At 43.7% G+C, this 115343-nt stretch carries 113 protein-coding genes and 5 pseudogenes (1 of these 118 running past the window's edge); 20 read left to right on the top strand and 98 right to left on the bottom strand.

Annotation, left to right across the window (positions count from 1 at the left end):
• The 3 genes from PBN151_RS13570 to PBN151_RS13560 form a co-directional block, all read right to left on the bottom strand.
• Positions 1–598, bottom strand: partial view of an HAD family hydrolase gene (locus PBN151_RS13570; RefSeq protein ID WP_072729380.1) — the 5' portion only. Its footprint begins 35 nt before the window's first position; only the first 598 of its 633 coding nucleotides appear in the window; its start codon is at positions 596–598; its stop codon lies off the left edge, out of view.
• Between the two features lie 201 nt (positions 599–799).
• Complete coding sequence (locus PBN151_RS13565) at positions 800–1198, bottom strand: hypothetical protein (RefSeq protein WP_227774646.1); 399 nt, start codon at positions 1196–1198, stop codon at positions 800–802.
• Positions 1199–1335: 137 nt separating this feature from the next.
• Positions 1336–2682 (bottom strand): lytic polysaccharide monooxygenase, encoded by a 1347-nt coding sequence (locus PBN151_RS13560; protein WP_072729628.1) that lies wholly within the window; start codon positions 2680–2682, stop codon positions 1336–1338.
• A gap of 864 nt (positions 2683–3546) precedes the next feature.
• Between PBN151_RS13560 and PBN151_RS13555 the strand changes: the two genes are divergently transcribed.
• Positions 3547–4044, top strand: coding sequence for a hypothetical protein (locus PBN151_RS13555; protein WP_021253356.1), 498 nt, complete (start codon positions 3547–3549; stop codon positions 4042–4044).
• Here PBN151_RS13555 and PBN151_RS13550 read toward each other — a convergent pair.
• The 20 genes and pseudogenes from PBN151_RS13550 to PBN151_RS13460 all read right to left on the bottom strand — a co-directional run.
• A pseudogene (locus PBN151_RS13550) lies at positions 4039–4272 on the bottom strand (DUF1048 domain-containing protein); the annotation flags it as partial. The gene PBN151_RS13555 and the pseudogene PBN151_RS13550 sit on opposite strands and share 6 nt — an antisense overlap.
• A gap of 232 nt (positions 4273–4504) precedes the next feature.
• Positions 4505–5503, bottom strand: coding sequence for a FecCD family ABC transporter permease (locus tag PBN151_RS13545; protein WP_072729378.1), 999 nt, complete (start codon positions 5501–5503; stop codon positions 4505–4507).
• Entirely contained in the window at positions 5496–6509 is a 1014-nt protein-coding gene (locus PBN151_RS13540; RefSeq protein WP_072729377.1) for a FecCD family ABC transporter permease, read from the bottom strand. The genes PBN151_RS13545 and PBN151_RS13540 overlap by 8 nt, the downstream gene beginning before the upstream one ends.
• A gap of 108 nt (positions 6510–6617) precedes the next feature.
• Positions 6618–8579: an AraC family transcriptional regulator gene (locus tag PBN151_RS13535; RefSeq protein ID WP_072729376.1), complete on the bottom strand. Its 1962-nt coding sequence runs from the start codon at positions 8577–8579 to the stop codon at positions 6618–6620.
• Between the two features lie 458 nt (positions 8580–9037).
• A complete protein-coding gene (locus tag PBN151_RS31270; RefSeq protein WP_175560705.1) occupies positions 9038–9211 on the bottom strand; it encodes a hypothetical protein in 174 nt (57 codons plus the stop codon).
• Positions 9212–9664: 453 nt separating this feature from the next.
• The gene (locus PBN151_RS13525) at positions 9665–10285 is read right to left on the bottom strand and encodes a class I SAM-dependent DNA methyltransferase (protein ID WP_072729627.1); all 621 of its coding nucleotides are present in this window, start codon (positions 10283–10285) and stop codon (positions 9665–9667) included.
• 138 nt (positions 10286–10423) lie between these two features.
• Positions 10424–10933: an adenylyl-sulfate kinase gene (gene cysC, locus PBN151_RS13520; RefSeq protein ID WP_072729374.1), complete on the bottom strand. Its 510-nt coding sequence runs from the start codon at positions 10931–10933 to the stop codon at positions 10424–10426.
• A gap of 14 nt (positions 10934–10947) precedes the next feature.
• On the bottom strand, positions 10948–11805 hold the full coding sequence (locus tag PBN151_RS13515) for an STM4011 family radical SAM protein (RefSeq protein WP_072729373.1): 858 nt from the start codon (positions 11803–11805) through the stop codon (positions 10948–10950).
• Positions 11802–13178 carry an STM4012 family radical SAM protein gene (locus PBN151_RS13510; protein WP_072729372.1) on the bottom strand — a complete coding sequence of 459 codons (1377 nt, stop codon included), beginning with the start codon at positions 13176–13178 and terminating at the stop codon, positions 11802–11804. The genes PBN151_RS13515 and PBN151_RS13510 overlap by 4 nt, the downstream gene beginning before the upstream one ends.
• A 19-nt stretch (positions 13179–13197) precedes the next feature.
• Complete coding sequence (locus PBN151_RS13505) at positions 13198–13983, bottom strand: STM4013/SEN3800 family hydrolase (RefSeq protein ID WP_072729371.1); 786 nt, start codon at positions 13981–13983, stop codon at positions 13198–13200.
• Positions 13984–14003: 20 nt separating this feature from the next.
• The gene (locus tag PBN151_RS13500; RefSeq protein WP_072729370.1) at positions 14004–15221 is read right to left on the bottom strand and encodes an STM4014 family protein; all 1218 of its coding nucleotides are present in this window, start codon (positions 15219–15221) and stop codon (positions 14004–14006) included.
• Between the two features lie 2 nt (positions 15222–15223).
• Positions 15224–16069, bottom strand: a complete 846-nt coding sequence (locus PBN151_RS13495) for an STM4015 family protein (protein ID WP_072729369.1) — start codon at positions 16067–16069, stop codon at positions 15224–15226.
• 239 nt (positions 16070–16308) lie between these two features.
• Positions 16309–16794, bottom strand: a complete 486-nt coding sequence (locus tag PBN151_RS13490) for an NTF2 fold immunity protein (protein WP_065293057.1) — start codon at positions 16792–16794, stop codon at positions 16309–16311.
• Positions 16795–16800: 6 nt separating this feature from the next.
• The gene (locus PBN151_RS13485) at positions 16801–17637 is read right to left on the bottom strand and encodes a TIGR02452 family protein (RefSeq protein ID WP_072729368.1); all 837 of its coding nucleotides are present in this window, start codon (positions 17635–17637) and stop codon (positions 16801–16803) included.
• 41 nt (positions 17638–17678) lie between these two features.
• The gene (locus PBN151_RS13480) at positions 17679–18230 is read right to left on the bottom strand and encodes a riboflavin biosynthesis intermediates N-glycosidase (protein ID WP_072729626.1); all 552 of its coding nucleotides are present in this window, start codon (positions 18228–18230) and stop codon (positions 17679–17681) included.
• A gap of 2 nt (positions 18231–18232) precedes the next feature.
• Positions 18233–19126, bottom strand: coding sequence for an NUDIX domain-containing protein (locus PBN151_RS13475; RefSeq protein ID WP_072729367.1), 894 nt, complete (start codon positions 19124–19126; stop codon positions 18233–18235).
• A gap of 168 nt (positions 19127–19294) precedes the next feature.
• The gene (locus PBN151_RS31265; RefSeq protein WP_175560704.1) at positions 19295–19462 is read right to left on the bottom strand and encodes a hypothetical protein; all 168 of its coding nucleotides are present in this window, start codon (positions 19460–19462) and stop codon (positions 19295–19297) included.
• On the bottom strand, positions 19459–21390 hold the full coding sequence (locus PBN151_RS13470; protein ID WP_072729366.1) for a fructose-1,6-bisphosphatase: 1932 nt from the start codon (positions 21388–21390) through the stop codon (positions 19459–19461). The genes PBN151_RS31265 and PBN151_RS13470 overlap by 4 nt, the downstream gene beginning before the upstream one ends.
• 338 nt (positions 21391–21728) lie before the next feature.
• Positions 21729–22985 (bottom strand): MDR family MFS transporter, encoded by a 1257-nt coding sequence (locus PBN151_RS13465; protein WP_072729365.1) that lies wholly within the window; start codon positions 22983–22985, stop codon positions 21729–21731.
• Positions 22986–23209: 224 nt separating this feature from the next.
• Positions 23210–23422: a hypothetical protein gene (locus PBN151_RS13460; RefSeq protein WP_072729364.1), complete on the bottom strand. Its 213-nt coding sequence runs from the start codon at positions 23420–23422 to the stop codon at positions 23210–23212.
• A gap of 19 nt (positions 23423–23441) precedes the next feature.
• Here PBN151_RS13460 and PBN151_RS13455 point away from each other — a divergent pair, with 19 nt between their 5' ends.
• Complete coding sequence (locus PBN151_RS13455) at positions 23442–24122, top strand: DUF899 domain-containing protein (protein ID WP_072729363.1); 681 nt, start codon at positions 23442–23444, stop codon at positions 24120–24122.
• A gap of 225 nt (positions 24123–24347) precedes the next feature.
• On the opposite strand, the gene PBN151_RS13450 is transcribed toward PBN151_RS13455, so the two are convergent.
• Entirely contained in the window at positions 24348–24806 is a 459-nt protein-coding gene (locus tag PBN151_RS13450) for a cupin domain-containing protein (protein ID WP_021261678.1), read from the bottom strand.
• 660 nt (positions 24807–25466) lie between these two features.
• On the opposite strand from PBN151_RS13450, the gene PBN151_RS13445 reads away from it, so the two are divergent.
• Positions 25467–27308, top strand: coding sequence for a carbohydrate-binding protein (locus tag PBN151_RS13445; RefSeq protein WP_227774643.1), 1842 nt, complete (start codon positions 25467–25469; stop codon positions 27306–27308).
• A gap of 107 nt (positions 27309–27415) precedes the next feature.
• Here the strand turns inward: PBN151_RS13445 and PBN151_RS30735 are convergent, their stop codons facing one another.
• From PBN151_RS30735 to PBN151_RS13430, 4 genes are all read right to left on the bottom strand, one after another.
• Positions 27416–27577 (bottom strand): hypothetical protein, encoded by a 162-nt coding sequence (locus tag PBN151_RS30735; RefSeq protein ID WP_227774641.1) that lies wholly within the window; start codon positions 27575–27577, stop codon positions 27416–27418.
• A 218-nt stretch (positions 27578–27795) separates the two neighbouring features.
• A complete protein-coding gene (locus PBN151_RS13440) occupies positions 27796–28524 on the bottom strand; it encodes a DUF981 family protein (protein WP_072729361.1) in 729 nt (242 codons plus the stop codon).
• 102 nt (positions 28525–28626) lie between these two features.
• Entirely contained in the window at positions 28627–28965 is a 339-nt protein-coding gene (locus tag PBN151_RS13435) for a DoxX family protein (protein WP_072729360.1), read from the bottom strand.
• A 162-nt stretch (positions 28966–29127) separates the two neighbouring features.
• Positions 29128–29556 carry a MarR family winged helix-turn-helix transcriptional regulator gene (locus PBN151_RS13430; protein ID WP_072729359.1) on the bottom strand — a complete coding sequence of 143 codons (429 nt, stop codon included), beginning with the start codon at positions 29554–29556 and terminating at the stop codon, positions 29128–29130.
• Positions 29557–29867: 311 nt separating this feature from the next.
• On the opposite strand from PBN151_RS13430, the gene PBN151_RS31925 reads away from it, so the two are divergent.
• Both PBN151_RS31925 and PBN151_RS31920 read left to right on the top strand, forming a co-directional pair.
• Positions 29868–30203: a hypothetical protein gene (locus PBN151_RS31925; protein WP_072729358.1), complete on the top strand. Its 336-nt coding sequence runs from the start codon at positions 29868–29870 to the stop codon at positions 30201–30203.
• Positions 30200–30289, top strand: coding sequence for a hypothetical protein (locus PBN151_RS31920; RefSeq protein WP_227774639.1), 90 nt, complete (start codon positions 30200–30202; stop codon positions 30287–30289). The genes PBN151_RS31925 and PBN151_RS31920 overlap by 4 nt, the downstream gene beginning before the upstream one ends.
• A gap of 60 nt (positions 30290–30349) precedes the next feature.
• Here the strand turns inward: PBN151_RS31920 and PBN151_RS13415 are convergent, their stop codons facing one another.
• From PBN151_RS13415 to PBN151_RS13350, 14 genes are all read right to left on the bottom strand, one after another.
• Positions 30350–30880: a GNAT family N-acetyltransferase gene (locus PBN151_RS13415; protein ID WP_072729357.1), complete on the bottom strand. Its 531-nt coding sequence runs from the start codon at positions 30878–30880 to the stop codon at positions 30350–30352.
• Between the two features lie 127 nt (positions 30881–31007).
• Complete coding sequence (locus PBN151_RS13410; protein ID WP_370510421.1) at positions 31008–31310, bottom strand: hypothetical protein; 303 nt, start codon at positions 31308–31310, stop codon at positions 31008–31010.
• Between the two features lie 225 nt (positions 31311–31535).
• Positions 31536–33818: an NPCBM/NEW2 domain-containing protein gene (locus PBN151_RS13405; protein WP_072729356.1), complete on the bottom strand. Its 2283-nt coding sequence runs from the start codon at positions 33816–33818 to the stop codon at positions 31536–31538.
• A gap of 343 nt (positions 33819–34161) precedes the next feature.
• On the bottom strand, positions 34162–35178 hold the full coding sequence (locus PBN151_RS13400; protein WP_227774637.1) for an aminoglycoside phosphotransferase family protein: 1017 nt from the start codon (positions 35176–35178) through the stop codon (positions 34162–34164).
• Positions 35175–36242 carry a ribosome small subunit-dependent GTPase A gene (gene rsgA, locus PBN151_RS13395; RefSeq protein ID WP_083545130.1) on the bottom strand — a complete coding sequence of 356 codons (1068 nt, stop codon included), beginning with the start codon at positions 36240–36242 and terminating at the stop codon, positions 35175–35177. Before rsgA ends, PBN151_RS13400 begins: the two co-directional genes overlap by 4 nt.
• 390 nt (positions 36243–36632) lie before the next feature.
• The gene (locus tag PBN151_RS13390) at positions 36633–37307 is read right to left on the bottom strand and encodes a YqeB family protein (protein WP_072729355.1); all 675 of its coding nucleotides are present in this window, start codon (positions 37305–37307) and stop codon (positions 36633–36635) included.
• A 30-nt stretch (positions 37308–37337) separates the two neighbouring features.
• Positions 37338–37937: a TetR/AcrR family transcriptional regulator gene (locus PBN151_RS13385; RefSeq protein WP_072729354.1), complete on the bottom strand. Its 600-nt coding sequence runs from the start codon at positions 37935–37937 to the stop codon at positions 37338–37340.
• 357 nt (positions 37938–38294) lie between these two features.
• Positions 38295–39434, bottom strand: a complete 1140-nt coding sequence (locus PBN151_RS13380; protein ID WP_072729353.1) for an efflux RND transporter periplasmic adaptor subunit — start codon at positions 39432–39434, stop codon at positions 38295–38297.
• A 21-nt stretch (positions 39435–39455) separates the two neighbouring features.
• Positions 39456–40268, bottom strand: coding sequence for a carbohydrate ABC transporter permease (locus PBN151_RS13375; RefSeq protein WP_083545147.1), 813 nt, complete (start codon positions 40266–40268; stop codon positions 39456–39458).
• A gap of 73 nt (positions 40269–40341) precedes the next feature.
• Positions 40342–41208: a carbohydrate ABC transporter permease gene (locus tag PBN151_RS13370; RefSeq protein ID WP_072729351.1), complete on the bottom strand. Its 867-nt coding sequence runs from the start codon at positions 41206–41208 to the stop codon at positions 40342–40344.
• Positions 41201–42679, bottom strand: coding sequence for an ABC transporter substrate-binding protein (locus PBN151_RS13365; RefSeq protein WP_072729350.1), 1479 nt, complete (start codon positions 42677–42679; stop codon positions 41201–41203). Before PBN151_RS13365 ends, PBN151_RS13370 begins: the two co-directional genes overlap by 8 nt.
• Before the next feature lie 232 nt (positions 42680–42911).
• A complete protein-coding gene (locus tag PBN151_RS13360; protein ID WP_072729349.1) occupies positions 42912–43676 on the bottom strand; it encodes a hypothetical protein in 765 nt (254 codons plus the stop codon).
• Positions 43673–45112, bottom strand: coding sequence for a sensor histidine kinase (locus PBN151_RS13355; RefSeq protein WP_072729348.1), 1440 nt, complete (start codon positions 45110–45112; stop codon positions 43673–43675). The genes PBN151_RS13360 and PBN151_RS13355 overlap by 4 nt, the downstream gene beginning before the upstream one ends.
• Positions 45113–45115: 3 nt before the next feature.
• A complete protein-coding gene (locus tag PBN151_RS13350) occupies positions 45116–45772 on the bottom strand; it encodes a response regulator transcription factor (RefSeq protein ID WP_072729347.1) in 657 nt (218 codons plus the stop codon).
• A gap of 214 nt (positions 45773–45986) precedes the next feature.
• Between PBN151_RS13350 and PBN151_RS32655 the strand changes: the two are divergent.
• Positions 45987–46258, top strand: a pseudogene (locus PBN151_RS32655) (transposase); the annotation flags it as partial.
• Positions 46232–46594 (top strand): transposase, encoded by a 363-nt coding sequence (locus PBN151_RS32650; protein WP_483311010.1) that lies wholly within the window; start codon positions 46232–46234, stop codon positions 46592–46594. The pseudogene PBN151_RS32655 and the gene PBN151_RS32650, both read left to right, overlap by 27 nt.
• 3 nt (positions 46595–46597) lie before the next feature.
• On the opposite strand, the gene PBN151_RS13340 is transcribed toward PBN151_RS32650, so the two are convergent.
• The 6 genes from PBN151_RS13340 to PBN151_RS13325 all read right to left on the bottom strand — a co-directional run bounded on the left by PBN151_RS13340 (position 46598) and on the right by PBN151_RS13325 (position 50639).
• Positions 46598–47374 (bottom strand): hypothetical protein, encoded by a 777-nt coding sequence (locus PBN151_RS13340; protein WP_370510420.1) that lies wholly within the window; start codon positions 47372–47374, stop codon positions 46598–46600.
• Positions 47375–47400: 26 nt separating this feature from the next.
• Entirely contained in the window at positions 47401–47568 is a 168-nt protein-coding gene (locus tag PBN151_RS32520) for a hypothetical protein (protein WP_370510419.1), read from the bottom strand.
• A 247-nt stretch (positions 47569–47815) separates the two neighbouring features.
• The gene (locus PBN151_RS13335; RefSeq protein ID WP_072729345.1) at positions 47816–48925 is read right to left on the bottom strand and encodes a hypothetical protein; all 1110 of its coding nucleotides are present in this window, start codon (positions 48923–48925) and stop codon (positions 47816–47818) included.
• A gap of 117 nt (positions 48926–49042) precedes the next feature.
• Entirely contained in the window at positions 49043–49171 is a 129-nt protein-coding gene (locus PBN151_RS32285) for a hypothetical protein (protein ID WP_265332095.1), read from the bottom strand.
• Between the two features lie 53 nt (positions 49172–49224).
• Positions 49225–50208, bottom strand: a complete 984-nt coding sequence (locus PBN151_RS13330; RefSeq protein WP_072729344.1) for a hypothetical protein — start codon at positions 50206–50208, stop codon at positions 49225–49227.
• A 38-nt stretch (positions 50209–50246) separates the two neighbouring features.
• On the bottom strand, positions 50247–50639 hold the full coding sequence (locus PBN151_RS13325) for a hypothetical protein (protein WP_175560703.1): 393 nt from the start codon (positions 50637–50639) through the stop codon (positions 50247–50249).
• Positions 50640–50893: 254 nt separating this feature from the next.
• On the opposite strand from PBN151_RS13325, the gene PBN151_RS13320 reads away from it, so the two are divergent.
• The 4 genes from PBN151_RS13320 (at position 50894) to PBN151_RS31260 (ending at position 54016) form a co-directional block, all read left to right on the top strand.
• Positions 50894–51940: an IS1595 family transposase gene (locus tag PBN151_RS13320; protein ID WP_072729343.1), complete on the top strand. Its 1047-nt coding sequence runs from the start codon at positions 50894–50896 to the stop codon at positions 51938–51940.
• Between the two features lie 77 nt (positions 51941–52017).
• Positions 52018–52932, top strand: a complete 915-nt coding sequence (locus PBN151_RS13315) for a phosphotransferase (RefSeq protein WP_072729342.1) — start codon at positions 52018–52020, stop codon at positions 52930–52932.
• Positions 52933–53186: 254 nt separating this feature from the next.
• Entirely contained in the window at positions 53187–53759 is a 573-nt protein-coding gene (locus PBN151_RS13310; protein WP_065294447.1) for a DJ-1/PfpI family protein, read from the top strand.
• Positions 53760–53842: 83 nt separating this feature from the next.
• Positions 53843–54016 carry a hypothetical protein gene (locus PBN151_RS31260; protein ID WP_175560702.1) on the top strand — a complete coding sequence of 58 codons (174 nt, stop codon included), beginning with the start codon at positions 53843–53845 and terminating at the stop codon, positions 54014–54016.
• 77 nt (positions 54017–54093) lie between these two features.
• Here PBN151_RS31260 and PBN151_RS13305 read toward each other — a convergent pair whose 3' ends face one another.
• The 4 genes from PBN151_RS13305 to PBN151_RS13290 form a co-directional block, all read right to left on the bottom strand.
• On the bottom strand, positions 54094–54606 hold the full coding sequence (locus PBN151_RS13305; RefSeq protein ID WP_072729341.1) for an RNA polymerase sigma factor: 513 nt from the start codon (positions 54604–54606) through the stop codon (positions 54094–54096).
• Positions 54607–54948: 342 nt separating this feature from the next.
• Positions 54949–55749 carry a hypothetical protein gene (locus PBN151_RS13300; protein ID WP_227774635.1) on the bottom strand — a complete coding sequence of 267 codons (801 nt, stop codon included), beginning with the start codon at positions 55747–55749 and terminating at the stop codon, positions 54949–54951.
• A 58-nt stretch (positions 55750–55807) separates the two neighbouring features.
• Positions 55808–57289: a DUF4179 domain-containing protein gene (locus tag PBN151_RS13295; RefSeq protein WP_072729339.1), complete on the bottom strand. Its 1482-nt coding sequence runs from the start codon at positions 57287–57289 to the stop codon at positions 55808–55810.
• Positions 57282–57851, bottom strand: coding sequence for an RNA polymerase sigma factor (locus tag PBN151_RS13290; RefSeq protein ID WP_072729338.1), 570 nt, complete (start codon positions 57849–57851; stop codon positions 57282–57284). Before PBN151_RS13290 ends, PBN151_RS13295 begins: the two co-directional genes overlap by 8 nt.
• Before the next feature lie 687 nt (positions 57852–58538).
• Here PBN151_RS13290 and PBN151_RS13285 point away from each other — a divergent pair.
• Entirely contained in the window at positions 58539–59351 is an 813-nt protein-coding gene (locus PBN151_RS13285; protein ID WP_072729337.1) for a class I SAM-dependent methyltransferase, read from the top strand.
• A gap of 270 nt (positions 59352–59621) precedes the next feature.
• Here the strand turns inward: PBN151_RS13285 and PBN151_RS13280 are convergent, their stop codons facing one another.
• From PBN151_RS13280 to PBN151_RS13215, 14 genes and pseudogenes are all read right to left on the bottom strand, one after another.
• Positions 59622–59855, bottom strand: a complete 234-nt coding sequence (locus PBN151_RS13280; protein ID WP_072729336.1) for a glycine zipper domain-containing protein — start codon at positions 59853–59855, stop codon at positions 59622–59624.
• 704 nt (positions 59856–60559) lie between these two features.
• Positions 60560–61525 (bottom strand): arsenic resistance protein, encoded by a 966-nt coding sequence (locus PBN151_RS13275; protein ID WP_072729335.1) that lies wholly within the window; start codon positions 61523–61525, stop codon positions 60560–60562.
• 366 nt (positions 61526–61891) lie between these two features.
• The gene (locus tag PBN151_RS13270; RefSeq protein ID WP_072729334.1) at positions 61892–62515 is read right to left on the bottom strand and encodes a LysE/ArgO family amino acid transporter; all 624 of its coding nucleotides are present in this window, start codon (positions 62513–62515) and stop codon (positions 61892–61894) included.
• A 30-nt stretch (positions 62516–62545) separates the two neighbouring features.
• Positions 62546–63553 (bottom strand): fatty acid desaturase family protein, encoded by a 1008-nt coding sequence (locus PBN151_RS13265; RefSeq protein ID WP_065293459.1) that lies wholly within the window; start codon positions 63551–63553, stop codon positions 62546–62548.
• 282 nt (positions 63554–63835) lie between these two features.
• Positions 63836–64540: pseudogene (locus PBN151_RS13260) on the bottom strand (hypothetical protein).
• A 29-nt stretch (positions 64541–64569) separates the two neighbouring features.
• Complete coding sequence (locus PBN151_RS13255) at positions 64570–65733, bottom strand: TolB family protein (protein WP_072729333.1); 1164 nt, start codon at positions 65731–65733, stop codon at positions 64570–64572.
• A 211-nt stretch (positions 65734–65944) separates the two neighbouring features.
• Positions 65945–67483, bottom strand: a complete 1539-nt coding sequence (locus PBN151_RS13250) for a sensor histidine kinase (RefSeq protein WP_072729332.1) — start codon at positions 67481–67483, stop codon at positions 65945–65947.
• Positions 67480–68172 (bottom strand): response regulator transcription factor, encoded by a 693-nt coding sequence (locus PBN151_RS13245; protein ID WP_083545129.1) that lies wholly within the window; start codon positions 68170–68172, stop codon positions 67480–67482. The genes PBN151_RS13250 and PBN151_RS13245 overlap by 4 nt, the downstream gene beginning before the upstream one ends.
• Before the next feature lie 197 nt (positions 68173–68369).
• Complete coding sequence (locus PBN151_RS13240) at positions 68370–68864, bottom strand: DUF4358 domain-containing protein (protein WP_072729331.1); 495 nt, start codon at positions 68862–68864, stop codon at positions 68370–68372.
• A 21-nt stretch (positions 68865–68885) separates the two neighbouring features.
• Positions 68886–70025, bottom strand: coding sequence for a DHHW family protein (locus PBN151_RS13235; RefSeq protein WP_072729330.1), 1140 nt, complete (start codon positions 70023–70025; stop codon positions 68886–68888).
• A gap of 39 nt (positions 70026–70064) precedes the next feature.
• Positions 70065–71471: an MBOAT family O-acyltransferase gene (locus PBN151_RS13230; RefSeq protein WP_072729329.1), complete on the bottom strand. Its 1407-nt coding sequence runs from the start codon at positions 71469–71471 to the stop codon at positions 70065–70067.
• A gap of 30 nt (positions 71472–71501) precedes the next feature.
• Positions 71502–72203 (bottom strand): GDSL-type esterase/lipase family protein, encoded by a 702-nt coding sequence (locus tag PBN151_RS13225; protein ID WP_072729328.1) that lies wholly within the window; start codon positions 72201–72203, stop codon positions 71502–71504.
• Between the two features lie 196 nt (positions 72204–72399).
• Positions 72400–74202 carry a sensor histidine kinase gene (locus PBN151_RS13220; protein WP_072729327.1) on the bottom strand — a complete coding sequence of 601 codons (1803 nt, stop codon included), beginning with the start codon at positions 74200–74202 and terminating at the stop codon, positions 72400–72402.
• Positions 74199–74876, bottom strand: coding sequence for a response regulator transcription factor (locus PBN151_RS13215; RefSeq protein ID WP_072729326.1), 678 nt, complete (start codon positions 74874–74876; stop codon positions 74199–74201). The genes PBN151_RS13220 and PBN151_RS13215 overlap by 4 nt, the downstream gene beginning before the upstream one ends.
• 171 nt (positions 74877–75047) lie before the next feature.
• Here PBN151_RS13215 and PBN151_RS13210 point away from each other — a divergent pair, with 171 nt between their 5' ends.
• The gene (locus PBN151_RS13210; protein WP_021261156.1) at positions 75048–75329 is read left to right on the top strand and encodes a hypothetical protein; all 282 of its coding nucleotides are present in this window, start codon (positions 75048–75050) and stop codon (positions 75327–75329) included.
• Between the two features lie 84 nt (positions 75330–75413).
• Here the strand turns inward: PBN151_RS13210 and PBN151_RS13205 are convergent, their stop codons facing one another.
• The 9 genes from PBN151_RS13205 to PBN151_RS30730 all read right to left on the bottom strand — a co-directional run bounded on the left by PBN151_RS13205 (position 75414) and on the right by PBN151_RS30730 (position 84097).
• Complete coding sequence (locus PBN151_RS13205) at positions 75414–75875, bottom strand: hypothetical protein (protein ID WP_072729325.1); 462 nt, start codon at positions 75873–75875, stop codon at positions 75414–75416.
• A gap of 326 nt (positions 75876–76201) precedes the next feature.
• Positions 76202–76918: a class I SAM-dependent methyltransferase gene (locus PBN151_RS13200; protein WP_072729324.1), complete on the bottom strand. Its 717-nt coding sequence runs from the start codon at positions 76916–76918 to the stop codon at positions 76202–76204.
• Between the two features lie 19 nt (positions 76919–76937).
• Positions 76938–77981 carry an ATP-binding protein gene (locus tag PBN151_RS13195; protein ID WP_072729622.1) on the bottom strand — a complete coding sequence of 348 codons (1044 nt, stop codon included), beginning with the start codon at positions 77979–77981 and terminating at the stop codon, positions 76938–76940.
• A 210-nt stretch (positions 77982–78191) separates the two neighbouring features.
• Positions 78192–80441, bottom strand: coding sequence for a M56 family metallopeptidase (locus PBN151_RS13190; RefSeq protein ID WP_072729323.1), 2250 nt, complete (start codon positions 80439–80441; stop codon positions 78192–78194).
• Positions 80442–80485: 44 nt separating this feature from the next.
• Complete coding sequence (locus PBN151_RS13185; protein WP_072729322.1) at positions 80486–80884, bottom strand: BlaI/MecI/CopY family transcriptional regulator; 399 nt, start codon at positions 80882–80884, stop codon at positions 80486–80488.
• Between the two features lie 274 nt (positions 80885–81158).
• The gene (locus tag PBN151_RS31255; protein WP_175560700.1) at positions 81159–81317 is read right to left on the bottom strand and encodes a hypothetical protein; all 159 of its coding nucleotides are present in this window, start codon (positions 81315–81317) and stop codon (positions 81159–81161) included.
• A gap of 143 nt (positions 81318–81460) precedes the next feature.
• Positions 81461–83203, bottom strand: a complete 1743-nt coding sequence (locus tag PBN151_RS13180; RefSeq protein ID WP_072729321.1) for a Rieske (2Fe-2S) protein — start codon at positions 83201–83203, stop codon at positions 81461–81463.
• 224 nt (positions 83204–83427) lie between these two features.
• Positions 83428–83610, bottom strand: coding sequence for a DUF4177 domain-containing protein (locus PBN151_RS13175; protein WP_072729320.1), 183 nt, complete (start codon positions 83608–83610; stop codon positions 83428–83430).
• Positions 83611–83788: 178 nt separating this feature from the next.
• Positions 83789–84097 carry a hypothetical protein gene (locus PBN151_RS30730; RefSeq protein ID WP_227774633.1) on the bottom strand — a complete coding sequence of 103 codons (309 nt, stop codon included), beginning with the start codon at positions 84095–84097 and terminating at the stop codon, positions 83789–83791.
• 57 nt (positions 84098–84154) lie between these two features.
• On the opposite strand from PBN151_RS30730, the gene PBN151_RS31250 reads away from it, so the two are divergent.
• Positions 84155–84304, top strand: coding sequence for a hypothetical protein (locus PBN151_RS31250; protein ID WP_227774631.1), 150 nt, complete (start codon positions 84155–84157; stop codon positions 84302–84304).
• Between the two features lie 20 nt (positions 84305–84324).
• Positions 84325–85443 (top strand): alpha/beta fold hydrolase, encoded by a 1119-nt coding sequence (locus PBN151_RS13165; RefSeq protein WP_072729318.1) that lies wholly within the window; start codon positions 84325–84327, stop codon positions 85441–85443.
• Between the two features lie 434 nt (positions 85444–85877).
• On the opposite strand, the gene PBN151_RS13160 is transcribed toward PBN151_RS13165, so the two are convergent.
• The 11 genes from PBN151_RS13160 to PBN151_RS31910 form a co-directional block, all read right to left on the bottom strand.
• Positions 85878–86342: a MarR family winged helix-turn-helix transcriptional regulator gene (locus tag PBN151_RS13160; RefSeq protein ID WP_021252308.1), complete on the bottom strand. Its 465-nt coding sequence runs from the start codon at positions 86340–86342 to the stop codon at positions 85878–85880.
• Positions 86343–86407: 65 nt separating this feature from the next.
• Entirely contained in the window at positions 86408–87868 is a 1461-nt protein-coding gene (locus PBN151_RS13155) for an alpha/beta hydrolase family protein (protein ID WP_072729317.1), read from the bottom strand.
• A 449-nt stretch (positions 87869–88317) separates the two neighbouring features.
• Positions 88318–88698 carry a hypothetical protein gene (locus PBN151_RS13150; RefSeq protein WP_072729316.1) on the bottom strand — a complete coding sequence of 127 codons (381 nt, stop codon included), beginning with the start codon at positions 88696–88698 and terminating at the stop codon, positions 88318–88320.
• 579 nt (positions 88699–89277) lie between these two features.
• Positions 89278–90096 (bottom strand): ammonia-dependent NAD(+) synthetase, encoded by an 819-nt coding sequence (gene nadE, locus PBN151_RS13145; RefSeq protein WP_072729315.1) that lies wholly within the window; start codon positions 90094–90096, stop codon positions 89278–89280.
• A gap of 18 nt (positions 90097–90114) precedes the next feature.
• Complete coding sequence (gene nadD, locus PBN151_RS13140; RefSeq protein ID WP_072729314.1) at positions 90115–90729, bottom strand: nicotinate (nicotinamide) nucleotide adenylyltransferase; 615 nt, start codon at positions 90727–90729, stop codon at positions 90115–90117.
• 16 nt (positions 90730–90745) lie between these two features.
• Positions 90746–92230, bottom strand: coding sequence for a nicotinate phosphoribosyltransferase (locus PBN151_RS13135; RefSeq protein ID WP_072729313.1), 1485 nt, complete (start codon positions 92228–92230; stop codon positions 90746–90748).
• Complete coding sequence (locus PBN151_RS13130; RefSeq protein WP_072729312.1) at positions 92223–92798, bottom strand: cysteine hydrolase family protein; 576 nt, start codon at positions 92796–92798, stop codon at positions 92223–92225. Before PBN151_RS13130 ends, PBN151_RS13135 begins: the two co-directional genes overlap by 8 nt.
• 152 nt (positions 92799–92950) lie before the next feature.
• A complete protein-coding gene (locus PBN151_RS13125; RefSeq protein ID WP_072729621.1) occupies positions 92951–93727 on the bottom strand; it encodes an NUDIX hydrolase in 777 nt (258 codons plus the stop codon).
• Positions 93728–93935: 208 nt separating this feature from the next.
• Positions 93936–94214, bottom strand: coding sequence for a hypothetical protein (locus tag PBN151_RS13120; protein WP_072729311.1), 279 nt, complete (start codon positions 94212–94214; stop codon positions 93936–93938).
• Positions 94215–94507: 293 nt separating this feature from the next.
• Positions 94508–94903: an acetamidase/formamidase family protein gene (locus PBN151_RS31915; protein WP_227774692.1), complete on the bottom strand. Its 396-nt coding sequence runs from the start codon at positions 94901–94903 to the stop codon at positions 94508–94510.
• Positions 94904–94954: 51 nt separating this feature from the next.
• Positions 94955–95266 (bottom strand): acetamidase/formamidase family protein, encoded by a 312-nt coding sequence (locus tag PBN151_RS31910; protein WP_370510418.1) that lies wholly within the window; start codon positions 95264–95266, stop codon positions 94955–94957.
• A gap of 403 nt (positions 95267–95669) precedes the next feature.
• Here PBN151_RS31910 and PBN151_RS13110 point away from each other — a divergent pair, with 403 nt between their 5' ends.
• Positions 95670–96485: a DUF6492 family protein gene (locus tag PBN151_RS13110; protein ID WP_072729310.1), complete on the top strand. Its 816-nt coding sequence runs from the start codon at positions 95670–95672 to the stop codon at positions 96483–96485.
• A gap of 150 nt (positions 96486–96635) precedes the next feature.
• The gene (locus tag PBN151_RS13105) at positions 96636–97454 is read left to right on the top strand and encodes a YheC/YheD family protein (protein WP_072729309.1); all 819 of its coding nucleotides are present in this window, start codon (positions 96636–96638) and stop codon (positions 97452–97454) included.
• A 561-nt stretch (positions 97455–98015) separates the two neighbouring features.
• On the opposite strand, the gene PBN151_RS13100 is transcribed toward PBN151_RS13105, so the two are convergent.
• The 10 genes and pseudogenes from PBN151_RS13100 to PBN151_RS13055 all read right to left on the bottom strand — a co-directional run bounded on the left by PBN151_RS13100 (position 98016) and on the right by PBN151_RS13055 (position 111043).
• The gene (locus PBN151_RS13100; RefSeq protein ID WP_072729308.1) at positions 98016–99410 is read right to left on the bottom strand and encodes an aldehyde dehydrogenase; all 1395 of its coding nucleotides are present in this window, start codon (positions 99408–99410) and stop codon (positions 98016–98018) included.
• Positions 99411–99545: 135 nt separating this feature from the next.
• On the bottom strand, positions 99546–99848 hold the full coding sequence (locus tag PBN151_RS13095) for an ArsR/SmtB family transcription factor (protein ID WP_072729307.1): 303 nt from the start codon (positions 99846–99848) through the stop codon (positions 99546–99548).
• 93 nt (positions 99849–99941) lie between these two features.
• The gene (locus PBN151_RS13090) at positions 99942–101309 is read right to left on the bottom strand and encodes an APC family permease (protein ID WP_072729306.1); all 1368 of its coding nucleotides are present in this window, start codon (positions 101307–101309) and stop codon (positions 99942–99944) included.
• A 14-nt stretch (positions 101310–101323) separates the two neighbouring features.
• The gene (locus tag PBN151_RS13085; RefSeq protein ID WP_072729305.1) at positions 101324–102256 is read right to left on the bottom strand and encodes an acetamidase/formamidase family protein; all 933 of its coding nucleotides are present in this window, start codon (positions 102254–102256) and stop codon (positions 101324–101326) included.
• Between the two features lie 306 nt (positions 102257–102562).
• A pseudogene (locus PBN151_RS13080) lies at positions 102563–102721 on the bottom strand (glycosyltransferase); the annotation flags it as partial.
• 139 nt (positions 102722–102860) lie between these two features.
• Complete coding sequence (gene ppsA / locus PBN151_RS13075) at positions 102861–105449, bottom strand: phosphoenolpyruvate synthase (protein ID WP_072729304.1); 2589 nt, start codon at positions 105447–105449, stop codon at positions 102861–102863.
• 12 nt (positions 105450–105461) lie between these two features.
• Positions 105462–106508: a Cfr family 23S rRNA (adenine(2503)-C(8))-methyltransferase gene (locus PBN151_RS13070; protein WP_072729303.1), complete on the bottom strand. Its 1047-nt coding sequence runs from the start codon at positions 106506–106508 to the stop codon at positions 105462–105464.
• Between the two features lie 256 nt (positions 106509–106764).
• Positions 106765–108249, bottom strand: a complete 1485-nt coding sequence (locus tag PBN151_RS13065; protein ID WP_072729302.1) for an Lsa family ABC-F type ribosomal protection protein — start codon at positions 108247–108249, stop codon at positions 106765–106767.
• 390 nt (positions 108250–108639) lie between these two features.
• On the bottom strand, positions 108640–109455 hold the full coding sequence (locus PBN151_RS13060) for a response regulator (RefSeq protein WP_227774628.1): 816 nt from the start codon (positions 109453–109455) through the stop codon (positions 108640–108642).
• Positions 109439–111043, bottom strand: coding sequence for an ATP-binding protein (locus PBN151_RS13055; RefSeq protein ID WP_072729301.1), 1605 nt, complete (start codon positions 111041–111043; stop codon positions 109439–109441). Before PBN151_RS13055 ends, PBN151_RS13060 begins: the two co-directional genes overlap by 17 nt.
• A gap of 86 nt (positions 111044–111129) precedes the next feature.
• Between PBN151_RS13055 and PBN151_RS13050 the strand changes: the two genes are divergently transcribed.
• Positions 111130–112164: a DctP family TRAP transporter solute-binding subunit gene (locus PBN151_RS13050; RefSeq protein ID WP_072729300.1), complete on the top strand. Its 1035-nt coding sequence runs from the start codon at positions 111130–111132 to the stop codon at positions 112162–112164.
• A 109-nt stretch (positions 112165–112273) separates the two neighbouring features.
• Positions 112274–113551: a dicarboxylate/amino acid:cation symporter gene (locus PBN151_RS13045; RefSeq protein ID WP_072729299.1), complete on the top strand. Its 1278-nt coding sequence runs from the start codon at positions 112274–112276 to the stop codon at positions 113549–113551.
• A gap of 205 nt (positions 113552–113756) precedes the next feature.
• On the opposite strand, the pseudogene PBN151_RS31905 reads toward PBN151_RS13045, so the two are convergent.
• A pseudogene (locus PBN151_RS31905) lies at positions 113757–113972 on the bottom strand (hypothetical protein); the annotation flags it as partial.
• 153 nt (positions 113973–114125) lie between these two features.
• On the opposite strand from PBN151_RS31905, the gene PBN151_RS13035 reads away from it, so the two are divergent.
• The gene (locus PBN151_RS13035) at positions 114126–114806 is read left to right on the top strand and encodes a DUF4386 domain-containing protein (RefSeq protein ID WP_072729297.1); all 681 of its coding nucleotides are present in this window, start codon (positions 114126–114128) and stop codon (positions 114804–114806) included.
• 201 nt (positions 114807–115007) lie between these two features.
• Here the strand turns inward: PBN151_RS13035 and PBN151_RS13030 are convergent, their stop codons facing one another.
• Positions 115008–115208, bottom strand: a complete 201-nt coding sequence (locus tag PBN151_RS13030) for a tautomerase family protein (protein ID WP_072729296.1) — start codon at positions 115206–115208, stop codon at positions 115008–115010.
• Between the last annotated feature and the right edge of the window lie 135 nt (positions 115209–115343).

Genomic DNA, 115343 nt, shown 5'->3' with positions numbered 1-115343 from the left:
GATGGTTGAACTTATACTTTGCTGGAATAGAATCCCCATGCTTACATCCCCACAAAGCTAGTCCAAAGTCAACACCAGCGTCTCTGGCACATTCAGAATCGTAAATGGTGTCGCCGATGTATATGGATGCCCCAGATTTCGCCCCCGAGATATCCAGAAACTTTAGTAATGGTTCGGGATTAGGCTTGTGCAATGTTGTATCATCTGCACATATTACGTATTGCATATATTGATCAAGACCAAAAGGAACAAAATCGTCGACAAATTCTTGTTTCGTCTTGGATGTGACTACCCCGGTAGAAATAGAATGTTCTTTCAGACTCGCAAGCAACTGTTGAATACCTTCGTAAACATGGATTGAATGTTTATAATCCCCCATAAACTCATTCCAACAATGATTGGCATATTCGATGTCATTATCCTTAATGCCCAGTCGTTTCAAAGAGACAGAACCTGGTATCCCTAGCACAAAAGCAAGTTCTGAGAAGTCAACTTCCCGATCATAGGTAATTTTTAGCAGCTTCTGCAAGGATCTCAACACCGCTTGTTCTGTATTTATTAATGTTCCATCAATATCAAAAATAATTGTTGTATACATGGTTATCATCCTCCTTTGGCATATTTAAAAAGAACTCCTATTTGTATGCTAAAGTATGAAATCCATTTCAGGTCAATAGCTAAATTGATTCCGAAAGTATCTAACTTTGTTAAAAGACATTTGAGTTCGTTAATATGTTAAAAATAAGAAAAACCTCCATCGCCACCGTAAGGAGAAATGTGGCCGAGGAGGTTTTTAACGTTAATTGTAGCCCAGATAGGCAACGACGGTAAAGTCACCTGGTGAGCTTAAGACAAGTCTATACTGTCCGTCGGGTTGATTCGAAGCCAAAGGAATCTTGAGACGTGCATATTGACCGGCCGCAATAGTATTCGTCGAATTACTCCCTACCAGCACATCTCCGGTCGGGGTAACCCGATACAGATTAAAATTAACCCCGAGGCTGATCTGCCCGTTGTTTATGAAGTTGCCTTCGATATAAATATTGCCATGGGCTTGAACCGGCGCCCAAGTATTGTTGCCTGTACCCGGTCCGCTTGAGGCGGCCAAACCAGTGGAAGCAAAACTGAACAACAGGACAAACACGAAAGCGATAGACGCGATTTTCCTTTTCATACCATCTCCAGCTCCTTTTTTCATAGAGTGAACTCGACAAGCACTTCTTTGTACCAGATGGTAGAGTCATTGCATGGAATCCACTCGATCGAATCTATCATGAAAAATAATCCCGCCGCTCTTTGCAAACGGCGGGATTCCAGCTCTTTTAAAGCCTGGGTTTACGGTTGCAGCTGCCAGAGCGCGGGCACGTTGCTCGGCTCCCACCCCGGCAAGGAGGTATGGTTCTGGAGGCATTTGTACACCTTGCCATTATAAGATACGAGCGCATTGACCGCATAAGCGGTATTTGGAGCCCATGGCGTTGCGCTCGGACCGTCAGGCGTTGACACCGTCACGGCATTGCTGTCACCAGATTCGTTGTTCGACGGGTCGTAAGCGCGAACCGTAAACGTATATTGCGTGTTCGGCGACAAACCGGTAACGACCTTCTCGGTTGCCGTACCAGTGACAGTAGCGATCACCGTGTTGCCGTTGTAAATCCGGTAACCAGCGATGCCGGAATCATCTGTGGATGCATTCCACATCAACGTCACTGACGTCGACGTCGGGGTGCCCATCACATGGAGGCCGGTCGGATTGGTCGGCGGCGTCACGTCAACCGGTAATTTCGTAGTCGTAAACTGGACACTATTGCTGAGCGGTGACCGATTACCGGAAGCGTCGAACGCCTTCACAGCTAGATTATAAGTCGTGCCTGCCAATAGATTGGTGAGATTGGCGCTCGTCTGATTGGCAGGAACCGTGGCGATGACATTGACGCCGTTGTACACCTCATAACCCGTGACGGCAATGTTGTCTGTCGAGGCCCCCCAAGTCAGTGTAGCCGTCGTTGTGCCAACGTTGCTGACTGCCAAATTAGTCGGCGCCGTAGGCGCAATGTTGTCGCCAGAACCGAATTGGGCATCGATGACGATGTACCAGGCATTTTGGGTATCCGCGATATCCCACACCCCGAGAATTACATGGTAACCGTCTCTTTGCGGCACATTGCAGGTTTGGGTTAACGTAGCCGGCGGCTGCTGGCCATTCCCGTTAATCGTGCAGAACGGAGTCAGATCAAACTGGGCGCGGGTCAACGGTGCATTGGGATTCCAATCCGGCTTGGTGATGAAATACCGGTAGCTTGTCGTGGCATGACGAGCGGTAAAAATCCAAGTAAAGTTGTTGGTGCCGCTCTTCATGCTCACCTTGTTCCAGCGAGTAGCTGATTGCTGATCAAGCGGGGCGAAGCCGGCAAGGCCGGCACTGGCGATTTTGCCGTCAGGGGGCCCGGCAGCAGGAAAACCTTTCGGCCCCTCCAGGCTCTGAGGCTCATAGACGATCGGGCCGCAGTTGGTATTTAATCCGTTTTTACACTGGATCGCGCGGCTGGCTGGATCATTGATATATCCGTGGGCTGACAAGGTCTTCGAGAACGCAAACATACAAGCGAATACGAGCAGCAATCCGCCGCCAATCAGCATTAATCGCAGGATGAAACGGGAATCCAAACGGGTTTGAAACATCATCACATTACCTCCCATGATTTGGTTTGGTCATAATGTGCCTTTCGTTTTTCGACACCATCTTTGCCGCGATCTTGTGAGCTGCCTCCTCTCTTGAATAGGATCCTGCCTAAGCTGTGCACAACCGTTAACGTGCGGGCATCCACTCCTTCTTAAACCGATTTATACAAACTCCTTAGAGCTTATATACTCGTACAAAGTCATGAAAAACAATACCTAATCACATCGTGAGAAGCATAGACAAGCGGGTTGGAAATCTACGTAGGAAGGGGAAATTAAGCGTGAGCAACTCTGCTCTACAATATAGAATCAGCTAGTAAACTGCTGATGAACGCTGACATTCATAACGCGCAATTAATTGGGGATCAAAAACCAAGTAAGTACGCCTATGGGTAAAGCATGGAGGGGATTGGAATCATGTCTCAATATGGAGGAATTTATACAGATAAGCATAATAGAATTTCGTCTCAATTGGAGTCGTGTTATCGGAGTGTCATGAATTAGCACTTTTCTTTAAAGGATTTTCCCTCTGAACAATAAGACTTAAATAATACCGCTTTTATTTTTTATGCAGGTATCTAATCGGCTATGAATACAAGTTCTTATCCTTAGCTCGGGACATGAACTTATACCATTAAAACAAAAATCCGCTCCTGTAAAGTTAAAGATTAGTTCCTCTAATAAGTGTGGAGTGGTTGGAATCATCAAGGTATGTTACAAGGCTAATACATGTTAGCACAACACGAGGAATCTCCTATATAGGCATCTGCACAATCATATAGTTATTAACCTACATACTATACATACAGGATATTTGACTTTACGAATAGTGCGTATCTTTACACAGCAAAAGGAGGTATTGTAATGACAAATTTTTATTCTTTTCACGGTACTATCACTATGATTAATGATTTTTTTACAGGGCAAAATGGCGAAGGATGTTATAAATTAATAGCTGTAGACAACGGGTTGGGGGAAATCGTAAATTTCGTGGTGTCGCCCAAAACTTATTTTGTAGACCATGTAATGGTGTCAGTAGGAGATCAAGTGACTGGATATTATGACGGAAATGCACCCGCACCTCTAATTTACCCTCCACAATATCAAGCAATTGTCATGGTAAAAAATAGCCCCTATCAGAATGTAAAAGTAGATTATTTTAATACTGAGTTGGAGAGTAGTGATGGACGATTACGATTAACCATTTCTCCATATACTCAAATCATACTAACAAATGGGCAACACTTTTCAGGAACCCCTGCGAACCGAGATCTAATTGTTATTTATGGACCTACCACAGTAAGTATCCCCGCCCAAACTACACCCTATAGAATTGTAGTTTTGTGTTTGGGGGCATTATAGAAAATTCCTGTTGTTACCTTCTTGGCCAACAGATTCTTGATAGAGGTCAGCGTAAGTTTTTGTATCTTTGATTAGACCGTCGCAGAAAGCTGCTACGTCACTGCCCGTCACTTCCAGCACGCCTTTCCCCAAGACTGCTCCCTCTTCAAAAAGATCGATAATCCCCGAAAGCAAATCCGTCCCCTCGGTTAGCTCAAGTGGGCCGACCTTAAAGAGATATTTTTGAATGTTCTAAACATCGATTCTGTTCTCGGCTGAAAGGAGTCACTCAAACCAGAGAATAAACACAAAGAGGCCTAAAGTATACAGCTTCCTAGTAAGTAGAAATGCTAAAACCTTAAGCCTCTTTGCTATAAGGACTCTATTCGTCTCAGTAGCGAGTCTATGATCTAACCAGGAGCATACTCAATGAGCGTTCCATTATTCTCCTCCTCTATCTCTATCTGAGATGACAGATGAGCTAAGTCCTCTTGCGTTTAAATAGCAAGTACATGAAGAATGGAGCGCCAATGCCTGCTGTGAATACGCCAGCCGGAATATCCAGCGGCTGAAAAAGCATTCTTCCTGCCAAATCCGCCAGCAATAGAATAATCGCACCTATAAACGCGGATACCGGGATGATCAGCTTGTAACAATTTCCGACCAGTCTTCTGGCAATATGCGGTGCCATTAATCCGATGAAAGAGATCGTACCGGCTGCACCAACCGCTGCGCCGGCAAGCGCAACACTATAAAATAAGAGAATCATCCGGCTGAGTTGAAGCCTATTTCCAAGGCCTCGAGCGACATCCTCGCCTAAAGATTGCACATTTAATTCCTTCGCCATCAGCAGTGACAAAGGAATGAATATCGCTACCCACGGCCAGAGCACTTCGATATAGGCCCAATTGGTACCATAGATGCTTCCTGTCATCCAATTCAGCACTTGCGCGGCCAAATACGTCGGACCGCTAATGAGCAGGAATGTAGTGAGCGCCCCCATTGCGGTTGAAATGCCGATGCCGATCAGCACCAGCCGGAACGGCGACACCCCTTTTTTCCAAGCCAATACATAATTGAGGGTAGCCGTAACCAACGCGCCGCCGATCGCAATGAACGGTACCCAGTGAATGCTGTAGCCCGTCACGAAAGTCATGAAAGCAACCACTGCTACCGACGCACCACCCGTTACACCAAGCAAATCCGGAGAAGCTAGCGGATTGCGAATGACGCCCTGCAATAGCGCTCCGGCTGCTGCCAATGCTGCACCAATGAGAATAGCGGCTGTTATTCGAGGCAGACGGAACTGCATAATGATCAGGTTGCTGGCTTCCGCATTTCGCCCGACAAGAGAAGCAAGCACCTCTTCTAGAGGAACACCAACTCCACCGACCGATAAACTAAGAAGTGACAAGGCAGCAACGATAAAGGTTAAAGCGATAAACATGATCGTATATTTGGCTGTACGCGGGTTAAGCATGCAATTTCCTCCTGGCCACATGAATCAGAAAGGGAACTCCGACAATCGCCGTTGCGACGCCTACCGGAACTTCTTTGGTTTCTAGAATAAAGCGTGATGCTAAATCTGCAGTCACTAGAAGGATTGCACCAACTAGTGCGGTATAAGGAAGCAGCCACTTGAAATCATGTCCAATGATGTATCTGCACAAGTGAGGAACAATAAGCCCGACAAAAGCGATCGGACCAGCTGCTGCTACTGAGCTCCCAGCGAGTAGTACGATTGCCGCAGCTGATAGGACACGCACCAGAGTCAACCGCTGTCCTAAGCTTCTTGCGCTATCGTCTCCAAGCGCCATAATATTTAAAGAGCCCGCCAATAGGAATGAGATAGCTAACCCTATTACCATATAGGGCAGTACCATCAGCAAATGTTCTACATTTCTTCCTTCCACGGAGCCGATCATCCAGAACAGGGCAGATTCAAGCGACTGCTTATCAATAAGCATAATGCCGGATGTAATAGAAGAAGTGAAAGCAGCCATACAAGCGCCAGCCAAGGTCAGCTTCACTGGCTCGAACCCGCCTCCTTGCAGGCCTAGCGTATAGACGGCCACTGATGTTGCGATCGCGCCTGCGAAAGCTAGCCAGACCATACCGCTCATCGTTAACGAGGAACCGTATGCGAGCAGCCCGATTACAATAAATAGCACTGCCCCTGCATTTACGCCAAAGACAGAGGGCGAAGCCAGTGGATTTCTTGTTAGAACCTGCATAATCGCCCCTGCTACGGCTAAGCTTGCTCCTACCAGAGCCGCAACTAAGGTTCGGGGTACGCGAGCCGTCGTCAGAATAAGATGCTCATTGGATCCGTCGAATTGACTGTAGGCCTGCCACAAGTCTTTCAAACCGAAGTGATGAAGACCGTACAATACACTGCACAACATACTAATCAGCAGCAGGATCGCGCTGACAGCTAGGCCGGCGAGCTTCCGCTTGCTGCTTCGCGTGAGGAAAGAACCATTCATGTCTGCACCGTGCCTCCTTTTCATTGGCAGCCTTAACAACGAAACTGCCAAAATCGCCAACAAGCTGACGCGAATACAGCGTCAGCTTGTTAATTCGATACGCCTTAATTACTTTACATCAAAGTACTTAACAAGTTCATCCAGCAGCAGATTGGCCGCTTCATATCCGCCTGCTGAGTTCCATATGGCTTCATCGACTTGAATAATTTTGTTGTTCTTGGTAACACTCAAGTTCTGGAACAGCGGATCTTTTTTCCATTCCTCTACCACCTTCGCCGCATCGTTCTTGCCCGGAACCTCCGATACGAAGTAGAAGAGCACATCGCCGTCCATGCTAGGTATCGTTTCCTTGGACATAACCTCCATAAAGGAGTCTTTATCCTGCGATTCTGGGCGGGCAATACCTAATTGGCTCAATAGCACACCGGAGAACGTTTGCTTCTGATAGATACGAACTTGTTTGGCAGAGAAGCGGGCCACTGATACTTTCGTTTCCGCTTTGCTGCCCAGTTTTGCCTTGACTTCCTCGACACGTTTGTCAAAGGCCGCCATCTTTTGCTCTCCTTCTGCCTGCTTGTTTAAAGCTTCGGAGTAGAGCTTGAAATTGATTTTCCAATCTCCCGCCAGATCTTCGGAGAATATCGTGGGAGCAATTTGCTTTAATTGGTCGTAAATTTTCTCTTGTCTGACCTTATTGCCGATAATCAGATCCGGCTTGAGGCTCGCGATCAATTCAAGATTCGGCTGCAGCTCGTCTCCGACAACGGTGACCCCTTCCATCTCTTGCTTGATATGGTCGTACCAAGGATCGCCAATCCAAGACTGAACGGCTCCGACTGGTTTAATGCCAACTGCCAACAGCGCCTCCGTTCCTTCATTGGTCAATATAACAATACGTTCAGGGGTACCGCTGAGTGTTTCTTCCCCCATCGCATGCTTAATTACTCTTGTCTCATTGCTTGCAGCCGGACTTGTGGAAGCTGCTACGTTATTACTGGGCGAGCCACTGTTTGCCGATGTGGCGTTCGTTCCTCCTGTTGTGCATGCGCTCAACAAGAGGGTGAAACAAAATAATAAGGTTGCTGCCATTGCTGTTCTCGACTTTCGATACATCGGTAATACCCCTTCTCTCTTTTTATGATAATGATTCTCATAATCATTATCAATATAACGTTGCTGTCTTTTAGCAGCAATGGGATATCTGGACACGACGGATGGATTATTTCGACGCTGCTCCTGCTGCAATGCAGCTTCTTTAAAGCTAGTAGGAGAAGCACCTTCGTATTTCTTGAAGATACGGCTAAAATAATAGCTGTCGGTATAACCTACGCTCTCCGCAATTTCCTTCAAGGTGAAATCTGTGGAAAGAAGTAACTGCTTCGCCTTGCTCATCCGTAATTGAATCAAATAATCGATCGGGCTTGTTCTAACTTGCTTCTTGAAGACGCGCAGCAGCTGTCTGGAGCTGCAATCAAGGTGTTCAAGCAGCGTCTCGAGCGTAATCGGCTCCTGATAGCGCTCATGAATATAGCGTACCGCTTGGGCCACGAGGTCAGGCTTGACGGCTATGACATTCTGTCGTTCCATTTGCTCTAGTATTTCATAGACCATTTGATAAAATATCGCTTTAACATGAAGTTTCTCTATGAAATCCGAATGATGCCACTCCTTGCTCATGGCGGTGACATGATGGAAGACGGAGATCGGGTAATGAGGCTTGAACACATATTGCATTTGAAACGGATTGTGATCCTCTATCAACTTGACCGTTTCTTGACGGGCTGGCAGCGCCAGCACCGCTTTATATAAAATCATATAATAGTCCAGGAGCTCATCCGCAGTAATATCAAGATAGACTCCCTTGCCTCCATGGATCAAGGAAAACCGGCTGACGTGGTGTGCAATGCCGTCCAGCTGGAGCTGTGCGCTGCCTCTAATTACATATAAGAAGGCGCTTGAGGGCATTCTGTACGCATGCAACTCCTCGCCTTGCTTCATTATTGTATGCCGTACATCTATAATCTTGATGAATGCTTGGTTCCATAGTAAAGCTTGCTCATTCAATTTCACCGTCTTGCTCTCCCCTTCACTTTCACTCTGTGTTGAAAGATTTATACCCCCATAATATATGATATTGATTATCATTTGCAATGATAATTGCATACCTATTTTCTAGCGTCAAATCCTTCAATAAGCCTAGTTTATCTGTCACAATTTTTTTGTTTCTGCATCATCATTTGATCATGTAAGTGTTTATAAATGGATTTGCAAATCAGCCCAGTATTTTTACCTACTACCTATAATTATTGATGCTACAATCAGTACGCGTTTTCATATTTTCTGAGCAATGAATTTTTTGAATCCAGCAAAATACCGCTCAGATGCCTCCCAGCGCCTCAGATCCAATAAGGACATGTCCTGCATGCCATATTGATCAGGTGGCTGATAATGCCATGAAACATAATTTCCATGATCCAGTGAATAAAAATAATACGCTCCATCAGGAGTTCTGATTTCAATCCGGGCATTCAGGTAGTCTCCATCTTCGTCTGTACGCGCTTGACGGTGAGATCACCTTGAACAATCGATTCTCCATGATTGTAGGAGCCGCACAATATTTCCTCAATCATCAGATTACCCGATACATATATTTCCTGACCGCCAACAGCTATATTTTTCGCACACAAATTACCGTTGACCATAAGACTTATGGCCCCATCTGTTTCTTTATTATAGAGATTGTCTACCGTAAAATTTCCATCAATAAAAATGAGGATAACCTCTTTTTGATGTGGAATGTCGTATTTTCATGAAATAATCAGGGGTTGAAATTGAAATCAATCGAGATGAGATTTGTAAGTATTTCTGTGAAAGAAGTAATGAAGGAGCTAAATATCAAGAGTGAGGATCAGCTGAAGGTCTGGATGAAGTGGTATTTAGAAGATGCGTGTACACGTTCAGGCTTATCAAAATGCTGGAAAAGGAAACGGCATTACGATGAGCATGTCCCGAACGGGTGCGCCCGCCCTCGTTGAACAGACCGTTAAAGCTCTATCCCATAAGGGATGGACCTGCTCGCATTCTAAACTAGGGATCACCAAACATCCCCTCGAGTTGAGGGGATGTTTTATTGCAATGCAGTATGTCTGTCTCTCCTAATCTTTCCTACAAACGCTAATGATCGATGGAGATAACGGAGAGAACGGCGTTTTATCCCAGTCAGCATATTGATGTTCCACGCGAAAGCCGTGACGAGTTAATAAAGTATGCAGCGTATTCTGATCCGTGAACCGACAAGCAATTCGGGAAGTCGTTCGCTTATCCCCCCAATCACGCATCGTGACCCAATGCATGATTTGCTGGCTAGCATCGTAACGTTGTGTGCCAGACACCTTGACAGTATTTCCATCCTTATCAATAAATGATCCCCATTCTGTTTCCTCTTCATCGGATAAATCCGTTCCCTCCGGATTACGAGTCTCAAATGCAAAGATTCCGTGGGGTTGTAAATGTTTGTGAACGGTCGTGAGCAAATCGATCTGATCTTGCTCACGTAAGAATGCCTGAAATGCATTGCCAGTCAAATAAATCATCGAAAATCGCTTGTCCGATTCGAAAGTACGGGCATCGCCTTCCATAAAAGTAACAGGCAACCCCTCCGCCTTCAACCGCGCATATGCGAGCATCTCTGATGAGATATCTACACCAGTCATCGTTATGCCGGCTTTTGCCAGGGGGATCGTTGTTAAGCCTGTACCACAAGCAAGTTCTAACACTTCTCCAGGACTCTATCTAGCAAGCTCAAGAAAGAACTGATATTTGTCCATTTCACCGCCAAATTCAAGATCGTAATTTACGGGATCCTGATATTCTTCAAGATTGCTATGCTCAATCAACGCCATTCCCTCCTCTCATTATTTCATCAAGTACTCTAAAATTTGACTCACATTGGACTCCACACTGTTTAAGTGCGTATGTATCGTGATTTCTGGGTGCACCGGCGGTTCATAGACATCAGAAATACCCGTAAATGCTGTTATCTCACCTTTTATTGCTTTTGCATATAAGCCCTTCACATCTCTGCGCACACAATCCTCTAAGGGACAATGCACATACACTTCAACATATGGCTCCAGCTTTGCTCGCGCATAGTCTCGCATTTCCAAATAGGGTGCAATCATGGAAATGATCGTCGTAACACCATTGCGGTTCAGCAGCTTGCTAATATAGACGGCACGGCGAATATTCTCCATTCGATCTTCTCTACTGAATCCAAGCCCTCGTCCTACCATTTGTCTAAGTTCATCGCCGTCCAAGCATTCGACCCTAACGCCTCTTTCTTGAAGAGCTGCTGACAAAGCTAACGCCGTTGTCGTTTTACCGGAGCTTGGAATTCCTGTTAACCATATTGCCGTTCCTACCAATGCATAGTTCCCCTTTATGATAATATTGCGATCCGTTCGAGTATACGTTCTCCGTAAATAGAATCGAACGACTGCTCCTCCATATGGATATAGCCTATATAACAATCACATTGCCTCATACGACACGAGCGTTCTTTAGAGATTCCATCAAGCCCATCTTTATACAAATTTCCGATTACTTGACGATCCTTATAGCAACGCTTTACGCGCCCGTCTCCTTGGACATAAAACACATTTTTTCCGGCACGGCACGGCTTGTCCATACTGTCGTAATCCCTGGCATTAAGGATAAAATAGGGATCCATATCGGTCAAAAATGCTGTATCCTCAGCAGAATAGTATGCTGGTTTATCTTTGTAGGCGTTCACCCACATATAAACATCATCAGGCAGAACCTTCCTTAATGAAGAAATGGAGTTGAACGCGCTCTTCACACCGACACAGCCTACACTGAACGGTATTTTTTGTTCATAAAGTTTGCCGCATTGCTGTAAAAAACGTTCTTCCTTCGTCTGCCCAGGATGGTACGTTACCCAGAATGCAGCCGTAACCGGATTCAACTCGCGCGTCCAATCGAGCTTAGCGGATAAGTTGGTTTGTATAGCGACCTTTTGAACGTGCTGCATGTGGGACAGCTTAACCATCGCTTCCCTGTACCAACTATGCGTAAGCCCTTCACCATATGGGTTGAAAAAAACGGACAGCTGATGCCCGCTTCCTTCTTGCTTCGTTACCCAATCGACAAATGTCTGCACTTGCAGCCGATCCTTCGCCAATGTCTCTGGACTATCCGTGTTCTTGCTAAAAGGACAGTAAGGGCAGTCATAATTGCATGAGCTCAAGCTCCCGCGAAAATAAATCGTCGCTTTCATGATAGTACACAGCTTTCCATACGTGCCCGAATATCCGGAGAAATGAACCAATCTCCTATGGAATCGGAGTACATAAGCCCTTCATCCGTCAGCCGAAGCACCTCATGCTCGATAACAGCAAGATCCGTATGCACAAGCAGATTCAACTCGGGATAATCGACGAGAGATGACGTTCCGAACCGCTCCACGTAGCTGCTCAATGCCAAGCCTTCCGTATGAAGCAGCGCTTTTAGTATAAAGCGTCGCTGCTGGTCATCCTTGCTTAATACAATGCCATAATCTGCATAGGTGTAGTCGGCTGAAGCCACGTAGTCGGCAATGATGCTTGCTGTAGCTGAACGACCTACACTGTATCGCGAGGAGTAATGAACCTCTCTTGTGTAAGAGCGTGCGCCACAGCCAAGTCCAATCATGCCCTCCTCCTGACAACCATACGGAAGCAATGATTTTTTCGAAATCGCATCTGCTTTGGCAAATCTGCGCATAGAGTACTGGGTATATCCATGTGCAAGCAAACGATCCCGCGCTGCACGATAGAAGCTTACCCTCTGATCCTCGCCACTCTGCCTTATCTGCTCTGGCTTTACAATCGTGTGCTCGCGAGTATATAGCGGATAAATAAATAACTCCTCTGGGTCGTAAGACAACGCCTTATCCAGCGAATATATCCATGAATCATGGGTTTGACCGGGAAGGCCATAAATCAAATCCAGATTTAGGATTGGAAATTGGTACAACTTGAGCTGCCTCAGAGCTCTTTCGACTTCCTGCGGCTTCTGGGGACGATAGATCGCGTCCGCTTCAAATTCTACGAAGCTTTGAATCCCCATACTGACCCGATCCACCTGCCTGCTTTTTAAAATATTCAAGCGTTCGGTGGTTATCGTCTCGGGAGATGTTTCTACCGAGATGGAAGCTTGGGCTGGATTCATGCCCATCACATGTTGAGCAATATGAAACAACCGATCCAGCTGGTCAGGTTCGAGTAAAGTCGGCGTACCGCCTCCAATAGCAAATCTAGCAATCGGCTTATTCGGAATAAGTGGAGCCCATTGTGCAGCTTGTCTCTCCAATGCATCCACATAATTGGTATGTACGTCGGCTCTCTTGTCAGGCAACGTGAATAAATTGCAAAATCCGCAGCGTGCTCCACAAAACGGGATATGCATATATAAAAAGAGTGAATCTGCCTTTTCCTCGCTCCACAGTTCGGAAAGCGGCAGCTTCCTCTCCAATTCTCGATAGGAAGTTTTGTGTGGATAAGCGTATAGATATGATCGGTAAGGCTCTGATGTGAGGTTTTCCTTCCAACTGCGCAGAGCCTCCGAATTCTGGATGATATCCGTGTAATTAGGGTAGACCGTATGGCTCATCATGTTCTCTCCTCTCACCTTACAAAATAAATTCGCGATAAGGCACGTTCCACACGACCTCATGCGCTAGCCTATGGCCGTTGTAGCCATCTTCACCGAAGGCGGTTCCATGATCAGAGAACGCCATGCAAAATACAGGCCGTTCCCGTTCTCTGAATGCCTGAAATAATCGACCAAGCTCACCGTCAACATATCGAAGTGCTGCGCGCTGTGTCTCTAATGAGTCTTTCTTTGCTCCTGGTACAAAATAATGATTGGGCCCATGAATCGCTGATACGTTCATAAATAGAAACAGTCGTTCTGTCTGATTCGAATTATGCAGGAGCTTGATGGCATGGTTCACCTGATGCTCTGTCGAGCGTTGATTTGTAACCCCAAAGGTCATCCGCCAATAGCTTTCTTGGAAATAGCTTGGAAGAACTTTGGCTAGCGGAACTTTTTTGGTAAAGAAGATGACTCCGCCTATACAAATCGTACGGTAGCCCACAGCTTGCAATCCAGATACGATATCCGTTGTATCAAATTGCCATGTATACGGATGTGTCTTTAATCCCGTATTTTTCGAATGAAACAATCGAACATGCTCTGCCTTATTTGTCGTAGCCGGAGTTGGCAGAAATCCGCCAAAGAAAGCATGATGAGCTGCATAAGTGAAGCTGCCTGGAGTATGTCGCTTTTCCCAATGTCCGCTCGCGCACAAATTCGGACAGTTTGCTTCCTCCAGCACAGCGGCGTCATATCGCAGTGTATCCAGCGTAATCATGAGAATATCGTGACTGCCTACAATTTCATTCATGTTAAACATCGTGGTGAGCCTCTTCCATTTTAGATAGTCGTAGAGAGTGTAGCCATTCTCATTTCCCATTCATAGGGATCATGTCCTTCATAATGACTATGGTACAGTAAATCTCCGAACGGATTAACATCCAATACATAAGGTCTATAGGAACCGCTGCTCAATAACACATCTATGCCTGCGACGGTTGATCGTGGAAATACCGCTAACGTTTGTTCAGCGCATTGTCGCACGGCAGCTTGAAGATTGTCAGACAAGCCGATTTCATCCAAGCTCATTCGATCACTATCAAGATGCAGATTCGTTATAGGTGTTCTGCTTACCCTTACAATACTGTGACACGCTTTACCTGCTACGACAAGTTGCCGGATATCAAAGGTGCGATCCCGATAAGACGCTTTTGGAATCCATTGCTCTACATGAGCTCCATGTCCCAATAACCAGTTGATGATTTGGCGAATGACTTGGCGTTCTTTATAGTTCACCAGCTTTTTTACGTTATAAAATATAGGAGGTCTACGTAGATAGTTCTCCACACCTATCGTAGTCACGGCCGACTCTGCACCTGTAATGGGGTTTACCTGATACGCGATTACACCACATGCGCCGGAACCCGTTGCTAGCTTAATAAATAAACGATATATCCGCTCTTTTGCCATAACATCCCGAAGTGTATTGTAATCCGGTATGTCTTCCGGTGCAGCTAATCTTCTTGGTACCGGTAATCCAGCCGATGATAAGATCTGGTGAGTATACCTTTTATCGAACATTGCGGCTATATCCTCGGGAGCATTCATCCAACGTGGCGTATTCCACAGCTGTGCTGCCTCCCTGTCCAGTTGAGATAACAGCTTGCAATACCCACGAAACCACTGGGAAGGATGATATAGCTCTCCCTTATTTTCCTCCAACCCTTTGGCCATCCTTACCGAGATAGGCTGAACAACGCACTTGTTATATCTAAGCCATCGCTCGTCTATATGGGTGTTGGCCGAATCAGGGGCGCCAAGTGCAATAAGCTCACGTTCCACTTCAAAATGTTCCCCGGGCGCGTCAAGCCGCAGCAATGGAGGTTCATCAAACGTTAGCCTCAAGCTATGTGCAACCGAACTCAAGGATACATTTCCCTGCAACACATCTAAATAATTCAAAACAAGAGCTGGGGGCAACCCCAGCCGAGTTCTTGCTGCTTGTAGTCCGGTTGTTCTTCTATTGCCGGAATTGCCAATGATAATCATCGATTTCATCGTTATTCCGTCAATGAAGGATAGCGATAATCCTCGTCTTCATCAGCATCCTGTTGATCGCTGATATCTACATTGAGGCCTGACTGCTTCCAACGATTCATCATTTCATCCGACATGTAATGATAGCTTAAATCAAGCGACTTCAGTTTCATTATCTTTTCACTATTGATAAGAGCTTCCGCTCCCTTATCTGTCAACGTCCCCATAGAAAGATCCAACGTATGTAGTTGATCAAGAATCGGTGCATCGGCTACTGCAATAGCGATTTCGTCTTGAATTTCACTGTCTTTGAGCCCAAGATAGGAAAGCAGAGGGAATTTTCCAGGTTCAATCAACTGGAGCACATCCGCGAGACTTCCGTCAAATCCATACTCCTCTACCCCTAAATAAAGCTCCAGCTTCTTCAAATTTTTGAAACTGCCTTCACTTATGCTAGTAATGACGTCTGTTCCAAGCCCGCCGCAAATAATAGTAAGCTCCTCTAGTTTGTCATGGCGAGCCGGAACAAGACTAAGATCTGTGCTCCCTTTAATGGTGAGTGAGCGAAGCTCAGGATAAGCAGATAAAATCGGCCCTAAATTAGATTGATTGATCCAAGAGACCTCACATTCTTCAGAGGACATATCGCCAATAAATAAGCTCCGCAGCTGCGGAAAGCGGTCTTTTAACCGAACAAGAGCTTCGACAACTACACTGGAATCATCCTCATAGGCGCCGCCCCAGTCACCGATTATGAGACTTTCAAGCTGCAAGCTCTCATCCTTGCCTGCAAGCTCCTCTATTAAATCTACGATTTTGACACCTTCCTCGTATTGATCATAATCGACAGATAGTTTACATTCGGACATAACATTACCTCCTGAAAATGAATACTAACTTGTTCATTATAATAGCCACACTTGTAAGTATCAAATGTTTCCAATCCATAAATATCCCCTAAAATAATTGCCTTGCGGAAGGGATCCGACAGCCGTATCTCTTTCTGTGAAAGCCAAAATTGCATATAACTAATTCCTTATGTTCTTGTCAAATGAAAATGACAACGAGTGTTATTACCTCGCTGAAATCTGCTCATTTCATTTGTAATTTATCTTGTTGCATACATCATGAGCATCCTCCCATTTTCTTTTGCAAGAGCAATATAAATGACACCGCCAAAAGATCCCGGAGGAAGAGTTCCCTCGATAATCCAAGCTTCTGCAATAGGGTTATAGCTGATAGCAAAGGGTGTTTCCTCCAAAAAACGGGGATAATGCTCTGCTAAATAGGGGAAGATTGCCGTTGCAACTGCATGTACATCTGTAAGCTCACCAAAAGCAGTTTCATCTCCAAACCGATTATCCTGGAGAAGAGTGTCGCGATCGGCGAAATAGAGCTCAAACCTGCCATATAAATTCTCATCATCCAAATCACGTTCTACAAAGCCATATTCAATAACTTTTTCCTTTTGATAAACATTGCTTTTACTCTTTTTCTTATAGTCGGCCCGTACGGTGATTTGATTAACTCGAAGACGGTCGCGTTCTTGCTCCTGCTCAGCTATTATTTGCTCCAAAGCATCCATAAAGCTCATTTTGATTCACCCTCTGTTCCCATTGAACTCCTTTTCAAAAGCATGAATGCACTTGCCCTCTTTGGAAGTGTCCAAGACTGCAAAACGAATTTCCGAAAATAGGTATCCTAAGCCTTCATCCTTCAGCAGCTCCCGCCACCATCCTGCTACCTTCACCGGGTCATTCCGGAAAACACCGCAGCCATAGGCACCCAAAATGAGGTTTTTATCGCCTTTTTGGGCGAATATGGCTAAGGCCAGTCGCATCCTGTCTTTCATCATACATTCCGCTTTCCGGGGATCCTCTCCCTTAAGCAGAACCTGCCCATAATTCACGGCGGGCAGAGTCAATACTGAAGCTGTCACCGGCCGCTCTATAAGATCAAACCGCTGGTTACGGAAAAACACTACGTCCGGGGAATAGATAGCGTGATTCGTATACATCATCGATTTGCAGGCCCGATTAGCCTTATAATAACGTTCATTGCGCAGCTGTGTTTCATATAATCCGCTGGAGGCCGCCAGGCTTTCCTCCTGAGCCATCGCCCCGTTTAAAAATCCACCTCCGGGATTTTTTGCGCTAGCAAAGTTTAACACGCCGGCGCGCCCTTTCCCTAGCTCCGCAAAATCCAAGATCGACTTTACTGTGGTCTCGTTGGCGACAGAATAAACGGGTTCTTGCGGCAACTTAGGCAACTCGTCAATTCCCCGAACCAGTTTCTCTCCCAGTTCCGGTGTAATCAGCTCGCTATTTGCCTCGGATTGCTTTTGTGCAGTGGCGAATTCTACCCGCCGCCCCTTATATTCATAGAAGCCTTGCCGCTGTATTCGTAATGTTTCCTCAGCAATTTCTTTTCGTTTCATTTCATTCCCTCTTCTTTCATCAATAACAAATCCGGTAGATGTTAATCTCGCAGTAATTCGTCTCTCACTTCGGTCAGCACAAATCCGAGTAGGTTCTTACCACGCCATTTTAGTGGATTCTCCACATCCGGATTGGACTGTCCCATGCCGATTCCCCAAATGCGATCCCGTGGGCTGGCTTCGACGAGAATACGGTTTTTCGTTGACTTAAGATATTCGCCAAGCTTCGGATTCTGCGAAAATTTAGCCAAATTGCCTCTTTTAACGATGCCATAGCATTCGTTGTCCCAAATGTCCTTGTCGAAGTTTCCAACTGCACGCCCGTAGGCTTTCATCTCCTTAGGATGCTTAGCTTTAAGAATCGCGTCCAACATTTCGCCATCTCCAAAAAGTCTTGCTTTCTCGGACATCATAAACTGCTCGACACAGGAATACTCGTGTCCCTCTACCACGAAAGGGCTCATCCACCATTGGCTAAAACAGCTTTTGTCAACCCCACCGTATTTTGGCGGTGTATGGCCCCAGAAGAAGACAAACTTGAACGTTTTACCTGCAATATATGCTTTTCTTAACTGCTCGATATTGTATATCATCATCATCGATATTCCTCCAAATTTCTTCGAAACAAGCGGGAGGGACGGTGTCCCGCATTTTCAGTATAATGATCGGTCTCCGCTACAAGATGCGCCACTTTACGCCGGAAGGCGGCTTTTAATAATTCTTTGTCCAAGATCACCTCGTAAACCTGCTGCAGCTCCGTCAAAGTAAAGAGGTGCGGCATCAAGTGCAGCGCAATGCCGGTATAATTCACTTTCCCCCGCAGTCGCTCAATAGCGCAGGCGATAATCTTCGCATGATCAAAAGCCAATCCGTGATTTGATACGATGGAGTAGGAGGTCGACGTCGAGGCCGGCTTTGACGTCATCGTCCATTCCACAACTGCCGTAAGCTCTTCCTCTTCGCTGCTTAGCTTGAGCTCGTTTTCCATCGTTTTCACAAACCCATCCTCAATAAACTCTCTACGCTCACGTAGAAGCCGATAGGTTGCCTTGAACCAGGCTGCGCCGACAGCGTCATCCCCTGCTTTCAGCTGTACCTGATCGCTGTTAATTAAGGCCATGTAGCTGCAGCTCATCACCCAGGTGCGCGGATCCCTTCCAACATCGCTGAAGGTGTACAACTGCTCCAAATATATGTCATCCACACCGGTTTCCTCGCGCAGCTCCCTCACCGCCGCCTGCTCCGTCGTCTCATTCGGCCGGACGAATCCGCCCGGAAGCGCCCAACTGCCCAAGAATGGATGACCTCCGCGTCGAATGAGCAATATACGCAGCTCTTTTTCCGGAAGTTTGCGGTAGCTGTCCACCTCCGTTTTCGTAACTGTGAAAATAACCACGTCCGCCGCCACCGAAGGCCGTTCGTAATCCCCGGCACGGTACTGCTCTAAAAATTCACGTTCCGTAAGTCCATCGCGATCCAACAAATTCAAGCGTCCTTACCTCCATTGTTATTTATTCTAGCCGTGCAGCTCTTCGAAATGAGTTCCTCAACATCAATTTATAGTTAGTAACATTTTAATAATATCATTTTGTTAATATCAAATATAGCAAAATAGAAAGAGAGATGCAAGAAGAAACGTGATGAGGAAAGGCATTTGTTACGACAATGCCTCAATCACAAAGAAAGCTAAAGAAGCTGCCGCCAGTAGAGTACCGACGACAGCTTGCTTCTTAGGTATTTTTTCTATGTTCTCTAAATGGGGTCCTACCAACCCACCGGCTGCTCTTTTACCTTTAACAGTTGCTTCATTTAGAAGCTGTTTCATTTCATGTAGCGATATTCCAGGAGATTCTTCAAATTGGAGATTTTCTGCAGCAGCTTCTCCCCGACATTGGTTTCCCTCACTAGTTTCCGTTCCAGTTCTTTGTCCACCAGTCTTTTTACAGACAATACGTCCGTTCCGTTACATAACACATCTTCTTTTGAATTAAATTTCTTATGCGCGACGAGCTGCATGCCAAAGGAATTATACAACAAGGTATATCCGGCGATACCCGTTGTGGATTGATAGGCTTTGGAAAAACCGCCGTCAATGACGACCATTTTCCCATTTGCTTTAACAGGGTTCTCTCCACTAATTTCTTTAACCGGAGTATGCCCGTTAATGATATGTCCATGATCCGGATTCAAATCAAACTCCAGCAGGATTTTCCGGCAGATCTCCTCATTTTCTCGCAAATGGTAGTAAGGGTTCTTTCTCTCCTTATGGGTTTCTTTATCTTGGATAAAGTACCGCTCAAAGGTGGTCATTTCTCTCTTTCCAAAGAGCGAGGAACATTTCCCTGTCCAGATGTACCATACCATATCCGTAGCCAGATCATCCGTCTCTTCCGGATTCGCAAAGGCGTAACGCAAATAATATTCAAAAACATCGATCAGCTGACGACCCGAATAGGTCTTGTCTTCAATCTGCATTTCTTCCATGTTTCCTTCTTCATTCAAAGGAATGCAGCCGTGGATCAACAAATTCCCGTTGTATTTTAAATAAAGGCTGCCCTTCTTCATAAGGAAATTCATATGTCTGGCCAGCTTTTCGGAATGCTGAACGGAGAACAGCAGCTTCTCCATCACCTGCCCTTCCTCCTCCAGCAATTGTTCAGGCTGCTGCGGATTTACGGTAGCGAAACAGGTGTTTTCCAGCGGGTACGTTTTTCCGCCGATCTTGATTTCATCTTTGTCGTAATCGATCTGCTCAAGCAAAAGCCTTTCAGACATATGAAAGTAAGGACGTCTCTTGATAATCGGGATTTCAAGCTTAAACTGGATCATGGCAATGGCTTGATGGATTTTAGTAATCTGAAGGATTTCCTGCTCCGATACGTTATGGCCTTGCTGCAGCTTCGGTCTGAAGGCTGGGTTGTCATCATAGTATTTTTCCGCCAAGTTCAGCAATGGGCGAAGATTGATTCCGTATACGTCTTCGATGATGTCCAAATTGTCGTATCTGGCGCAGATCCGGATAATATTCGCAAGGCAGACCAGAGAACCCGCATAGGCGCCTATCCACAGGACATCATGGTTCCCCCATTGAATGTCTACAGAATGGTGGTTGATAAGCGTATCCATAATTTTATCGGGGTCCGGCCCGCGGTCATAGATATCTCCGACCACATGAAGATGGTCAACCACTAGGCGCTGGGTCGTATAAGCAAGGCCGATAATCAGCTTATCCGCCTGACCCAAGGAGATAATCTGCCGGTATATTTCCTCATAATAAGGATCCTTATTGTTGGTAGAATCCGTCTTGTATAGAAGCTCTTCTATAATATATACGAACTGCTCCGGCAGAGCTTTACGCAATTTCGAGCGCGTATATTTGGAGGAGGCATAAGAAATGAGCTTAAGCATTTGTTCAATCGTTTGTCTATACCACTGGTTCAAGGCTTGTTGATTGCACAGGTCTCCTTTAACCAGCTGTATTTTTTCTTCCGGATAATAAACTAACGCTGCAAAATCATTGATTTCTTTATCCGTCCAAACCTCTTGGAACAATTCTTTGATTTTCTCTTTTACGGTACCAGAACCGTTTCTGAGTACATGCTGAAAAGCCTGGAACTCCCCATGCAAGTCACTGACAAAATGCTCAGTTCCCTTGGGTAGATTGGAGATCGCTTTAAGATTGATGATTTCTGTTACGACTTTTTCTTCCGTATCATATTTCTGGGCCAATAAATCTAGAAACTGCGCATCCAATACAGTTGTCCTCCTTCAGGGAAACGGTGATATCCAGCCAGGTATACTTAGAAGACCTATGGCCTTTTTGGGGCTAGCCCGCGTATCTTCAAACTTAGTGCGAACAGTAAAGGGAAAAAACATTAGTCCATCAAGGCTCACCGATGAGTTGCCCCCTTGGAATAGCTCATCCAAAGGCCGAGCCATTCCATAAGGGCATTTGTACCAACATACCACTATGTTTTCCCTAAATCAAAGACAAATATGAAGACTACCCTGATAATAGGGCTTTTACTTGAATGTGCCCAGAAGGAATCGAGCCCAAGATTGCGCGTTTGTACCGGATGCTTGAACGTGTTTCAAGTTCCTGTCCTAGATGCAGATTCATCATATGCATAGATCTTAAAAAGTTTTATATAAAGAATAATACTAATTAGTGAACAGACAAGGATGAAAGTAAAAACCCCCATTGGAGGTACCCATGCCGATAAAATAACGGTCAAGGGTGCTGCGAATCTCCCAATCGTGAATTGCAGCCTCGATGCCCCCATATATTGCCCTCTCGCGTTCGCAGGTGCATACTGACTTACAAAATTATTGGTCACCGGAGCTCGTATAATTTCTCCAAACGTAAACACGACCGTGATAAGGAATAATAACCAAATATGCGTCGTTAATCCAATGGCGAACATGCCCACCCCAGCCAAAGCGGATGACAGAATGAACACGTCTCGATCTTTTAAGCGATTTAACCATTTTGTAGTGGGTAAAACAAATAGAACGAATAGCAGCCCATTTAACCCGAGAATCCATCCAAATACTTCTGTACTCGTAAGCCGGAGCGTCCAATCATACCAAGTGAATAGGGGTTGCGACGGGACATATTGCGTGACATATATCGCTAAATACAGATCCAATTGCATGATTGTTATAATAGAGAAAACGCCTGCCAGAATATATAGAACAAATATTTTATCCTGAAAGATGATTTTATAGCCTTTCCATTGTTCTTTTATCGAAGTTGAAACTGCATGTAATGAAACCTTTTTGCTGGTACCCGGCATACTCTCATGAATTCTCAGAAAGATTGCAATCGTATAGAGCAGCATGACGATTGTACAAGTCCATAGCAGCTCACTTCGATTTTGAAAGAAAAAAAATGCGCCCAATGCGGGTCCTAATACAGCACCAATATTATTAGCTGTCGTAAACGTGGCGAACACCTGACGTCGATCCTTATCGGGAATAAGATCAGCTACCATCGCATCACTAGCAGGTCCATAGAAGGCACCTCCTAATCCAATGCCAATATAGGCGAAATAATTAATCCAATGCGAACTGGACAACGCAAACAATGCGAACATACACGCTTTAAGGGAGGCGCCTGCCAACATCATGGGACGACGTCCCACCCTATCCGCTAAACTCCCTCCAACCATGCTGCCAAGTATGCCAATGAGAGGCGGAATCGCCATTAACATCCCTGCCGTCTGTTTACCTAATGATTCGCTAAAGTAGACCGTAATAAAAGGGAAGTACATCCAAAACAACAAATTGAACAGCCCCTCGCCGATTAGGCGAATTTTCAAATTCACATCCCAAACATGTAATTTCAAATGTTCTCCCTCTTCTCTAACGCAAACATCCGTATAGGTCTACGAATATTCACCGTTTTCCCCGGCCAGGTAAACCAATGATAAAGTACTTGGGAAATTAAATATAGACTTATAATTTTTAATAAGTTATACTCATAATATGGAAATTCGAGGTAACCCATTTTAATTTAACTGCTCCAAAAAACGAACATTTGTTCGAAATGGTATCATAAAAACAGACGCTCTTATGTGAGAGCGTCTTTGTTCATGTATTCTACGATCCCTAATGCAATGCCACCAACAGCTCTTACTAACAACGCTATTTTTGATGAGATTCTCTCTTCAGACTCAATAAACTCCCCGTATGTGTTCTTTCCGAAATACAAGATGTCTCGGATAATCAGCAACGACCAGTGATCGCCAAACGCCTCTAAAGAAAAATTAAATTTCCAACTCATATAGGGAGGAATGGATTAAATGAGCATTTCTTCAATGCCTCGGATCGTTTCAGAAGAAGAGTGGCAGATTGCCCGTCAAAAACTGCTCGTCAGAGAAAAGGAGCTCACCCGCGAGTTAGATGCACTTGCTGCGGAACGTAGAAGACTGCCGATGGTGAGAATTGAAAAAGATTACGTGTTCGAAGGATCGAACGGCACTGCAAGCCTGCTTGATCTTTTCGAAGGACGGCGCCAACTCATCATTTATCATTTCATGATGTCTCCAGGCTCTGATCATCGCTGCCGCGGCTGCTCATCCTTTGTTGACAACATTGGCCACCTATCTCATCTGCACGCCCGTGATACTTCCTTCATACTCGTTTCGCCAGCACCCTTTACTCAGATCGAATCATTTCGAAAGCATATGGGCTGGACTATCCCTTGGTATTCCTCAAACGGCGACAATTTCAATTTCGATTGCGGTGCAGGCAAGGGATTTGGTTTGAGCATCTTCCTGCGTAATGACGATAGTGTGTTTCGAACCTACTATACGACTGCACGCGGTGTGGACAGGATCAGAGCCGATTTCAATCTCCTCGATCTTACGCCTTATGGTCGTCAAGAGGAATGGGAGGATTCCCCTAAAGGGTGGCCGCAAACACCTCCATACACGTGGTGGCGATTACATGACGAGTACGAAGTGAACCAAGATGGAAAATAACCCTTTCATAGGTCCCGTTATAATGGGGAGAACTGTTTAGGAAAGAAATGCTCATTTCCTGCAAGAACTAATGGATACGATATTCACGGTTTGGTACGACCCGTAACCCGGTTCAATTCAGAGATCAGAGAAAATGAGGCTGCCGTTCCATGTCGGTAGCCTCGTCCTTGGTGATTGTTATCTCCGAAATAAACCGCTTAACTCTGGCAAAAAGAAATTAGCATGTTACGCTTGTTCTGCCCAGTTAGCCGGATATGTTACATAGATAAATCGTGCATATTCTGGCACAGAAAATTGAATCTTACTTCCATTCGGAATCAGGATCACTTCTCCTGGACCAGCTGACACCTTTGTACCATCAATGATAACATCCAGATGTCCCTCAATCACATAATCAACTTCATCATAGTTAAGTGTCCAGTCAAAGGTTGTTTCTTTCATCTCCATGATACCGCAGCCAAGTCTTGGACTTTCCTTAAGCGAGAAAAGATCTTTACAATAGACGATATCATTCGGGTTGCCTGTATCGAGACGATCCTCTTCTGTTACTTTCATATTTGGCACTTTAACAGAAGTAATCCCTCCAGGACCTCTATGAACGTTCTGTTCAATCGCATCAGCCCCTACTTTTTCCATGATGATTTTACGAACCATCTCTTCAATCATCTTTTTATCGATACTCATGGGTACCCTCCTCTATTTCTTAGGTGCAGTTTTTTAGAACCATTTTACTTGCAATGAGCATAGCAACCATTACAGCTGTAATACACTTATGAACATCGATTCTGTTCTCGGCTAAAAGGAGGTGTGAAACAAATTTTCTGCCACTTCCTAATCCTCCATACCAGAGAATAAACATAAAGAGGCCTAGGGTTATCCCGCTTCCTATCAAGTAGGAATGCTATAACCCTAAGCCTCTTTGCTTTAGTAAGACTACGCCTTTGTAGTCCTCTATTAGATTTTAAACGTGAATGAAACTGTTGTTCCACACGCTGTAGATTTAATTTGCATGCTCCCTTTTAGTTTATCCTCTACATAGCTATTTACAATAGATAAACCTAAACTTTTTGTGAACATTCTTCAGGGGATTATTCGACTCCATCTCCTACTGAACCTATGTGAAATAAAGTAAATAGAAGTTTTAACGTGATATCTGTATATAACTATCGTTGTTTACGCTTACCTCGAAATTGATCCAACATTTACCTTACCTTATACTGACAATTGTTAGCCTATTTATTCAGCTAGCAACAGAAAAATTTAAGAGAATGGAAAGGAGAGATTACTATTATTCACACTTATTCCCGCTTAAAAAAAACGTTGTCCGTCGCTCTTGCCTCGACCTTGCTTTTATCATTAGGCACTTTGTCAAATGGAGCAAACGCTCTAGAGAGTGGACAGTCCTTTCCAACGAGCACATCATTCTCAGACACTGCAACTCCAACCTTCGAAGAAAAAATTGTTGTCAAATTTACACAACAAGCTTTCCTTCCAAGTGAAGAAGGAAGACTTCAATTGCAACAAGAAATATCACCGTTAGCCGCTGTACCAGAATTATCGTTTGAACCGCTAATCTCGCAGCAATTCTTACCGTCAGCTAACAAAAGCATTGCTGCTAGCCCTCTTGCAGCCGTGTTTGACCGCTATTATTCCTCCAAAATTCCCGCTGGCGCTGATGTCGAACAGTTATTGCAAACGTTGCGAAGCTTCCCGCTTGTTGAGGATGCATACGTAAGTAAAAAACCAGAACTAGCCAATGCACCTGCTCCGAACACAACACCTGTCCTTCCAGACGACGATCCGCGCTTCACCTTACAAAGTTATGCGCAAGCAGCTCCTCTAGGTATCAACGCTCCTTATGCTTGGCAATTTGAAGGTGGCGATGGCAAAGGCACCAAGTGGGCCGATGTCGAGTGGGATTGGGCTTTAAATCATGAAGATCTAGCCGCTCATAACATACAGATTTTACCAGGCGGCACTAATAACGGAAATGCTAGTCACGGTACAGGTGTGCTCGGGGTTGTATCTGCAGTTGACAATGCTATCGGCAATATCGGGCTAGCTAACAAAGCTACGCCGATTGTATCCTCTTTAGTTCGTACAGGAGGTATAGTAGAAGCAATTTTAGCGGCTACACAAGTATTATCACCAGGTGACGTTATTCTGCTCGAAATACAGCTCGGCTATGATACTTGGATGCCTGTCGAAGTACAGTCTGCAGAGTTTGATGCAATCCAATATGCAACAAGCTTAGGTATTGTCGTTGTAGAAGCGGGAGCCAACGGTAGTGCTGATCTCGATCAGTACAAGCATTGGGATAATAAATACATCTTCAATCGGGATCTCCCAGATTTCAGAGATTCAGGAGCAATACTTGTTGGAGCAGGATCATCAACTGCACCTCACTACAGACTCGGCTTCAGCAGCCATGGCAATCGGATCGACGCTTACGGTATTGGTGAGAACGTTGCTACCTTAAATGCAACAAGTACTGCTTCGACAACTGGTTACAACGACTATTTCAATGGAACCTCTTCCGCTTCACCTGTCGTTGTAGGTGCGATTCTACAACTGCAAGGGATTGCTAAAGCCAAATTCGGCGTGCCGTATTCGCCAGATGAAGTTCGTAGAATACTGAGATGGTTACCGTTCAATACCCCGACTTCCGATATAGCCAATGATAGAATTGGTACCCTACCTAATTTGCAACAAATTATAACGAATTTACCTACGCCAGGTGCTGTACCTAACGATATAGAAGCACCACTAGCACCAACTAATCTAGTTGTTAATACTACCTCTGGCACAGTTAACTTGAATTGGACTGCTTCTACGGACAATGTTGGTTTGATCGGCTATGACATTTATGTAAATAACGATCCTTTTGCTAAAGCAAGATCAACTAGCAACTCCGCCACGATCAGTGGATTAACAAGTGGTTCATATACGTTTACTGTCAAGGCTCGGGATGGCTTTAGTAATTTGTCTGCGGCAAGTAACTCGGTGACCGTTCAAGTTCAAGTTGACCCCTGCCCTACTCCATGGAGTGCTTCCTCCACTTATGTTCAAGGTGACATTGTTTCTTATAACGGAGTGAAGTATCAAGCCAAATGGTGGACGCATAATGAACGTCCAGATCTGAAAAGTGGTCCCAACGATGTTTGGACTGCGCTCGGTCCTTGCTAAAAGAATAAAACTTGATTAAATAAAAGAGAGGTAGGGGCATATCCATTCCCTACCTCTTCTACTTATTATCTTCGATAACCCTATACTTCAGCTCTGTAAGTAAACCCCTAAGTCAGTCCATCATAAGGGTCAGCACTTAGTTTCAATTGTAATCGGTCAAAGCCCAAGCCGCGGAACCATTTAATCGGTTCTGTCACTGACAAATCAATCTTCTGTTCACTCACAGAGAGAACACTGCTATCCAGCCCGATAATCGCTCTCATTTCCAACTAAATTGCCCGTTAGATGAGAAAAAGGCTGCCTTGTGGCAGCCTTAATGCAATTGATTTATCGTTCTCAGTCCCCTGCTGAAGCATTCTGCTTCTATGTTAGTCTAGTAACTGTACCAACCTATCACTAATAGCAGGTTAATTTTTATCCCTTTATCTTTTTATGCAACCCACATTTTATCGAATTGGGAGCGATAGTCATTGTATATCATTCAATACTATTTGGGCATTGTATTCACAATCAATCCAATATGTGTAAAGTAGTTCATGGCTCCAAATAGAACAAAGGCTATGCCTGCAAGTGCCCAAAGGAATTTAATAACTTTAGCAAAGTTTCGATTTGCGTCTTTGTTTAAGGCAAAAGGAAATAATACAGCTCCAATCCCTATAATCGCGAATAATCCTGACATAAAAGTAGCTTCCAACATTGGATAATCAGCAAAAGCTCCTGATATTGGTTCTTCTGGTGGCGCTGCAAATAATTGAAATCCAATACCTGCAAATGCGATTGAGATGAGTGCTAGCCCCATTGCTGCAGCAAAATAAGATACTGGTTTTAATAAATACGGTAATTCCGCCTTTAATGTATTGGATACTATTTTCGTATCGTTCATATTAATGCCTTGTTTTACATATAGATTAGATTTTCTCCATATTAAGACGGTTGCAGCCAGAAGCAGAACCCCAAAACCTAGAGAAGACTCACCAAATATAATATCATCAAATGGGAATCCAATCTTTGACAAGGGCCAAGTAAGGGTCATATGAGCTCCTGTTAGCGTTAATATAAACCCGGGTATTCCAAATCCTATAGCCCAACCTTCTAGTTGTCCAACTTTTCCTTTGGCTAAATGGGATTCAAATCGAAGCATTAATAATAACCCTATACCAGTTGCAACTGACATTATTGTGTTATACACAGCTGTTGTTGACCAATCGATAACCATTTAAAAAAACTCCTCACTTAAATTGTTACATATTATTTCCTTTAACTTTATTCATATTTCTTCAGCAAAGTTAGAAGGATTTTATCATCACTAGCTTTCAGACTAGATCAAATGATTCATACTGACGATGATAGACAATAAGCAAAGTACGATAGCCGGTATTGCTTTTGGAAAAGGATCCTTAGCAACAGCAAGAAGAGTAAAGGCTGCGACAAACATCGTAACCGCTAGTAAAAATCCTGCAATAACAGCCGCTATTGGAAACCAAATACCTGCAAATAATCCGATTGCAGATGCAATCTCAATAAATCCCGTCAAAAAATTAAAGATGGGAGGCATGCCGAAACGCTTGAACTCATCTGCCATTTTACCGGAAATAATCTTACTCCCAGTAAACATAAAAAATAATCCTATAATAACTTGCAAAATGATAATAACCAAGAAAATCCCCCCTTTCTCGGAGTATATTATATGCTATAGCATATAATATACAAAAATATTTATTTCTTTTGACAAAATCGTTTCTTAAAAGCTTTCATAGACGTAAGACCATAGAGTCGGGTCTTGTGCGTACCGTCTCGGGTAACGTGGAACGAAGATGATCTAACCGTCATCCATAACACTTGCATACAGTTTTTCAAGTAAAGATTCCAGTACCTGCATTTCATCTTCACTTAAGTACCTTGTCACGTGCTTGTGTGCTTCGATGACAACCGGCAGTAGTTCTGATTTGAGTAGTATACCTTTATCGCTCAGATATAAGTTATGAGATCGTTTATCTGTATCATTTACAATCCGTTTGACGATCTCCTTCTTCTCGAGCGAGTGGATCATTCGAACAACCGTGCTCTGATCTCGGTCGATTGCTTCCGCAAGTTCTTTTTGAGTTGTTGGTCTATCCCCGTCTAGGACACTGATAATACTCCATTGCTCTGGCGTCATCTCATAGGGCTTTAATTGCTTTGTAAAATAGTTGGTCATTTTAACATCCGTACGGTGAATCAAAAAACCCGTTAAATTACACAATTCCATAGTTTTCCCCCCCAATTATTATTATGGAATGTTGACTTACCTATAGTACCCCAGTGCTCCAGTACACCTGATTCCAATTCACATAGTCACATCATTGAACCCATACTGTTTCATGTTCTTTCACAAAAATACATGCTATAGCATATAAAAATTTATTTAAAAAGTCAAGTTTTACTCCCTCTATGTAGAAACGCATTTCTCTTAAATGCTCACGTATCCTTAGAAGTTGACCGTTTGAACTCTCCCATGTCTCACAGAGACAACTCTCCCACATTCCTTCATTCAACCTGTCCATGAGGTGGAGGTCAGATATGCTGCCCGACACGATCTTCGTCTGTAAGATAGTTGCGTTCCGACTCATCCGTGCTTCTTTTATCTGTCCAGCTAGCAACAGAAAAATTCAAGAAAATAAAAAGGAGAAAATATTATCTCCGGGTGACGTTATTCTGCTCGAAATACAGATCGGTAATAACGGCGGCCCTTGGTTACCTATCGAAACACTGCCAACAGAGTTTGATGCAATCCAATATGCAACAAGCCTAGGGATTGTCTTTGTACCGTTCAAGTTCAAGTTGACCCCTGCCCTGCTCCATGGAGCGCTTCCTCCACTTATGTTCAAGGTGACATTGTTTCTTATAACGGAGTGAAGTATCAAGCCAAATGGTGGACACAAAATGAATACCCAGATGTGAAAAATGGCCCGAACGATGCTTGGACTGTGCTCGGGCCTTGATAATAAGAAGAGGTAGGGGCATATTAATCCCCTACCTCACTATTAATATCTTCAATAAAATCAATCTGATATTAATTTCGAATAAATACTGAGATCGTTAAACTTTCCGTCTACTCTCTCGTATTGTCTGAGTGTTCCTTCAAACCGGAAGTTGAGCTTTTGTAAAAGCTTCATAGAATTCACATTTCTGGGGTCAACCCTTGCTTCGATTCGATTCAGCTTTAAGGATGAAAATCCATGTTCTAACAGAGAAGAGATAGCTTCTGTAGCGTACCCTCTTCCCCAAAATGATTTAGCAATGTCATATCCAATCTCTGCCTTGCCATTTTCAAAATCTAAGTCATTATAACCGCAAGAACCAATAATCTCATTGGACTCTTTTTTAATGATGGAGAAACGAATAGCCTTACTCTCTTGAGAAAGACCATCAAAGAGATTAATCATTTCCAGTGCTTGATTTTCATTAGTAAAACTACAAATATTCATAAATTTAGTTACGTCCGGATCAGACCAAATTTTAAACAAACTAGACGAATCCGATATCTTCATTTTTCTCAAATGTAAACGTTCTGTGTGTAACTCAGTAATCAATACTTTTACCTCCATTATATTTTAATAGTTAGGTTGAAAATATTGATATCTGCGCATAGTTCAGTCCCTTCATTTTTGAAGATAGTTTCATTATATAAGAGGCTATATGCTTTATCTACGATTAATCTCAATCCTTTATTTGCTTCTCATGTTCGGGGATCCATCGATCCGTCACAGGGTGGTGCGCTTGGACAAAGAAAAGAACAGGTAAATTAGGAGGGAAAGATTGCTGTTCTGTTGCATTAAAGTTGAAATACATGCTCTCTGCCTCATTTAATTGAGTTGTATTATACATGTTTTTGCGTATCAAAATGTTCAATTGTTCTTTCGTTTGTTCATCATAAGGCAGTCCATCATAAGGGTCAGCACCCAGTTTCAATTGTATACGGGCGAAGCCCAAGTCGCGGAACCATTTAATCGGTTCTGTCACTGACGAATCAATCTTCTGTTCACTCAGCGAGGGAACACTGCTATCCAGCCCGAATAAACGCTCTCACTTCGTTAGGATATTGGTTCACATAATCCAGACTGTAGATCCCCGATCTTCCTTATTTCCTTTCCTATTAGTTGTTCAGAGAAAATAAAGAAAAGCAAAATAGCCCACACCTCGATAACAAGGTGAGGGCTATTAGACACTTACTAGTAAAGTTAAATTCTATTTGATAAGACGAGCATTTACCCAATCGGCATGGTCACTATTTATACCATCTCCGCCATCTGTGACAATGAGTTTTAGCTCATTCTTTCCAGATAGATTAACGTTTACCTCTTTTGCCGCTGTATTTTTATTCATTACGCCACTAGTGAATACAACTTGATTGTCTACAACAACTTTGAACTCCACAGTACCTACAGTACCTACCTCACTATCTACCCCAACTAGCGCGGCAAAGGATGTGTACTGCCCATTCAGTTTGTATACAATTTCACTGTTAGCATGTGTGCCCAAACCTTTTGTATAGGTCTTGTCATTTAACTTGAGTGTATTTCCATCAACACTACGATCTTTTTGGACTGTTCCCCAACCTGCTGTGGCAGAAAACCAATTAATATCGCTGAGATACGTTGTAACAGGTTGTGGTGCTTCAAAGAGTTTAATCTCACTTGCAGATGCAAAACCATTTGTGCCACCACCTTGAGGTACTTCAAGTCGAACATATTTGGCAAGAGTAGGTGTGAAAGTGGCTGTCTTTTCTGTTTTGTCCTTTGCCCAAGTGCCTGTGGCAACCTCATTGAAGGATACTCCATCAAGACTAGTTAGGATTCTATATTTTGTAATAATTCCATTTTCTTCACTTTGTCGTGGTAGATAGGTTAGCTTGGTGAATGTTGTAGGATTTACATACTTTGCTGTAATATGATAAGGAAACTGATTTGGGTTATTCCATGCACTGTGCCAGATAGTTTTTGTATCTCCATCAAATGCATATACTGCGGCATTACCCTGTGAAGTCTCTTCGCTATTTGCTGTTGCGGCAATGATACCCCCAATACCTTTTACCTTATCCATTCCATCAGTCGGTTTAATGATGTTATAATCTGACCCAAACCAAATTGGTGCGGTTAGAAGAGGTAAACCCAATGCATTAATCTTGTTTTTTGTGTCATTTGTTGCAGGTAAACCCCATTTATCAAAGAAAGGCGTCAAGTCATAGTGAGCTACTTTTGAAGTGTTGAGAATAAATGCCTGCTTTTTCTGATCATCTGTAGTTGGCAGATCAGTTTTTTCCATCTCACGATATAATCGATGTAACTGTGGGTAGAAGTTATCCCCAAAAGCAAGATTAAGCTGCCACAGCATTTCTAATTTTGAATTAGAGTCTGCAAAATTCTTGGTTGGCTGATCTACAAACGTGAAAGCAGCTAAGTACTCGCCTGGGGATCTTGCAGGTTCAGTAGGCTTAAGAGCCTTCTTAGCGGCTATAGAATATATATTTACATTAACCTCAGTCATCCCATCCCAATTCCAAGGTGCTTGTTGTCTCAGATGACCTGCCTCATGATACTGCCCCCAACCCGTTCTTGTAAGGTCTAAAGCATCGGCACTTGCTCCAGTATCTTTAGGCATAATTGCCCCATCCCAATTTGCATATGCATACGCTCCTGGTATGGTATTTTCTGATTCAATAAAGCCAATCAAATGCCTATCTAACCGATGCCTAGGATCAGAATCAGAACTAGATAGTCCAGATATTTGATCCTGTGCTGTAATAAACTTATCATAAGTCTGTAAAAGAGTAGTTGGGTCTTGATTCAAGATATGATCTCTAGCAGTAGCATAATAGAAGACAAAGAGAGCTCTTTCTGATTGAAGAACAACAGAAGGTGCATTAGGATATGCATTCATCATTGCCTGCCAATCCGCATTTGTATTCTTGCCTAATACAAAGAATGGAACAGGACTCCCCCCGCTCACTACATTTACATTAATACTACCTTCATTGTTGCTGTTATCAAATGATAACAAACCGCCATTTGGTGAGGTCATTGTGTTTATGCCTGGTTGTAATGGATAAAAAAGCGCCCATTCTTTATCATGACGATGTATTCCAATAACCGCTGTAATTGGTTTGTCACCTGAAACTTCAATCTTAATTTGTTCATTGGGTTTTGCATATAAACCTGTTGGCTGATATATTTTTCGAGCATTTATGAATCTACGTTCTCGGTCGCCTTCCGCCCATATATCTCCAAGCGCTTTTACTTCAAAATTTCGCTGAACAAGAAGATTATTTAGCTCTGTAATGGCTTCCTCTGTTGGCGTGATGACTGGCTCTGTTGGTGTGATGACTGGCTCCGTTGGTGTGATGACTGGCTCTGTTGGTGTGGTGACTGGCTCTGAAGTTTGGGCTAGTGCCCAAGATGGCGAGCCAGCTACTACAACCGCTGTTACCACCGTAAGAGATAAAACCTGAAGTGACTTCTTGAGTTTTCTCATCAAATCCTCCTAGAACAAATGAAATTTATGCATAGCTAGCATTTACTGCTGGCGTATCCATCTTGGTAAGTAATAAATGGATTTCAGACTATAATGATACTATTACATTCCACTTTTTTACATTTGTTAAATAACACCGTTTATCTCTATTGCTTCAATTCCATCTTTATTCTGCTTTTAATAAAAAAACAAACTCGCAACATAAGCTGTAAGTTTCTATTGACAAATCGATTGATTCATTTCATCATGAATGTCGGCAATGTTCTTGCCTGAACAAAAAAATCCTAATGCTACGAAGTAGGCGTATGCCATTTCCATAGCAGAAGGATTTATTAGACAGGATCTACAAATTTCTCATCTCATAGATTTTTTGCAAGGTATTAAGGTGCATTGATTTATCTTCGGGCGACTCAGCGAATTTATACCACTCCACAAGCCTGTATCCGAACATAACAAGGATTAGTTCATAAACACAATGATCGGAGTTGTGGGACACATCCGCATATTCCGAAAAACCCCTGTAATACGCCGGAACGCATCTTTGGTAGTATTCAACCATATGACAGACATCCGCTTCGTCCGCTATTAAACTCGCGATATCCTCGCCCATATGCCCCCATCCGGCGGTATCCCAGTCGATCAGTACGATTTTACTCTCCGAGCAGAATATGTTTGCCACCCAAAAATCTCTATGGCAAAGCACGATTGGCAGCTTTTCAATGCGACTGAATATTTCGTCCGAATTGTTATCTAAGTCTATAAGCATTTTACATAGGTGCTTCGGGATTTCGCAGTCATCGGAGCGTATGTAATCATACAAAACATTCCATGACCGATACCGCAGATAGTAGTTTTTTGTAAACTCAACCTTGCTTAAATTGGTCAAATTCTGCAATACGTTTGGTTGTTCAGCGTACAGCTTGCCTTGAAACCGCCCCAATTCCTTGGCTGCACGTTCATACATTTCGGAGGTCAGATTTAAACTTGACACACCATCAATATATTCCATCCATAGCTGTATCTCATCGCCATTTATTTCGGCGTGATAACACTCCGGACAACGGAACGAATCGAAGAAAACCTTGTTGAAATCCGATGCATAGAGATCGTATTCCCTTCGCCATGAATCCGGATCACCATAACGCTCCCATTTTTTCTGTGTTTTCCAAACTACCTTATACGGCAGATTTTCACCGTCGGAAGTTTCAGCCATGCCCGTTACAAGCCGAACATCTCCTACTGTCCCGCCTTGCAACTCTTTAAGTTGATAATCTGCGCGGATTATCGTCTTGCCGAGCATTCTACTCACAACAAGCACCAGTATTTCGGGCTTTACAAACATTTCATCATGGTTGTTCATTTCTTGTGTCCTCCATTTTTACCCTTATGCTGCATGGCAATCGACTTTTGCCACGCCCGTTTATTTATGAGATACCCCGTTTTATCATCCACAAACTTGTTTTCACGCTTCTGTACAAGGTAACGCTCCCAATGCTCTGGCGCCAATGATCCATCGGCAAGAGCGGCAAGAACTGCGCAGCCTGGTTCCGTCTGATGGCGGCAGTCACTGAAGCGACACTGTGTGAATAAATCCTCCACATCGTGATATCCCGCGCTGATCCCGTCGTCCGCACCGAACAACCCAAGTTCACGCATTCCCGGCGTATCAATAACCATCGCGCCTGAAGGAAGCATAAAAAGCTGGCGATGCGTTGTTGTGTGCCGCCCCCGGCTGTCAGTCTCGCGGATAGCATTGACAGTCATTACTTCCTGATTCATCAAGGCGTTTACCAGCGAGGATTTTCCCACGCCGGACATGCCGAGGAATACCACGGTTTTCCCAGGTTGCAGATATTCACTCAACCCGTCTAAGCCACTCCCGGTATGACTGGAAACTGCGTGTACCGGCACACCAGGGGCGATTTTCTGAACCTCAGCTAACGATGCACTGAAATCCGGAGCCAAGTCAGCTTTTGTTAAAATTACGACAGGCTGGCCACCACTCTGCCGTGTCTGTGTCAGATAGCGCATGATGCGGCTGACCTTGAAATCCCAGTTTAGGGACGACACGATAAATACGTAATCAAAATTCGTTGCTACGACTTGTTCCAGTATGGTTTTGGCATACCCTGCTGCGTGTCCCGAATAATCAGCGCGGGAAAATTTCGAGCGGCGAGGCAGCAATTTGGCAATGCGCGAAGCGCCGCTTTCGTTGTATTGTAGAAAAACAAAATCGCCAACGCACGGAAACTCCTCTCGAGTCCCCACAGAGTGGTAGAATGCACCCTTCAATACAGCCGTCACTTCTCCTTGTTCGGTGATGACGGTATATTGGTCCCGCTGAAGTTCCGTAACCCTTCCGGGTATTAATCCTATCGGCGGCGTCTCGGCTTCGATATAGCCGTATTGTTTTAAATCAATCATTGAGCCGATCCTCTCCTAAAATTAATGTTGTTTTTGGGCATAAAAATACCGCGAACAAGCAGCCTCCTAAGAAGCTGCTGTTTCGCGGCGACAAGCCAAAAGTCGGCTTATAATCAAAAAGGGATACGACCTACATCGTATCCCGCTAACAGCAGTATTCACGAAAGGTTACTGTTTACGGCATAGCAAAGAAACACGGGTAATATTCCCGATTGTCTCATTCCAAGCTATAATCAAAGATTGGAATTTACTACGCCCGATATTCGGCTAAGTTAAAATCACCAATACCATATAAGCAGCCATTTAAAACATCTCCTTTCGAGGAAAAAAGTGGAATTACAATTTCACTTCTATAGTTTTACATAAACCTTTGTGGAAATCAATAGGAAATTAGTATTTGATCTTTCGTACATATTGATTCTCGCCCTGATTTTTCACAACGATTCCTAGTTCACGTAAGTCCATTTTTAAATTTGTGGCCTTTTTCTTATCCCCTTCCCTAATTGCATTTCGACGTTCATATAAGATAGCATTCGCATTTTCTCCACATGCATGATCATCCAGGGTCCAAAGATTGAATTCATCTTTATACGGATCCTGTTCACTCCATGGGTAATGATGATACAGGAAGATTTCTCGTATTTTTTCCTTCTTGATGTCTGTCTTTTCGCTCAAAAGCTCTTGTCCCTTTGTTCCCGTAATAACGACAATATTATCTTCCATAAAGATTTCCTTTATCTCAGATTTACTGATTCTCTTTTCTATATTATCTTTATTGATCCGTATTTCTTGATCTCTTATGCTCATTTTCAATGCTTCACTATAGACTGTTAGTGATAAGAGAACGCCTATGACTCCTCCTGCGATCATCAAGATCACAGACGCCCAAAACGGGCTGAATGAAAGTAAAAGTTTAATGACTTTTGAATCGGAAAAGAAAGGTATCCTTTTTGCGAATTCCAACAACTTTGGAAGATACCAGCCTATCGTTCCTAACACAAAAGGAAATAATGCTGCAATCCATTTTTCCAAGAAGCCCATACCAATTGTGGATGTATTGTTCATTATGATTGTTACCTCCAACCTTAATGGATGTTACAAGACGACTTTCAAGGCTAATTTAGTTAGCTCATCAGCGTACTTCTCAAAACTAAAGGAATTTATGTGCTTAAGCATACTTTCTTCAATCGCACCTTGAATCACAACACAGATCATTTCAACATCAAACTCATTCGAAAACTCTTGTTTTTGTTGTCCCTCGATTAGGATCTCTTTGAGTAATGAATGTAATGGATCCTCTTCTTCTCCATGATCGGCCCTATAGTAAGGAATTCCTTCTTCGTTTTGAGCATTAAATACAATCTCAATTAATGCGATATTATTCTTATAGTTAGCTACTTGATAAGCTAAACTGGCTCCAATATAGGCTTTCAATTGTGAACTAGGTGTTTCTTCTTGAACCACCTTTTCACTAATGAAATCCAACTTTTTGTTAAGCAAGTACAGCAAGGTCTGGTTAATCAAATCCATTTTGTCAGAAAAATGATACGAAATTAACCCTGTACTTACTTTTGCTGTTTTAGCGATTTTGGTTAAACTGACATTGGTGTAGCCGAGTTCCTCAAGTGTGTTAATGCATGCTTGAATAATCTGTTCTCTTCTTGCTTCGGCAATAAAAGATTGTTTGTCTTCCATCAGAACCTCCACCGTCATTTAATTGGTCGTTTGTTTTTTAATTTGGTCGATCAATCAATTTTATTTTGCACATAAATCCCATTGCTGTCAATAGACAATTGTATCAACCAGATTGTAATGGCAAGAACAGTCGCCTAGATCCTCGAAAAGGCGCAAGCGGAGTGGATGTCAAGGGTTCCCACAATCTGCGCACTCCTCTGGCCACCATCCAAGTTCAAGACTATGGATATATGCTGGAGAGCTTGCCTTAGCAATGGAGCCACGAGGAAAAGCAGGTCATGAGATCGACGATTGGGGAAAAAGGAGATGATAGGCTTGAACTGATCTCCGACTTTGAGAAATCAATAGAAAAATTGATTATAATCGAATTTTATCGCCTACCTGAAGTGGCTCGCTGCTCTCGGTGACGATTTTTTCCTCTTCGAATTGTCCTTCGGTTACGGCCGATACGGATTCATTGGAATCGATAACGGTAACAGGCAGCTTCCGAATGTAAAATGCGTTGCCGAGCGGGCCGTTTTTTTCCTCGATTCCAAACACATACTTTCCGCCGCCGTCATCGCGGATCGCTTTATTGGGTACGAGGAGCGCATCGCCCGTTATTTTCGTCAACTCGACCTGAGCATTCTCACCGCCTTTTATATCCTGATTTTTCAACGTAATCCGTATAAACTTCATGGCAACTTCGGCATTTGTTCCTTTTCCATCCGGAGCACCGGCCTGATTGCTGGAAAAGGCACTTTGGATATGTTCAATTCGGCCTTCAACTTGAAGAGCCTGGCTTCCCTCCACCCGCACCTTCAAGCTCTCGCCCGATTGCAGCGATGCGGTCATATGAGCAGGCGCAAGGAATTCAAACTGAAATCCTAGGCTTTTGTTTGAGATGACGACATCGGGAGCTCCACCAGAAGGCACCCCCTCCGTCACACCGATCGTCGTAATGATCCCATCAAATGGAGCAACCAGGTTGCCGTTCGCTTTCAAATCATGTTGCAGCTTTTGAATTCGTCGCCCCTGAACCTCGAGATCGATCTCACTGATACCAAGCGCATTTTTCGCTGCCGCAATCGCCTGTTCGTCCGCTTTGTGTGAAGCCTCGAGAAAATCGCGCTTCAGCCCTTCCTGCGAAAGCTTCAGCTTTTTCAGACTCGCCCGTTCGTCCAGAATTTGCTGTTCGGCCGCTTCTGTTTCATAAGAGACGAGCCGCTGTCCTTTCTTCACAAGCTGCCCTTCCTTTACGTGTACTTTCTCGACCTTCCACCCCGAGTTGTTCGATAAGCGCGCTTCCGCCTTCCATTTCAACACCCCGCTGCCCGTAAACGTATGAACAAGCTGTCCCTTGGACGGCAACGCCAACACCACCTTGGGCAAGCTCAGTGTCGCTAATGTATTGCTAAATAGCGTAAATCCAATCAAGAGCCCGATAAACAAGCCAAATACGAGGCGTATGGTTCGTTTCCGTCCCATTGCTGCCTGTTCACTTTGTTGAAACTCCATTCCGTTCACCCCATATAAGGTCTATCCTTTTATTCCTGACAGCTGAATCCCTTCGACAAAGCTGGATTCTGCATACAAAAACAATAAAACCATCGGAGCCATATAGATGACGGATGCGGCAAAAGCTACCCCGCGGGCTCCTTCTTGAATACGCGACAAGTATAAAGATAGCGGCTGCTTGAAGGAATCCTCCAAAAAAATGAGCGGCTGCTCCACCATATTCCAGTTGTCAACAAACAACAATACGATTAATGCAGCGATTCCCGGCTGAATCAATGGAACGATAATTTTGCAAAAAATCTTCCCATGTCCGGCTCCATCCATTTGCGCCGCTTCGATATACGTTTGCGGGATATGCAGCATGAACTGTCTCAGCATAAACACCCCAAAAGCGCTGAAAATTCCCGGCAAAATAATCGCAGATTCGGTATTGAGGATTCCGAGCTCATCCGCAATGATGTAGTTGGGGACTAACGTAACCTGAAAGGGCATCAGCATGGTGATTAAATAAACGAAAAATAGCTTATCCCTCCCCCTGAACCGCATCTTTGACAGCGCGTAGGCAGCCAAAGATGCAACAATGACCTGTCCGACAATGATCGGTACGACCAAGAACACGGAATTCCAAAACATTTGCAGAAACACGGGCTTAACAATCAGCACTTCCATATATTGATGAAACGATACCCAGTCAGGAATCAGCTTAAGATTAATAAAGGAGCTGACTTCTCCCGCTGAAGTCTTGACCATCTTGCCGATTAGATTATAGTTAAGGTTAATTTCTTCCTCAGTCATCAATGAATTCGAAAATGTGACTACGATCGGGAAAAGCATGATCACAGCGACCGGGAAAAGCGCTATTGTTCGCACCAGCTTACGAAATACAGCCACTTTCACTCCCCCTCGCCTACTCCATAAAATTCCGGAAACGTCGCTCGATGGCCAGCATGGAGCTCACGAAAATCAAGATGCCCCCTACCATAACAACAGCCGCGGCGGTCAGCTTCTGGATATCGAGCGATAGAAACATGTTGTTCATATAATGCTGGAGCATGTAGATTTGATCATGCGGATAATCGCCCGCAATCAGATAGGTTTCGCGGAACACTTTGAACGAGTTGATAATGGACATGAGAACGACGAAAAACATCGTTGGCGTTAAATAGACGAATGTAATATGAGCCCATTGATGGAACTTTCCCGCACCTTCGATCTCCGCTGTCTCGTAGTAATCCTTTGGAATGTTCCGCATGCCGACCAAAAACAAAATGATGTTGTATCCGATATTTTTCCATGTATATACAACCGCCAGCACAACGATAGACCAATCTGATTTCATCCAGTCCACCCGCTCCAAATGCAAGCTATGCAGCCATTCGTTCAACGTTCCGTTCCAGTCGAATACAATTTGCCACATCATCACAATGGAAGCGACGGGCACTACGAGCGGCATTACAAAGGCAGTTTGCAGCCAATTCCGGATAAACAGCCTTTGGTTCAGAAGATGGGCAAAAAATAGTGACAGAGCAACGATTAGCGGTACGCATACACTGGTAAACAGAAAAGTGTTAGCTGCCGCTTTGCGGAAGGAAGCGCTCTCCAGCAGTGACTCATAATTGTGAAATCCGACAAAAGAGCCGTTCCCCGGGCTATCTTGAAATGAATACAGAACCCCCATGATAAAGGGAATCAAATAAAAGATGGCAAATCCGATCAAGCTTGGCGACAGGAAGAGCGCAGCCACGGCCATTTCATTGCGCAGCAGCTTACTCATTCAGTACTGTGGTTACCCGATTTTGAATCAGTTCGGCCACAGCTTCCGGGGTTTTCTGCCCGCTGAAATAAGCAATCGATTCTTCCTGCACAATTTGATCGATTTTGTTCGTACTTTTCTGAGACGAAGAAGCAAGAGAGATGGAGCTGCTCACGAGCTTCTCCAAAACATGATAGTTGGCTCCGTTCACAAACTTCTCTAAATCGTCAATATCCTTTTGGATAATCTCAAATACTTGGCCTTTCATAGGGCCGACTTCTTGATCGGATTCCACCTTCCCCGTTTTCAGCAGTTCCTTCGCTCTCTTCACATAGGAAGCTTTATTTATTGAGAAACCGGTGCTTTTCGCCTGAGATAGCATTTCTTCAGATACCATAAACTTGACGAAATCCCAAGCTTCCGGTTTAACAGACGACCTGTTGTTGATGCCGATCATCATATACGTCCTGAAAGTGGCTCCGGGTTTCCCCCCTTCCGGATTCGGACTCAAGTAAAGCTTCGACTTGTAAGCAAACTCCCCCCCGAACTCGCTTTGCCTTAATTGGCGTATGTAATCTTCCGGTGAATTGATTTGAACCGGGTTGAATATTAGAGATAATTCAGTTGAACTAATAATATTATTGTCGTACAAGGATTTCACTTGCTTCATCATCTGAATAAAGCTGCTTGTATCAAATTTGGCTTTCCCATTGACTTGATCCACATAGGAACCGTATTGGTCATTAACAAATCTGGACAACATGTGCTCGGGCGTAATTCCTCCTAAAGCATATCGATAATATTCTTTATCCGCATTCTTGGTCAACTGTTTGGCAGTGTCGGCGAAATCGGCCCAGGTCCACTTCGTATCATCGAATGTAACTCCGCTCTTCTCGATGAAAGTCTGGTTTCCCATTAAACCATAAACGAAAAAATAGAGCGGCATCCCATAAATTCCACCGTTGGCCTTAATACCATCCAGCACGTTATTGAAATAGTCCTCTTTTATAAATCCGGGATCCTTATCGATAATTTTGGACATATCGGTTAATAAACCTTTGTTGATGTAATCGGCTGAAGGCAATTGATCCAAATTGATAAGATCGGGACCTTTACCGGATAGCAAGGCTGTATTCGTCGTCTTGACGAATTTCTCCATATCCTGTTCTATTCGGGAATCATCGCTTTCGACGGATTGCAGCTCAATCGTGATATTAGGATGCTTGGCTTCATATTGCTGCTTTGCCAGCTTATAATAATCGTTTGGAAAGCCGGTAGAGAACACCACCGTTTTTTTCTCCGTATCGGACGGGGGCGGCATCGCTCCTCCCGGAGGTTCGGCTGCATGACCTTTCTGCGCCGTTTGGGTTGTAGGATCACTGACGCTTCCTCCGGATCTATTGCCATTTCCGCTGCCGTTACCGGTACTGCTGCAGGCTGAAACGGCGACCATAGAGAAAACGGCTGTCAGGATGATCAAAAACTTCTTCATTGGGCACTTCCTCTCAATTACAGTATGGTATTCACCACGCTCGCGGTTCTCCATCAGTATAATGAGCCGATATATGAGAAATTAGATGGACTTGTATAGAAGTTGTAAAATCAATCTCCACAAAGTGAAGCTTTGGCTTCGGTGTAATTTCAGATACTCTGCGAGGAGCCCCAAAATTAACAATAAAAAAGCCGATCGCTGTAGGCAATCGACCTGGAGACTATGAGTCTGGCTATTTAACTCGGATATAGTTCAGCAGCGCCATAATATCTTTACTGAAACCGCTGACTCCGTTCATATAAAAGCTTACCGTAACACTGTATTTTAACGTTTGGTTATCTTTGCTCGTATAGAATACCTCCGCTTCACCATCCCTATCCCACCGCGTCATGTCTTGATTCAACGTCAACTCAGTCAGCGGGTAGCTTCCTTCTTCCTGAATAAAGCGATTCGCAATATCGAAGACCTTATCTCTCGCAATCTCCTGGACGCGATTTTGTTTGCCGCCTGATCTCGAAATTTTGACGATATCTCCGTCCTTTGCATTCAGCACCACATCATAAATCTCGTTGGGCTTCACGGATTGTGTTAGGGTTACATAATACAGACCTCTCGGGATTTGATCAAGCAAGGAAGACTGCCCTTCTGGAATTCGATCGGGCAAGGTTTTGTCGCCGTAGTAAACTACAGGTTCCTCTTGCGGCCGCGGGCTGTTCAGCAGATCGTTAAGTTTGTTCTGGTCTACGTACATCGATTCGAATCGAAGCTCATCCATTGTCACATTCATTTCGTAGTATGTATTGATCGCCTTTAGACTGAGCGTCTTCGCCGTTTCTTGAGAAAGCACGCCTTCATATTCCGGTTCGTTGCCCGGGTTCTCTTTCCTGATTTGTTTGACCATCACTTTATCCTTGGGGATCGCGTTAAACCAGCCTTCACATCCGGTCAACAGCATAAGGATTACCATACACATAAACGCTAAAATCCATTTTTTCACAGATGTTCCCCGCCTTTCGATTGGAACGGGGCAAAGTCGACTTCAATGATCGTTCCCTGAATCTCACTGTCTGCAATATGAATGTCGGCATGGTGCAATCTGGCGACACTTTGGCAAATCGAGAGGCCAAGACCCGCCCCGTTATTGCTTCTCGTTCTTGCTTTATCCGCCATATAGAACGGCTCGAAGATTTTATCCCGATGATCTTCGGCAATCCCGATGCCTTGATCGGCGATTTGAACAATATAATGGCTGCCGCGCCAGAAAGTACGCAGCTCAACGGTCTGGTTTTCTTCCGAAGCTTTGATCGCATTGTCTACGAGATTGAAGATCAGCACCTTAATCAGATCAGGATCGACAAGCAAGCACCCTTCCTCGCAATCCGTATCGATATGAACCCGCTTCTCCTTGGCCATGATCTCCAGCGCCGGCCGAATTTCGGCAACAATGGCTCCGAGCTCATGCGGCACCATTTCGAAGCGATCCTCTTGAAGCAGAATCAAATCCATCAGCTTCAGGGATAACGATTCCAATCGTTTTCCTTCGGAATAAATCACATTCAAGCCGTCGAGGAACACCTCCTCGTTGTATTTGGTCGTCCTCATAAAATTGGCATAGCCGATAATGGAAGTTAAAGGCGTTTTTAACTCATGAGTAAAATTATCGATAAACCGTTGCTTTTGTTCATTGAGCCGTTCAAGATCCGAAATTTTATCCTCTACGACTGCCGCCATTTCATTAAAATTGTTGGCTAATACGCCGATTTCGTCCCTAGACTTCAACTGAACCCTTTCCGAAAAACCACCTTGAGCGATGACCTGCGCCGTCTTGTTCAGCCGGTCTATGGATTGTGTCAACCCTCTGCTCACGAGGAACATAATCAACATAAACAGGAAGCAGGCCGCCAAATCCACCTTGAAGAAAAAATGATATTGATCCACCCGATCCTGATATACGGGAGTCACATCTACCATGTAAGTAAACATATAAGGTTTATGATTGATATTCGCCAGGTTCGAAGTGAAGAGAATCGTGCGCTGGTCGATGTCCCGCAAAATATAGCGAATTTCATTCTCCTCCAGCTTATCCAGTTCGTTGCGCTGAGCAGGCATCGGAAAATCTAAATTGCTGAACACCGGCCGGTTCGTTTCGTCCCTGATATCCAGGTAGACCCGTGGAACACTGGTTTTTTGTATAAATTCATTGGCAATTCTCGTTAGTACCGTTTTCTCGTAATCAATAGAGTCATAGATGCGCAAAATCGGTACAATCGCTTCGACGCTCGTATGTATGCTCATATTTTGACTCATCGCGTTGTTGATTTCTTGCCCGAGCATTTTGTTATGGCTCCGCTCAATGACCATGATGGATGCTGCATGAAAGATGAGGAGAAATACGAGGACCGTGAAGACATAAATTTTCTGCCAAAACTTCATTACCTAGTCCTCCAGCCGGTAGCCCATTTTGTAAATCGTCTTGATATAATCCTGGAGATCCAATTTCTTGCGAAGTGATTTGATATGCATATCGACCGTTCTTGTCTCCCCATAGTAGTCGTATCCCCATACTTTTTCGATGAACTGTTCTCTGGAGAGGGCTATGTTTTTGTTTTTCAGTAGAACGACAAGCAAGTCGTATTCCTTCGGCGTTAGCTCGACGGGTATCCCCTGTTTGAGGACTTCCCTTTTGTCCAAATCCACTTGAATCGTTTGAAACGCCACCAGCCGCTCTTCTTTGCCATATCTACGCAACACGGCTTCGATCCGAGCCAGCAGCTCAATCGCTTCAAAGGGCTTGACTATGTAGTCGTCCGCTCCGAGCTTCAACCCGTTGACTTTGTCGTATACCGAATTTTTCGCTGTCAGAAAAATGACTGGAATGCGGTAAGGCCGAATATTCTCCATCAACTCAAATCCGTCCATAAGCGGAATCATCACATCTAATAGGATGAGGTCGAACGGCGCCCGCTTCAGCGCCTCCAGCGCTTCCAAGCCGTCGTAAGCCTCGGCGGTCTCATAGTTTACTAGATTGAGGTTCATTTTAATAATTTTCGAGATATGAATATCGTCTTCGACAATCAATATTTTTTGTGTCATGACCTCAGCACTCCTTGCAAGCAGTTCTTATGTTCCATAATAAGGAGAATAGATTGCGACAGCAAGTGCAACTGCAAGACGGAGGAAAATCGTTACCGGATCGCGACTACCAATATAGTAACTGACAAAGGATCTGCCTGGCGGCAGTTTTCTACCTTTCCAACAGATCCTTTGTTTTGTAAGCAGTTTATTGTGACCTTCTTAATTAACCACATCGTTTCATGCGGAGTTATATAAACTTGTACCAGAAAACCACCTACTTCGCAAATTACATGCCACTGTAGATTTTGGATTTATTCATGAACTAGCAAAGCATTCCTACTGTAAGTATTATGGCAGACCGGCAAACGAACCGGAATTACTGTTTCGTTTGTTGTTCTTACAGATCCTGTACATCTCTCGGATGAGCGAATCATACAGGAAGCTCAAGTAAATCCGGCATACAAATGGTTTATTGGGATCAATCCAGAAGACTCGCTTCCAGATGCGCGCTTCGGCTGGAAGAGCAGTTCCAAATCGTTTTTTGGGTACAAAGAACATATTGCAATGACGGAAGAAGAAATCATTACCGCCCTAGAGGTGACACCGGGAAGCACCGACGACGGTAAGCAATTGTTGGCGTTGCTCGAACAGACAACAGCAAATGGCATAAACGTAAGCGAAGGCTTCGAATATAACAAGGACGCCGATTTCGTCGTCTGTCCAGCTGTTGTAAACGCAAAGCGGATGGTAAAGCTAATAGAGCAAAAGCAGCCTATTCCTCAAGTGAGGATAGACTGCTTTTTTTCTCTTATGAGACTACTGCAAAACGAATACAGTTAACGTCTATTTGCTCGTTCTGATGTACACGGGCTTCTTTTCAGCATCCAACGCTGCTTGCAATACCGTCTCTTTACCTTTAACAAAATAATAATCTTTAAATAGGTTGTCCCACTTCACTTCACATCCCGAAATATCGATATTGAATAATTCCTTGGCAAGCGGAGCGACCACTTCCTTTGCATCTTTTTCCGTAACCTCTTGGTTGGTCGTTACCTTTTTTCTTGTATTATTAAATACGTTCAAGACCTTTCCCTTTTTTGCTTCCATCTGAAGTGAAGCATCGTTATCCTTAAGTGACAACGTTTGAACTTTGTCACCTTTAGAATAAAGTTGAGCTTCTGTGATTTCAAAATCATGATCAAATGCCGTTTTCATCGCTTTTGCTGCCGTTTCCAGCGACTTTGAATCGAGCTCTTCCTTGGCAAGCTTTATTAAAACTCTACTCTCAAATTCCGCCTTACCCGATGCTTCCCAATGTGCCTCAAAATCCTTCCCTGTCAACCAATACGAAAAATAATCATCTTTTAGTTTTTCATTTTTACCATCATAAAGGCGACTCAGAACCACTTCTTTATCAAGGACGTATGTTTTCTTCGCGTATGCACTTTTCAGTGCTTTCAGGATCTTCTCCTGATCCTGTTTGCTGATTTTATCGATTGGGATCGTTCCGTTGATCTGCCTTACTTCTCCTTTTTTATAATCGAAGTAGACGACATATTTTCCATCAATCGATGTAACCTTTGCATCTGTAGCAAATGTAGTCTCGGCAGCCTCCTGCAACTTTATCTCTTTCTCCGCGAATTGCTTTACCGCTTTTGCAGCTTGGCCGCCAGCTTCTGGTCGATTTGAACCTTCTTATTATCCGTTTGCTTCTGCGTTTGCGCAGCCTCGGCTCCTGCAGCAATCGGGCCTGCCACGGCAACTAACATACTGGATACGATCATAGACGCTAGAATTGCTTTTTTTAAATTCATACTAAACCCTCCTACATATTCTTATTACGTACCACTGGTGTATCGCCTACAATATATAACAGTTTCAACCCGCTCATTTGTGACATCATATCTCTAACACTCTGAATTCATTATCATATACGCCATGAGATTGGTGATACGGATCAACATTTTTAGTCAAATACACAAAAAAATCCACCGACATATGGAAGCCAGTGGATTATTCGATACTGAGTCAAAATATAATTAAATGGTTCATTTGCAACGTTTATTTAGATTTCACTTCCATATCTGCTACATAACCGTCGAACTGCGCATCAGCAGCTTTCCCGGCGCATATGTATACAATCTTTTTATTCGCATCGAGCGCTGCTCTCACATTCATGCCATTTTTGCTGGTGAAATAATAATCCTTCCTGTGTTCATCCCATTTCACGCTATGTCCATTCATGTCGATATTAAATAATTTCTTCGCTAACGGGGCAACCGCTTCTTTCGCCTCTTTTTCTGAAATTCCCTTATGATCTCGTACTCTTATTCCAAACTCATTGTACATGCCTTTTATTTCTCCTGTATTGGGATCCGCATAAACCGTAACTTTGCCATCATGAAATACCCACGCTGCCTCTGCTTTATTTTTCCCATGAGCCGTTATTGGGAATACATTAACTGCAAGCTGAGCACTTGTCATTTCAAATTTATGTTGAAACGCCGTCTTAGCAGCAGCTATAACTGTTGACAGCAATTTCGGATCAAGCTCTTTCTTATCAAAATCAATACGGAGATAATCAGTTTTCAGTTGACCATCATCATCAAAATCGATTGAGAAAGTGGAGAAATCTTTTCCTTTCAATTCGTACCGTTTCTCCTTAGATAGCTTTACTCTGTCAAGAGGATTAAATGCTCTAACGTTTAGTTTACTCACCCAAACTTCTTGTTCAAAGGCGTACTTCTTCTTTGCATACTTGGCATACTTCGCATCTATTACTTTCAACCACTTTAAGACTTCTTCTTGATGCTGCTTGCTGATTTGGTCGATCGTGGTTTGGCCGCCTACCCACAAGATAATTTCCTTATCCTTAAGACTGTCAAATTGTACACAATATTTTCCATCTACCGATCGAACTTCTGCCAGACCTGCAGTACCCTTATTATGAATTAATTCACGCTTGCCCACCTTCTGCAATTCAACATCTTTCCCGGCAAATAATTTTATCGCTTGATTCAGCTTTTCAGCAAGCTTCGGATCTATTTGAATCGTCCGGTGATCCGATTGTTTCTGTTCTTGCGCCTTGGCCCCCGCAGGAATCGGGCCTGCCAATGTAGTCAGCATGCTGGATACGACCAGTGTTGCGACGATTGCTTTTTTCAAATTCATGATAAATCCTCCTATGTAATAACTTGAATATAAAATCGATTAGATATTTTAGCGTAGGAATTGGTAAATAACCACATAACATTCCATTAACATCAATTAAGAACACGTTACTATTCCTTAAGGCTTCTTACCTGACGCTGCTCGCGCTTGTATAAGCAACTCTTGCGCCTTGGCCTCCAATACGGCAGCCGCTTCATCCACTGACTTCTTGTTATCGATAACGACATGCCAAATTGCGCTATGCAATTCAATAACTCTTTGACATTCAAACCGGCTCTATTCAAATGGTACTCGATACTTTACCATCCAGAAAACGCTCTGATACCTGATGTTAAGAACGCTACGTTCTTATCGGCATCCAGTGCTACTCTTAATACGGGTTGCTTGTCTTTAATGAAGTAGTAATTTTTAAAGGTGCTGTCCCACTTCACTTCCAAATCCGCAATGTCCATATTGAATAATTCCTTGGCAAGCGGAGCAACCACTTCTTTGGCATCGTTTTCCGTAATCTTCGTGTTGGTCGTTACCGCTTTACGCGTTTTATGATATACGTTAACGACCTTTCCCTCCTCCATTTCAAGCGATACGTCCTTATCTTCAAGTGTCCATGTAAAGCGGCTTAGATTAGCGGATGTAACTTCCAAATCATGATTAAATACCGTTTTTATTGCTCCGATTGCCGTTTCCAACAACTTCGGGTCAAGCTCTTCCTTGGTGAACTTAATTGTAAATGCACTAACTTCATTTTTTGGCATTTTAGGAGCATTCTCTTTGAAGTAATATACCTCAAAGTCTTTCCCTGTCAACTGATACGACAAGCCCACACCCAGCTTTTCGTTTTTACCATCATAGTCTCGCTGCATAATCACTTCTTTATCAAAGACATATGTTTTATTTGCATATGCTCCTTTCAACACTTTCAGGACTTTCTCCTGATCCTCTTTACTGATTTTATCGATTGTAACCTTTTCATCAACCTGCCATATACCACCACTTCCAACACTAAAGCGAACAGCATATTTCCCGTCTACGGATTCAACCTTTGCAGCATGAGGAGCTAATTCTATCTTCTCGCCGACATTCTTCAGCTTGATCTCTTTCCCTGCATATACTTTGATTGCTTTTTGCAGCTTGGCAGCCAGCCTCTGGTCGATCTGAACCTTCTTGTTATCCGTTTGCTTTTGCTCTTGCGCAGCCTCGGCTCCTGCAGGAATCGGGCCTGCCACGGCCACTAACATACTGGATACGATCATAGACGCTACAATTGCTTTTTTAATGTTCATTTTATTTGCTCCTATGTATGAATTGATGAGTTCTACTTTTATGCTAACATTGAATAAATAAGATTCAACTTAACATAATCTGAATATAATTTAAGAATAAAATCAGAAATAAAATGCGGCCAGATGGAGGCTTTGTTAATAATGGATTTCAGTGCAGCCGACAATAACGAATCGAATTCAGCTTGGAAACCTGGTGGAATGCTTTTTTTATCTAACACACTGCTAGCTTCCATTGGCTTCAGGAGGTAAAAAGCATCCGTTTCCCGCCCTCTAAAATCCTTGAAATAGTCTGATCGCGTAGGCAGCGTATCGTTCATTGCCTTCCCAGCAACCTGCGCCATTTCCAGTCCGTTCACGAATTTGACGAATTCCCAATCTGCCCGCTTGTTCGGAGAATCCGCAGATATGGCATAGATCTCCGACAATATCACGTAAGCCGATTTTCATCAGGCTTAGCAGGATTAACTATCGGGTTTCAACTTTTTGGATACAATTTTTTAGCTTGGTAACGCTGGGGCGATATCCAGTTATTAAACAATTTAAACCACGCTACCTCCACTTGAAATTGTTATAATTAAAATGTTTTTAATATTTTGGCTATGTTCAACTTTGTTGTTGATATTTGATAATTACGAACAAGTGTTCTATAATAAGGGCAATATAACTGTTCGGAGATGATTTGCCCATGGATTTAAAGGAACTGAAAAAGCTTGCTGATACGTTGGACGATAATGGGAAGCGAGAACTTATCTACTATTTGCAGTCCCGAACCAAGGGAGTGGCACTTCCAGTTCGAGCGATTGATGAAATTCAAGAGCAGAAGCATAAAGATGGACTTGTTTGCCCGCATTGCAAAAACCATTCTGTTGTTCGATTTGGAAAGTACGCTGTAAGAACACGCACTGGAGAGGTTAAACGTCAACGTTACCGTTGTAAGTCCTGTCGCCAAACATTCAATGACCTTACGAACACCCCTCTGCAACGAACGAGGCGACCTCATATGTGGGTTCGTTTTATCGAATGCATGATTGAGAGCTTTTCTCTGAGAAAATGTGCAGAGCAGTTAAACGATGAAGTTACGCATGTCACCTTGTTTTACTGGCGGCATAAGATTCTTTCCGCTCTGAAGCAGATTCCAACCGAAGCATTTCAAGATATTGTTGAAATGGACGAGACCTACTTTCTTTACTCGGAAAAGGGCAAGCGGAATATTGCCAAGCGCAAGCCACGTAAACGTGGCGGCAAAACGAAATATCGTGGTATAAGCCACGATCAAGTGTGCGTGCTGGTTGCCCGTGACCGTCAGAAAATGACTTACTCTGGCGTACTTGGGCGTGGACGTATTCGGACTACAAAATTAGACGAAGCGATTGGTGGTCATCTATCTGACTCAAACGTGTTATGCACTGATTCATGGAGGGCATTTAGCTCCTATGCGAATTCAAAAGGCATGACTCATTACCGATTCAAATCCGACGGAAAACAACGTGTGAAAGGCGTGTACCATATCCAAAACGTAAACAGCTACCACAGCCGCTTGAAGAAATGGATGGATCGCTTCAATGGTGTTGCAACAAAGTATTTGCAGAACTACTTGGCGTGGTTTCGTTACTTAGACAGCAAGGAATATGAGAATACCGCATCGAATAAGAAAAATATGTTGGTCAAATCGTGCCTATTTACTGTGACCGACACGAACAACAAACTTCGGCTTTCTGCGTATTCTTGTTAAGCTACCGGGCAGTTATGCGTAACTTCCAGGGAATGTAAACATCTAAATAACGTAAGGAACGAGGAGGCAGACAATTCATGGGAGGAACGAATGTATGGGATGCGGAGTGGGAGGTTAACGAAGAGCAGGCGCGGACGCTGATCGGCAGACAATTCCCTCAGCTGTCATCGAAGCAAGTGAAGCGATTGGGCTGGGGTTGGGACAATACGGTTTTTCTCATCGGTGACGAGTACGTGTTCCGGTTTCCAAGAAGAACGATTGCAGTTGGCTCGATTCGTATAGAAGGCAAGCTGCTGCCGAAGCTGGAGGCATATATGACCATCCCCTATCCGAAACCGTTGTTTTATGGTGAAGCAAGTGACGAATACCCGGCACCATTTCTTGGCTATGCCTACGTGCCAGGAGATTTCCCAATCGGTTTGACGGAAGAACGCCGGGCTTTATCGGCAGAGACGCTGGCGAAATTTTTGCGGAGATTGCATGAGTTTCCGGTGCAGGCGGCGCTGAAGTGCGGAGTTCAGCAAGATCATCGAAACTTGACGGACATAGCATCGCGCAAAGTGAAATTGGAGGGCTTTCTATCGAAGGTGGTTGAACACTTGTCGCCGGAGGATTCCGGTGTGATCGAAGCGTATATTAGCAGGCTGCAAAAGGATCGTGTCGAGGCGGTGAATGCACTGCTACATGGCGATCTTCATTTCAAAAATATGCTTGTGAATGAGAACGGGATCGTTTCCGGCATCATTGATTGGGGCGATCTGAGCGTAGGCCATCCGGCTTGCGATTTGAGCGTTGCTTATAGCTTTTTACCACCTTACGCTCGCGGCGTGTTTTTCGAAACGTACGGAGGAGCGGACGAGGAAACGAAGCTGCTGGCGCGGCTGATCGCGGTATACATCCCCATACTGATCTTAATGCAAGCGGTCGATGACGGGAGTGAAGCGATTGCGGCAGAGGCGAAATCCAACATCATGCGGGCACTGTCGGAATAGGCTCATTATTTCGTTGCGGCTATGGGGCTATGGCTATCGGCACCATTTTGTCGTTTAAAGGCCGCGATAAGGTACGATCCGCCTTCTCTGATGCCGCTTTATGTTGAGGAACACGAAATTCAACAGAGTAAGTCGTTGCGCTAACGGGACACGATAGCAATAAACCGCCTTCGTTGAAAAGGCGGTTTTCTTATGGTCAAATATCAACATTAGAATTTAACATAGCCAATATTTTTATAATGGAGGGCTAGAGAATGAAAATTGCAATAGTCTGTTTCGATAACTTTACTGATATAGATGTTTTTTTACCATGGGATTTATTAAATCGTGTACGTCTAGTTGGCGGTATTTCTGATTGGAATGTCCAACTATTAGGAACGGAAAAAACTCATATATCCATGTCTGGCTTACGTATCCCCATGACAGGAAGCATATCTGATATTCCTTCCGCTGACGCTGTAATATTTGCAAGTGGTAAGGGTGTACAAGATTTATATCAAAATCAAGAATATCTTAATAGCATTCATGTAGATCCTCAAAGACAATTAATAGGCTCTATGTGTTCTGGTTCACTACTACTAGGAGCTAAAAAATTGTTAACTGGCAAAAAAGCAACTACATATCCATCCGTAGTAGAACAACTTAAAGAATTTGATGTAGACGTTATTGAGCAAAGTTTCGTAAACGAAGGAAATATCTCGACTGCCGCAGGTTGTTTTGCTGCTCAAGATCTCTCAGCTTGGATTATAAGAACCCTAATTAATGAAGAAATGGTTGACACTGTGCTAGAAACTGTTCAGCCAGTGGGCAAAGGTTTATATTTTTAATTTCAAATCAAGTCAGAAATAGATAATGCTACACGACAGCTACTCAACTCGGCGCCTTCGGCTACCGCTTCTGGAGCAAGCCGATGCCGAAGCTGAAACGATATCTTAAAAAGGGAGAACCACATCCGTTGGAGCAGGTCACCGACGAGAAAGACAGACAACGGATTCGATTGACGTTTCAGGCCATCGAAGGATTCGTCATGTGCAGCTTGCTTCGCAACGGGACTGGTACAGATGATCTCCTTGCGCTTTTCTGAGTGCGCTCCTAACCTGCTCTTCCGCTATCTCCGAACGCCATCCAAGACCGTCATTACCGGACGGTCACTGGGTTATATTACATGCTCCCTCTACGGCTCTGTTTAAACAGCTTGATCGTGTTATCAATTTTCGCTTTGATCGTGTTGAGCGGCATTTCCGCCATCTCCGTAATTTCTTCTATCGTATATCCTTCTACATACTTCAGTTGAATAAGCAATCGCGTCATTGGCGACTGTTGTTTCATAAAGGATTGCAACTCCAAATTCTCTTCCGTCGTTTGGCGTTTCACAAGTCCCTTAACTTCTTCATCATCGATGAAGACAATTAATTTACTATTGAGCAAATGGGATTTGCATTTATGAATCACAATCCGATTGAACCAAATATTAAATCTTTCCGGATTATCGAGTTTTTGGATATGAATAACGGCTTCTTCCACAGCATCACACACCGCGTCCATGCTGGCGGCTTCATTGAGTAAATAGCTATTCGCAATTCGGTACGATTCGTCTTGAATTTGTTGTATTACATACGCGAAGCTTTTCATATCGCCCCGCTGCGCACGATCAATCATCATCTTCTGATCCATAGTTTCTCCTTGGCAACGAGGCATGAGTGCTCAAAATAGTTCTGGAATCTTCACATATAATTATATTCGGATGTTTTTTTTAAACGAAGATTCTGTCACTGTGGCTCTCTAGCAGCATTGTTATCATTCGATTTTTTGCTGCACTCATAGTAACCCCCGGTTCCATTAAGTCTAAAAATGTCTTTGATTATAGAGGTATTGTTCGTAAAAACGGTTAATATCACGCTTAATGAGGGTAACTGACAAAGGATCTGCCTGGCGGTAGTTTTCTACCTTTCCAACAGATCCTTTGTTCTGTTTGCAGCTTATTGTAATCTTCTTATGATTTCATCGTTCTGAGATTTAATTTTTCAGGCCCTTCATCGGCAGCTGCTCGAATGTATGGAATGTCCCTTTCGGATTGACAAGCGCGATAACGGTCGGCTGTCCTTGCTTCGTGAACGTATAGCGGTCGAACTGTATCGCTACCTTCGATCCCTTCAAATCAACGCCAAATAGCTGCTTTACCGTCGGCGCGGCCTTGGCTATCGCCTGTTCGGACGTGAGTATCGGCTGGGCAAACGCTTGCTTATATTCATCGTCGGATTTAAAGGATTCTTTTTCCCGAAGCAATTCGGCCCCCCATACCTTCCCGGTATCCGCTCCGATATGCACGATGCGCAGGATAGAATTCTTCAATTCTTCATCATAGAACTGCAGCACCTTTCCCTCCTTGTTCTGAGGATTATAATTTAGGTTCCCCCCATCACGTACCATTACGTCCTGCCCGCCGTTTAAGAGCTTCATCGTTTTGCGCGCAATATCAACCTTGGATTTGTCTGGCGCCTTCGCATAGCTAATTGTTGCCTCTGTTACTTTGCCGCTTTTGCCATCAATAGTGACAGAAGTTTCGATCTGACCCTGCAAGTTCCATGTATCCTGTCCTCTATATGCGCTTTTCACCTGCGTCATCTTCGGATCCAATTCTTTCAATTTATTCTTTCCCGTTGTCAAAATGGACAAAGGTACATCCTTAAGATCTACAACTAAGCTAAAAAGCACGATTTCTTCGGATGGTGAATTGACGACTATATGTCCTCGTTTGTCCTTTAGCTCGAACCTAATGTACTCACCTTCCGGATAATCCACCAAGCATTGCAGCAACAACTGTTTTCTTCACATTCATTTCGTTTCCTCCTAAAATGCGCAAAACCTAAGTGACTTACTTGTCTTCCTTCGGCAATGGTACTTTCCAATTCAGGTCATAGCTCTTTTCTGCCAATTCTGAAGTAAGACTAAGCTTTTGAGGGAGTTCTTTCATGTCATAGCTTTGCAATTTCATTCGGATATGGTTTCTGCCTTGTTCATCCTTCCCTATCATTTTAAAGTCTCCACCTGTTACATCGTATACTTTGCCCGCTTCATCCTTAATCGTCCAACCAAAACGATTTATAATTTTATCTGTGTCATCATCCATTAAAATCGTATCTGCTATATTAATATAGGTTATATCCTTTACATAAGCCTCTAGTAAAATCGTAACGTGCTTCTCAGTCTTTGGAGATGCTTCATTTAATGGTTCGTCAAAGGATACGGATTTGATCTCAATCGTTTTGCCATCCATATCTACTCGTACAGGTTTGTCGGCAAGCTGTTTTGGCTCAAATGATATGCCTAGCTCATACGGTTCTGTTTTTACTAAAGAATCCAATACTAGCGTATATTGATGATCAGGAGACAGTGGAGCAAATCCATACTGCCGATTCAAATGACCGAATTCTCCCAAGGCCTTGCTTGGCGTATCAAGCGCCCTAGTTAAATCTTTTACTTTCTCTCCTTTTTCATTTTCAACATGGAAATTCAGCTTAAAATCATCATAGCGAACATAAGGATCAGCTGAATCTACTTTTCCTTTCACTTGTTTACTTTCCTCTACTAATCTTTTCTTTGCCTCTTCCGTCCATTTCGTTTCATAATCCACACTAGCAGCAGTCGGTGAATGCATAATGCTATTTAGTTTGATTTGCAGTCCCTGTGGTGTGGTATACGTCTTATCGATTGGCAGCACCTGAGAAGCCTTCGTTGTTTTCTCTAAATCAAAAGGAATCTTCAAGGCCCAATTTCCCTCGACAGAGTCGATCTGATTTCCCTCGAACTGTAGTACAAGCTTCTGATCTTCTGTTTCCCCGGGTTTTTTTAGCGTGAGATATCCGTAATTTTCGCGGTTTTGTACCCCATATATTCTAGTTTCTTTAATTATATTCCCTTTCGAATCAGTCACCTCTACGTTACTTATGGAAAGCTTATCCGGATGAATAAAGTTATTCTGCTGATCCTTGATCGAATAAACGGCTACAATTCTCATAGGATCGGCCAATATCTCCTCTATTTCAAGAGTATAGCCCTGATCAGTAACAGAGGCATTTACCTTCTGTGAAAAACCCTCCTGTACTGCATGTTGCAGTTCTTGATCAGAACTATCAAATAACGATTTAACATAGGCCGCAAAGGTAGGACTCACCGAAATCGTTAAAAGCAAAGCGCAGCTAATAGAGACTGGGAGTACCACGGCACCTACGCCTAGTAAACGTGACCTTTTTCTTTTATCGGCTGCCACTTGGTATGGCATCACAAAGTTAGGCTGCTCCAATTCTCCAGCTACCTTTTTTAAAGTTTGTGTAATTTGTTTGTCAAGATTAGTCATGCATGATCACTCCCATCTCGGTAATTACCTGTTTTTCTTGATTAACTTGCATGTTTTCAGCAATTAACTTTCTGGCCTTATGCAGCCTTGATTTTACCGTCCCCTCAAACACACCAAGGATTTTTGCAATTTCAGCTACACTAAACTCTTCATAATAGTAAAGAATAACTGCAGAGCGATGCTTCGGCGTCATCAACTGAATCGCTTGCCAAATTTGTTGTTCTTTCTCCCTTTGCAGAATACTCTCCAATGGGTTTTGTCCAGGGTCAATAGAGTCCATATATTCTTCTGTATTTTTCTTTCTACGCACTACATTAAGTGCACGATGTGTCACAATTTTCATAAACCAAGCTCGAAACGATGTCCCTTTTCGTTCATCATATCGATATAGGGATTGATACGCTTCCCATAGAGCTTCTTGAACGGCATCCTGAGCGAGATGGTAATCATGGACGATCAAAAATGCGACTCGAAATGCACTAGTTAAGTGAGGTTGAACAAGTGTTTCAAAATCAACTGGATTTCCCTCCCTGGGTATTGGATAATGATTGCTTTCTTTCACTTCAAAGACCTCCTCGTTTTTCCTTTCACTTCTTATTCACCAGTTCTCGTATTTTGGTTCATTAAAAGAGAAAAAAACTTTTCCCTCACTTGGGTGAACTGGTTGATGATCAAATTGACAGAGCTTATTTACATCTGTAATTAACTCTGGGAAATACAAAAAAAAGAGCCGCAACCGCGACTCAAACAAGTCAACTGAAAAAACTGCCGTCAAATATGGTTCCATATACGTAAATCAACCGGTTCGAGGATACACCCCTCAGGCAGAGATAGCTCGGCCAGGACATAGCTCGCGTTTCAGTGTGGTATCTGTGTCTCATCCAGATTGTCCTCTGAGAAATGCAATGGCCAGCCAACAACTTCATTATAATTAATATATTTATTTCATTAAAGTGTTTAAAAATATGTGCTATGAGTTTCTTCTGATTTAGGATTGCAAGGAAAGTCCCTATTCTACCCAGCCATACCATGTTGGTCTTGTATAATCCTCTCTTCAGAATGTACTATCTTCGTCTAGTAAGCATGAAATGGATGGAAGATTTTACGTGGATTTGTTCATAGGAAAATGATACGTTATTTTGAGATCAATAGCGCAGCATCTTCATTTTCGAAATGTGTTATTGGGATAACGCGCAAGTTGGGATATACGTTTAGGCTCATATTATTTATATTTGGGGAGGGCTTTGACATGGACAAGAATTCTGTTACTAGAACAAACATTATAGGCGCGGGTGAGGTTGGCAGCGCTATCTCGGTCGATATGGACAAGAATTCTGTGTATCAAACAAACAGCTTCTATTGGAATACAAAAGGAAGTGACTTCTTAGGAGCAATCGTGCTTCCTTTTTACGGAGCATTTGTCTCCGAAGAAAAATGCCAGCTTTTTGGCGATGTCTCAGGGAAAAAGATGCTGGAAATAGGCTGTGGAAACGGTCAATCCTTGCAATATCACGGGGAGCGCAAAGCATCTGAACTATGGGCAATGGATATATCAGAAAAACAAATCGAAAAGGCAAAGCAACACTTGACGGCATGCGGCTTGTCAGCAAAATTGATCTGCTCTCCCATGGAAGAAGAATGTGGCATACCAACGGATTATTTTGACTTTGTTTATTCGATTTATGCCATAGGCTGGACCACCGACCTCGAGGGTACTTTTGGCCGAATCGCTTCTTACCTTAAAAAAGACGGCGTATTTATTTTCAGTTGGTCTCACCCTATACACAAATGTGTGGTTGCTGAAAACGATCTGCTTGCTTTTAAAAAATGTTATTTCGATGAATCTTGGTATTCGGTATCTCTTGATGAAGGTGCGCTAACATTATCGGATCGTAAACTATCTACCTATGTAAATGCGTTGGCAAAAGCAGGATTTGTCATTGAGGAAATGATTGAGGAATCTGATGATGAAATTCTGCAATCGCAGGACGATAACAACGATTTTGCGAAAAAAGCGAAGATGCTTCCTGTAACTTTTGTAATCAAAGCAAGAAAACGATAAGAGTACAGTATAAGCATTCGACTGCCGACTAACAGGGCTAGCATTGGTACATCCATCGGAGCAGGCATATAGGGAAACCTTACGCCAAGAGTACGGTAGGCGCGACGAGTTCATTTTATTTGTAGCTAACAAGACTGGAAGGGCGTTATTATAAGGTCACAGTCGTTCTTCTTATGATTCAGTGAATGGAAACTGTTGTATTTTACAAATGAATGGTTAGAGGGTGCAGAGTTTCCTCGGCACCCTGATTTTCCTCACTAAAAAATGAAGCTAGTCCTGTTTATCCTGTTCAGATCCGGTATTATTATCAACTTGATCGCCAGCCTTGTTGCCCAACGATGCACCTACGATACCACCTACAACAGTTCCAACAGGGCCTAAAGCGGAACCAACTACAGCACCTACGGCACCGCCACTCACTGTTCCTACAGTCTCTCCAGTTCCCAGACCAGCCGTGTTTTGTTTCGTATCATCGTTTCGGTTACGTTCGTTGTGTTTAGCCATCTCTTTCACTCCTCATTTTGTGATGGGAAACGCTGCTGTTGCCTGCGTATCATTCCAAAACATATCGTTCCCTACCCTAACTAAATTGATTCACTGGGTGCTACTGGGTGCTTTAAGTAATCCCCTCCGAATAATTTCTCTTCTACTGAAAGATAGGCTGAAATTCACATTATTGATTTGAATTCAATCTAAGTTACGATAACGGAAATGCATAATGTAAGGACAGAAAAACAATGATAACTGTAATGAGTACCATTTATGAAATTGAGTTCTTATACCATGCATTCAGATTTCGAAAACTCATTTACACGAATTCACCTGTTGTATCATGCGAATCAAAACGCAATTACAGCTGAGGAGATCCATCCTGAAATTAACAGCCATGGCTGTCAATCTAGCCCTCAGCAAGTAAACAAGAACTGGATCAACTGACCAGTGAAGGTTTCAGGATTTAAAAGCAAAATTTGTTGAGCTCAGTGGAACACCATATAGGTATTTGTCATAAGTTAAATAGATGTGTTTTCAACTTATGACAAAGGAGTATACAACTGAGTACTATGGCTTTCCACAAGCCGTACCCCAGCTCCGCTTTTTTATCAAAATAAAGACGTACAACGCAAGGAAACTTCGGTATATCCAGAACATATTAATTACACGGCAGCTGTGGAACCCAGATTCACCGACCTGAATCTATTTATATTTACCTATACATCTCTGTAAATAAAATTAGGCACAACATTTATATATAACAGCTCCGCTATCAGTTCAATAATGGTCTGGGTTACGATCACAGACGCTGCTATTGTAGCCATCTCCCCTGGTAAGGTAAGAGCAAGAGGAAGGACAACAAGCGAATTGCGAGTTCCAGCACTGAAAATAAGTGTTCTTCCCTCTAATGGGCCTAAACGAAAAACAGTCGATATGATTCGTGAAATTACCGGAGAAATGATATGGAATAATACATAAATGGGTATCACAGCAATAATGACATGAAAATCCTTTACAACCCTGTCAATTTGAGAGCCTATCACCAAAAAGAGCACAAGTGCCATAAGCGGGACTGGCAGCCATGCTGTAAAGTCCAGTGTTTTCATGCCGCGTATATTTCTTTTAGCTACATATTGAATGATTAATGCAAAGAATAAAGGAACAATAATCAAATAAACAAAAGCTTCAACGAATGGTCCAAATCGTACTATCTCAGATGCCTCAGCACCAATAAATAACCAAAGATAAATAGGCAGCATAATCATTTGGACAATAAAAAGGATTGGAGTAGACGCAAGAATTAACTTTTCATTTCCTTTGCCCAATTGAGTAAACACAATGACATAATCAATACATGGAGTGAGAAGAACCAAGCAAACTCCGATCAGAACCGGACCAGGCTGAGGGAAAATCTTAATTAATAGGAATACAAGCAATGGAATGAAGATAAAATTAACAAGCAGCAATACCCCTATGAAATGTCTATTCGTGAGCGCTTCCCTTAATTTCAGAAAAGGAATTTGACAAAACATGCTGAATAAAAGAACCGCAATCGCAAATGAAACCAAGGGTTCTAGCAAGCCCCCTAATTGTGGACTTGCCAAGCCCACTCCCCCTCCTACAATTAATGCCACTGCATACACGACGATCTGATTCTTTTCTAAACTCTCCCGTGAAAACACCGATATATTCTCCTCTTTTTATTCGAATTATATCATATCGAGAAATCCATAAGTCGTGGAGATGACGTTCACTGCTAAGATCAGAATGAAATCGAATGAATCTCTAAGGGTAAAGAATTGATATTGCACAATATACGAGCAGCGATGCCATGATGATAATGGCTTCCTGTGCTTTGTAAGTACGAATAGTCGATTTCAACATTGCATGGGTATGTTCTATTCAAAAACGGAGATGTCATCAACTTCTTGTCTTTTTATTTGACCAAGAAGTTGATGACATAAAGAAAAAAACCGCATTATAGCGGTCTTTTAACGTCACTATGTTCTTGTCATCCGACAAACTAGTACATGTGACTCTCTCAAGTCTCAAGCCATCAATTGTTCAATCAGCTGCTTTACTATGTATATCGCGACAGCCCAAATTATAATGGCCGAAATCTTATTGATATTACGGATTAACCTACCATTGCTATCTAATTTCCCTACAGCCTTCCCTACAATCGCGAGCGCAAAAAACCAGCACCAAGATACAACGACGCAGGCAACAGTGAATACAAATTTTTCATTACCCGTATAACTTAGTGAACTTGTGCCAATGACGCCTATCGTATCTAAGATTGCATGAGGATTTAGCAACGAGACAGAAAGTGCAAACAATATCTGCTTCTTGGCATTTAATACATTCCCGTCCTGCTCCGTGTTAGGAGGCTCACTCTTCCAGACGGACCACCCCATATAGACTAGAAATACCAGCCCAGCACCAAAGAGAATAAGCTGCAGCCATGCAAGCTGTAACACAACGAGTGAGACACCCAGCACGGCCAGCAAGATTAGCAAGGTGTCACATAATGCGGCAGTTAGAATTACGGGCAACGCTCGTGAAAATCTCTTCTGCAATGCTCCTTGATTAAATACGAATACATTTTGCGCCCCAAGTGGAATAATGAGACCAAAAGCTAATGCGACGCCATGAAAAAATGCAACAGTCAAGATCCTTCCTCCTATTGTCCTGCTGAAATGCTATTCTATTCTTTTATTGCGGCTATTGCGGCCAAAGTGCCTTCCACAGATATCTTCGATGGCGCTAAAGAAGCCGGGAACAAATGATTTAAAAAATCCAGTGCAGTGATGCGCCTTCCTATATTCCTCGTCCTCCATTAGCAGTATATGGGCTTTCTTCAAGTTGTAATGAGGTACAGCCGGAAATAGGTGATGAACTAGGTGGAAATTGTCGTGGTGGGGATGAATTAAAAAACGTTCAAGTGGATTGCCGAACGTATTGCGGCTTGCGTACAGTTCATTGTCTGTCTTCAGACCGGAATGCTCTGCCATCTCAGCCCAGTATCGAAAGATCTGGAAGGTCGTTAGCAATGGAACAAACCAGAATAATAAGAGTTCTTTCCAAAAGCCGAAAGAAATACTACTTGCTATTATTGTAAGCCAATAAATTGACTTGGCAAGCTTTTCTGACCATGGTTCTTCCTTGGATAGGATGTTTACACGAATCGTACCGTAAATATACTTGGGAACATGTGTTAGGGTTAAGGGCTTGAAGATGTGACGAATCAGAAACTGTTTGATACTGTCCTGTGGCTTATCCAGCCCGATCAACGCGTAGCGTTTCGTATCTGGGTCATATTCTGGATCCCACAGATGCTTGTGATGCATGTAATGTGATTTGCAATAAGTCGTGTAGGAAGTGAATACAGGAAATGCTACAAAAAAGCAAGCCATCCACTTATTCAGGTTGCGGTTCTCGAATAACAGAATATGACTAGCCTCGTGCATTAAGTTGTCGAAGGCTCTCATCCTACTGCCAATCAAGCAGAGACTAATCAAGTACATCCACCAACTTGGATAAGCTTTAGCGAGATAGATACCTCCTGCAATAATCAGCCAGTCGTAGCTAATTGCGAAAAAATTATACCAATTGTTCCTTTTCTGCAGCTTTTGTACTTTCTTTCGTATCTCAGTTGAGAATATCGCCTTCTTCACGATATGTTTCTCGCTGCGTACATCTTCCTCCATCATTATGCCTCCTTCTTAGGTTTCTCTACATCAACAAGGATTCTGTCTTATTAAAGAAGTAATGATACTAGGTGACATATCTTGATGGGCAACGGGTTGAATTCGCCGATTATCTCCGATACAAGCCTCCACCACCTTCCATAAAGAGGCTTGTAATGGTAATTTTTTATATATTTAACATCTATATATTACCTTATCTGATACTTTGTGTAAACATCTCTTTAAAGGTTTAACGGTGTCAAAACAAATCCCCCTGATTTGAGCTTCATCAGGGGGATCTTATTAATTATTAGTCAGTTTAACTACACTAACAGCTACCTTTTCGATTTGGCTGCTGCTCAGGGTACCATCGGGGGAACTGATCGTCACCGTACGGTCATCCAGTTTGAAACCAAGCAGCGGCGTTTTGGAAGGTGTATACCACTTGGCGCTGATGCCGTTGGATAGCTTAACTTCCTTGGATTTATAGCCGGTGGAATAATCCCGTGGCGACACATTAACGATCATATGTTTAAAGATCAGGTTGACTCCATCCTCTGTCGCTCCCACTTTAACATAGCTGTCGTTTTTGGCCATTTGCTTAGGAGCATAGGCCGTCTCAAAGGATTCAAAATCGGCGTAAGCCTCTTTGATCGCCTTTATCTGTGCTTTATTGTAATTGATCGTTGTCCATTCCCCTGCTGGCTGGCTATCGCCGGTCTGCTTCGTTTCCAGCCGAATCTGCTGGCTGGCGGCATCATACCCGACATTGATTCCAGTCATGTCGGAAATGGCCCGCACAGGCAAATACGTCGTATTTTAATAAGTGATCGGCACCAGCCTATTGCCATTACTGTCTGTTAAGGACTGATCGGATCCGTTTACTTTAAAGATAATGCCGTGATTGAGATAAGCGTTGATATTCTCCAGCTTGCTTCCGGCATATACACCGGCGGCTCCCGATAGAGTCATTCCCAATACGATAGTGGACAGAAGTACTTTTTTCACAACGAATCTCTCCTTTTTATTGAACAAATTCATTTTTTGAAATCGACAATATGGGTTACGGCAAGCTTCTCTTTGTCATCCACGGTGATACCCAGCCTGGAGCCGGATGGGTTCCAGCTTAGCGGATATGCTGGGTAATACGGTAACCCTAGCGGCGATACCTTACCGGAGACTGTATCAAAAATATAAATCCCATTCATGCCGCCCTTATCCTCGGTATAAACAGCGAAGGCCAGCTTGGAGGAATCGGGAGACCAGGTTTGGTGGGACAATACATCACCTTTGCCAATGAGCAAGCCTTGCAAATGACCACCCGTATCGTATATGAGCAGGCGCGATTCTCCCTGCCCGCCGCTGCCCGCCGTGGAGACGGCAATCCGCTGACTGTCAGGAGACAGGCTTAAGGTGGAGACATCAGCTGCAAGCAGGGTTGGCTTAGAACGTGTGGGGGTGAAGCTTTTCAGGCGGCTTTTAGCATCTGTGTAATATATCATTCCGTTACCCACAGCAAATTCGGTGAAGCACTCTATTTCGGAATCCTTCAGCTCGATCTTTGCCCGGGTACCGTCTACGGATATGTTCCATATCTCGCCTCGCCCCTCCTTCGAACCGGCTGCTAGAATATAGGAGTCAGAATTGAGCCAACCGCCTACTTCCATATAATTGTCGACCGCGACTTCACGCTGCTCCCCTGTAGCCATATTTTTGATCGCATTTACAGCCTCATATTTATTCTTCCAAGTCTGAATGAAGCTGTATTTCCCATCAGGGGATAGGAATGCTTTGATAAACTCTTCCTTTCCCGCTCCTGTCTGTTCCTTGATGCTTAGCCGCTTTCCAGTCTCCAGATCAAAACGGAACCGGCTGTAGCTATATTGTGCTTCCGTCTCAGCGGTGGCCAGCTTCTCTAACGTGGTTATTTGGATATCCAGTTCATGGTCTGACAGCCATCTCTCTATATTTGCGCCATCAATCCGGTGTATGCGCTGAACGGCAATTCCCTGCTCAGCAGGCGGTTTGCTCTCCTTGACCACTGTCAGTTCACGTTTTTCTCCTCCATCTCCAGTGCTGATTTGGCCTGTTGTAACCAGCGTACTGCTCTTCTGCTCTGCATCACAGCCGAATAAGATGCCAACTAACAGCAAAGTCGCGGCAAGCAGTCCGGCGATGTATATTCCTTCGTTGATCTTCATCGGGGTCCTCCTGCTTCAAAATGTTATTCGGACCCAGGTCGCTTGATCCAGTTGTTGTCACCTTCCGAACCAACCGGCTGCAAGCTCCCCCATGCCCTTAGAATAGTGAGGCAATATTGCGCAAATATATCTGGCTTGTAACGAACTTGTAAACAATTCAGAAAGCTGGAATCAGATGAACGCTTAACCATTGTGAAGAGCCCGGATGATTTCATTCATTCCGGGCTTCGCCTTTGTCATTGGTGTATAGATTGACCTTTTCATTCGAAGAATGTAGTGGAAGTTCGACCCTGAATAGCGAACCGTCCGCTCCCGTCGCGGCAAGCTGTACCGTTCCTCCTTGCTTTTCGGCCAGATTGCGAACCAACGCTAACCCAAGTCCTGTCCCGCCGCTGGTTCTTGACCGGTCTCTGCTGACCGTATAAAACGGATCGAAAATGCAGGATACAGCTTCCTCCGGGATACCGATTCCTGTATCGGCAACCTCGATAATCATCCGGTGTGCTTCGTCTGCTGGCGCTATAGTGTAGTTAAGCAGGTGAATATGTCCGCCTGGTCGGTTATATTTCACCGCATTGTCCAGTAAATTTAGCATGATGTGCATCACGTTCTCAGGATCAGCCCACACCTCACCTGCAGCAAGCGAAGTAAGGATCGTAACCCTGCAGCTGTCCGCCTTTCCTTGCAGCTGGGCCACTGCTTCCTCCAGCAATGGCTGCAGCGGAACCGCCTTCGCATGTGTCTCAAACTCGTAAACATCCATCGCTGACAGCTGTAGCGCCTTCTCCACAAGACTGTATAGCCTCTGTGCCTCCTTATGGATGCGCCTTCCGGCATCATCCAACAGGGCAGGATCATCGCTGTACATATTCAACAAATCGGCGTAGGCGATTATCGAGGTTAACGGCGTCTTCAGCTCATGGCTGATATTGCCGATGAACTGCTTTTGCTGCCGCTCCAGTTCTCGTAGTCGCCCCACGGTCTCTACCAGCTTCTGCTTTTCTTCATGCAAAGCACCGACTGACGTAGAGATGCTTCTGCTCATTTCATAGATTCCATGTGCCAGCTCACCCAGCTCATCCTTTCTGACTACCGAAGGGGCCGATAGATAATCGCCTTGCCCAATTTGCGCTGCCGCCCTGTTCATCTTGTCAATGACATTGACCTGCCGCCGGACATATACGTAACCGATGAGAAAACCGACACCCAGCACGATGCCTCCGGCAAATAGAAACAACCGGCGAATCTGGGCGTAAAACGTATTTTGCTCGGTGAGCAAAGCATGAAATTGCACCGTGCCAAGGCGCTGATCGGCATTGTACAGAGGAGCAAGAAACAACAGCTGATCCCCTTCAGTAATGTACGCCGACTGCCCCTGTGCTGTAAATTGCAGCGCATCCTGCACATCGGCCGGTGGCTGAAATGGCACTGAGGTGCCGGTAATGGAGCCATCCACTGTATACAGCGTCACCGCCATACCGCTTTGTGCGCCCAAATCCACGGCCAGCCGTTGACCCATCTGCTTCATAAACTGATCCGGCGGCATCCTGCCATCGGTCAGAAATTCCTCCCGCACGCGCAGATTGGCAGCTTCAACCTGCCGGGTAAAAGACTGCTCCAACATGGTTCGCTGGTTCTCCCGGATGCCGCTCAGCACCAGCACGCTCAGGCAGGTCACTACAAAAACGAGCAGCAAAGCAAGCAACAATGACATTTTCCCCTTTAGGCCCATCCGAAATCTTCCGGTCATCTAGGGTGACCCCATGCTTTATAGCCGATTCCGTACACGGTCTGAATAAGCCCGTGGTGACTGCCCAGCTTTTTGCGCAGCCGCTGCACATGGATGTCTACGGTACGAGTACCGCCCGCAAAATCCATATCCCACACCTTCTCCAGCAGCATTTCCCGTGAATAGACCCGCCCCGGATTGCGCATCAGCAAGACCAGCAGATCAAATTCCTTAGGCGTTAAATCCAGCAGTTCTCCTTGAATGGATACCGTTCGGCTGAACATCTCTACAGTCAAATCTCTTAGTCTCAGCAAATCCTCCTGCTGCTCCTGTTGCAATTGTTGTACATAGCCTCCCCTGCGTGATAGAGCCTTGACTCTGGCCAGCAGCTCCCGCATATCAAAAGGCTTGGTCATGAAATCGTCAGCGCCCAGCTCCAGCCCCAGCACTTTATCGACAATATCATTCTTGACAGTCAGCAGCAGAATCGCAGGCCGCGGCTGTCCATCCAGCTTGCGGCATACGTCATAACCACTTACACGAGGCATCATGACATCGAGCACCATAACGTCAGGTGAGAACGTCTCCACCTTTTCCAGCGCCTCCTGACCGTCCCCAGCTGTATCCACCTCATAACCTTCCCTGCTCAGCGCGTACACTAAGGCCGCCTGAATGCTGCTCTCGTCATCCACCACAAGTATTTTAATCATGGACATCTCCACTGATATATTTATGGTTAGCTCAACAATCTATTTTTGACATCACGAGTTCTTATGGAATATTATGCCTATTCGATGGTAACATAAGTTTGCTGCTAAGTGTACAAGAAAACCATAACGACGATGTACGATAAGTTGTATGTACATACTACCTTTTGATGCTTTCCCGCGATCGGCAGAATCGTGTTTTACTCTAATGCCGCGTCAAATGCTTTTTCGATCTGTTCAGCATCAGCTGAGACCGCAAACAGGATGTAGCGAGATTTCACCTTAAGTACATGTTTTTCAAGCAGAGCATATTCATCAGGGCGATAATCTTTGAATTTAACGGCTTGAGCGTCGATTCTTTGTGCAATACTTGCTCTGACACTGTCTATTAGGCTTTCGTCTTTCACTTTAAGGACAACAATTTCATCCGCTCTAACGTTAGAGGAAGCAGTATATAGCAGGAAGTCCTCAACTTGTTCCGAACCAAGGTCGTACAGCTTCTTCAGCTTATGCGCGTCCCCTTTTTTCAGCTTATCCAACTTGACTGATTGTTTCATCTGATCCTCTATCTTGTCAGCAGACACGTTGATGTCTGAATGCTCCGAAGCACATCCCGATAACACGCTAGTTGCAAAGATGAATATGAGCAATGCGAAGAATCGTTTATTTCTGGCGATATGATTGTAAATGTTCATAGGTATGATCCCTCTCCTCCCTTACCCTTTTAAATGATTGATTGATGGATCCTCGATGAATGTATTCATGTTATACAGAATCAACATGTCATGGATTTGATGCTGCCTCGCAAGAGCTGCTACATCTCCTTCATAATAGCGAAGGTCAACCATATAAATTTCACTGAAATGCGATGTTAAAAAAGGCACGAAGCTGTTCGCATAGGAATCCTTGACCACTAGCAGCTTCTTCCCTTCCCGATGACTTGTTTTCAACTGAATAAGAGAATGATTGCCGTTAAAAAACACAGTGTACTTGTCCTTCTTCTTCACATTGTCCATCGCATACATCGAATTCGTGGACTGTTCCTCTTCGACATAATCGACGGTAACCTTCCCTTCATTCTTTGGTACATACAAATCTATACTGTCCGAGTGCAAATTCCGAAATCCGCTCTTTGAATATAAGGAACCATAGAAATCGTCCGTTATCGTTTGTATATCGAATTCCTCTTCCATCATCGCCTTAAATCCCATTTCTCTGCTTAGCTGTTGGTATGCATAGAAAGCACCCTTACTTGTCCAATGATGATCGGTTTTATAATAGATCGGTTCGTTCTGGTGCGAAGACAGCGCTGGGTATACATCGACATAGCGAATCCCTGAATTCGAAGATGTTTTCACGGTATGAAGTGCGTCTAGCTCTCGATTCTCAGATACGTAATCAGGGAGCTTGCTTTGAAGGACACTAACAGCGGTCGGAGCAAGGATTACATACTTATTAAGCTCAGGCATCGCAGAATGAAAAGCATTGATTGATTGGATTTTCTCTTCAAGCTCTCCTGTATTAACTTCAACGAATTTCTGAATTAAATAACCGTCTTTACCAAGGTACACACCGTTACTTTCTTTTTTACCTATCGCTTGATCCGCATTTGACTTTACACCAACCCATACATCTCTAGCTACGAATTGATCCGTTATGAACTTTTCAAAGTTGGAGGTGAACTTCCCCGAAATAAAGCTGTGAAACGAAAACGCAGGTAACTGCTCAAGCTTCCGATTTTCTGCCTCTGAAAATTCCCGCTTCGGCAAGATCAGGTTGAGCATGAGAACTAGGCCGATTAATGAAAGAAATAATACAGCGATAACAGACTGAGACAATTTGTCATAACGATTCAAGCGAAATCACCTCCTTAGCAAGATGTGATGTACAATCTCTTAAAATCTAAAGTACAAGAAGGGATTATACGTGTCATTGACCAAATAGGCTGTAGAAAGAAACAGGAACAGAACATACAGGATTGGCGATAAAATTGCGCTCCCTAATGGGTATCTTTGCTTTAGTGCTAAAAACATCTTCTTCGGCAATGGCGTCGCTGCCAGCATCGCAAGCAGCAATATAACGAGATGCGTCGACAGGTAATAATAAGTGTTGTTATCAGCGAAATGATGAGTGCTAAAGCCAAACATTGCCCCTACATATGCGATGGCTGTTGATAGACGATCGAGATCAAAGAATACCCAGCCTATCATGACAATGAGAAGTGTATATATGTTACCTATGACACGAGGGAGTTGCAGCAGCCATTTGTAAAGGAACAGCTTCTCCATCACAATAAAGCATCCGAAATAAAGACCCCATATGATGAAGTTCCAGCTTGCACCATGCCACAACCCGGTCAGGAACCACACAACGAACAAATTGCGAAGCCGCTTCACGATCCCTACCCTGTTCCCGCCTAGAGGAATGTATACGTACTCCCGGAACCAAGAGCCTAGTGACATATGCCATCTACGCCAAAACTCGGACACGCTGGTTGATATATACGGATAATTGAAATTCCTTGTGAGCTCAAAGCCGAACATTTTGCCAAGGCCACGCGCCATATCCGAATATCCGCTGAAGTCGAAATAAATTTGCAAGGTAAAGGCAAGAATCCCGATCCAGGAAGAGGCTACTGTTAAGTCAGACGCAGGTGTTGCTTTGATGCTTGACCAGAGCATGCCAATACTATTTGCAAGCAGTACCTTTTTTGCTAGGCCTCTAACGAACAATTGTGTGCCTTCCCCAAATAGCGATAATGGAATCTTTCGTAGTGAGAGTTGCTTCGCAACATCACCGTATGCAACGATAGGTCCTGCAACAAGCTGTGGGAACATTGTCACATAGGTACCGAAAGCGATGAGATTTTTCTGCACGGGAACCTTATCTCGATACACATCGATAATGTAAGACATCGTTTGGAACGTGTAAAAGGAAATGCCGACAGGGAGCGGAAGTGTCGTCACTTCTATTTGCAAGCCGAACAGAGAATTGATGTTCTCAACTAGAAATCCGTAATATTTAAAGAAACCGAGAGTCCCAAGATTTCCGACAATGGAACAGACCAACAATGCTCTAGCAATGCTTTTTCGATTGCGATATTTATCAATAAACAGCCCATACCCATAATCGATTACAGTTGAAAAGAGCATGAGAAAGATGTAAACAGGCTCTCCCCATGCATAGAACACTAAGCTTGCAGCAGTCAAAATTACATTTCGCAGCTGATTCGGCGCTATAAAATAGATAAGGAGAGTTATCGGCAAAAACAAGTACAAAAAAATCAGACTGCTAAAAACCAACCTTCGTCAACCTCCCTCATGAGAAGCGTATTACAGTTCGCCTTTCAGAAAGTCGAGCAAAAGCGGATAAAATTCAGCTTTGAAATGAATCCCGTCCTCATCATAGAGAGATGGATTCTGCTCAGCAATAGAAGACACATCGACATACTTCACTTGTTTTTTGCCGGCCAGTTCTTTCAACATTTGATTGTAAGCGGCAATATTGGAGTACCGCGGCTCTTCTTTTAACGCTTTCTCTGTTACCGGGGTCACCGACAAGATCGTTATTTTGGTATGAGGGAGCTCCTCTTTGATCTTATCGAGCAGCATCCCATATTGTTGAATCCCGAATTGCAACGGATTATCCGTTGGCCAGAGGATGTCATCTGAGCCGAGTGCGATAAATAGATGTTCAGGATTTCTCTCGACCAGTTTGGCTACATCATTGTCTTTTACCGCGAAGAAAGCTGTTTTGCCGGCCTCTCCAAATACATTCCTTATGTCCAAAACATCATGAAACATAAATCCTTCTGTAATGGAGTCGCCATAGAAAACACTTTTTTTGAACAGCGATTTCAGTTCAGTATTTTCGTTCATTGATGTTGAGGATTCTTTTAGCGTTTTTGCGTCTTTGTTTGCTGACGCTTCTGTATCAACTGCCTGTGAAGATGTTCCCCCATTTTGATTTACGCAAGCTGTTAGGGAAACAACAAGCATTCCTGCCAGCAGTATGGTTTTCCATGTGTTTAACATTATATTCTTCCTCTCCTGTGACTCATTTTTTGTTAATTTGATGTATGTGATGTTCCTACCTCATAACAATGAATAGTCTAATGTGGAGAGATGCAGATAAAGTGCAGAAGAGATTGATATAAAATAAAAAACAGTTTCTTGATGTAGTCAAGAAACTGCTCATATATATAACCAATCAGAATTAGGTTCGGCATATTTAGAAGTTGCTTTTCTTGAGGTAGAAAAAGAAGAGAACACCGTCCGTTGTATTGCTTGCACCATAATTGACCTCATGCAATTCCAATATTTTTTTGGAAATGGCTAGTCCAAGGCCAGTTCCCCCAGTAGAACGATGGCGGGAAGCTTCTCCACGGTAAAAGCGATCCCATATTTTCTCGATTTTCTCTGACGGTATATGGACACCTGTATTTTCAATACATATCTTTACCGATTCCTGTTCCTCATTCATTGAAATATGAATGGAATTCCCCTCAGGTGTGTAGCGTATCGCATTATTGATAAAGTTGACGATGACTTGACCGATGAGCAGCTCATTGGCCACAACTTCGATCGGAGCAAGAGATACATGTAAACTCAATTGCTTCCTTGCGATTTCTGCAGAGAGTTTATTACATGATTCATCAATAACTGTATCGATACGGAACGTGTCCAGTTGTATTTTATAGGTACCAGATTCATATTTCGCTAATTTCAACATGTCCACAATGAGAAGATCCATCCTCTTCACTTCACTCTCCATCGCGGCAAAGTAATAATCCTTCTTGTGGTTCGCGACCCCATCTTTCAAGATCGACAGACAACTCTGGATGACACTCAGAGGAGTTTTCAATTCATGTGACACACCTGAAATGAATTCCTTGCGTGTATGCTCCAACTGCTTTTCTTTTTCGATATCATGCTGAAGCTTTTGGATATAAGAATATAACTTGTCCGATAGCTCATTAATATTGCGGGAGAGATTTCCGATCTCATCTTTTGACGTAATCGGAAGCTTTTCAGAGAAATCCAGCTCCGTTATCTTCTTTGCCATTTGATTGATTCGCAACAAAGGTCTTGCGATACCTTTGGAATAATAGAACGAGGCCAGCAATATAAGCACCAGAACGAATACAATGAGATAAAGATAATAATCCTGGATCATCTGTATGGCTTCATCAACTGGCTGCAGGGAAGTCATTGCAAAAAGATATGCATCCTTCCCCTCTTTGTCTTTAATAGGTATAACAAACTGTTTATATTTGATATCATTCTCTTCGTACGTACCTTCTAATGTAGCTGCTGCCTCCTCTGCATTCTTCAACAGCAATTCCGCTTGAAATGCTCTGATTCGGTCTAAGAACAGGTGGTTCGAATAAATAAATCGAATAGCTTCATTTTTGGCTGGAAGTGTTGTTTTTGTTATGGTTCCGGTTAAGTAAAGACTAGGGAATTTCTCATTATTCCAATCTTCCTCATTTCCATTTGGAAAGAGCTCATGTTCTTTGTTTGCCATTTGATTATTCTCCCACGTAAGTGCGAAGTTATATATGCTCATTCGATAAGGAATAACTTCTGTCCCTTTTCTAAGGACTTGAATTACGGCGTCGGTCCCTTTTCGTAGAAATTCATGTCCTTGTCGGATTCCCTGAAAATCAGTAAAGCTATATAAAGGGATTGTGATGGTTTTGGCAGTGAAACCCCCACCACTAACGCTATTTATTTCAACTTCGATCGAGTCATCATTGCTTTCTTTTATATTGCCGAGTTGATCCAGTATAGTTACCCATGTATTATGCTCTCGATAAAATTCCTGTTCCAGCCGCTGTATCTCTACCGTCTGATTGTCGTGGTTAGCATAGTTTTGAGCGAATGCTTCAAGGCTTGCTTTCACATTCTCTACCTTTTGATGGACATAATATTTCTTGAAAAATACGGTCTGGCCAAAATAAATGATGGCGAGGATAAGTAAACATAATGCGGTTGTTAACACAAATAACTTGAATACGATCCCTTTTTTCATGTTATCTCCTCAAATTTATAGCCAGACCGAACTACCGTAACGATGCAATCCGATTTGTTCCCTAGTTTTTGACGCAAATTCCGTATATGACTGTTGACCGTCCGTTCATCGCCTTCATAGTCATAGCCCCATATTCTCATTATCAATTGTTCGCGCGTGATAATAATTCCTTTGTGCTTCATTAAGTATGATAGGATTTCAAATTCAGTATGAGTCAAGCTGCAGCTAACTCCATCTACAGTAACCGTGCGAGCATGCACATAGACGGAAATGCCGCTGCTAGAGATGATTTCGTTGTCCATTTCTTGCATTTGTCGGTTTTCTAGCAATCTCTTCGCTCGAGCGAGTAAGATTGGTGGGCTGTAAGGCTTGGTAACGTAGTCGTCCGTACCCAGTTCAAATCCAAGCAGTGTATCATCTTCATCGACGCGAGCGGTTAGCATAATAATCGGTACATTTGAAGTTTTGCGAATTCGACGACATACGGACCAACCATCTAATTCTGGCAGCATAATATCAAGGATAAGCAGATCCACGTTATTTTCCTGAAATAGTTGTAATGCTGCTTTGCCATCCCCTGCTTCTAGAACGTTGTATCCTTCGTTGCTAAAATAGTCTTTCATAATTTCCCGCAATATATGTTCGTCTTCGACAATTAAGATTGTTTTTGTCATGTTTGATACCCCGTTGATTATTGTAGAGTGAATACAAGCTGATCTTACAAGAAGTTTAACCATGATCCGGTATATATTTCAACTGTTTCATCGGGGGAATGCATAATGAAGGGATAGAAAAACAATGATAACTATGATTGAATACCATTTATGAAAAGGGGATTATTCACCATGCATTCTGATTTCGAAAACGCATTTACACGAATTCACCTGTTGTATCATGCGAATCAACATGCACTTACACCTGAGGAGATCCAACCTGAAATTAACAGCCACGGCTATCAATTTAGTCCACAGCAAGTAAAACAAGAGCTGGATCATCTGACGAACGAAGGCTATTTAACTATTACAGGTTCCCTATACGATATTACATTAAGGGGAAAAGATGAACTTCGAGACGCTCAGCAGCATCTGGAGACATTATATCAAGAAGTCGCAAAGAAGAAAGTATAAGCAGCTGCTATATCACAAAAACCAATCCCCCATACGGTTTGTAATAACCGGGCAGGAGATTGGTTTTGAATTAACCAAATTTAATTACAGCAGAAGCCAGTCAACTGTCGTAGCAATTGCTTCAGCAATAGGTACACCGTATGAATCAGGAACACCTGCCATGCGAAGGCCATCGAGAACAATGGTACTGATGTCTTCAGTCGCATAATCCTTTGCCGTATCGATTTTGGCTATTGCATTATCGATCCCTTCAATGATTTTGCTGGAGTTGTTGGAAAAATATTTTGCTGTATCTGTATTAAGCCATTTTGCAACATTGTAGAGTACTTCACCACCAGTGTTAACAGATCCCTTAATGACACCAAGAGCATCACTAACTAGCACACCCAACTTTCCGGAAGCTTCAGCTTGTCCATCCATAACTTTAACAGCTATTGATGTTACAGGTGCAGGTTTTGCAGCAGCAAACGTTTGTGTCGCCGGAAGTATCGCACTACAAAATAGAACAACGGCCATTGAAGTGATCATTAATGATTTCTTGAACAATTGGCAACCCCTCCTGGAGTGAGAATGTATGATGGAGTAAGTAAACAACCATCACAGATAATGATTATAACATCCCATATTTATCCAAATGAGGTTCTGTTGAACTATTTTGTGAGTGATAAAGTAAATATTAGTGCAGAAAATTCTGTTATATTGTCGAACTATCACTACAGAGCGAATCCAGTCCACAGCATCGAAAGCCCTGAACATAAGAGGAGAACATCCAATACATATCGGAATGAGGCAATACTCATACGCTGCGCCACTCTCTTGGCAACGAACGTACCGAGCATGAGAGAGGTACCTACAATAACACCCTTTTGATATTAATCCGCTCTCTTTTGAAACAAAGCTGCCCATAATCCTGATGTACCAAAACAGTCACTTGGTTGTTCTATATCCTTCATTCTCCGGATTTCAACAATTTGAAAGTCTTTAAATATCGTCTTTAATTTCTCAGGAGTATATCCAAGTCCTCCTCTTAGACTACGTTGACGATAAACTTCCCAATCAGTAATATCAGAGCCACCTACATTACCATTCTCAACGAAACAAGTGATTCCAAAGAATCCACCAGGTTTTAAACCTTCGTTAATCAGGTTTACATAATCAATTCTTCGATGCGGAGCAATATGGTGAAAGCATCCAGAATCGTATATTACATCGTATTGTATCTTCTGAATGTCCAAATCAAAAATGTTTTTAAAAATAAAACGAATGCTGCCCCCTTGCTCTTTAGCCCTTTCATTCCCCCATTGCAAAGCTTCATTGGATGCGTCTACTGCATCAACGTCATACCCTTGCTTAGCCAAATAAATAGCGTTTCTTCCCGGTCCACAACCCAGTTCTAGGCCCCTTCCTCCTGGTGTAATCCATTTTTCCTTGAAATATTGAACCAAGTTTTCATCTGGGGCATTAATGAAAAACGGAACTGACCTACCTCTTTCAGAATAGAAAGTATCCCAATTAAATGTAGATTGTTCTTTTAATAAGGAATCGAGCATAGTCAGGATATCCTCATTCGTATAAATTGTCTCAACCATAACGTTCCTCCTCGTCGTCTTAATGTAAATAAACGGTCAAGTCCGGATACGACAATGCCAATCTTTCTATTTGTTGATTAAGTGTATCTCGATCGAATCCTCTGCCAAATAATTCAGGGTCGGGTCTAAAGGTTATACTAGTACCATTAGATTGTGTTACGCCTACCGTCATTAGATCGGATTGTGGAATCCCGTGCTTATAATCTTGGCGATAGATATAACCTTCTCTTTGGACTTCAACAGTAAGACGGTAGGTAAGAGCGTTGACGATTGCAATGCTGATACCTTTTTCCGCGCCAGGTGCTTGGTACGGAGCCTCACTGCTAAATCTTTCGATGTCTGTTAATACAGTTTGTACCGTTGATTTATTACTGTCTTGAAATGCTCCAACGGGTATGCCTCTACCGTTATCGCTAACGGTTGCATCCCCATGTTGATGTAAGAAAATATGAACCTCACTCACGTAACCGGCAACGTGCTCAAGTATTGAATTCTCCAATACTGCCCATAAAAGCAAATTAGCATCAAAACCATCCTTGCTTATTTCCCCCAGATATGAACCTGCAGAATTTCTTACCTCGACCATGTCTAAATAATCGCTAGTATCTAACATATCCACCACGGCTGATAATAACAAAAGTAGTGGTAATTTCCGATGATCAGGTAATGTGTAGCGTCCACTTTTGTCCTGTGATAACAAGTCTGCACCTTGCAATGCCTTCAAATGGTGATATAACTGGCCAGTGGTACCCAAACCTAACTTTTCGACGATTTGTGTACCAGTAAGTGACTCTGTAAGAATGGATATTATAATATCGAGACGCGGTTTACTGCCTAAGGCTGAAAGTATTTTTGAAATTTTATCGGTGCCTATATGAAGTAACTGCTTTAATTGTCTTTCTTTTGGTTCCCAACGCAATAATTGTCCATTTGATTGATACTGACCAGCATAATAAACGGAACCAGACGATTCACTTTCATTACTTGCATGAATCTCGTCCGGCAGCTCAACAGAAGGACGACTGGTTGCAATATTTCGAACGAGTTGTTCTAGTCTTGCCATTTGTGTTTTCAATGCGTCTATCTCAATACGCAATTCTTCGTTGCTAATGAATACCACCTCCAAATATACGTTATTACGTAATATTTAATTACGTATTTACTATATCAATATTCTGACCACATGTAAAGGATTACCATGTAAGTGTTTCAATAATTAAGTAGGCCACCACTGTGATTGTGGCGGCCTACTTTGGCATGATTTTATTGACTTCTATTTCCGGTCCGGCTTCATTAAATATTCCACTATTTTTTGCTCCTCCGGTCCTTGTCCGCTGAAAACGGCCTGATAACAAACCTTACCGTCAAACCAGAAGTAGCTGACTAGTCTAAGATCATTAGGTCCTTTAGGTTCGCCATCCAGATTGTAAGGTTCTGTACGAAGTACTTCTTTCCCCTGTAGAGTTATGGCCGTGAGCTTAACATTATTCCGTTCACCGTCAATTTTCGAATAAGAAGCCTGGCCGTTCTTTTTCATCTCCTGATACATATTCCCGTTTAACATCTGCTTAAATGAAACGTCTCGGATGCCGGAATCAGCTTTATTTTTCTGTTTGTGATCGCCTCGGCTATAACGGACATTCAACAGTTTGCGCATGGAATCCTCATCATTCTCTACATGATTGAAATTCGCTTTACGGGAAACATAGGAACTGCTGGCGGCAAATTCCCCGGGCAGCTTGCGCGGAAAAGCGGCTTTAAAACCCACCAGCTTCTGAGCACGTCGGATATCCTCGGCATCATACAAACCGGTCAAGATTATGCCATGATACTCATTGTCTTCATGAAGTTTGTTCACCTTGGCCTCGGGAAATTTCATGGAACCTATCATTTGCTCCATTTCGCTGCTAGACAAGATGTAGGAGCTTAATTCATAGCTTATGCCTTGATCCTTCCAGATATAATAATATCTTTCCGGCTGTCCCTTCCAGGTGGTCATGCGAATCGTAATTTTGTAGCCTTCTTCTATGCCGGCTAAGGATAGGGATTCTCTCTCTATAACTTTCCCGCTATCCTTCTGATCGATTCTGTCTTGCTCTCCCTTGAAAATTTGATCATACTGTTTCTGAAGATCAGTGCCTGGCTTAATTCTCAAGCTGAAGTTGCCACTACTTTTGTTTATTTTAGCCTTAACATAATCTAGTCTGACACTCGGTGACGAAGCATCGAATTGAATGCTCAACTTGCTAAAACCATAGCCCTCTGGCAGCAGGGAAGGAACTTTAAATGTAAACGGTGCCACCTTCGCCCCTTTTTCAAGGTTATCATATACCCGGAATTCTTCATTCGGAAATAGCATTTCATTCCCGCCGTCTTCGGCATGAATCCAAGCGGAAGCTCCCCCTTCGGATGCGCTCGCATTTGTCAGCGTTGCCGTACCGATCAAGAGTACGAGAATGACTGCCATCATTGATAATTTATATGAACCCTTTTTAAAAGATTGAATCATACTAATTCTCCTTATCATTTCTCTTTGACCGTTAGAGCCTTTGAAATAAAGAAGATGAGCCTGACTTCTTCCCGTAGCATACCGTCTTAGAAATCCGATAATCGTCATGCCGTAAGGCACAGCCTCCTCTTCCCCAAGCGCCTCCAGGACACAGGCATCACAGGCCAGCTCCCGGTCGGCCTTCATCTGCCGCAGCATGAACCATACGAATGGATTCATCCAGTGAACAGCAAACACCAGACTACCGATCATATTCCAGATCGTATCCTTTCGTTTGTAGTGAGCCAGCTCATGCGCGATCACGTGCTTGAGAAGTTGTTCATTGACTGCTTCTGAAATAAGCGATTTCGGCAAATAGACCGCTGGACGGAAAACTCCAGTAATATACGGACTTTGAGCGGATGGATCCGCGTATATCCCCACAGGGCGTTTAATGGAAAATAAGATTCGACATTGTTCCGCAATTTTCAATATCGCAGGACTGTCGACAGGACTGAAATGTTTTTGTTTTCTTAGGAAGCGCAGCCAGTAGGTCAGGTTATATCCGAGCAAGACGACCGCACCCGTCAGCCAAACTACAGCCAGCACACGAACAGCCGGGTGGCTTTCTCTCTCTATGCCCGCTTCGGCCTGTTCTTCCGTATCCTTCATGGTCATAAGAGGCTGAAAAACAGTGTTCTTCTCAGCTTCATTCGTTGTATAATGAGATTGATTGGTGTTTTCTATTTGGCTGTGTTCGGATATCGTGTCAGGCTTACCCAGCTGATACGAAAGCCCGAAGACAGCATTTTTTATGCTTGTCAGTGTAGGAACTGCATTAAACAAGCTTACCGGACTTTGCGGCAGAACCGGCAGCATGAGCCTCAACAATACAATTAGCCATAGTGCGTGCCTCAAACGCGCATGGATGCGTCTTTGGAACAGATGCTGAACTGCTAGCACCACGACTGCAACCGCGCTTGCCATCAGCGTCGAAGCAACAAACCAATTGAAAAGATGTTCAGCGATATCCATGGCATAACCTCATTTGGTTAAATTTCACGCTTGTAAGGCTGTGATCAGTCTTTTGAATCTTTAGATTCTGTTCCTTGCTTCTCCAGCAAAATTTGCTGCAATCGCTCAATCTCCTGATTTGATAGCTGGGTCTCCTCCAAAAAATTGGTCATCATCAATCCAGCTGCGCCATTGAAGACTCGGTTTAAAAAAGAACGGCTTTCCGCGCGCACGCACTCTTTTTCCGGAATTAGCGGATAATACAGATAACTTCTTCCAGATTTCTGGTAACCCAGCGCTTTTTTCTTCATTAGCCGGTTGATGAAGGTTCTGACCGTCTGATCGCTCCAGTCCGTGCCCTCCGGCAAATGCTGCACAATTTGCTCGGCTGTCATCGGGTTTTCCCGCCAAATGACTTTCATGATCTCCCACTCAGATTCCGAAATCTTGGGCATTTTCTCCATTGTTTGTCCTCCCTTCTTATCTTAGATTAACTATTACATATGTAAATATAACCGATACATGCAACTATTACAACTGTAAATTTAATTTCATTCCTCTTAAACTGGTAAATATCAATAAGCGCTGAAAAAGAAACTGGCTTCTGTGCCGGCCTACTTTGGCAAGCAACTAATTATCGAATTAAAAAAGCCAAGACGGAAATTATCCGTCTTTGGCCCTTAAATTGTATCTATTCCTATTTATTAATTTCGTATCTTGTATTTTCAAATGCATTCCTCATTGGGTATTTTCCACATCCGTATCGGCAAAATTTCTCCAAACTCCAATATCCTCTAATTCCGGGATTACTTTTGTAAATTCGCAGCGATCTGGCACCACTACCTTTTCCTTTGGTTCAGTCCAGACAAAAGCAATTTTCTCATAGCTTGAAGACATGTATCAATTCCTCCTTAGGTTCAATGAAACTGCTTCCTCGCTATAGTTATAGTTATCTTAGTTCAATAAACCATCGGCAGTATAGAACTTTATTGATCCGGTCTAAGACTGCCGATGGCTTTATACTCGGGTCAGTCTAACACTCATTCTTCTTCGAACAATTTCTCTCCTCGATGGAGCCTCCATGCGATTGTCGCCGTATGAGGAGTCTCACGTGAGGTAGGAGCATGCGCCGCTAAATAACGGGTAACCGCAAGAATCAGTGTTTCACGGGCTTTCTCTGCGAACGTTCCCGACTCGGAAGCCCAGCGGTCATATTCTGCTACGGCCGCCTCGTACATCTGGAAGGAGTGGAATTCCGCATCCTCTCGAAGCAGCGCATGCCCCAATACATTAAATAAAGGCTCCGGCTTCCCGCCGCTGCGCAGATACCGGATTACCCATTCCGCTGCCGGCGCCACCTGTTGCTGCTTGTCGAGAATCTCAAGCAGCTCGGCGGGCTGCGGCACTTCCTTGGTCTTACCAGTTGCAGACGGTCTCGGAGCCGCAGGGATGTTCAAAAACCGATCAAGGTAAATCGTAGCTGCTGTATGAAAAATCCCACGAACCAACCATGGGTCGGCGGAACGGATCAAACCTTCGTGAACAGCGTGAGCGTGCGTAAACGTGTGCAGCACCGAAATCCAGTCTCCGAAATCGTTTTGCATATGAAACCGGACAACCCGTTCAGCCGCTGCCAATGTGGCAATTTGCGAGATTCGAACCGGAGAGGCGCCATTGAGTAGAGCTTCCTTCAGCATGCTAACCGTCCTGAGCGGATCGTCTCCGAGTAGAGCTAGGAGCAGCTCCTCTTCATCGATGCCAGATTCCTCCCTGCTATCAGATGCAATCCCCTTATTAGATAGCTCCTCGAACGCTTCTTTTAATGGCTGAACCAAATTGATCGGAGACTGCCAGCTATGAAGCTCTTCGCTTCGAGATGCGCTTCCAAACATCGGAACGAGTGAAGCAAGGACATAATTACGCTGCTCTTGCCCGACATACTTCAAACTCTCAAATGCTTTATTATGAAAATCCAGTGTATGGCCTCCGTTAATATAGAAGTGATCCGTTGCCGCCATGCTCATCATTGAGAATAATCGCTTCTCATCCGCCCCTGCCTTCACGAGGGTCAGCAGCACCCTTTCCGCGCCTTGCGTATCCCGAACTTCGATGCAATCACGATACCATTCTGTTAACCGTTCTTCGGAAACGCCCGTATTAGGGAGTGAATCGAGCAAGAAGCGGGTTCCACTTCTGGCAAAGTCGCGTGCCGTATGTAGCAAGCCTTGAAATAACGCAAGAATTCGACCTTGTTTATCAAGCTTAGGTAGGATGTTGACCATCGCGGTCAGGATCGTTAATCCAGATCCCCACCCTTGCCTGCGTTGTTTGACTCCTATTTCGATCCCGATTGCAGCGATTTCCGTCTCAGGAACGCCAGCTTCTATTAATCCGACTACAGCTTTGGCGATGACAAGTCCGATATTTTGCTCAATACCACTCAGAAGTCGGTCTTTATACCGTTGAACTTGATTGCCGTTCCGGGAATTCGGGTTGACCCAAATGAATCCGTCATTAACGGTTATATCGTGCACAGGTACATCATCCGCCCAAGGGTCAAGCGTTCCTCCACAACATACGTCAAACCGCGCATGATGCCAATGACATGTCAAAATTCCATTGCACACACTTCCCATGTGAAGCGGAAAACCAAGGTGAGGGCACCGGTTGTCAAGCGCATGCACTCTATCCTCGTGATAAAAAACAACGATGCCACCCTTGATTAGCTTCGATCCCCGTTCTCTCAGCTCATCTACCGTACCAGCCTGAATCCAACCATTCATGAAAACGCCTCCATTTTCAATATCAGATGACTCCCATATTTAGGATATCTTATTTCCAACACTTTTGAAACATATTTGTTTAGAAAGTCGATATTATTTTTTCTATGCCTTAGGTCATAACCTTTTTCCCTAATGGAATTCTCACCATCTGTTGGCTGGAATTCTTCAATATATAAAAAAAAATAGACTATCGAACAGCGATAATCTATTTCCCTCTTAGCTATTTATGCTTTTTTCTCAAAGATGATTTCGAAACTCAGAGTACACGCTCCATGATATGGTGGGATAACTTGAACTAAGCGCCAGCCGTCCTTAGCATGTTTGTGGATGATCTCTTGCACCTTAGTTTCTACGTTTTTTTGCGACGACAACCCAATCTTTACTTTCTCAAAATGATACGTATACATGTATGTATCCTCCTCGTGAGCCCCCTGCTTGATATACTCAGTCTAACACTTTATTTTTCAGTCTAGTACTTTCATTTTTTTACATTGCTGTTCACAAACAAGGGTACCTTTGAGTCGTTTAACAGCATAAAATATGTTTCATTAAATGGTTAATGTAGTCTACATCTCATATTTTCACTTATGAAATTCGGTCAAAAATAAACTTTTGCATTTGATAAGCAAGGTCAATCGCATGTTCATCCTTGCCATGTTGTAAAGTCCAGTGCAACAATACCATGGCGTTTGCCGCATACAAGCGGGCCAGATATTCTATTGATACAGCTGGTGCCGTAAGTTCCTTTCCCAGAAAGGATAAACAAGTTTGATATAAAATCTTCTCGAATTCCACATGCAAATCCGCCGAAGGTACATGTACGTTTAACAGTGTGGAAATTACGGTATTTTGCTTAACCGTTTGTTCGACGATCATTTCGATATCTTCAGCCACATTGTCTTGTTTCATGGAGTCAAAACGCCGCAATATTTCTTGCTCGAATGAAGCTGCATGCTGTTGAACAAGTTTCTCCAGAAGATCGTATTTATCGACAAAATGGCTGTAAAAAGTGGATTGGCGTACATATCGTTCGATTTCGTACGCAATGAACTTTTTTGCTTGTTGCTGGGTGAAGCCCCTTCCAATAAGATGGCCTTGTAACAACGCAAAGGAGGGATTGTATGTTTACACAATATGTTGCCAATGAACAATTCAATTTGCAAATCAACCGTTTTTTAAATGATTTTTATCAGGAAGACGAACGGGCAAACAGCGATTTGCAAGGAATAATTCCAAGATTGAAGGATATGAACAGCTGGTATGAATCTTGGCTGGAATATGCGGTTATGCGGGAAGAACGCCAGGATTATGATCTGGCTTCCGTCTATTATCAGGCTGCTGAGTTTTATCTGAATCCGTCGAATCCGGCCAAAGAGAATATGTATCAAAAATACCGCGAGACTTTCTACAAAGGTTTCCATGATTTTGACTATAAGTCCTATCAAATTCCGTATGAACATTCCTATCTGCCAGCGATTAAATTGGTAACGCCCGGCGCCAAGCAAACGCTGCTCGTATTTGGCGGATATGATTCATACATGGAAGAAATGGTTAAGATGATGAACTTCATAAAAAGAATTAACTATCATATTATTGTCTTTGACGGTCCGGGACAAGGTACGGCGCTTAAAAACGGCTTGAAATTCATTCATAACTGGGAAAAGCCGCTTGCAGCGGTTATCGATTACTTTAAGATCGATCGCGTAAGCATCTTGGGAGCTTCATGGGGCGGTTATTTGGCGATGAGGGCCGCCGCTTTTGAGAAGCGGATCGATAAAGTGATTGCGTTCAATATTTTCTATAGCGGTCTGGATGCATTGAAGATTCGAATGCCAGAAGATGTCTGGAACAAGCTAAGCACGCTTTTGGATGCCAATGAAGCTGATCAAGTTAATGCCATGATCGAAAACATGATGAAGGACAGCATCGATTTGAGCTGGAAAGTCATAAAAGGAATGGAAAACACGGGCGAGAAAACGCCGTTCGCTATGCTCAAAAATTTCGAGAAGCATACGATGGCCGGGATCGGCTCGTTTATCAATCAAGATGTATTGCTGCTGGCCGGAGAGAATGACCAGTATGTTCCGATCAGCCGACTGCCGCAAATTCAAAATGAACTATGCAATGCGGCGTCTATCACGACGAAGGTGTTCACCAAGGAAACAGGCGGCGAGCAGCACTGCCAGGCAGGACATCGCAATTTGGCTTTCAACGAAATGATCAAATTTTTGCAAGAGTAATGCCGGATTCACCTAGTGTAGGATGAGGCAGCCTTATATAGGGCTGCTTCTACGCAGCATATCATGCAGATTAGGAAAAAATTGCTCTTAAAAGCAAGTCGTTAATAAATCCTTTCCCACGAAAATTAGGAATGACACCTATATAATGAATCGTCCCTTACATACAATAGGCTGGATAAGTCCCACAATCTCTCCATTATAGTAGGCTAGTTCCACCATTCTTTTTCGTATTGAAAATATTCTTCGTCTACTTTATAAATGTCGTCCACGAGTTCAAGATGACTCTCCGGTGTGATGTGTTTTTTACCCTTAAGTTCATTAAACCCTGCTTCCTAGCTACAATGAAAGTCTATTGACTGATTGATGTTAATTCTATTAACAGGCGGACACCCTGCTCCGAAGGAGGAAGCTGTTTTGAAACAATAACGTTCTTACTACAACTCCTCCTGCTTCTTTGCTTGCATTTTCGATATTTTGACCAATTTCTGAAGAGTACTATGAACCGCTTCGAGGTCATCCATGCTCACCTTGGAGTAATAATCTCTTACCAACAACTCATCGATTCGGTGCAACAAAGCGGAATATTCCAGACCGCGTTCCCCTAATCGGATCAGCGCTTCCCTTTTATTTTCCGGATTCGTCCAGCGAACGATCATTTTTTGTTCCTCGAGTTTGGGCATAACGTGGCTGACGGCACTCATCGAGACGTCCAAATATAAAGCGATTTGTCTCGCCGTTACGGGCTCATTACGGACGATATAGTACATAATGAACTCCTGCTGCGGGGTCAGGTGGAAATGTTCCAGTTGTTTCGCTTCCGCTACCTCCCTTTGAACGATCGCCGTGAATTGCTCAAAGGCTTGATTGATTTGTTCTACTATTTTAAGATAATCTTGCATCGCCGCACCTCAATCAATAAAGTTACCTGTAGCATAAAAAAGTATTTCGATTTCGTCAAATCATACTAGTTCTTCTTTTTATTCGCTTCATAGTCATAAAACTGATTTACATGCTCCTCTTTCAACAACAAGGGATCAAGCTCTTCATTCTTAACATAATGATTAAAGTAAGCTACAATGTAGCGATTCATCACTTGATGAAATTCTTCTATATCGATCCCCTTCGACAACAGCGGCGATAAAAATGGAAAATCGGAAAAAGAATAATGATCTCCGGCATTAAAAATAAGTTGATAAGTATCTGCCCTAATTCCCTCTCTAAAGTGATGATCCGCAAGCTTTTTAATTTGACTATGATATTGCCGGAATTGCTCTGGCGTGATAGATGTATATTTAATTTCCTCATCGTCTAAATCCAGATAGTCTTTATTCAAAATAAACATAAATGGCTGGTCGAGCCCTTTGCTTGCTACCGGTTCATGCAATGGGCCGTCTATGTTGACCCCCGCCAAAATTCTTGCATCGTCCAATAACAACTGAGCAGCGGTTGAACCCCCGTAGGAGTGCCCCAAAATACCGATTCGTTCCATGTCCAGTTTGCCGGTGAACAGACCTTCTGGATCCCGTTCATTCAATAGCGTCAATTGATCGAGGACATACGTCATATCTTCCGATCTTGCCCTCACATTTCGTTCATCTTCAATCGTAAAGGAATACGAATAAGCATCAGCTTTACTCATGGCTTCCCGCCCATCGGGAAATTGCGTAAAGGCCGCATCAATCATATGATCCACACTGACAACGATATAGCCATGGCTGGCCAGTTCCTCCATTTGAGAAAAGCTTTGCATTCTCGTGCTGCCAAACCCATGGGAAAATAACAGGATGGGGTATCGGTCTTGCAGATTGGACACGGCAATATCTTGTATGCTGTTGGTTCGGCCATACTTGAGATAGTCAAAAATAAATCGGGGCGTAGAAAAAAGAAATTCCATAGTGCCTGCCCATTCTGCATAGGGAAAGGATTGGTAACGGATAGGTTGTATGTCGTCATTGATTTCGGCGGGATACCATATTTGGATCATGAGCTCTTTTCCTACTCGCTCCGGCAAAGCGGCGTTCGTTCGAGATTCTTCAAGCAAGTGTCTAGAGCTCATCCCCACTTCGAACGATCCAGTTGGCTTGGGAAGCTGGAATACGGGAATCATTGCTACAGGAGCGACGCTGCCGATCGCATACAGAATGAGCAGCAAGGCGTATAAAAGCTTTTGTGCTTTCCTTTTTTTTCTGTTCTCTGTTTTATCTTTCCTTCGAAAATATAGCATAAACGTGACTACAGTCAGAACAACAAACAAAGTATAGGTCACCGCCATCTGCCAGCGATAACCTTCTGCTGCCAGATGAAGAGTTAACAGAGCGAATGCTGCTATATTGGCACTTATTTTGATTTTGGCATCCGCCCTGAGTGAAAAAGAAAACAACCAAGCGATATGAACAAATATCAGAACTCCTTCAAACAACCTCACTCATTTCATCTCCTTTTTAAAATAAAGTAAATCTTTCTAAGCAACCCTCTTACAAATTAGTTTACTTTAGTAAAGTAAACTATAATTCAATATTATCTATTTATTTCCTGTTCGTCAACCTGGAAAATCACGATGGCCCACCGTGGCGTAATCCGATACATAGAGGTCGTATTCCATTCGCATGAATCTGGATCACCATAACGCTCAAATTTTTTTGTGTTTTCCAAACCACCTTATACGGCAGACTTTCACAACGGCAATCATTCAGTGTGGTCGAGACATTTTTGCAGTCATAATCTCTTACACGCACACGCTAGACTAAGTTTTAAAGCAAAAAAAGCAACAGACATTTTGGCCATGTCCCGTTGCTTTTTTTTTGTTGATTGAACTTATTTATTTTTCTTTTTTAATTGCCAAATCAATCGATTTCAGTTGTACTTTAGAGTTGATTACAACTCAAGAGATATCCATGAATCATCATTTATTCTTTTAGTTGTGCTATCTTGTTTTATCAATTTACCATTTTTATCAAATGCACCAACCCAAAATCTGTATTTATGACCACTGTCCACATAGGTGAGATGCTTATTATCATTATTTTCCCTGTTAAAATATTGCCGGTCGGTATCTAAATTCCTGATGGAAATCTCATACCAAGCAGCACCGGGTACGTCGTTCCATACAATTTTGGCCAGTACCCTTTCTGCGGCTTGACTCACTGCTTTTGCCTCAACAGCAGAGGCTTGAAGCGGCTCCGCAAGAACTGCACCAGAACTAGCAGAGAACAACGTAGTTGCTGCAAGGATTGAAACAGAAAGCTCTTTTAACATAGTATTACCTCCCAAAAGAATTTTGAGGCGGAAAGGAATCTGGGATGTTGTTCTATGTATCATTTTACAATTCAAACATGCTGCCAACTAGGGGAGCGTTATGACATGATTCACTGAATTTTTTTACTATTTTTGGGTTATACATCTAGAATAGGAAAATCAACATTTCCAAATGTAGCGGCATAGCTGGTTCACCATGAAACTTAGAAGCAAGGTGTTCAATATTTCAATACTTGGCAACGACAGAAACTTTATACTGATTGATAAACCATCCTAACTAAAGGTGTTTGGTGCAGTTGATTAACTATCGTTCCTCGTTAGTCACACATGCGGGCAATCAGAGTATCTCGGAAAACACCTATATATAATTTATACAAATTTTTAAGCTATTGTTAATAATTCTTTTATAAAAAAAAATAGAGGAGATTAGCTCCTATATTGAACTAACCATCCTCTATTTACGTTACTACAATTAACTAAGTCTAACGCTTTATTTTCTAGTCTAGCTTTCATTTTTTCACATCAAAGCGCCTTTCGAAAAAGAGGCTCGTACCTTAATAGACCCAGTAGTCTATTTCCTTATTTCCACCATTGGTCGAATGGGGTTACTGGCAGCTCCCGTTTGTGTTGTGTCACCGCGTAGCGGGTTTCAATATTCACCTTCGCGTCTGGAGCAACCTCGTTGCCGACTAGATATTCATCCAACAACTCATATTCCAAACCTAGTTCAGCTTCATCAGCTTGTTGCGGCTTATTGTCGAGAAGATCTGCTGTTGGCGTCTTCAGATATAGACGTTCCTGTGCATGCAGCTCGATCAAGAGTTCACGCCCTTGACCTTTCGTCAGTCCAGCCAGCGGGAGAATATCAGCTCCGCCATCACCAAATTTGGTATAGAAGCCAGTGATTGCTTCTGCGGCATGATCGGTTCCCACAACAAGGCATTGATGCTCGCCTGCCACAGCATATTGTGCAATCATACGCATTCTTGCCTTCACGTTCCCTTTATGGTAATCCGAAAGGGCCCTTCCGTCAGCACCCTTATATGCTTCTGCCATAGCATTTACAGGAGTCTCAATATTGAATGTCAGCGTATCATCAGGCTTAATAAACTGCAAAGCAAGCTGAGCATCGTCCTCATCTTGCTGTGTCCCATAAGGCAGACGGATCGCAATAAATTTGGCTTCATAGCCTTCTGCACGAAGCTCTTCAGCCGCTAATTGGGTTAATCGTCCAGCAAGTGTCGAATCCTGCCCACCGCTAATTCCTAACACAAATCCCTTCGCTCCCGTTGTGCGGCAATACTCCTTAAGGAAATTCACCCGATTACGAATTTCTTCCGCAGGCACAATTGTGCGGTTTACATGCAATGCGTTCATGATTTCGATTTGCTTATTCATATCCCGCTTCCCCTTTCATTATTTGTATAGGTGATTGATTTGAATGTAATCGTAAACCTGATCAGGAACCAAGTAGCGCGGCTCTCCGCCCATTTTGAATTCGTCTCTGATATAACTAGAGCTAATCTCCATTGCCAGCCCTTTGTCGATCAAATGAAACGTGTGGCCATCATCTGCATTCCGAAGAATTGGAGATTTGCTAATGGCCGACAGCATATTGATGCCGTCTCTTGCCATGACAATGAACTTATTTTCACGAATTAGTTCCTCTGCCCGCTTCCATTTCCCTTCACCGATATCGACGAGCAGATCAGCACCCATGATGAAATACACTTCGTCATTCGGATATTTCGCTCGAAAATGCTTCAAGGTTTGGTACGTGGCAATTTCCCAGCCAGGTTGATTCATTTCAAAATCGTCTACTTCAAATTTGTCGTTGCCCTCAATCGCAATCCGAACCATGCTCATTCGATGTTCATCCGACACATTCATTTGTTTATCTTGCCGCTTACTGGAACAAGGCAGGAAAATCACCTTGTCCAGCTTGCAACGATGCGCTACGGTGCTTGCTGTCCAAAGATGGACATTCGTAATCGGATCAAAGGATGAACCATAAATCCCGATCTTCGCCATCTCATCCAGCCTCCTTCTAAGCTTCGAGATCCGCTTGAACTTTATTACGAACTTCTTCAATCAATCGCATCTTGTTATTCCAACATTCTTGACTGAGGTTAACAGGGTATTCTGCTGGATTGAGGGTGCGTTTATATTCATCCCATAATACATCGAGATTTTCTTTTACAAACTCCCTAATTTCGTTAAGCGTAGGTACATCGTACACCAAGTTGCCATTCTCAAAGATGGTATGATGAAGTTCTCTAGCTTCAAATCCCGTTACGAATTTTGCGATATACGTGTGGACGGGATGAAACATGTGCAAGCGCTGTTCCGACTGCGGTTCTTCATGTTCCAGTGCGATGTAGTCGCCCTCCGATTTCCCATTCGCCTTGTTGACGATGCGGAATACACGTTTGCGTCCAGGAGTCGTAATCTTCTCAGGATTCGAGCTGATTTTGATCGTATCAACCATATCTCCATTTTCATCTTCAATCGAGATCAGCTTGTATACAGCCCCCAAAGCGGGTTGATCATATGCTGTAATCAGCTTGGTTCCAATGCCCCACACATCTATTCTAGCCCCCTGCGTTTTCAAGTTCATGATGGTTTGTTCATCAAGATCGTTTGAGGCATAGATTTTCGCATTCGGGAAGCCTGCTTCATCAAGCATTTTACGGGCTTCTTTCGATAAATACGCTAAGTCTCCACTATCAAGTCGGATACCTTTAAAGTTGATACGGTCACCGAAGTCTTTCGCCACTTTGATTGCCGTAGGGACACCAGATCTCAGTGTGTCATAGGTATCAACAAGGAATACGCAGTCTTTATGCGTTTCTGCATACGCTTTGAATGCCTTATATTCATCTCGATAGGCTTGAACCATTGCATGAGCGTGTGTGCCCGAGACAGGGATGCCAAATAACTTCCCTGCCCTTACATTCGACGTTGCTTCGAATCCCGCAAGATACGCAGCTCTCGTACCCCAAATCGCGGCATCCAGTTCTTGTGCTCGCCGAGTTCCGAACTCCATGCAATGATCCTCACCTGCTACTTGCTTAATTCGAGATGCTTTTGTTGCAATAAGGGTTTGATAATTAACGATATTAAGTATCGCAGTTTCAATTAGCTGTGCTTCCGCCAGTGGTGCTTCAATTCGCATAATCGGTTCATTCGCAAAAACCAGTTCCCCTTCTTTCATCGAACGAACGGTTCCTGTGAAACGAATGGTCCGAAGGTAGTCTAGATATTCATCGCTGTACCCTTCTTCCTGAAGATAACTCAAATCACTATCAGTAAAGCGGAAATCATACAAATAACGAACGACCCGCTCCAAGCCTGCAAAGATCGCATATCCGTTCTGGAAAGGAAGCTTGCGGAAATATACTTCGAACACTGCTTTACGGTTATGCATGCCATTTTGCCAGTAGACCTGCGCCATATTAATTTGATATTTATCGGTATGCAGCGCGAGACTGTCATCACCATGATTGAATATCGGAAGCTCAACCTTATTCATTATCGTTTTCCTCCTTTTTGACTACTGCAGCTCCGAGCGAACCCTTGAAATGTCTGAGTGCCCATACATGACCTTCGGCATCAAAGCTTGCAACGGCATCCTCATGAACGACAATATCGAAACCTTTATTGTAAGCATCTACTACGGTGTGGAGTACGCAAATGTCCGTACAAACGCCTACTAGATGAAGTTCATTTATCCCTCTTGCTCGAAGTAAAAGCTCTAAGTCTGTACCAGCAAATGCACTGTATCTTGTTTTGTCCATCCAATAGACATTATTAGCGTCTTTATTTGCTTGATACAGATCCTCCAATTGACCGAAAAGCTTCCGACCATCGGTTCCCTCAATGTTGTGCGGCGGGAACAGCTTCGTTTCCGGATGGAATGCGTCATTCTCCTTATGAATGTCGATAGCGAAAACAACGAAATCACCACTTTGAATAAACGCTTTCGTAATTTCAGTCATTCGCCCTTCAATCGCTTGCCCTGGTGCTCCGCAAGTCAATGCCCCATCCGCAGCAACAAAGTCCTTTGTATAGTCGATATTAATGAGTGCTTTCTTTTTCATTGTGTACTCCTCCTTTAATTTAACTATTCCATAATTGTTAATTGTTATTGCAAAAAAGAGTAGTGACAATAAAGTTAGAATAGCACTTCACACCTCGACTTCGAAATGCTATTTCCTTTAGTCACCATCTTATTGTAATCAGCTAACATCCATCACATTCTGGTATGGTAAATGGATTTGTTTAGATCCATTTCGACAAATCGGTACAACTGTGTCGGTCGTTTCGATGTTCGGGTAGTCTTCTTCCCTACAACCTCTTGGATAAAGGGCAACGATTTGATCTTTCTTGCAAATGCCGGTTCCGACGCAATTGCGGAATCATCTGTGACCGTAAGGAGAACGGCTTGCAGCTCCGAGTACGTGAATTCTTCGGGCAGAAACTCCTTGGCGACAGTCGTTTCGAGAAGCTTCTGGCGAATCACATGAATCGCGTCTGCGATGATTTGTGCGTGATCAAAAGCAAGATCGAGATTCATCACCTCTTTTACCGAGAACAATTGAACATCTGAGGCATCATCATTTGCCTGTCTTTGGGACAGCTTGTGTTCGGGAACAATCGCAAAGTGTGCATTTGTGATCATCCAGCCCCGCGGATCTCGTCCTGGTTTATCGTATACACCATAATGTTCAAGATGAATGTCCTCTACTCCTGTTTCTTCTTGCAGCTCACGTTGTGCACTTTCATAGGCAGTCTCATTGGGATTGACGAAGCCACCCGGCAATGCCCACTTCCCTGCTTCGATATTTGGCTTTCCTTCACTGTTTAGCATACTCCGCTGAATGAGCATAATTTTGAGCTCCATCTCAGGCGGTTTGAATTCTTTGATGGTAACAGGCACTATCGTAAATACAGCAATATCTGATGTATAGCCATCTGGCGTTCGATATTGTTTGACATCATATTGATCTAAGGCCTCTTTGTTTGACATGCTAAGCACAACCTTTTCTCTCTTTTAACAATTACCAATGTGTTAATTGTATAATACGAGTAATTCAACCTTTTGTCAACCTATATATTCCATGTTTTTAAAGACTCTTATACTAACTAATTTTGCGCAAATAAAGAGCCTCCTTTGGGGGAGGCTTCTTTCAAAGTTTCATGTCTCAACACGGTTATATGTATGGTTAAACCATTGTTTACAAACTAAAAAAGACACCATTTAATAAACCATAAACAATAACTTTGTCTCCATTAACGTTATAAAATGAGAACTTAGAGAAGAAAATATAATTATCTCTTTCCATTCCCAGAAGCTTAAAAGCAACAGATGCTACAAAGTGATTTGCATCTGCTTTCTTACTCACATAATTAGTAAAGTCGTCTTTATTCGGATTCGTAACGGCTAAGATGATCAGTAATACACCGACAATAACGTATTTTAGCGATGACTTCTTTTTTGTTTTTTCTTCTGTCATGATTGTACAATCCCCTATTTTCTATATTTTATACATTACGAGTGTAAGCACATCTAAAATACTATCGAGCATTCGTTCTTTTGTAAATATTAACTTTTTGTTGTCATCATCACCATTTACATAGAAAGGGCAGCCGATCGTTTGGTCGGCTGCCTACGTGCGTGTTTTTATTGCACTAGAGTTCCTCAGTTATCGTCATCATTAACATGATATCGGATACGTTTAATATGTGTTATGCGAACCTCGTCCATGAGCGCAGCGTTTGGGACACATCGGCACCATCGAGAATCATCCTATGCCACCTCGTATTCCACGGCCTGGCCCAGGAGAAGGCTTGCTTCCGAGGCAGTCAGGCCGTAGTCTTTCGTCAGCATAGCCAGCATTTCCGTCGTTGCATGCTGAAGTGCTTGATCAAGCGGCCTGGCGTTGCCAATGCAAAACCAGTGAGTGTCCGATTCGCCTCGCTGCCAACCGATCGTTTTCCCCTTCAATACCTGAACAGTGAAACGGACGTCGAGCGATATTTCCACACCGTTGCCTGCAATCTCCCCACAGCCTTGAATGGCATGCCCGTCCCCAAGATGGAAGAGCGCCCCCTCCGCAAAAACCGAAAAAAAGACGGTAACACCAACTACAAGGCCTTTATAGTCCATATTCCCACCGTATTCCCCGCTCGTTGCCGTTGAAATCGCCTGATCTTTCTGAGGAGCAACGCCAAAGCAGCCCAGAAACGGGCGCGCTTACAGCTTCAATCCGGCCAAACCGGACGTCGGATTTTCCAAAACAACCGAAGCTTGCTCAGCGTCCACAGACCAACGCACAATGTCGAATGGCGGCAAAGCTGCGGCAGCTATTGGGTCGACGACGTTCCGCGCCAGCACGTTGAACGTCCAGCCCCAATCCCGGCTCGGCACCATCGACTCAAGCCGTACGGCAAGCGTATCGCCGGGCTGCGCCCCTTCCACATAGAATGGTCCCGTCATCGGATTTCTACGCCCGGCGACGCTCTCCCCTCTGTAGTCTAAGCCTCTGGCGTCTACTGTGGATGTCACGACGGAATCGCCGTCGGCAATTTTGAGTACGGCTTCGTGCGCCCCTATGGTGTTATGGTAATGCTTGGGTTGGAAGTGGTGTACAGCGATCGTTTCGCCTCCTTTAGATCGAGGAATTTTCCTTGGCTTTCACATTGCTTAAGAGCACCGATAATTTCGGTATTTTGAGTATATGTGCAACCGCTAACAGCATGCAACCGTTAATGGTCGTTTCCTGGGGCTCTCTGCTGCGACACCTGCCACAAAATCCAATCGGGAACGTTATCCAGGGCGAGGTCAATCTGATGGATGCAGCCCAAAATACACGGAGTCATGGTTGAAAAAAAGCTGTCGACGGGAAAGTAAGGGGGCAGCAGTCCCAACCCAAAATGATCGGCTCAGCATATTCTGACGTTAACCGACTATGAAAAGGAGCGGATTCTCATTGGCCTCGAACTCTGATATCAAAATCGACGTCGTCATTCCGGCCATCGACAAAGATTTGGACACGCTTCCCTATGTGATCGACGGTGTAAGGAAATACGTGCGGCATCCCATCGGCCGGATTTTCGTCGTGGCGCCGAACAGCCCCAAAATCAAAGCCATCTGCCATCTCAAAGGCTGTGCCTTCATTCATGAAAGTACGGTTCTCCCCTTGCAAAAAAAACAGATCGCGTACCGTTCTAAAAGATGGGAGAGATCCGGCTGGTTATACCAGCAACTGTTGAAACTCGGCAGCAGTTCCGTTGTGAGACAGAGGCATTTCTTGGTTATCGACGCCGATACCGTGTTGATCCGGCCGCACCGGTTCTACGCCGACGGCAAGCAACTGTTCTATTGCCGAAACTGGAGCCAGCCTGAATATTTCGTCACCTATCGCAAGCTACTTGGAACAAAAGCCCCACGTCCCCGTTCTTACGTGACGCACTACATGTTGTTCGACAAAACGAAGCTGCGGTCGCTCAAGAACAAAATCGAAGCGAGGCACGGAACGAAGTGGTTTAAAGCCATTCTGAATAGCGTCAACCGAAAAAAGCAGTTCGGATTTTCTGAATTTGAGACGTACGGAAATTACGTTTATTCCGTTCACCCCGAGAAAGTTCGACTCAAAAGCGCGCTCAACAAAAGTCTGTCGACCAGCCCATCCGCTCTGTCGGGATCTGCCGTCGATAAGCTGGCCCAACGCTACCGATCGCTGTCTTTTCACAAAAGAAAGAGTTACACCCGAAGCGCAAAGTAGCCGGATAAGCCATACGCGAATTAAGCTGGCTTCAAACTCTCAGATGAAGCCAGCTTTCGTTTGTGCCCAAATTTCATCTCCATCTCCACATTTGCCTGAATCCGGGGGGGATAGAGTCAGCATATATTACATGGCAGGAGGTGCCGAAGCTTGAAAACATACGCTCGAAAGAACGTTTTAAGCAAATGGCTGAAAACAAAGGCCATTTTGAAAGACCCGAAAGTCCGCATGCTGGTGCCGGAAACCCGCAGAATGAACGAAAAATCGCTTGGCAAGATGCTTCGCCGCTATTCCATGGTTTACATCAAACCGGAAGCGGGCACTTACGGCAACGGAGTCATGCGTGTAGAACAAGGCAACGACTCCTATTCGTATCAAGAGAAAGAAAAGAAGCGCGTGTTCGATTCGTTCCCTTCCATGTATCAATCTATCGTTCGCAACAAACCAAAACGCCCTTATTTGGTTCAGAAAGGAATCCATCTCTTGAAATACAAGGGCCGCCGGTTCGATATCCGCGTTATGGTCCAACGCAATCGCAAACGCGCTTGGGAGATGACCGGTATGATCGGACGGGTCGCTCACCCGAGGAAGATCGTGACGAATTACCATTGCGGCGGCAAACCAACGGAAGTTCGGACGTTGCTGAAGCCTTTTGTTTCCGGAGAGAACCTGTCCAAAATCGAGAAGACCCTTTCCAAAGCCGGATATGACGCCGCCAAAGCTCTCAGCCGCACGTATCCCGGACTCAACATGGTCGGCGCGGATATTGGCCTGGACAACCGACTGCGCCCTTGGATCATCGAGCTGAATACGAATCCCGACCCTTATATATTCCGGCACTTGGCCGACAAGAGCATCGCCCGCAAAGTGCTAAGTTACGCCAGAGCATTGAAGCGTATCCCTAAGTCCAAGTCCAAGCCGAAGCGGTATAGCAATCGATCCCTTTCAAATAAGCCTTTACAACGATAGCAGCATCCACTACGATCGACATGGTGAAAGGCACAATGATTATCGAACATGGAGACGAGGCGGCTAAAACTTGCAGTCTCCCTGTTTCTTTTTTCTCGCCCTCTACGCCGATTCTCTTCTGATGTCGGTAAGTTCCACCTGCTCTGCCGTCACCGTACATAAGAAATCGCCGCTCATTCCTACAGCACAAAAATAAAGACTGCCAATAGATAGGCAGTCTTGTGGTCGGTCTATACTTCTAAAGCGATGTAAACTTTACAATTTCATCAGAAGGATAGATGGTAACTTTCTGTTCTTTGCTTCGTAAAGCGATAACTTTCATTGCATATGCGACCTGTTCTCCTGAAATAGAACGATATTTTCTTGCAGACCCCACAAGCAGAGAGTTTACCATTTTCAAAAGTATTTCCCCAACCTTTTCCCCTAACCGAAATTCATCGCGGTTCCCTCCCTATGAAACCCGTTGCTCCTACCACTAATGCTGACCGTTTCGCTTCCATGTTCATCGATCCCATCCTTGCTACAATCCTAATGATACCTATATCGGTAAGAAATAAAATTCTAACGTAGGAACTTTTTGACCAATCTCAGTTTCTTCTCATTGTAAGGAGGCAAAATAAAACTGGTATCGATTATTGTGGTCTTCTTTACAATGCTCTTATGATGTGAAAAAAGGTCGAAACTATATTTCCCATGATAGGCGCCTATGCCTGAATTCCCCACGCCACCGAAAGGCAAATGACTATTCGCAATGTGAAGAATCGTATCGTTTACACAACCGCCACCAAAGGAAACTCTACGCAATACCTCTTCCTCACAATTCTTATCCTCTGTGAACAAGTATAAGGCCAATGGCTTCGGATGCTCTTGAATGGTGTGAATGGCATGGTCCAACTGATCGTATTCCAAAATCGGTAGAAGCGGCCCAAAAATCTCGTCTAACATAACCGCATCAGACCAAGATGCTGACTCCAGTAATGTTGGTTCGATATACAACTTCTCTCTTACAGATTTACCGCCATAGATTACGTTATTTCGATCTTTTTCCAGAATTGAATTCAATCTATCGAATTGGCGCTCATTCACAATGCGGCCATAGTCTTTACTGACCATCGGATCTTCTCCATAGTAATTCACGATGACCTCTTTCATTTTTGAAATGAGAGCGTCTTTGACTTCCGAATGTACCAACATGTAATCTGGCGCAATGCAGGTTTGGCCTGTATTCATAAACTTGCCCCATACAATTCTTTTCGCTGCTGCATCTAAGTTCGCAGTCTTGTCTACAATGACGGGGCTCTTCCCTCCAAGCTCTAAGGTTACGGGAGTCAGATTCTTGGCAGCAGCCTCCATCACAATCTTTCCAACCTGTACACTTCCCGTGAAGAAGATATAGTCAAAAGGTGCATGAATAAGTGCTGACGTTATTTCCTTCTCCCCTTCTACGACGCGGATGTAGCTATTATCAAAGATCTCGTGAATCATTTCATGAACGACTCGCGTTGTATGAGGTGTATGTTCTGAAGGCTTAAGTACCGCACAATTTCCCGCAGCAATTGCACCAATAAGAGGCTCGATCAGCAATTGGAACGGATAATTATATGGCCCGATAATGAGTACTGTCCCATATGGCTCTTTAATAATGCGGCTTCTAGAAGGCCACAAAGCAAGAGGTGTTTTTACCTTCTGGGGCTTCATCCATTTCTTCACTTGCTTCATTGTGTTCTTCATACTATCCAATACAAAGCCAATCTCCGTTGAATACGCCTCATATTCGCTTTTCCCTAGATCCTGATACAGTGCTTTTGTAATTCGGTCTTCATTACGCTTAATGGCATCTTTTAATTTGCGCAGCTGTTCGAGGCGAAATTGCACAGTATTCGTCGTTCCTTTTTGAAAAAATTCCTTATGTTGCGCTAATATGCTATCCACTTCCAGCTTTTCTATGTGATTCATTCCTTTACACCCCTTTTCTCTTCTCACTGTATAAATTCCTTATGCTCTTATCCTTCCAACAATTCCGAACATCTAAATATCTAAGCGTTCAAACCCTTGGACATATAGGAGATTACAAATGCCTTAAGATATGTCCTAAAGGCACTCAGTTTCAAGTAACAATAGTAGTTTTTTTAACGAATCAACAGCAATATCCAAGGTTACGGAATAATAACGCTCTGTACCGATCTTCTCCATCGTAACTAAACCTTGATCCCGCAGCAATTTTAAATGATGTGAAATCGCTGGACGCGATAATGTAGATTGGGCTGTTATTTCACCCACTGACATAGGCCCCTGTTCACTAAGCCACAGGATGATATCTTGGCGATGCGGATCTACTAACAGTTGAAAAAAAGGAATACATGTGCGAAATTGATTTAATGCCTGTTGTCCCATATTCTATCCTTTCCTCATGATGTAGTAACGAAAGGTTTACATACTTAAAGTCTTGAAGTAAGCGTTTTGTTAATCCATAAAGATAACAAGCATCTACAGATCCTCCGCGATCGAAGCATCCTTCTTCGTCAGCTTCAGATAGATCATATATACAATCCCAATGCCCATCCATATGAACCCGAACTGTTTGGAAGCAGCGTCAAGACTGTACCAGACGTAGCCGATAATCACGAGTCCGATGAGCGGATAGAGCAGATGATTCAAGTAATCCCTGCTCTTCAGCTTCCGAAGGAAATAGTTGATTACCGACAGATGAAGAAACAGGAAGGCTGTCAATGCTCCGAAATTGACGAGCGAGGACAAACTGGCGATATGCGATGAAAAGCTGAGCGTGACGATCAGCGAAATTGCCGCGACGATTAGGACGCTCACATAAGGCGTTTGATACTTAGAGTGGACTTTGGCCAGAATCCCCGGGAGCTTCTTGTCGCGCGCCATGCTGTACAGGATGCGGGAAATGGCAGCTTGTGCCACCAGCGAGTTGGCAATCCCCCACGCGAGTGCCGTGGCGATAATGGTTGTCCACTTCAGCCAAGGTCCGCCTGCGAGCTCGGCGATTTGATAGAAGGCGACATCAGCGTTCTCGAAAGTCGTGTAATCCGGCCACAGAAGCGCCGCAACCCAGGTTTGGACGATAAACATGATGCCGATGACCAGCAGAGAGAAGACGATGGAACGGCCGACGGCCTTTTTGCCTCCGTTTGTCTCTTCAGCAAGCGTTGATACCGCATCGAAGCCAAGGAAGCTTAGCACCGCAATGGATACCGCCCCCATGATCGTGCCGATGTTGAAATGAGCTTGGTCATATAGGGGCTTAAATGTAAAGGTGGCGCCGTTAACCCCTTTCACAACGGCAATAACCGCCGCAGTAATGAACACAGCAAGAATGAGCAGTTGCAGCGTGACTATGATTTTGTTTGCTTTTGCCGTAATCTCGATGCCGAAAATATTGATAACGGTATTGATGCCGATAAAGATCAGCAGCCAAACATAGGACGGGATTTCGGGAATTATTGCTCCTAGGGCTGAGGCGCTGATCAAATACAAAAGCGACGGAATAAGTATGTAGTCGAGCAGAATCACCCACCCGGCAAAGAAACCGACATGTTCATTGATGCCGCGTTGGGCGTAGGAATAAACGGATCCAGCAATCGGAAACGCTTCCGACATTCGCGCGTAACTCAGCGCCGTGAACACCATGCCGACCATGCCGATCAAATACGCGAGAGATAACATTCCAAACGAGCCCTGCGCCACGTAGCCGTAAATGCCGAATGGGGCGATCGGGACCATGAATATAAGCCCGTAAATCAATAAATCCCAGAACGATAAGGAACGCTTGAGCTCTTGTTTGTACCCGAACTGTTCCAAATTAGCCAGACGCTCCGGCTGTGACGTCACGTTTGTCTGCAGACTTATCCCTCATCTCTCCCGGAATTTGTTGACTGTTCGAATAATTTTACATTATAAGCATCCAGCGCGCTATTCGGCATGAAGAATCTTGCTGTCATGAGCGGATCGACAATCTGTGAGATTTGCGATTGGCCGATGGCACTGCACAGCATCGTCAGCTCGCCCAAGGACAGCTCCATGTGGGGAAGCAGCGCATCGATCATGACTTCTACAGCCTTACGCGCCGCTTCATCGAGCGTAGGCTTGGATACGATCGAAGCTATCCCTTCTTTATTTTGCACAAAAGGATACGGGATGCTTGTCCCCTTGATGACTTCGAGCGTTACGGTTACACGAGCGGAAACTTCGATGCCGGAAACGCCGACTTCGCCATCCCCCATCGCTGCATGCAGATCGCCGAGGCCAAACAGCGCCCCTTCATGGAAAACGGGAAGATAGAGCGTCGCTCCGGTGGTGATCAGCTTCGTGTCCATATTGCCGCCATGCGCACCGGGAGTGCCGCAGGAAATAGGCTCACCTGCCGGGGCAACGCCGATCACTCCGATCATGGGAGTCAGAGGAATGTGCAGCTTGTCATTAAATAGCGCCTTGCCGTTTTCTATGGGGATGATTTTGATGTGAAAGGCATCGATACGGTGCCCCATGACGCCAAGTCCGGGCCCTACAGCCATAACGCCTTGCTTGCCCAATTCAATTTCGTTGATATGAACTTTGAGGATATCGCCAGGCATAGCGCCTTCGACATAGATCGCTCCCGAGGCCGGATTGATCTGGTTCCAGTCGATGGATTGGAACGTAGCTTGTTCCGATTGAATCTGATCCTTAAAGCAATCGAAGGTATGGATGACAACACGGGAATTGGATGGAACGCGCAAAGCTTGCGAATTATCTTTGCTAAATGAGTAGAAAAATTGCTCGTTGGATACAGAAAACACTATGTACAGCCTCCTTCAAGTTTTTCTTTTATATAGTTAATCAAATAAGCGGAAGCATCAGCTTATTTCTATCGTATAACGGAAAACGATAGGGAGCAGTTTGCAGCCGTTTGTCGAAAATAGAATGCCTCCCGCCAGCTCGGCACCTCACGGTTTCTTTTGAGCTCACATGTTGAATAACGACAAACCGCTGGCCGCAAATATTCACCTCTCTTTTTATGGTTAATTATAGCAAGTTTCTACTCAAATAGAAGAAATCACACTAAAAATAGGATGCAGAAGTACACAACACAAGCTTATTACCAAGGCTTCTCCATAATAGAGCTTGAATACATCGCCTATGTCCTGTTGGTTCCGCATGAGCCGATCCAATACATCCTTTTGATCTGCACGATCAGAAATGGCGCTGACCATATAGCTTCTCGTCCATATCGTATGGTCGATCCAAACCTTCTGCATATCGACTTATGCGATCAAGACGCGGCGAATTTTATGGCTTTAAACTTGATTAACAACATTACGAGACCGAGGAATAGCTTCCTCGGTCTTCTTTGTTTCGGAATTATGGAGACTACTTCAGGAACTCCTGCACGGCGCTCAAGAATTACAATATTTCGATATACCCTTCTGTTCCATGCACACGAATTCGTTGTCCATCTTTGATCAGCTGGGTAGCGTTCTCCACTCCTACAACTGCAGGCAAGCCATATTCACGCGCGATAACGGCTCCGTGGGTCATCAGTCCGCCAACCTCGGTGACGAGGCCTTTGATAGATACAAACAATGGTGTCCAGCTAGGATCCGTAAAGGCGGTGACTAATATATCTCCATCTTCTAGATCAGCATCTTCCATGTTCAAGATGACACGTGCACGCCCCTCTATAACACCTGAAGAAACTGGCAGACCTACAATAGCATTCGCGGGAAGATTATCTCGTTTGTACTTCCCTACAATGATTTCGCCATCAGACGTGATAACACGTGGTGGGGTTAGTTTTTCATAATGGTTGTACTCGTCTTTTCGTTTAATAATGATTTGGTAGTCCAGTTTATTGGTGCGTACGACTTCGTGAAGTTCTTCAAGAGCGAGATAGAAGATATCTTCCTTTTCATGAATAATGCCCGCTTGTACGAGTTGTTCCGCTTCTTTAAGTAAAGCCTGCTTATACACGAAGTAGCGATTAATCAAGCTGTACTTTGGATATTCTCGAAACCCGCTGAAATTCCGGATGAGATTGATCATTCGTTTTGTTTCTTTGGCTTTTTGTTCGCCATCCGGCAATTGCTTTAATCGCTCTAATAACTCTTCTTCTTTCTTCAAAGCTTCTTGTTGCCCTTGCTCAAACTTCTGCTTGCTCGCATTAGGCTCAAAGTTTTTGATATTGCCGAGAATCAGGGGGACAAGCGTAGTTGGTTTCTCACTCCAACGCGTTCTAGTTATATCGATTTCTCCGGCACAGCGCATTCCGTATTTGACGAGATAAGCATCGATAGCGTCTCGGGTTTCCTGCCCACCTTCTAACTTAAGCAGTTCATCCAAGAAATGATCCTCTTTTACATGTTCTAAATAATCTACGACTTCTGGATAAGGACGGAGCACATCTGCGACATCCAATAGCGCCAGACCCATTTCCGAAGTAATATTGCCCGGTACAGATTGAGAAAGGGTATCTGCAGCGTGTTTTTCACCTAACCACTCGTTCATGTTGTCATTGATCCATGCTGCAGCATCCATTGCAACCAGAATCACATCTATAATTTGCGCATCAAAAACAATCTTCTTTAATTGCTCGAGATCTTCGTAAATAAAATCAAACAAATCCGATCCTGATTTCGTTTGGATATTGTGTTTCAACGCTTCGAGCGATTCTTGATTACGCTTAATTGAATCAGGAACGATTGACGGATTGTTTTCAATTTCACGCATTTTATCTGCGGTGCTTTTATACGGATTTGGTGCTGTGGTATCAACTGGCAGCATCTTTATAAAATCTCGCTCCAGAACGGTCATCAGTGCATCTTTGATAAGCGGATCGGATTTTCCCAGGTAATGTAATACATGATCTCTGCTAGCGAGCATAGGTGTCACATCAATAAACAACCTGCCACCAGCTTTACTCATGGGTGCTGTAGTGGTTAACTGGAAAAAAGACAATCCCAGCGGTTTCATAGGATCGGTCATCATTTGTTGGTGACCGACAGATACATAAACGCGATTTTCCTGATCATTCGCTTCCGGAATCGGATATAACGTCGTGATTGGCCGACTCTGAACTATATAAAAGGTATCATCAACCAGACACCATTCGATATCTTGCGGGCAACCAAAATAGGCTTCGATCTGCCTTCCGATGCGTGCTAGTTGTAAAATTTGTTTCTCAGTCAGGGTTTGAGCCTCTTGCAGCTTAGGATTGATCTGTTGTGTCTCTGTTCCGCCTTCTTTTCGTCCATAGACCGCCAATTTTTTGGCCGTGATCCTCTTATCGATGATCTCTCCTTCCTTTACTTGATAACAATCGGCAGAGACCAGGCCAGAGACCAGTGCTTCTCCAAGTCCAAAACTCGCATCGATCGATATCACCTTGCGGTTGGAAGAGATCGGATCGGCGGTAAATAAAATCCCCGAGGCTTGTGGGAACACCATCCTTTGAACGATAACGGCTAAATAAACGTGACTGTGGTCGAACCCATTTTGCATGCGGTAAATGACTGCGCGATCCGTAAATAGAGAGGCCCAACATTTGCTGATATGCTGCAGGATGGCTTCTTTGCCGATAATATTTAAATAAGTGTCTTGTTGGCCAGCAAAAGAGGCATGTGGCAAATCTTCAGCAGTCGCACTAGAACGCACGGCATAAGCATGTTCCTCGCCAAACTGGGAGAGATATTGTGTTACTGCTTCCGCAACATCAGAAGGAATTTCCGCTTCCAAAATGATTTCTCGAATCTTCCTGCTGATTTCACCAATTTGATCTCGATCCTCAATGTTTAGCATCGTCAGTCGATTGAGCAAAGCATGATACATTTCGTTTTGCTCGATTGCTTTTTGATATCCCCGTGTTGTCACACAAAAGCCTTCTGGTACTTGGATTCCCTCAATTCTTGATAACTCTCCTACATTCAATCCTTTTCCGCCAACGAGCAATAGCTGTGTATTTTTCATTTCCTGAAAACCGAGAACGAAAGAACTCATACCCTATCTCCCCTATCCATTCATTTTAGAATCAGCTCGGTACAACTGACCACATGCCGCATTAATGTCTGCTCCGAATTGAGTTCGGACCGTAACGTTCACACCGTACATTTTCAACGTCCGCACGAACGTTTCGATCCTCTCTGGATCAGATGGCAAGTAGCTCTGAGGCGTTACTTCTGTTGAATTGTAGGGAATGAGGTTCACGTGGTAGAGATGTTCCCAAGCTCCCCTTCCCCTCAACAGCGCAGCAACCGCTTTCGCATGCTCCGCCGAGTCGTTGAACCCTCGAAGTAAAATATATGCGATATACACCTTTCTTCCCGTATGTCGGATGTGGCGATCCAATGAATTGAGCACATCGCGGAGCGGAAACCGCTTATTGATCGGCATCAGTTCACTCCGTTGCTCGTCGAAAGGCGAATGCATCGAGAAGGTTAGATTGACCTGTGGAAACTCCCGCGTCAACCTATCGATTCCTGGCAGCAGGCCAATGGTCGAAATCGTAATTCTTCGATGTCCTAGACCGAAGAGATTTGGATTGGTCAAAATCGCCAGCGCATCGAATAGGTGCGGGTTGGCGAGCGCCTCCCCCATGCCCATGAAGGATACGCTGTCCAAGGTGTGGCCGTTCAAGTGAAAGTGAAGCAATTGGTCGGTAATTTCGTCGGCGGTTAGATTGCGTTTCAGCCCGATGGTACCCGTGGCGCAAAAGCGGCACCCAAACCCGCAGCCGCACTGCGTGGAAATACAATACGATTTCCATCCCCGTTTATAAGAAAGTCTTACGGCCTCTACGCGTTCGCCTCCATCAATGGCAAACAACACCTTGCTGACCTGCTGTGATGTGAGTTCTTTTACTGGAATAACGCTGGAGACGTTCGGACCAAGCGTCCGGGTCAACGCTTCCCGCAAAAATGTAGGCAGTATGGTGATCCGTTCGTATTCAGCAATTTTCTGTTTGAAAATAGCGTCGATAATTTGCCCATACCGGTATGCAGGCTGCTTGAAGTCGGACAGGATCTGTCCAATCGTTTCATATTTGGAGGTTGGTTTCATGTGTTCTCCTTACCGCCGGAGAAAATGCAAAAAAGCAACCGTCAATCTGGAGCTTTCATGCGTCATTCACCAACTACGCAGAAAAAATCACGATGAGTTTATGGACATCATCGCTACGTGCATCTGTCGATAGATTGGTATACCTCCGGCAACAGATCTATTTTTTTGTGAACCGGGTCAGCCGGTAGGAACCGGTTCACATTATCATCTACAACCTCAACCTCAATGTTCATTGTTTTCATCCTCCTAGGGTGTGTTATATGTTCAGTTCCACCATTTTAGTTGCGATATGTTTGCAAAACTCGCTGTCATGCTCCACAAAAAGGATTGTTGGTGAATGCTCCAGCAGCAGTTCTTCGATTTGCATCCTGGAAATGACGTCGATAAAATTAAGCGGTTCGTCCCAAATATGCAAATGAGCCTGTTCGCAGAGGCTTTTCGCAATCAGTACCTTCTTCTTCTGACCGCCGCTATAAGAAGCAATGTCCTTTTCAAATTGCAAGCGCGAAAAATCGAGTTTTCTCAAAATCGCTTTGAACAAGCTTTCGTCAATTTCACTGGATTTAGCGAATTCCGACAAATTTCCTTGCAACTGCGAGGTATCTTGTGAAACATAGGAAATTTTCAACTGGCTCCCTTTTCGAAACACGCCGGAATAAGGAATATCCTCGCCACAAATCAATTTGAGCAAACTGGATTTGCCTGAGCCGTTCGGACCGGAGAGCACGATTCTGTCCCCTTGCTCGATAGTAAAGCTGATATCGCTGCACACGTTCTTTTCTCCATAATGAATCGAAACGCGATCAAGCTCGACCAATTGGTGTTTATGATAAGTCATCTGCGATATTTTCAGGCTTTCCGAGCTATCGACGTTTCTCAGAAGCTGTGATCTTTCCTCGATCGCAGAGTGCTGTCTTTGCTCGATCGATTTGGATCGCTTCATCATTTTAGCGGCCTTGTGGCCGATGTATCCTTTGTCGACCTTGGAGCCAGAGTTGCGGGTGCCGTTTTTCGTTTTTTCTACTTCGTGCGACCAGTTGCTCGTTCGCTTGGCCGCTTCGGATAGCCTCTTAATGTCTTTCCTCAGCTTTTCGTTCTCAGCCAGTTCGAAATTATCCTGTCTTTGTTTGTTCTCCCACCAGTCTGAGAAATTTCCGTTCTGAATTTCGATATTGGTCTTATTGATCGAAATGATATGATCTACACAATTATCGAGAAACGCCCTATCGTGTGACACCAACATAAAGCCGCTCTTCCCGTTCAAATAATCACTTACCAGCTTCCGAGCATGCAGATCTAGATGGTTGGTCGGCTCGTCGATAAGCAAAAAACTGTTCTCCTTCAAAAACAGAACCGCCAGCATAACCTTCGTCTGTTCTCCGTTGGACAACGAGTCGAACGGTCGATATAACACATCTTCTGACAACTTCAGCAGTGAAAACTCGCGCATGAGCTGCCAGTGCTCGTAGTCGGGATAGATGTCAGCTACCACATCGAATGTATACTTTTCCTTGTGTTCGACATGGAACGGGAAATACTCGAAGCTGACGTTAGAGGAAATCGTTCCGCTGTATTCATACTTGCCGAGTAGCAGATTGAGAAACGTAGTCTTGCCCCGGCCGTTCCTCCCCGTAAAGCCCAATTTCCAGTTGGTATCGATTTGTAAACTTACATGCTCAAAAATGTTGTCGTAACTGCCGTCATAGGAAAACGTCAGGTTCGTTACCTTGATCAATGACATTCCAAAAACCTCCTTGGTTCACAAATAAAAAAGAGCCGCAAGAAAGTTAACCTTTCTCGCAGCTCAAAAAATAAAACAAATCTAACCCTACGTAGAGTCAGATAAGGATATATTTTGAGTGAAAAGAATAAGGTAACTTTCTTGCCAATAAAGAATAAAACAGCACAAATAGAACTTGTTTTATTCCTTAAACGTTAGCAAGAAATTCTACATTATCCTCTTCAACTCCTATCGTAAGTGTTAGCGCAATAGTAACATACCAGATATTTCATTGCAATAAGCAATGGCAACCTTAATCTGCTTCATGAGTCATTAGCCCACCACTTCGGTGTTACATTTTCATTTGTAATTTTAATATTCACGTAAAAGGCGTGTTTCGGATTATTTTGGTCATTTTGGTCGTGAATGTAGCACATATCGATTAATTGGTCGCCCTACGCCTCCATAATTCACCTCTAGATAGACATATCCTATCTTTGACAAATATTCAAGGTATCTTCTTGCTGTCACTCTCGCAATCCCAACCCCTTCGGCTGTTTCTTCTGCGGATAGCTTCCCACCTTTATCAGCCATGACTGCAAGCACTTGTTTAAGTGTTACTGGATTTAATCCCTTCGGCAGTTCTTCCGTAGATATAAACATTTCAGCAGGTGATGATGATTCGATAATGTTCTTGTCTCGGATTACACTCTGCCCTAAACTCTGCTCTAATAGAGAAGATCCATCGTTCACAGTGCTATCCGTTCGGATCTCATCTCCCATTTGTAGAATGCGATCAAGCTGCTCTTGGGTAACTGTATGATCGTCGGTTAACGTCTCGTATCGATCACGATAACGTTCCAATGTCCGTCTAACCCGCTCTAATTTAAATGGCTTGATAATATAATCTACTGCACCGTTTCTCATCATCGCTCGTAATGTTTCCGTCTCTTTAGCAGCCGTAACTACGATCACATCTACTGGTAGATTACGCGCTCTAATTTCCTTCAGCGTACTAATTCCATCAAATGAAGGCATAAACACATCCAGAAAGATTAGATCCGGCTTCAGTTCTTCAATCATCCGCAAGCCATCCTGACCGTTGCCTGCCGTCCCAATAACTTTATAACCATTCACCCGTTCGATGAACATGCGGTTCACTTCCTGAACCATTGGATCATCTTCAATCAGCAATACCTGCACGATATGCTTACATTGCTCCTGCATCTCTTATCGCCTCCTTCATCGGAAAAACGATTTCCATTGATGTTCCGAGTCCTGGGGAGGATTCACACCGAAGCAGCCCTTTACCTTTTGCAATAATCCCACTTATCAGAAATAGGCCTATCCCTCGATGCTCTCCATTTTTGGTCGAGAAGCTGCGTTCCAGCATTCTTGCCTTCGTGCCTTCTGTCATACCGCAGCCATTATCCTCTACTAAGATCGTTAAATAATCTTCATCTTGTCCAATGTACAGATACACTGCCTTCTGATCAACCTTGATATTGGAAAGTGCGTCAAATGCATTTTCAATCAAATTCCCTACCAGAAGCACGATATCTCGTCGATCAAGCGAATCTGGAAATTGACGCAAACCGCAGTTCGGATCGATGATCACATCTATATCAAGCTCATGACCTCGACTGATCTTACCAAGCAGTAAGCCTGCAACTCCATCATCCTCAAAATGCTCCTGCATAAATCTTGTTGTCTCTTCATGTTGATCAGATACCTCAAACAAATATCTTAATGCTTCTTCATGTTTTCCAAGCTGCAGAAGCCCCGCAACGGTATGCATTTTATTCATATGTTCATGATTTTGGGCTCGCAAGGCATTCACAAATTCTCGCACACCTGTCAGTTCTTCTGCCATATGCGTAACCTCCGTGCGGTCTTGAAAAATCGCTATGGCTCCCTGTGTAACCCCCTGCTCGATTATGGGTATTCGATTGCTCCAAATGAGCGTATCGCCAATCAGCAATTCGTGGTTCAGGAGCGGCATCTTTACCTTAAGTACTTCAGGCAAGCGAGAATCTGGAATCACATCCCAAATGTTCAGCCCAATAACATCCTTGGACACGCCAAAAATGCGCTTAGCCCGTTCATTGAAAATCGTGATTCGCTCCTTGCTGTCGATGGCGATTACTCCTTCATGCATAGCTTGGAATGCAGCCGTATGTTCACGAAACATCGTGGCAATTTCATGCGGCTCTAGATTATACATCTCTTTCTTGATATGTTTCGCAAGCATCGCTGAACCCATCATTCCAAACGAAAGCGCTAATATAATCATTACCATAACCGATCTGAATTGCTCGGGGAAAATATCCTTCATTGTTGGCAGAAGTCCCCCTGCCATTACAACGCCAACCTGCTCATGCTTCGCGTTCATGATTGGCACAAATGCCCGCAAGCCAACACCTGCTTCACCTTTTACTTTGGAAACATACATATGCTCAGCAAAAGCTGCATCCGCATCGTCCCCACTAAAATACGTTCCTATTCGATCCGATAGAGGATGTGATAAGCGCTTGCGATTCATATCCAGCACGACGATATAATCAACCTCATTCAGCATGCGAATTTTGTCAGCAACGGGAGCAATATTCTCGGCTCCATTCTGCTCATTGATATATTCTGCCACTCCCGGTAGATTAGCAACAATTTGGGCAGTCGTAATAAGCCGTTGACGTAAGCCTTCTTCTTTGACGCTAGTCAAGCTTCCTAGCAAGACTTCTACAGCAATTAGGAGGGAGAACAGAACCAAACCGAATGAAAGTAAAATGATTTTCCAATAGATTCCTATTCGGTTCAAGTCTATTGCCCTCCTTTTCGAAATATTTACCTTTATCTGCTATTGTGCAATAATAAGTCTAATTTAGCAACTGGGAGGAGACAAATTTGAAAGCGATTGCAAGCATTGGAATGTTCATTATTATTGGATTGTTAGCTGCATATCTAGTCGGATATCAGCCAAACTTGAATGAGCATCTCTATCAGGATGATGAACAAACTGGACTTAAGCAACGGATCGTCATCAAATTCAGTCATGTAGTTGCTGAGAACACACCAAAGGGCCTCGCTGCAGCTGAATTCGCTGATCTTGTAAAGAAGAAATCAAAGGATCGCGTCGAGATACAAGTGTTCCCAAATGGCATGCTGTATGGTGAGAACAATGAAGTTGCTGCACTTCAGCGTGGTGATATTCAAATGATAGCCCCATCCTTCTCAACCATGAGCGAGATCGATCCAGCATGGCTAGTCATGGATCTGCCATTTGCTTTCAAAGATCAGAATGAGGTTGAAAGCAAGCTGAATGGTCCGCTTGGAGACAAGCTATTCCAAACGCTTAGACCGTATGGCATGATGGGAGTCGCCTTCTGGTCCAATGGCTTTAAACAAGTGACGAACAATGTACGGCCTATTCTGGGGCCTCAAGATTTCAAAGGTCTAAAGTTTCGCATACAGCCAAGTCCATTAATTGAACGGCATATTAAGAACTGGGGAGGGAAGACAAGTGTTATTCCTTTTAACGACGCCTATCGCAATCTAGCCGACGGCTCAGTAGATGGACAGGAAAATACGATATCGAATATCGTAAGCAAACGCCTCTACCAAGTACAGAAATATATGACGATTAGCAATCATGGTTATTTGGGCTATGCCGTTATTTTCAACAAATCCTTCTGGGATAGCCTGCCTTCTGATGTGCAACAGCTGCTCATCGAAGCAATGGATGAAACAACAGAGCAGGCAAATAAAAAAGCAGCTAGAAATGAGTCTCATATGAACGAGATTCATACGAACCAGAATTTACAGATTTCCATCTTAACGAAAGAGCAAACAGCGGAATGGAGGATAGCCTCAAAGGAGCTTTATAAAGATTTCGCATTGAAAATCGGGGCTGATATAATGAGCGAAATCTCTGGGCCTTAAAGACCAAAAAGAACAATATGACCATATGCTTGTCACCTTCTCCCCTCTCTCTTACACTTAAGCACATCTAATAAAAGCGCTTACAATGGTGAAAGCGAGGGGTATGAACATGAAGTTAAAAAAAATCATGAAAAACATGACCGTTCAAGTATTATTCGCGATTCTTCTTGGGGTTCTCTTCGGACAATTTTTCCCTAAATATGCCGTTGAACTGAAGGTGCTTGGAGACATCTTTATCAAGCTTATCAAGATGGTAATTGCACCAATCATCTTCTTCACCGTAGTACATGGAATCGCAAGCATGGGCGATATGAAAAAGGTCGGACGCATCGGTGGTAAGGCATTATTGTACTTTGAGATTGTAACAACCATAGCACTTACAATTGGCCTACTTGTAGTAAATATAGTTAAGCCAGGCTCTGGAATCGATATTTCAAAGGCTACAGGTGACGTTGCACAATATGCGGAGAAAGCGCATGATAATAGTGTAATGGGCTTCATCATGAACATCGTGCCTGATAATGTTATCGGGGCTTTTGCTAGCGGTGAGCTTCTTCCGGTATTGTTATTTGCTGTCCTGTTTGGTTTTGCTCTAACCGCTATTGGTGAAAAGGGGCAAGCCATCATTTCTTTATTTGATAAGCTCTCACACGTATTTTTTGGTATCGTTAATATCATTATGAAGCTTTCACCAATTGCCGCTTTTGGTGCAATGTCATATACGATTGGCAAATTTGGCCTTGGCTCGTTGTTCACACTTGGCAAGCTGATGGGTTCTGTTTATTTGACCATGTTCCTATTTATTATCGTCGTACTCGGATTCATCGCCAAAGTATTCGGATTCAACATCTTCAAGTTTATCTCTTACATTAAAGAAGAAATCTTACTGGTGCTTGGTACCTCTTCTTCCGAATCGGCCCTTCCGCGAATGATGTCAAAGCTCGAGGCATATGGTGCTTCCAAATCCGTCGTGGGACTTGTTATTCCAACAGGATACTCATTCAACCTGGACGGTACATCGATTTATCTGTCAATGGCTGCGCTATTTGTCGCTCAGGTATCTGGTGTTGATCTAAGCATCTGGCAGCAAATTACCCTTCTGCTCGTATTGATGCTAACTTCCAAAGGTGCTGCCGGGGTTACAGGATCAGGATTTATTACACTAGCAGCAACATTAGCTGCTTTCCCATCCATTCCGATCGCAGGCATGGCCCTACTGCTGGGTGTTGACCGTTTCATGTCCGAAGCTCGCGCAATTACGAATTTGATCGGTAACGGTGTAGCAACCGTTGTTATCGCCAAGATGGAGAATGAATTTGATCCGAATCGATTAGAAGCTGATGAATCTACTGTAAAGAGCGGCAGCGGCAACATTGCCTATAATTAAGACTCTCAGAAAGTGATTTGCGATTATTTATAATTGTAAAAAAGGATGAGTTTAGATCCATTAATAAATGTTGATCTTGCTCATCCTTTTTGTTAATATGCTGCTGTTTTAGAATGGTGACGAGGCCTTTGTATAGATACAAACAATGGTTTCCAGCTAGGATCCGTATAGGCTGTGACTTCCATCTTCTAGATCAGCATCTCCCATCGATCTCTCCGGTACATCGCATTCCATATTTATTGAGAAAAGCATAGATCGCGTCTTGGGTCTTCTGTCCACCCTTCAACTGAATCAGTCCATCATGAAAGTAAACCATAATATTATTATGTAAACTATAATGGACTTCCGGATAAGGGCGGATTACATCTGTGACATCCAACAGCTCCATACCCATTTCCGAAGTAATATTATTAGATACTGAACCCCTGCTGACGCCTTCCCTTCATTGCTTTTACACTCCAACTTGATTGATTCAACTTTGCTCAGTTATTCTGTCCGAACCCTGTCATGTCAGAAAGCGATTCGGAGTATTTTGATAGTAGCCCCCACGATAGATATGATAAGGAGGTTCATAATGCTAAGGAAGAGTATCCATTCAAGTAGAAGGTCTGCTGTAATTGTAGGGTTGTTATTCATAGTCGGGTTGGTTGCAGGGATATGTAGTGTAGTTCCTGTTATTGATGGAGCAGACTACCTGGTCAACGCTTCTAAAAATGAAGGTCAGGTACTGATAGGAGCGTTTTCTCAATTATTAATGGTTGCTGCCTATGTTGGGATTCCGATTTTGCTGTATCCGATGTTAAGCAAGCATAATAAAGGTCTTGCTCTAGGCTCTGTTGGCTTTGGCATCATTTCAGGTGTGTTCATTATGATTGGTGTTATCATTCTTCTGCTGTTACTGTCAGTAAGTCAAGAATTTGCAAAAGTTGATGCTCTGAATGTATCCTATTTCCACACCTTGGGTGAATTGTTGCGGGATGGTCGGGATTTGGTGAACCATGTAGCAACAACACTGGCATTTGTTTTAGCAATGTTCTTGTTTACCTGCATTTTTGTCCAAACCAAAATCGTTCCCCGTTGGTTATCAGTTTCGGGTCTGATTGGCTCAACACTATCTATATTGGCAAGCCTGTTATTTATGATTCGCTTCATCGGTCTGGACTCAACCTATATGATATTGAACGTGCCGATTGCTGTTCAACAATTGGTATTGGCTATATGGCTGATCATGAAAGGATTCAATCGGCCGGAATAGTTTCTGTTGTCAGCAGAAAATAAAGTATTAGACTGGATGTCTATGATCTAGGCGACTTTTCAAACTGTTATAACGTCAGACTCCATATAATAAGTTTTAGACTGACCCTAGAAAATAAAACAACACAGGCCAAGGATAAGAAAATAAAGTCCTAGACTGTCGCTGTTTCATTGAACTAACGTTCCCAGTTAACGTAATAACTTAAGACTTACTCCTTAGAAAATCGTCTGTCAAAACACCGCTGAACCCCCAATTTTCTTCATCAATTTCTTGAATAACAATATGGGTATGTTCAGGTTTCTTGCCAAGTACATTGACAAGGGTCTGAGTAAATTCTTTAACGATTTGCGCCTTTTGCTCCCTACTAGCACCCTTCGTTATTTGGAGATTTATATGCGGCATTGTGGCCCCTCCTTACACAATATATTTGGACTACTTAATTATATACGGTAAATAAGTGGAAAAAGTTTTAAATTCACCACGCTAATCTGCCCGTTAGAATTCCTGTAATACGAATAATTGGGTGGTTGAACAAAA

The organism is Paenibacillus sp. NAIST15-1, assembly GCF_001894745.1.
In the GTDB taxonomy this organism is placed as follows: domain Bacteria; phylum Bacillota; class Bacilli; order Paenibacillales; family Paenibacillaceae; genus Paenibacillus_B; species Paenibacillus_B suaedae.
The sequence above is the reverse complement of the archived record's forward strand: the minus strand, read 5'-3'. Positions and strand labels throughout refer to the sequence as shown.

Excerpts from the sequence above, each read along its gene's own strand:
- PBN151_RS13555 (WP_021253356.1), top strand. The coding sequence starts at position 3,547 with ATGACAAATTTTTATTCTTTTCACGGTACTATCACTATGATTAATGAT.
- PBN151_RS13495 (WP_072729369.1), bottom strand. The coding sequence starts at position 16,069 with ATGTCCGAATGTAAACTATCTGTCGATTATGATCAATACGAGGAAGGT.
- PBN151_RS13545 (WP_072729378.1), bottom strand. The coding sequence starts at position 5,503 with ATGCTTAACCCGCGTACAGCCAAATATACGATCATGTTTATCGCTTTA.
- PBN151_RS13565 (WP_227774646.1), bottom strand. The coding sequence starts at position 1,198 with ATGAAAAAAGGAGCTGGAGATGGTATGAAAAGGAAAATCGCGTCTATC.
- PBN151_RS13310 (WP_065294447.1), top strand. The coding sequence starts at position 53,187 with ATGAAAATTGCAATAGTCTGTTTCGATAACTTTACTGATATAGATGTT.
- PBN151_RS13225 (WP_072729328.1), bottom strand. The coding sequence starts at position 72,203 with ATGTTAAACACATGGAAAACCATACTGCTGGCAGGAATGCTTGTTGTT.
- PBN151_RS13485 (WP_072729368.1), bottom strand. The coding sequence starts at position 17,637 with ATGAAACGAAAAGAAATTGCTGAGGAAACATTACGAATACAGCGGCAA.
- PBN151_RS31255 (WP_175560700.1), bottom strand. The coding sequence starts at position 81,317 with ATGTCTTCAAGCTATGAGAAAATTGCTTTTGTCTGGACTGAACCAAAG.
- PBN151_RS13460 (WP_072729364.1), bottom strand. The coding sequence starts at position 23,422 with ATGAGTTGGAAATTTAATTTTTCTTTAGAGGCGTTTGGCGATCACTGG.
- PBN151_RS31250 (WP_227774631.1), top strand. The coding sequence starts at position 84,155 with ATGCTGTTGAACAAGTTTCTCCAGAAGATCGTATTTATCGACAAAATG.
- PBN151_RS13150 (WP_072729316.1), bottom strand. The coding sequence starts at position 88,698 with ATGTTAAAAGAGCTTTCTGTTTCAATCCTTGCAGCAACTACGTTGTTC.
- PBN151_RS13175 (WP_072729320.1), bottom strand. The coding sequence starts at position 83,610 with ATGTATACGTATCATTTTGAGAAAGTAAAGATTGGGTTGTCGTCGCAA.
- PBN151_RS13540 (WP_072729377.1), bottom strand. The coding sequence starts at position 6,509 with ATGAATGGTTCTTTCCTCACGCGAAGCAGCAAGCGGAAGCTCGCCGGC.
- PBN151_RS13220 (WP_072729327.1), bottom strand. The coding sequence starts at position 74,202 with ATGAAAAAAGGGATCGTATTCAAGTTATTTGTGTTAACAACCGCATTA.
- PBN151_RS13100 (WP_072729308.1), bottom strand. The coding sequence starts at position 99,410 with ATGAATCACATAGAAAAGCTGGAAGTGGATAGCATATTAGCGCAACAT.
- PBN151_RS13190 (WP_072729323.1), bottom strand. The coding sequence starts at position 80,441 with ATGGATATCGCTGAACATCTTTTCAATTGGTTTGTTGCTTCGACGCTG.
- PBN151_RS13490 (WP_065293057.1), bottom strand. The coding sequence starts at position 16,794 with ATGAGCTTTATGGATGCTTTGGAGCAAATAATAGCTGAGCAGGAGCAA.
- PBN151_RS13350 (WP_072729347.1), bottom strand. The coding sequence starts at position 45,772 with ATGACACAAAAAATATTGATTGTCGAAGACGATATTCATATCTCGAAA.
- PBN151_RS13380 (WP_072729353.1), bottom strand. The coding sequence starts at position 39,434 with ATGGAGTTTCAACAAAGTGAACAGGCAGCAATGGGACGGAAACGAACC.
- PBN151_RS13130 (WP_072729312.1), bottom strand. The coding sequence starts at position 92,798 with ATGAAAAAGAAAGCACTCATTAATATCGACTATACAAAGGACTTTGTT.
- PBN151_RS13285 (WP_072729337.1), top strand. The coding sequence starts at position 58,539 with ATGGACAAGAATTCTGTTACTAGAACAAACATTATAGGCGCGGGTGAG.
- PBN151_RS13070 (WP_072729303.1), bottom strand. The coding sequence starts at position 106,508 with ATGAAACCAACCTCCAAATATGAAACGATTGGACAGATCCTGTCCGAC.
- PBN151_RS13245 (WP_083545129.1), bottom strand. The coding sequence starts at position 68,172 with ATGATTAAAATACTTGTGGTGGATGACGAGAGCAGCATTCAGGCGGCC.
- PBN151_RS13365 (WP_072729350.1), bottom strand. The coding sequence starts at position 42,679 with ATGAAGAAGTTTTTGATCATCCTGACAGCCGTTTTCTCTATGGTCGCC.
- PBN151_RS13385 (WP_072729354.1), bottom strand. The coding sequence starts at position 37,937 with ATGGAAGACAAACAATCTTTTATTGCCGAAGCAAGAAGAGAACAGATT.
- PBN151_RS13335 (WP_072729345.1), bottom strand. The coding sequence starts at position 48,925 with ATGAATTTGAAAAAAGCAATCGTCGCAACACTGGTCGTATCCAGCATG.
- PBN151_RS31265 (WP_175560704.1), bottom strand. The coding sequence starts at position 19,462 with ATGAAACAGCTTCTAAATGAAGCAACTGTTAAAGGTAAAAGAGCAGCC.
- PBN151_RS13095 (WP_072729307.1), bottom strand. The coding sequence starts at position 99,848 with ATGGGACAACAGGCATTAAATCAATTTCGCACATGTATTCCTTTTTTT.
- PBN151_RS13505 (WP_072729371.1), bottom strand. The coding sequence starts at position 13,983 with ATGTTTAACATGAATGAAATTGTAGGCAGTCACGATATTCTCATGATT.
- PBN151_RS13265 (WP_065293459.1), bottom strand. The coding sequence starts at position 63,553 with ATGGAGGAAGATGTACGCAGCGAGAAACATATCGTGAAGAAGGCGATA.
- PBN151_RS13400 (WP_227774637.1), bottom strand. The coding sequence starts at position 35,178 with ATGAACAACCATGATGAAATGTTTGTAAAGCCCGAAATACTGGTGCTT.
- PBN151_RS13210 (WP_021261156.1), top strand. The coding sequence starts at position 75,048 with ATGCATTCTGATTTCGAAAACGCATTTACACGAATTCACCTGTTGTAT.
- PBN151_RS13430 (WP_072729359.1), bottom strand. The coding sequence starts at position 29,556 with ATGGAATTGTGTAATTTAACGGGTTTTTTGATTCACCGTACGGATGTT.
- PBN151_RS13480 (WP_072729626.1), bottom strand. The coding sequence starts at position 18,230 with ATGATATACAATATCGAGCAGTTAAGAAAAGCATATATTGCAGGTAAA.
- PBN151_RS13240 (WP_072729331.1), bottom strand. The coding sequence starts at position 68,864 with ATGAACATTTACAATCATATCGCCAGAAATAAACGATTCTTCGCATTG.
- PBN151_RS13330 (WP_072729344.1), bottom strand. The coding sequence starts at position 50,208 with ATGAACATTAAAAAAGCAATTGTAGCGTCTATGATCGTATCCAGTATG.
- PBN151_RS13355 (WP_072729348.1), bottom strand. The coding sequence starts at position 45,112 with ATGAAGTTTTGGCAGAAAATTTATGTCTTCACGGTCCTCGTATTTCTC.
- PBN151_RS13060 (WP_227774628.1), bottom strand. The coding sequence starts at position 109,455 with ATGCAGGAGCAATGTAAGCATATCGTGCAGGTATTGCTGATTGAAGAT.
- PBN151_RS13450 (WP_021261678.1), bottom strand. The coding sequence starts at position 24,806 with ATGAGTATCGATAAAAAGATGATTGAAGAGATGGTTCGTAAAATCATC.
- PBN151_RS13110 (WP_072729310.1), top strand. The coding sequence starts at position 95,670 with ATGAAAAGGAGCGGATTCTCATTGGCCTCGAACTCTGATATCAAAATC.
- PBN151_RS31270 (WP_175560705.1), bottom strand. The coding sequence starts at position 9,211 with ATGGTCAACGGTAATTTGTGTGCGAAAAATATAGCTGTTGGCGGTCAG.
- PBN151_RS13125 (WP_072729621.1), bottom strand. The coding sequence starts at position 93,727 with ATGTCAAACAAAGAGGCCTTAGATCAATATGATGTCAAACAATATCGA.
- PBN151_RS13065 (WP_072729302.1), bottom strand. The coding sequence starts at position 108,249 with ATGTCATTGATCAAGGTAACGAACCTGACGTTTTCCTATGACGGCAGT.
- PBN151_RS13515 (WP_072729373.1), bottom strand. The coding sequence starts at position 11,805 with ATGAAAGCGACGATTTATTTTCGCGGGAGCTTGAGCTCATGCAATTAT.
- PBN151_RS13180 (WP_072729321.1), bottom strand. The coding sequence starts at position 83,203 with ATGAATGGTTGGATTCAGGCTGGTACGGTAGATGAGCTGAGAGAACGG.
- PBN151_RS13390 (WP_072729355.1), bottom strand. The coding sequence starts at position 37,307 with ATGAACAATACATCCACAATTGGTATGGGCTTCTTGGAAAAATGGATT.
- PBN151_RS32520 (WP_370510419.1), bottom strand. The coding sequence starts at position 47,568 with ATGAATTTAAAAAAAGCAATTCTAGCGTCTATGATCGTATCCAGTATG.
- PBN151_RS13035 (WP_072729297.1), top strand. The coding sequence starts at position 114,126 with ATGCTAAGGAAGAGTATCCATTCAAGTAGAAGGTCTGCTGTAATTGTA.
- PBN151_RS31260 (WP_175560702.1), top strand. The coding sequence starts at position 53,843 with ATGCCGAAGCTGAAACGATATCTTAAAAAGGGAGAACCACATCCGTTG.
- PBN151_RS13455 (WP_072729363.1), top strand. The coding sequence starts at position 23,442 with ATGAGCATTTCTTCAATGCCTCGGATCGTTTCAGAAGAAGAGTGGCAG.
- PBN151_RS13440 (WP_072729361.1), bottom strand. The coding sequence starts at position 28,524 with ATGGTTATCGATTGGTCAACAACAGCTGTGTATAACACAATAATGTCA.
- PBN151_RS13160 (WP_021252308.1), bottom strand. The coding sequence starts at position 86,342 with ATGCAAGATTATCTTAAAATAGTAGAACAAATCAATCAAGCCTTTGAG.
- PBN151_RS31925 (WP_072729358.1), top strand. The coding sequence starts at position 29,868 with ATGCTGCCCGACACGATCTTCGTCTGTAAGATAGTTGCGTTCCGACTC.
- rsgA (WP_083545130.1), bottom strand. The coding sequence starts at position 36,242 with ATGATTGATTTAAAACAATACGGCTATATCGAAGCCGAGACGCCGCCG.
- PBN151_RS13370 (WP_072729351.1), bottom strand. The coding sequence starts at position 41,208 with ATGAGTAAGCTGCTGCGCAATGAAATGGCCGTGGCTGCGCTCTTCCTG.
- PBN151_RS13135 (WP_072729313.1), bottom strand. The coding sequence starts at position 92,230 with ATGAATAAGGTTGAGCTTCCGATATTCAATCATGGTGATGACAGTCTC.
- PBN151_RS13165 (WP_072729318.1), top strand. The coding sequence starts at position 84,325 with ATGTTTACACAATATGTTGCCAATGAACAATTCAATTTGCAAATCAAC.
- PBN151_RS13320 (WP_072729343.1), top strand. The coding sequence starts at position 50,894 with ATGGATTTAAAGGAACTGAAAAAGCTTGCTGATACGTTGGACGATAAT.
- PBN151_RS13030 (WP_072729296.1), bottom strand. The coding sequence starts at position 115,208 with ATGCCGCATATAAATCTCCAAATAACGAAGGGTGCTAGTAGGGAGCAA.
- PBN151_RS13560 (WP_072729628.1), bottom strand. The coding sequence starts at position 2,682 with ATGTTTCAAACCCGTTTGGATTCCCGTTTCATCCTGCGATTAATGCTG.
- PBN151_RS13500 (WP_072729370.1), bottom strand. The coding sequence starts at position 15,221 with ATGAAATCGATGATTATCATTGGCAATTCCGGCAATAGAAGAACAACC.
- PBN151_RS13120 (WP_072729311.1), bottom strand. The coding sequence starts at position 94,214 with ATGACAGAAGAAAAAACAAAAAAGAAGTCATCGCTAAAATACGTTATT.
- PBN151_RS13280 (WP_072729336.1), bottom strand. The coding sequence starts at position 59,855 with ATGGCTAAACACAACGAACGTAACCGAAACGATGATACGAAACAAAAC.
- PBN151_RS13510 (WP_072729372.1), bottom strand. The coding sequence starts at position 13,178 with ATGAGCCATACGGTCTACCCTAATTACACGGATATCATCCAGAATTCG.
- PBN151_RS13215 (WP_072729326.1), bottom strand. The coding sequence starts at position 74,876 with ATGACAAAAACAATCTTAATTGTCGAAGACGAACATATATTGCGGGAA.
- ppsA (WP_072729304.1), bottom strand. The coding sequence starts at position 105,449 with ATGAGTTCTTTCGTTCTCGGTTTTCAGGAAATGAAAAATACACAGCTA.
- nadD (WP_072729314.1), bottom strand. The coding sequence starts at position 90,729 with ATGGCGAAGATCGGGATTTATGGTTCATCCTTTGATCCGATTACGAAT.
- PBN151_RS13045 (WP_072729299.1), top strand. The coding sequence starts at position 112,274 with ATGAAGTTAAAAAAAATCATGAAAAACATGACCGTTCAAGTATTATTC.
- PBN151_RS13295 (WP_072729339.1), bottom strand. The coding sequence starts at position 57,289 with ATGACTAATCTTGACAAACAAATTACACAAACTTTAAAAAAGGTAGCT.
- PBN151_RS13255 (WP_072729333.1), bottom strand. The coding sequence starts at position 65,733 with ATGAAGATCAACGAAGGAATATACATCGCCGGACTGCTTGCCGCGACT.
- PBN151_RS13315 (WP_072729342.1), top strand. The coding sequence starts at position 52,018 with ATGGGAGGAACGAATGTATGGGATGCGGAGTGGGAGGTTAACGAAGAG.
- PBN151_RS13250 (WP_072729332.1), bottom strand. The coding sequence starts at position 67,483 with ATGACCGGAAGATTTCGGATGGGCCTAAAGGGGAAAATGTCATTGTTG.
- PBN151_RS13200 (WP_072729324.1), bottom strand. The coding sequence starts at position 76,918 with ATGGTTGAGACAATTTATACGAATGAGGATATCCTGACTATGCTCGAT.
- PBN151_RS13375 (WP_083545147.1), bottom strand. The coding sequence starts at position 40,268 with ATGCTTTTCCCGATCGTAGTCACATTTTCGAATTCATTGATGACTGAG.
- PBN151_RS13185 (WP_072729322.1), bottom strand. The coding sequence starts at position 80,884 with ATGGAGAAAATGCCCAAGATTTCGGAATCTGAGTGGGAGATCATGAAA.
- PBN151_RS13195 (WP_072729622.1), bottom strand. The coding sequence starts at position 77,981 with ATGGCAAGACTAGAACAACTCGTTCGAAATATTGCAACCAGTCGTCCT.
- PBN151_RS13405 (WP_072729356.1), bottom strand. The coding sequence starts at position 33,818 with ATGAGAAAACTCAAGAAGTCACTTCAGGTTTTATCTCTTACGGTGGTA.
- nadE (WP_072729315.1), bottom strand. The coding sequence starts at position 90,096 with ATGAATAAGCAAATCGAAATCATGAACGCATTGCATGTAAACCGCACA.
- PBN151_RS13305 (WP_072729341.1), bottom strand. The coding sequence starts at position 54,606 with ATGGATCAGAAGATGATGATTGATCGTGCGCAGCGGGGCGATATGAAA.